Annotated in this window: 103 protein-coding genes and 1 pseudogene (2 of these 104 cut by a window edge); 43 read left to right on the top strand and 61 right to left on the bottom strand. The window is 64.2% G+C overall.

What is annotated here, in order from left to right:
- From ACXHGZ_RS17165 to ACXHGZ_RS17105, 13 genes are all read right to left on the bottom strand, one after another.
- Window positions 1-822: the 5' portion of a polyamine ABC transporter substrate-binding protein gene (locus tag ACXHGZ_RS17165; RefSeq protein ID WP_480460679.1), read on the bottom strand. It extends 258 nt beyond the left edge of the window; 822 of the gene's 1080 nt are visible here — the first part of the coding sequence; its start codon is at window positions 820-822; its stop codon lies beyond the left edge, outside the window.
- Between the two features lie 56 nt (window positions 823-878).
- Entirely contained in the window at window positions 879-1220 is a 342-nt protein-coding gene (locus ACXHGZ_RS17160) for a cupin domain-containing protein (RefSeq protein ID WP_480460678.1), read from the bottom strand.
- A 31-nt stretch (window positions 1221-1251) separates the two neighbouring features.
- A complete protein-coding gene (locus ACXHGZ_RS17155) occupies window positions 1252-2658 on the bottom strand; it encodes an NAD(P)/FAD-dependent oxidoreductase (protein WP_480460677.1) in 1407 nt (468 codons plus the stop codon).
- Window positions 2659-2722: 64 nt separating this feature from the next.
- Complete coding sequence (locus tag ACXHGZ_RS17150) at window positions 2723-3523, bottom strand: AraC family transcriptional regulator (protein ID WP_480460676.1); 801 nt, start codon at window positions 3521-3523, stop codon at window positions 2723-2725.
- Between the two features lie 130 nt (window positions 3524-3653).
- On the bottom strand, window positions 3654-4622 hold the full coding sequence (locus ACXHGZ_RS17145; protein WP_480460675.1) for a peptide ABC transporter ATP-binding protein: 969 nt from the start codon (window positions 4620-4622) through the stop codon (window positions 3654-3656).
- A complete protein-coding gene (locus ACXHGZ_RS17140; protein WP_084854568.1) occupies window positions 4622-5590 on the bottom strand; it encodes an ABC transporter ATP-binding protein in 969 nt (322 codons plus the stop codon). The genes ACXHGZ_RS17145 and ACXHGZ_RS17140 overlap by 1 nt, the downstream gene beginning before the upstream one ends.
- A 10-nt stretch (window positions 5591-5600) precedes the next feature.
- The gene (locus ACXHGZ_RS17135) at window positions 5601-6527 is read right to left on the bottom strand and encodes an ABC transporter permease subunit (RefSeq protein ID WP_084854567.1); all 927 of its coding nucleotides are present in this window, start codon (window positions 6525-6527) and stop codon (window positions 5601-5603) included.
- Between the two features lie 10 nt (window positions 6528-6537).
- The gene (locus ACXHGZ_RS17130; protein WP_196143628.1) at window positions 6538-7548 is read right to left on the bottom strand and encodes an ABC transporter permease subunit; all 1011 of its coding nucleotides are present in this window, start codon (window positions 7546-7548) and stop codon (window positions 6538-6540) included.
- A gap of 74 nt (window positions 7549-7622) precedes the next feature.
- Window positions 7623-9218 carry an ABC transporter substrate-binding protein gene (locus tag ACXHGZ_RS17125; RefSeq protein ID WP_480460674.1) on the bottom strand — a complete coding sequence of 532 codons (1596 nt, stop codon included), beginning with the start codon at window positions 9216-9218 and terminating at the stop codon, window positions 7623-7625.
- A gap of 68 nt (window positions 9219-9286) precedes the next feature.
- On the bottom strand, window positions 9287-10666 hold the full coding sequence (locus tag ACXHGZ_RS17120; RefSeq protein ID WP_084854564.1) for an OprD family porin: 1380 nt from the start codon (window positions 10664-10666) through the stop codon (window positions 9287-9289).
- A gap of 232 nt (window positions 10667-10898) precedes the next feature.
- Window positions 10899-12491, bottom strand: coding sequence for an ABC transporter substrate-binding protein (locus ACXHGZ_RS17115; RefSeq protein ID WP_480460673.1), 1593 nt, complete (start codon window positions 12489-12491; stop codon window positions 10899-10901).
- A 160-nt stretch (window positions 12492-12651) separates the two neighbouring features.
- On the bottom strand, window positions 12652-14277 hold the full coding sequence (locus ACXHGZ_RS17110; RefSeq protein WP_196143624.1) for an ABC transporter substrate-binding protein: 1626 nt from the start codon (window positions 14275-14277) through the stop codon (window positions 12652-12654).
- A gap of 336 nt (window positions 14278-14613) precedes the next feature.
- Complete coding sequence (locus tag ACXHGZ_RS17105) at window positions 14614-15330, bottom strand: SIMPL domain-containing protein (protein ID WP_224456821.1); 717 nt, start codon at window positions 15328-15330, stop codon at window positions 14614-14616.
- Between the two features lie 201 nt (window positions 15331-15531).
- Here ACXHGZ_RS17105 and ACXHGZ_RS17100 point away from each other — a divergent pair, with 201 nt between their 5' ends.
- The 4 genes from ACXHGZ_RS17100 to ACXHGZ_RS17085 all read left to right on the top strand — a co-directional run bounded on the left by ACXHGZ_RS17100 (window position 15532) and on the right by ACXHGZ_RS17085 (window position 20073).
- Window positions 15532-16791 carry an ATP-binding protein gene (locus tag ACXHGZ_RS17100; RefSeq protein WP_480460672.1) on the top strand — a complete coding sequence of 420 codons (1260 nt, stop codon included), beginning with the start codon at window positions 15532-15534 and terminating at the stop codon, window positions 16789-16791.
- The gene (locus tag ACXHGZ_RS17095; RefSeq protein ID WP_084854559.1) at window positions 16788-17348 is read left to right on the top strand and encodes a response regulator transcription factor; all 561 of its coding nucleotides are present in this window, start codon (window positions 16788-16790) and stop codon (window positions 17346-17348) included. Before ACXHGZ_RS17100 ends, ACXHGZ_RS17095 begins: the two co-directional genes overlap by 4 nt.
- A 365-nt stretch (window positions 17349-17713) precedes the next feature.
- Window positions 17714-18655, top strand: a complete 942-nt coding sequence (locus tag ACXHGZ_RS17090) for an AEC family transporter (protein WP_084854558.1) — start codon at window positions 17714-17716, stop codon at window positions 18653-18655.
- Between the two features lie 56 nt (window positions 18656-18711).
- The gene (locus ACXHGZ_RS17085; protein ID WP_480460671.1) at window positions 18712-20073 is read left to right on the top strand and encodes an amino acid permease; all 1362 of its coding nucleotides are present in this window, start codon (window positions 18712-18714) and stop codon (window positions 20071-20073) included.
- A gap of 81 nt (window positions 20074-20154) precedes the next feature.
- Here ACXHGZ_RS17085 and ACXHGZ_RS17080 read toward each other — a convergent pair whose 3' ends face one another.
- The 5 genes from ACXHGZ_RS17080 to gatC form a co-directional block, all read right to left on the bottom strand.
- Window positions 20155-21198 carry a calcium/sodium antiporter gene (locus tag ACXHGZ_RS17080; RefSeq protein WP_084854556.1) on the bottom strand — a complete coding sequence of 348 codons (1044 nt, stop codon included), beginning with the start codon at window positions 21196-21198 and terminating at the stop codon, window positions 20155-20157.
- A 61-nt stretch (window positions 21199-21259) separates the two neighbouring features.
- Window positions 21260-21646, bottom strand: a complete 387-nt coding sequence (locus tag ACXHGZ_RS17075; protein ID WP_480464084.1) for a septal ring lytic transglycosylase RlpA family protein — start codon at window positions 21644-21646, stop codon at window positions 21260-21262.
- Window positions 21647-21786: 140 nt separating this feature from the next.
- Window positions 21787-23232 carry an Asp-tRNA(Asn)/Glu-tRNA(Gln) amidotransferase subunit GatB gene (gatB, locus tag ACXHGZ_RS17070; RefSeq protein ID WP_480460670.1) on the bottom strand — a complete coding sequence of 482 codons (1446 nt, stop codon included), beginning with the start codon at window positions 23230-23232 and terminating at the stop codon, window positions 21787-21789.
- An 11-nt stretch (window positions 23233-23243) separates the two neighbouring features.
- Window positions 23244-24695, bottom strand: a complete 1452-nt coding sequence (gatA, locus tag ACXHGZ_RS17065) for an Asp-tRNA(Asn)/Glu-tRNA(Gln) amidotransferase subunit GatA (RefSeq protein ID WP_480460669.1) — start codon at window positions 24693-24695, stop codon at window positions 23244-23246.
- 15 nt (window positions 24696-24710) lie between these two features.
- Entirely contained in the window at window positions 24711-24998 is a 288-nt protein-coding gene (gene gatC, locus ACXHGZ_RS17060; RefSeq protein WP_084854553.1) for an Asp-tRNA(Asn)/Glu-tRNA(Gln) amidotransferase subunit GatC, read from the bottom strand.
- A gap of 201 nt (window positions 24999-25199) precedes the next feature.
- On the opposite strand from gatC, the gene mreB reads away from it, so the two are divergent.
- The 8 genes from mreB to tldD all read left to right on the top strand — a co-directional run bounded on the left by mreB (window position 25200) and on the right by tldD (window position 36333).
- Complete coding sequence (gene mreB / locus ACXHGZ_RS17055) at window positions 25200-26237, top strand: rod shape-determining protein MreB (protein WP_003255163.1); 1038 nt, start codon at window positions 25200-25202, stop codon at window positions 26235-26237.
- 212 nt (window positions 26238-26449) lie between these two features.
- Window positions 26450-27520, top strand: coding sequence for a rod shape-determining protein MreC (gene mreC / locus ACXHGZ_RS17050; protein WP_480464083.1), 1071 nt, complete (start codon window positions 26450-26452; stop codon window positions 27518-27520).
- On the top strand, window positions 27520-28008 hold the full coding sequence (gene mreD, locus ACXHGZ_RS17045; protein WP_084854551.1) for a rod shape-determining protein MreD: 489 nt from the start codon (window positions 27520-27522) through the stop codon (window positions 28006-28008). The genes mreC and mreD overlap by 1 nt, the downstream gene beginning before the upstream one ends.
- Window positions 28009-28039: 31 nt before the next feature.
- Entirely contained in the window at window positions 28040-28639 is a 600-nt protein-coding gene (locus tag ACXHGZ_RS17040) for a Maf family protein (RefSeq protein WP_480460668.1), read from the top strand.
- A gap of 54 nt (window positions 28640-28693) precedes the next feature.
- A complete protein-coding gene (rng, locus tag ACXHGZ_RS17035; protein WP_084854549.1) occupies window positions 28694-30151 on the top strand; it encodes a ribonuclease G in 1458 nt (485 codons plus the stop codon).
- Between the two features lie 82 nt (window positions 30152-30233).
- Window positions 30234-34043 carry a YhdP family protein gene (locus tag ACXHGZ_RS17030; RefSeq protein WP_480460667.1) on the top strand — a complete coding sequence of 1270 codons (3810 nt, stop codon included), beginning with the start codon at window positions 30234-30236 and terminating at the stop codon, window positions 34041-34043.
- Window positions 34040-34891 carry a carbon-nitrogen hydrolase family protein gene (locus tag ACXHGZ_RS17025; protein ID WP_480460666.1) on the top strand — a complete coding sequence of 284 codons (852 nt, stop codon included), beginning with the start codon at window positions 34040-34042 and terminating at the stop codon, window positions 34889-34891. The genes ACXHGZ_RS17030 and ACXHGZ_RS17025 overlap by 4 nt, the downstream gene beginning before the upstream one ends.
- Window positions 34892-34893: 2 nt before the next feature.
- On the top strand, window positions 34894-36333 hold the full coding sequence (gene tldD / locus ACXHGZ_RS17020; RefSeq protein ID WP_480460665.1) for a metalloprotease TldD: 1440 nt from the start codon (window positions 34894-34896) through the stop codon (window positions 36331-36333).
- Window positions 36334-36441: 108 nt separating this feature from the next.
- Here tldD and yjgA read toward each other — a convergent pair whose 3' ends face one another.
- Entirely contained in the window at window positions 36442-36963 is a 522-nt protein-coding gene (gene yjgA / locus ACXHGZ_RS17015; protein ID WP_084854545.1) for a ribosome biogenesis factor YjgA, read from the bottom strand.
- 109 nt (window positions 36964-37072) lie between these two features.
- Here yjgA and pmbA point away from each other — a divergent pair, with 109 nt between their 5' ends.
- On the top strand, window positions 37073-38419 hold the full coding sequence (gene pmbA, locus ACXHGZ_RS17010) for a metalloprotease PmbA (protein WP_084854544.1): 1347 nt from the start codon (window positions 37073-37075) through the stop codon (window positions 38417-38419).
- 64 nt (window positions 38420-38483) lie between these two features.
- Here the strand turns inward: pmbA and ACXHGZ_RS17005 are convergent, their stop codons facing one another.
- From ACXHGZ_RS17005 to ACXHGZ_RS16960, 10 genes are all read right to left on the bottom strand, one after another.
- Window positions 38484-38756, bottom strand: a complete 273-nt coding sequence (locus ACXHGZ_RS17005; RefSeq protein WP_084854543.1) for an HPr family phosphocarrier protein — start codon at window positions 38754-38756, stop codon at window positions 38484-38486.
- A gap of 21 nt (window positions 38757-38777) precedes the next feature.
- A complete protein-coding gene (gene rapZ, locus ACXHGZ_RS17000; protein WP_084854542.1) occupies window positions 38778-39632 on the bottom strand; it encodes an RNase adapter RapZ in 855 nt (284 codons plus the stop codon).
- Window position 39633: 1 nt separating this feature from the next.
- The gene (gene ptsN / locus ACXHGZ_RS16995; protein ID WP_084854541.1) at window positions 39634-40098 is read right to left on the bottom strand and encodes a PTS IIA-like nitrogen regulatory protein PtsN; all 465 of its coding nucleotides are present in this window, start codon (window positions 40096-40098) and stop codon (window positions 39634-39636) included.
- Window positions 40099-40110: 12 nt separating this feature from the next.
- Window positions 40111-40419 (bottom strand): ribosome hibernation-promoting factor, HPF/YfiA family, encoded by a 309-nt coding sequence (gene hpf, locus ACXHGZ_RS16990; RefSeq protein WP_043213265.1) that lies wholly within the window; start codon window positions 40417-40419, stop codon window positions 40111-40113.
- A 77-nt stretch (window positions 40420-40496) separates the two neighbouring features.
- A complete protein-coding gene (locus tag ACXHGZ_RS16985; protein WP_480460664.1) occupies window positions 40497-41990 on the bottom strand; it encodes an RNA polymerase factor sigma-54 in 1494 nt (497 codons plus the stop codon).
- Between the two features lie 156 nt (window positions 41991-42146).
- Window positions 42147-42872, bottom strand: coding sequence for an LPS export ABC transporter ATP-binding protein (gene lptB / locus ACXHGZ_RS16980; protein ID WP_084854539.1), 726 nt, complete (start codon window positions 42870-42872; stop codon window positions 42147-42149).
- Window positions 42873-43397, bottom strand: a complete 525-nt coding sequence (lptA, locus tag ACXHGZ_RS16975; RefSeq protein WP_084854538.1) for a lipopolysaccharide transport periplasmic protein LptA — start codon at window positions 43395-43397, stop codon at window positions 42873-42875.
- Window positions 43384-43956, bottom strand: a complete 573-nt coding sequence (lptC, locus tag ACXHGZ_RS16970; protein ID WP_084854537.1) for an LPS export ABC transporter periplasmic protein LptC — start codon at window positions 43954-43956, stop codon at window positions 43384-43386. The genes lptA and lptC overlap by 14 nt, the downstream gene beginning before the upstream one ends.
- Window positions 43957-43964: 8 nt before the next feature.
- Complete coding sequence (locus ACXHGZ_RS16965) at window positions 43965-44489, bottom strand: KdsC family phosphatase (protein WP_084854596.1); 525 nt, start codon at window positions 44487-44489, stop codon at window positions 43965-43967.
- A 14-nt stretch (window positions 44490-44503) separates the two neighbouring features.
- Window positions 44504-45481, bottom strand: coding sequence for a KpsF/GutQ family sugar-phosphate isomerase (locus ACXHGZ_RS16960; protein WP_084854536.1), 978 nt, complete (start codon window positions 45479-45481; stop codon window positions 44504-44506).
- A 232-nt stretch (window positions 45482-45713) separates the two neighbouring features.
- Here ACXHGZ_RS16960 and ACXHGZ_RS16955 point away from each other — a divergent pair, with 232 nt between their 5' ends.
- The 12 genes from ACXHGZ_RS16955 (at window position 45714) to ACXHGZ_RS16900 (ending at window position 55610) form a co-directional block, all read left to right on the top strand.
- Complete coding sequence (locus tag ACXHGZ_RS16955) at window positions 45714-46523, top strand: ATP-binding cassette domain-containing protein (protein WP_480460663.1); 810 nt, start codon at window positions 45714-45716, stop codon at window positions 46521-46523.
- Window positions 46523-47320: a lipid asymmetry maintenance ABC transporter permease subunit MlaE gene (gene mlaE, locus ACXHGZ_RS16950; protein WP_084854534.1), complete on the top strand. Its 798-nt coding sequence runs from the start codon at window positions 46523-46525 to the stop codon at window positions 47318-47320. Before ACXHGZ_RS16955 ends, mlaE begins: the two co-directional genes overlap by 1 nt.
- On the top strand, window positions 47320-47805 hold the full coding sequence (mlaD, locus tag ACXHGZ_RS16945; RefSeq protein WP_084854533.1) for an outer membrane lipid asymmetry maintenance protein MlaD: 486 nt from the start codon (window positions 47320-47322) through the stop codon (window positions 47803-47805). Before mlaE ends, mlaD begins: the two co-directional genes overlap by 1 nt.
- Before the next feature lie 9 nt (window positions 47806-47814).
- The gene (locus tag ACXHGZ_RS16940) at window positions 47815-48468 is read left to right on the top strand and encodes an MlaC/ttg2D family ABC transporter substrate-binding protein (protein WP_480460662.1); all 654 of its coding nucleotides are present in this window, start codon (window positions 47815-47817) and stop codon (window positions 48466-48468) included.
- The gene (locus ACXHGZ_RS16935; RefSeq protein WP_224456808.1) at window positions 48465-48767 is read left to right on the top strand and encodes an STAS domain-containing protein; all 303 of its coding nucleotides are present in this window, start codon (window positions 48465-48467) and stop codon (window positions 48765-48767) included. The genes ACXHGZ_RS16940 and ACXHGZ_RS16935 overlap by 4 nt, the downstream gene beginning before the upstream one ends.
- A 118-nt stretch (window positions 48768-48885) precedes the next feature.
- The gene (locus ACXHGZ_RS16930) at window positions 48886-49125 is read left to right on the top strand and encodes a BolA family protein (protein WP_029613593.1); all 240 of its coding nucleotides are present in this window, start codon (window positions 48886-48888) and stop codon (window positions 49123-49125) included.
- 24 nt (window positions 49126-49149) lie between these two features.
- Window positions 49150-50415 carry a UDP-N-acetylglucosamine 1-carboxyvinyltransferase gene (gene murA / locus ACXHGZ_RS16925; protein WP_084854530.1) on the top strand — a complete coding sequence of 422 codons (1266 nt, stop codon included), beginning with the start codon at window positions 49150-49152 and terminating at the stop codon, window positions 50413-50415.
- A gap of 114 nt (window positions 50416-50529) precedes the next feature.
- Window positions 50530-51165, top strand: coding sequence for an ATP phosphoribosyltransferase (gene hisG / locus ACXHGZ_RS16920; RefSeq protein WP_043213301.1), 636 nt, complete (start codon window positions 50530-50532; stop codon window positions 51163-51165).
- Between the two features lie 125 nt (window positions 51166-51290).
- Window positions 51291-52616, top strand: coding sequence for a histidinol dehydrogenase (gene hisD, locus ACXHGZ_RS16915; protein WP_480460661.1), 1326 nt, complete (start codon window positions 51291-51293; stop codon window positions 52614-52616).
- A gap of 2 nt (window positions 52617-52618) precedes the next feature.
- On the top strand, window positions 52619-53668 hold the full coding sequence (hisC, locus tag ACXHGZ_RS16910) for a histidinol-phosphate transaminase (protein WP_480460660.1): 1050 nt from the start codon (window positions 52619-52621) through the stop codon (window positions 53666-53668).
- Between the two features lie 114 nt (window positions 53669-53782).
- The gene (locus ACXHGZ_RS16905; RefSeq protein ID WP_480460659.1) at window positions 53783-55063 is read left to right on the top strand and encodes a CynX/NimT family MFS transporter; all 1281 of its coding nucleotides are present in this window, start codon (window positions 53783-53785) and stop codon (window positions 55061-55063) included.
- Between the two features lie 79 nt (window positions 55064-55142).
- Window positions 55143-55610: a nuclear transport factor 2 family protein gene (locus ACXHGZ_RS16900; protein ID WP_480460658.1), complete on the top strand. Its 468-nt coding sequence runs from the start codon at window positions 55143-55145 to the stop codon at window positions 55608-55610.
- A gap of 2 nt (window positions 55611-55612) precedes the next feature.
- Here the strand turns inward: ACXHGZ_RS16900 and ACXHGZ_RS16895 are convergent, their stop codons facing one another.
- Complete coding sequence (locus ACXHGZ_RS16895) at window positions 55613-56497, bottom strand: hypothetical protein (RefSeq protein ID WP_480460657.1); 885 nt, start codon at window positions 56495-56497, stop codon at window positions 55613-55615.
- Between the two features lie 68 nt (window positions 56498-56565).
- Here ACXHGZ_RS16895 and ACXHGZ_RS16890 point away from each other — a divergent pair, with 68 nt between their 5' ends.
- Window positions 56566-56847, top strand: coding sequence for a GIY-YIG nuclease family protein (locus tag ACXHGZ_RS16890; RefSeq protein ID WP_480464082.1), 282 nt, complete (start codon window positions 56566-56568; stop codon window positions 56845-56847).
- 105 nt (window positions 56848-56952) lie between these two features.
- Here ACXHGZ_RS16890 and yejK read toward each other — a convergent pair whose 3' ends face one another.
- Entirely contained in the window at window positions 56953-57960 is a 1008-nt protein-coding gene (yejK, locus tag ACXHGZ_RS16885; RefSeq protein ID WP_084854523.1) for a nucleoid-associated protein YejK, read from the bottom strand.
- A gap of 393 nt (window positions 57961-58353) precedes the next feature.
- On the opposite strand from yejK, the gene ACXHGZ_RS16880 reads away from it, so the two are divergent.
- Entirely contained in the window at window positions 58354-58635 is a 282-nt protein-coding gene (locus tag ACXHGZ_RS16880; RefSeq protein WP_043210728.1) for an HU family DNA-binding protein, read from the top strand.
- Between the two features lie 51 nt (window positions 58636-58686).
- On the opposite strand, the gene rlmF is transcribed toward ACXHGZ_RS16880, so the two are convergent.
- From rlmF to ACXHGZ_RS16855, 5 genes are all read right to left on the bottom strand, one after another.
- Window positions 58687-59643, bottom strand: a complete 957-nt coding sequence (gene rlmF, locus ACXHGZ_RS16875) for a 23S rRNA (adenine(1618)-N(6))-methyltransferase RlmF (RefSeq protein WP_480460656.1) — start codon at window positions 59641-59643, stop codon at window positions 58687-58689.
- A gap of 137 nt (window positions 59644-59780) precedes the next feature.
- The gene (locus ACXHGZ_RS16870) at window positions 59781-62627 is read right to left on the bottom strand and encodes a valine--tRNA ligase (protein WP_084854521.1); all 2847 of its coding nucleotides are present in this window, start codon (window positions 62625-62627) and stop codon (window positions 59781-59783) included.
- Window positions 62628-62811: 184 nt separating this feature from the next.
- Window positions 62812-63177 (bottom strand): DNA polymerase III subunit chi, encoded by a 366-nt coding sequence (locus ACXHGZ_RS16865; protein ID WP_084856629.1) that lies wholly within the window; start codon window positions 63175-63177, stop codon window positions 62812-62814.
- Between the two features lie 5 nt (window positions 63178-63182).
- A complete protein-coding gene (locus ACXHGZ_RS16860; protein WP_224456798.1) occupies window positions 63183-63611 on the bottom strand; it encodes a DNA polymerase III subunit chi in 429 nt (142 codons plus the stop codon).
- A gap of 49 nt (window positions 63612-63660) precedes the next feature.
- A complete protein-coding gene (locus ACXHGZ_RS16855; protein WP_480460655.1) occupies window positions 63661-65151 on the bottom strand; it encodes a leucyl aminopeptidase in 1491 nt (496 codons plus the stop codon).
- 289 nt (window positions 65152-65440) lie between these two features.
- Between ACXHGZ_RS16855 and lptF the strand changes: the two genes are divergently transcribed.
- Together lptF and lptG are read left to right on the top strand one after the other, a co-directional pair.
- The gene (lptF, locus tag ACXHGZ_RS16850; RefSeq protein WP_084856635.1) at window positions 65441-66556 is read left to right on the top strand and encodes an LPS export ABC transporter permease LptF; all 1116 of its coding nucleotides are present in this window, start codon (window positions 65441-65443) and stop codon (window positions 66554-66556) included.
- Window positions 66549-67610 (top strand): LPS export ABC transporter permease LptG, encoded by a 1062-nt coding sequence (gene lptG, locus ACXHGZ_RS16845; protein WP_084856636.1) that lies wholly within the window; start codon window positions 66549-66551, stop codon window positions 67608-67610. The genes lptF and lptG overlap by 8 nt, the downstream gene beginning before the upstream one ends.
- Window positions 67611-67822: 212 nt before the next feature.
- On the opposite strand, the gene ACXHGZ_RS16840 is transcribed toward lptG, so the two are convergent.
- The 16 genes from ACXHGZ_RS16840 to arcD (ACXHGZ_RS16765) all read right to left on the bottom strand — a co-directional run bounded on the left by ACXHGZ_RS16840 (window position 67823) and on the right by arcD (ACXHGZ_RS16765) (window position 85873).
- Complete coding sequence (locus tag ACXHGZ_RS16840) at window positions 67823-68308, bottom strand: RDD family protein (RefSeq protein WP_480460654.1); 486 nt, start codon at window positions 68306-68308, stop codon at window positions 67823-67825.
- 90 nt (window positions 68309-68398) lie between these two features.
- On the bottom strand, window positions 68399-68611 hold the full coding sequence (locus ACXHGZ_RS16835) for a cold-shock protein (RefSeq protein ID WP_043210709.1): 213 nt from the start codon (window positions 68609-68611) through the stop codon (window positions 68399-68401).
- A gap of 343 nt (window positions 68612-68954) precedes the next feature.
- Entirely contained in the window at window positions 68955-70076 is a 1122-nt protein-coding gene (gcvT, locus tag ACXHGZ_RS16830) for a glycine cleavage system aminomethyltransferase GcvT (RefSeq protein ID WP_480460653.1), read from the bottom strand.
- A gap of 25 nt (window positions 70077-70101) precedes the next feature.
- A complete protein-coding gene (locus ACXHGZ_RS16825; RefSeq protein ID WP_480460652.1) occupies window positions 70102-71478 on the bottom strand; it encodes an L-serine ammonia-lyase in 1377 nt (458 codons plus the stop codon).
- A gap of 145 nt (window positions 71479-71623) precedes the next feature.
- Window positions 71624-74479 (bottom strand): aminomethyl-transferring glycine dehydrogenase, encoded by a 2856-nt coding sequence (gene gcvP / locus ACXHGZ_RS16820; protein WP_480460651.1) that lies wholly within the window; start codon window positions 74477-74479, stop codon window positions 71624-71626.
- A 10-nt stretch (window positions 74480-74489) separates the two neighbouring features.
- Window positions 74490-74867 carry a glycine cleavage system protein GcvH gene (gene gcvH, locus ACXHGZ_RS16815; RefSeq protein WP_480460650.1) on the bottom strand — a complete coding sequence of 126 codons (378 nt, stop codon included), beginning with the start codon at window positions 74865-74867 and terminating at the stop codon, window positions 74490-74492.
- Between the two features lie 269 nt (window positions 74868-75136).
- The gene (locus ACXHGZ_RS16810; RefSeq protein WP_480460649.1) at window positions 75137-75787 is read right to left on the bottom strand and encodes a c-type cytochrome; all 651 of its coding nucleotides are present in this window, start codon (window positions 75785-75787) and stop codon (window positions 75137-75139) included.
- Window positions 75788-75796: 9 nt separating this feature from the next.
- Window positions 75797-76684 (bottom strand): copper resistance protein B, encoded by an 888-nt coding sequence (locus ACXHGZ_RS16805; RefSeq protein ID WP_480460648.1) that lies wholly within the window; start codon window positions 76682-76684, stop codon window positions 75797-75799.
- Window positions 76674-76973 (bottom strand): hypothetical protein, encoded by a 300-nt coding sequence (locus ACXHGZ_RS16800; RefSeq protein ID WP_480460647.1) that lies wholly within the window; start codon window positions 76971-76973, stop codon window positions 76674-76676. Before ACXHGZ_RS16800 ends, ACXHGZ_RS16805 begins: the two co-directional genes overlap by 11 nt.
- An 11-nt stretch (window positions 76974-76984) precedes the next feature.
- Window positions 76985-78730 (bottom strand): copper resistance system multicopper oxidase, encoded by a 1746-nt coding sequence (locus ACXHGZ_RS16795; protein ID WP_480464081.1) that lies wholly within the window; start codon window positions 78728-78730, stop codon window positions 76985-76987.
- Between the two features lie 243 nt (window positions 78731-78973).
- Window positions 78974-80482, bottom strand: coding sequence for a transcriptional regulator GcsR (gcsR, locus tag ACXHGZ_RS16790; protein WP_084856652.1), 1509 nt, complete (start codon window positions 80480-80482; stop codon window positions 78974-78976).
- A gap of 95 nt (window positions 80483-80577) precedes the next feature.
- Window positions 80578-80946, bottom strand: a complete 369-nt coding sequence (locus ACXHGZ_RS16785; RefSeq protein ID WP_224456788.1) for a DUF5064 family protein — start codon at window positions 80944-80946, stop codon at window positions 80578-80580.
- Window positions 80947-81004: 58 nt separating this feature from the next.
- On the bottom strand, window positions 81005-81934 hold the full coding sequence (arcC, locus tag ACXHGZ_RS16780) for a carbamate kinase (protein ID WP_084856656.1): 930 nt from the start codon (window positions 81932-81934) through the stop codon (window positions 81005-81007).
- Window positions 81935-82084: 150 nt separating this feature from the next.
- The gene (locus ACXHGZ_RS16775; RefSeq protein WP_084856658.1) at window positions 82085-83095 is read right to left on the bottom strand and encodes an ornithine carbamoyltransferase; all 1011 of its coding nucleotides are present in this window, start codon (window positions 83093-83095) and stop codon (window positions 82085-82087) included.
- Between the two features lie 64 nt (window positions 83096-83159).
- On the bottom strand, window positions 83160-84413 hold the full coding sequence (gene arcA / locus ACXHGZ_RS16770; RefSeq protein ID WP_224456787.1) for an arginine deiminase: 1254 nt from the start codon (window positions 84411-84413) through the stop codon (window positions 83160-83162).
- Between the two features lie 32 nt (window positions 84414-84445).
- Window positions 84446-85873 (bottom strand): arginine-ornithine antiporter, encoded by a 1428-nt coding sequence (gene arcD, locus ACXHGZ_RS16765; RefSeq protein ID WP_224456786.1) that lies wholly within the window; start codon window positions 85871-85873, stop codon window positions 84446-84448.
- A 435-nt stretch (window positions 85874-86308) separates the two neighbouring features.
- Here arcD (ACXHGZ_RS16765) and arcD (ACXHGZ_RS16760) point away from each other — a divergent pair, with 435 nt between their 5' ends.
- Window positions 86309-87736, top strand: a complete 1428-nt coding sequence (gene arcD / locus ACXHGZ_RS16760; protein ID WP_480460646.1) for an arginine-ornithine antiporter — start codon at window positions 86309-86311, stop codon at window positions 87734-87736.
- On the opposite strand, the gene ACXHGZ_RS16755 is transcribed toward arcD (ACXHGZ_RS16760), so the two are convergent.
- The 6 genes from ACXHGZ_RS16755 to gap all read right to left on the bottom strand — a co-directional run bounded on the left by ACXHGZ_RS16755 (window position 87716) and on the right by gap (window position 94741).
- Window positions 87716-88141 (bottom strand): YbaN family protein, encoded by a 426-nt coding sequence (locus ACXHGZ_RS16755; protein ID WP_480460645.1) that lies wholly within the window; start codon window positions 88139-88141, stop codon window positions 87716-87718. The two genes, arcD (ACXHGZ_RS16760) and ACXHGZ_RS16755, sit on opposite strands and share 21 nt — an antisense overlap.
- A 55-nt stretch (window positions 88142-88196) precedes the next feature.
- Complete coding sequence (locus tag ACXHGZ_RS16750; RefSeq protein ID WP_480460644.1) at window positions 88197-88787, bottom strand: biliverdin-producing heme oxygenase; 591 nt, start codon at window positions 88785-88787, stop codon at window positions 88197-88199.
- A gap of 289 nt (window positions 88788-89076) precedes the next feature.
- Window positions 89077-91665, bottom strand: coding sequence for a TonB-dependent receptor (locus tag ACXHGZ_RS16745; RefSeq protein ID WP_480460643.1), 2589 nt, complete (start codon window positions 91663-91665; stop codon window positions 89077-89079).
- A gap of 126 nt (window positions 91666-91791) precedes the next feature.
- On the bottom strand, window positions 91792-92748 hold the full coding sequence (locus ACXHGZ_RS16740; RefSeq protein WP_480460642.1) for a FecR family protein: 957 nt from the start codon (window positions 92746-92748) through the stop codon (window positions 91792-91794).
- Between the two features lie 91 nt (window positions 92749-92839).
- The gene (locus tag ACXHGZ_RS16735) at window positions 92840-93352 is read right to left on the bottom strand and encodes an RNA polymerase sigma factor (RefSeq protein ID WP_480460641.1); all 513 of its coding nucleotides are present in this window, start codon (window positions 93350-93352) and stop codon (window positions 92840-92842) included.
- Window positions 93353-93739: 387 nt separating this feature from the next.
- Window positions 93740-94741 carry a type I glyceraldehyde-3-phosphate dehydrogenase gene (gene gap / locus ACXHGZ_RS16730; RefSeq protein ID WP_480460640.1) on the bottom strand — a complete coding sequence of 334 codons (1002 nt, stop codon included), beginning with the start codon at window positions 94739-94741 and terminating at the stop codon, window positions 93740-93742.
- A 264-nt stretch (window positions 94742-95005) separates the two neighbouring features.
- Between gap and edd the strand changes: the two genes are divergently transcribed.
- The 10 genes from edd (at window position 95006) to ACXHGZ_RS16680 (ending at window position 106788) form a co-directional block, all read left to right on the top strand.
- Window positions 95006-96832: a phosphogluconate dehydratase gene (gene edd, locus ACXHGZ_RS16725; RefSeq protein WP_324814177.1), complete on the top strand. Its 1827-nt coding sequence runs from the start codon at window positions 95006-95008 to the stop codon at window positions 96830-96832.
- Window positions 96829-97788 (top strand): glucokinase, encoded by a 960-nt coding sequence (locus ACXHGZ_RS16720; protein ID WP_480460639.1) that lies wholly within the window; start codon window positions 96829-96831, stop codon window positions 97786-97788. The genes edd and ACXHGZ_RS16720 overlap by 4 nt, the downstream gene beginning before the upstream one ends.
- Window positions 97789-97872: 84 nt before the next feature.
- The gene (gene gltR / locus ACXHGZ_RS16715) at window positions 97873-98598 is read left to right on the top strand and encodes a two-component system response regulator GltR (protein ID WP_480460638.1); all 726 of its coding nucleotides are present in this window, start codon (window positions 97873-97875) and stop codon (window positions 98596-98598) included.
- Window positions 98579-100033 carry an ATP-binding protein gene (locus ACXHGZ_RS16710; protein ID WP_480460637.1) on the top strand — a complete coding sequence of 485 codons (1455 nt, stop codon included), beginning with the start codon at window positions 98579-98581 and terminating at the stop codon, window positions 100031-100033. Before gltR ends, ACXHGZ_RS16710 begins: the two co-directional genes overlap by 20 nt.
- Before the next feature lie 135 nt (window positions 100034-100168).
- On the top strand, window positions 100169-101431 hold the full coding sequence (locus tag ACXHGZ_RS16705) for an ABC transporter substrate-binding protein (RefSeq protein ID WP_480460636.1): 1263 nt from the start codon (window positions 100169-100171) through the stop codon (window positions 101429-101431).
- A 109-nt stretch (window positions 101432-101540) separates the two neighbouring features.
- Window positions 101541-102449 carry a carbohydrate ABC transporter permease gene (locus tag ACXHGZ_RS16700; RefSeq protein ID WP_324814166.1) on the top strand — a complete coding sequence of 303 codons (909 nt, stop codon included), beginning with the start codon at window positions 101541-101543 and terminating at the stop codon, window positions 102447-102449.
- Window positions 102442-103278, top strand: coding sequence for a carbohydrate ABC transporter permease (locus tag ACXHGZ_RS16695; protein ID WP_324814163.1), 837 nt, complete (start codon window positions 102442-102444; stop codon window positions 103276-103278). Before ACXHGZ_RS16700 ends, ACXHGZ_RS16695 begins: the two co-directional genes overlap by 8 nt.
- Before the next feature lie 3 nt (window positions 103279-103281).
- On the top strand, window positions 103282-104430 hold the full coding sequence (locus tag ACXHGZ_RS16690; protein WP_480460635.1) for an ABC transporter ATP-binding protein: 1149 nt from the start codon (window positions 103282-103284) through the stop codon (window positions 104428-104430).
- 84 nt (window positions 104431-104514) lie between these two features.
- Window positions 104515-105816, top strand: coding sequence for a carbohydrate porin (locus tag ACXHGZ_RS16685; RefSeq protein WP_480464079.1), 1302 nt, complete (start codon window positions 104515-104517; stop codon window positions 105814-105816).
- A 117-nt stretch (window positions 105817-105933) separates the two neighbouring features.
- Complete coding sequence (locus ACXHGZ_RS16680) at window positions 105934-106788, top strand: D-hexose-6-phosphate mutarotase (protein WP_084856685.1); 855 nt, start codon at window positions 105934-105936, stop codon at window positions 106786-106788.
- Here the strand turns inward: ACXHGZ_RS16680 and hexR are convergent.
- Complete coding sequence (hexR, locus tag ACXHGZ_RS16675) at window positions 106781-107644, bottom strand: DNA-binding transcriptional regulator HexR (protein ID WP_216356234.1); 864 nt, start codon at window positions 107642-107644, stop codon at window positions 106781-106783. The two genes, ACXHGZ_RS16680 and hexR, sit on opposite strands and share 8 nt — an antisense overlap.
- A gap of 209 nt (window positions 107645-107853) precedes the next feature.
- On the opposite strand from hexR, the gene zwf reads away from it, so the two are divergent.
- From zwf to ACXHGZ_RS16660, 3 genes are read left to right on the top strand one after another with little or no spacing between them, the layout of a single operon-like run.
- Entirely contained in the window at window positions 107854-109323 is a 1470-nt protein-coding gene (gene zwf / locus ACXHGZ_RS16670; protein ID WP_480460634.1) for a glucose-6-phosphate dehydrogenase, read from the top strand.
- A complete protein-coding gene (gene pgl, locus ACXHGZ_RS16665) occupies window positions 109310-110023 on the top strand; it encodes a 6-phosphogluconolactonase (RefSeq protein ID WP_480460633.1) in 714 nt (237 codons plus the stop codon). Before zwf ends, pgl begins: the two co-directional genes overlap by 14 nt.
- A 17-nt stretch (window positions 110024-110040) precedes the next feature.
- Window positions 110041-110721 (top strand): bifunctional 4-hydroxy-2-oxoglutarate aldolase/2-dehydro-3-deoxy-phosphogluconate aldolase, encoded by a 681-nt coding sequence (locus tag ACXHGZ_RS16660; RefSeq protein ID WP_224456768.1) that lies wholly within the window; start codon window positions 110041-110043, stop codon window positions 110719-110721.
- Between the two features lie 136 nt (window positions 110722-110857).
- Here the strand turns inward: ACXHGZ_RS16660 and leuA are convergent, their stop codons facing one another.
- Both leuA and ACXHGZ_RS16650 read right to left on the bottom strand, forming a co-directional pair.
- A complete protein-coding gene (leuA, locus tag ACXHGZ_RS16655) occupies window positions 110858-112531 on the bottom strand; it encodes a 2-isopropylmalate synthase (protein WP_084856694.1) in 1674 nt (557 codons plus the stop codon).
- A 399-nt stretch (window positions 112532-112930) separates the two neighbouring features.
- A pseudogene (locus ACXHGZ_RS16650) lies at window positions 112931-113171 on the bottom strand (IS110 family transposase); it runs 723 nt beyond the window's last position.

Raw genomic sequence — 113171 nt, 5'->3', positions numbered from 1 at the left:
ATCGGCCGGCATGGCCACCATGTCGAACCACAGCGGTGCACCTTCCTTAGGTATCGAATAACCCACCTTCACCCCGTTCTGTGCCTCTTCGGCACGGTTCTTCGCCTGCAGCACATCCCCCGAGAACCCCACCACCACGCACACATCGCCATTGGCCAGGTCGCCTGTGTACTTGGACGAATGGAAGTAGCTGATGTAGGGGCGTACCTGCATCAACAGCGCCTTGGCTTTGTCGTAGTCGGCCGGGTTGCGGCTGTGGTGCGGCAGGCCCAGGTAGTGCAGTGCGATCGGCAGCAGTTCGGGGCCGTTGTCGAGCACAGCGACGCCGCAGCTTTTGAGCTTGGCAATGTACTCGGGCTTGAAGATCAGGTCCCAGGAGTCGATCGGCGCGTTGTCGCCAAGCACGGCCTTGACCTTGTCGATGTTGTAGCCGATGCCGGTGCTGCCCCACAGGTATGGGAAGCCGTACTGGTTGCCCGGGTCGTTCACTTCCAGGGCCTTGAGCAGCACCGGGTTGAGGTTGTGCCAGTTGGGCAGCTGGCTTCTGTCGAGCTTCTTCAGCGCCTTGCCCTGGATCTGCCGGGCCATGAAATGGTTGGAGGGAAACACCACGTCGTAGCCGGAATTACCGGTCATCAACTTGCCGTCGAGGGTCTCGTTGCTGTCGAACACATCGTAGGTGGGGACGATGCCGGTGGCGTGCTGGAACTGCTTGAGCGTATCGGGGGCGATGTAGCTGGACCAGTTGTAGATCTTCACCGAGTCGGTGGCATTGGCCGCGCAGGCGGCGAGCATCAGGAGGGCGAGAAGAAGCGTGCGCATGTCCGGTATACCTTGCTTGGTTTGTTGTTATCGAAGGGCGGCAGGCGATTGGTGAATCAGAAAATCAGTACGTAGGTCTTGCGCACCGTCTCCTGGATGTCCCAGGTGCCGGTGCTGTTGGCCGGTAGCATCAGGGCGTCGCCAGCTTCGATGTGCAAAGGCTCGCCCCCATCGGGGGTGAAGGTGCAGCGGCCTTTGATGAAATGGCAGAACTCCTGCTGCACGATCTGCCGACGCCAGCGTCCGGGTGTGCACTCCCAGATCCCGGTTTCGACGCCATCGTTGCGCTCGACGCAGGTCACCGAGGTGACCGCGACCGGTTCACCGAGCGGGGCGGCGACAGGGTTGCTGTGTGCCAGGGGGACGCTGGCGGTGTGTTTGAACTGGGTGATGCTCATACCGTGGATCCTGTGTGGCGGTTTTGGGAAATCAGCGCATGAAGCCTTCCATGAAGTCGGCAAGGGCGATGGCCAGGCGCCGTCTCCAGGGGGCGCTGCCAGGGTTGGCGAGGGTCTGGTCTTCGTGCACGAAGCTTTGGATGATCGCGTTGTAGCCCAGCCAGCGGCACGGCTCGGGGGGCCAGGTCGCCAGGCTCGACAGCGGGCGGTTGTCGTACACCCAGGGCTGTGCGGTGAGGGCGTTGTGCTGGTCGAGGATCAACGCCGCGAGGGTACGCCCGCCCAGGTTGGTGGCACCGACGCCTTCGCCGCCGTAGCCGCCGGCCAGGGCGATGCCACGCTGGCGGTCGCACAGCATGTGCGGGTGGAAGCGTCGGGCCATGCCCAGGTTGCCGCCCCACGAGTGGGTGATGCGCACGTCCTTGAGCTGCGGGAACAGCTCGCTGAACAGGTAGCGGCGCAGGGCGATCTCGGCATCGGTGAGGCTGAAGTCTTCCCGCAGTCGCCCGCCGAAGCGGTAGCCGCCACGGGCACCGAACACCAGGCGGTCGTCGGCGGTGCGCTGGCCATAGGTGACCTGGCGGCTGCTTTCGCTGAAAGCCTGGCCCTGGGCCAGGCCGATCCGGGCCCAGGTCGATTGCGGCAACGGTTCGGTCGCCACCAGCAGGCTTTGTACCGGTAGCTGGTGGCGGCCCAATGGGGGCAGGCTGGCGGCGTAGCCTTCCACCGCCGGCACCACCCAATGGCTGCGGATCGTGGCCTGTGGCGTGCGTACCTCACCGGGCCGCCAGTCGATAGCGGGGGTGTTCTCGTAGAGGGCAACGCCGAGGTTCTCCACCGTACGGGCCAGGCCTCGGACGAGCTTGGCTGGCTGGATGGTCGCGGTGTGTGGGCTGTAGATCGCGCCATAGGCGTTGCTCACCCGCAACTGGCCGTCGAGTTGTTCGGGGCCCAGCCAGCGGTAGTCGTCCTCGGTCATGCCTTGGCGGTAGAGATCGTCCAGGTAGGCGCGCTGGCTGCGCTCCTGTTCGGGGTAGCGGGCCGCGCAATAGAGCACACCGCCCTTGCGATAGTCACAGTCGATGCCTTCGCGTTGCAGGATGCCGTGGACTTCATCGGGAATACCGTGCAGCAGCTCGATGCTGGCGCGGCGTTGTTGCGGCGACAGGCTGGCGAGCATCCGGTCCTCGCCCAGCAGGTTGCCCATCAACCACCCGCCGTTGCGTCCGGAGGCGCCGAAGCCTGCGAAATGGGCGTCGAGCACCGCGATGCTCAGGTGCGGCGCCTGGCGCTTGAGGTAGTAGGCCGTCCACAGCCCGGTGTAGCCGGCACCGATGATGCAAACGTCCACCGTCAGGTCCTGGCCCAGGGCCGGGCGGGTGCACAAGGGCTCGTCGAGCTGGTCCATCCAGAGGCTGATCGTACGCCAGGGTTGCATGGTACTGCGGCTCCACATCCGTAAAGGTCTGTGGCGATCCTAGTGGGACGAGGCGATGGCTGTCCTACGTGCGTGCACGCAGGGAAATTTGCTTCACATAAGCCTTGGGCGACAGCCCTGTGTGTTCGCGAAAGCACTTGTAGAAGGCCGAGAGCGAGTTGAAGCCGGCGGCGAAGGCCAGGTCATCGACCGGCATGTGTGTACAGCTGTCGTCCAGGCTGGCCAGCAGGTGCTGCAGGCGCGCCTGGTTGACGTAGCGGTAGAAGCTTTGCCCCAGCACCTGGTTGAGCAGGTAGGAGATCTGGTTGCGGCTGTAGCCGCTGGCCTCGGCGACCTGCTGCAGGTCCAGTTCCGGGTCGAGATAGGGGCGCTGGCGCTGAAAGTAATGCTCCAGGTCCTGGGCCATGGTAGACAGCTGGCGGGGCGACAGGCCAAGGCGGCTGGTGGCCGGTCGTGGGCTGCTGCGGTCGCCGCCCTTGGCGTTGCCGCGTACCAGGGTGGCGTATTCGTTGATGCGCCAGATCAGCCCGTCCTTGACGGTGATCGCTTCGCTGGACTGGAACGCCACCAGCCCGTCGCCGCCCTGGACCGTGACCTGGTACTGGATGAAAGCTGTGCAGCCGTCGACGCGGATACGGTCGCTGTGGACGATGTCCTCGCCGGCGGCATGGGGCAGGCTGGCGCGCACATAGTCGCGCAGCTCATCGAAGCCGAGTACGCGGTTCTGGAAGAAGTCGTGGTACTGGATGTCCGGGTGGTAGAGCGCCATGACGCCGTCGAGGTCGCGGTGCTTCCAGCACAGGTGGTAGCGCAGCACGGTGTCGGCGGTGAGCGGCGTTTGCTCGGGGGTGTCGGGGAGGGTCATGGCGGGATAGTGCCCTGGCCGGGCGTGGGTGACAAGGCCAGGGCAGCGCTGCCGGTGCCGGCGCTATCGCGGGTGTAGGAGCGGCCTTGCGCCGCGAAAGGGCTGCAAAGCAGCCCCAGTTATCCAGGGGTTAAAGGAACTGCTCGGCATAATGGCATGCCACCTGCCGTGTCCCCACCTGGCGCAGTGCCGGCACTTCCTTGGCACAGCGCTCGGTGGCATAGGGGCAGCGTTTGTGGAAGGCGCAGCCATCCGGTGGGTTGAGCGGGTTGGGCAGCTCACCGGCGATGCGGATCTTCGGCTTGAGCGGGTCCGGGTGGATGGCCGGGGTCGCCGACAGCAAGGCCTGGGTGTACGGGTGCAGGGGCTTTTCGTAGATGTCCTCCTTCGGGCCCATCTCCGCGGGGCGGCCCAGGTACATCACCAACACCTGGTCGGCTACATGGCGCACCACTGCGAGGTTGTGGGAGATGAACACGTAGGCGGTGTTGAACTCCTTCTGCAGGTCCATGAACAGGTTCAGCACCTGCGCCTGGATCGACACGTCCAGGGCCGAGGTCGGCTCGTCGGCTACCAGCACTTTCGGCTGCAGCATCATCGCCCGGGCCAGGGCGATGCGCTGGCGCTGGCCGCCGGAGAACATGTGCGGGTAGCGCTGGTAGTGCTCGGGACGCAGGCCGACCTGCTCCATCATCTTCTGCACCTTCTCACGGCGCTCGGCCTTGCCCAGGGCGGTGTTGATCAGCAGTGGCTCGGCCAACTGGTCGCCGATCTTCTGGCGCGGGTTGAGCGAGGCATAGGGGCTCTGGAAGACCATCTGCACGTCCCGGCGCAGCTGCTTGCGCTCGGCCTTGCTGGCCCCCTTCACTTCGGTGCCAGCGATCTGCAGGGAGCCGGAGGACGGCTCCTCGATCAGGGTGAGCGCGCGGGCCAGGGTCGACTTGCCACAGCCGGACTCGCCGACCACGGCCAGCGTCTTGCCGGCCTCCAGCTCGAACGACACGCCATTGAGGGCGCGCACCAGCGCATGGCCCTTGAACAGGCCGCGGGAGACTTCGTAGTGACGGGTCAGTTCACGGGCGGATAGGACGACGGTCATCACGCCACCTCCTGGTTCAGCGGATAGAAGCAACGCACCAGGCTGTGCGCCTGGGGATCGAGGGGCGGACGCTGCTGGCGGCAGTTTTCCTGCACGTAGGGGCAGCGCGGTGACAGCAGGCAGCCTTTGGGCCGGTCGTAGCGACCGGGGACGATGCCGGGCAGGGTGGCCAGGCGTTCGGCGCCGATGCTGTGCTCGGGGATGGCCGCCAGCAAGGCTTCGCTGTAGGGGTGGGCGGGGATGTCGAACAGTTCCGGTACCTGGCCCACTTCCACCGCCTGCCCTGCGTACATCACGCAGACCCGCCTGGCGGTCTCGGCGACCACGGCCAGGTCGTGGGTGATGAGAATGAGCGCCATGTTGCGCTCCTTCTGCAGGTTCACCAGCAGCTCCATGATCTGCGCCTGGATGGTCACGTCCAGGGCGGTGGTCGGCTCGTCGGCGATCAGCAGCTTGGGTTCGCCGGCGATGGCCATGGCGATCGCCACGCGCTGGCTCATGCCGCCGGAAAGCTGGTGGGGGTAGGCGTCCAGGCGGCTTTCGGCGGCCGGGATCTCGACCTTCTTGAGCAGCTCCAGGGCACGCTGGCGGGCAGCCTTGCCCTTGAGCCCGAGGTGCTGGCGCAGCACTTCCTCGATCTGGTAGCCCACGGTGTAGCTGGGGTTCAGGGCGGTCATCGGGTCCTGGAAGACCATGGCGATGTCCTTGCCCACCACTTTGCGACGTTGCCGGCCGCTGAGCTTGAGCATATCGGTGCCGTCGAAGTTGAGCACGTCGGCGGTGATACGCCCGGGGGCGTCGATCAGGCCCATCAGGGCCATCATGGTGACCGACTTGCCGGAGCCGGACTCGCCGACGATGGCGAGAATCTCGCCGGCCTCCACGGTAAGGTCCAGGCCGTCCACCACGGGCACGGCGTTGGCGTCGCCGAAGCGCACGTTCAGGTTGTTGATCTGCAACAGTGACATGGCGTTCTCCTCAGGCGGCGTTCTTGAGTTTCGGGTCCAGCGCATCACGCAGCCCGTCGCCCATCAGGTTGATCGCCAGCACGCTGAGCAGGATGGTCAGGCCCGGCAGGCTGACCACCCACCAGGCGCGCTCGATGTAGTCGCGGGCCGAGGCCAGCATGGTGCCCCACTCGGGGGTGGGCGGCTGGACGCCAAGGCCCAGGAAGCCCAGGGCGGCGGCGTCGAGGATCGCCGAAGAGAAGCTCAGGGTGGCCTGGACGATCAGCGGTGCCATGCAGTTGGGCAGCACGGTGACGAACATCAGGCGTGGCAGGCCGGCGCCGGCCAGGCGCGCGGCGGTGACGTAGTCGCGGTTCAGCTCGCCCATCACCGCGGCGCGGGTCAGACGCACGTAGGACGGCAGCGAGACGATGGCGATGGCGATCACGGTGTTGATCAGGCCAGGGCCGAGGATGGCGACGATGGCGACGGCCAGCAGCAGCGAGGGCAGGGCCAGCATCACGTCCATCAGGCGCATGATCGACGGGCCGAGGATCTGCGGGAAGAAGCCGGCCAGCAGGCCCAGCAGGATGCCAGGGATCAGCGACATCACCACCGACGACAGGCCGATCAGCAGCGACAGCCGTGCGCCCTGGATCAACCGCGAGAGCAGGTCGCGGCCCAGCTCGTCGGTGCCGAGGATGAACTGCCAGGTGCCGCCTTCGAGCCAGACCGGCGGGGTCAGCAGGAAGTCGCGGTACTGCTCGCTCGGGTTGTGCGGCGCGACCCACGGGGCGAACACGGCGCAGAACACCACCAGGCACATGAAGGCCAGGCCCGCGACGGCGCCCTTGTTGCGTGAGAAGGCCTGCCAGAACTCCTTGTAGGGGGAAGGGTAGAGCAGGCTCTGGTCCACCGGGCTTGCCGGGGTGACGGATTTTGGAATCGAGCTAGTCATGGCTTGGGCCTCAGCGCTGATGACGGATGCGTGGGTTGGCCAGGCCGTAGAGAATGTCCACGACGAAGTTGACCAGGATCACCAGGCAGGCGATCAACAGGATGCCGTTCTGGACCACGGGGTAGTCACGGGCACCGATGGCTTCGATCAGCCATTTGCCGATGCCCGGCCAGGAAAAGATGGTCTCGGTGAGCACGGCACCGGCGAGCAAGGTGCCGACCTGCAGGCCGAACACGGTCAGCACCGGGATCAGCGCATTGCGCAGGCCATGGATGAACACCACGCGCGAAGGCGACAGGCCCTTGGCCCGGGCGGTACGGATGTAATCTTCGCGCAGCACCTCGAGCATCGAGGAGCGGGTCATGCGGGCGATCACCGCCAGCGGGATGGTACCCAGAACGATGGCCGGCAGGATCAGGTGCATGACCGCGTCCTTGAACGCGCCTTCCTCTTCGCTGAGCAGGGTGTCGATGAGCATGAAGCCGGTCTTGGGCTCGATGTCGTAGAGCAGGTCGATGCGCCCGGAGACGGGCGTCCAGCCCAGGCTCACGGAGAAGAACATGATCAGGATCAGGCCCCACCAGAAGATCGGCATGGAATAGCCGGCCAGGGAAATACCCATGACCCCATGGTCGAACAGCGAACCTCGCTTGAGCGCGGCGATCACCCCGGCCAGCAGGCCGACGATGCCGGCGAACAGCAGGGCGGCGAAGGCCAGCTCCAGGGTGGCGGGGAACAGGGTGAGGAATTCGTTCCACACGCTCTCGCGGGTGCGCAACGACTCGCCCAGGTCACCCTGGGCGAGCTTGCCGATGTAGTCCAGGTACTGGACCGGCAGTGGCTTGTTCAGGCCCAGGCGCTCCATGGCCTGGGCGTGCATCTCGGGGTCGACCCTGCGTTCGCCCATCATCACTTCCACCGGGTCGCCGGGGATCAGGCGTATGAGCGCGAAGGTCAGCAAGGTGATGCCGAAGAAGGTCGGAATCAGCAGGCCCAGGCGCCGGGCAATAAAACTCAACATCGTCGGGTGTACCTCATCAGCCGGTCAGGCGGTGCCGCCGGGTCCCTCGTGGGGCGCCGGCGGTCGTTGTTGTTCTACTTCACCTTGGTGGTGGCGAAGTTGTTGTTGGTCAGCGGGTTGATCACGTAGCCCTCCACGTTCTCGCGCATGGCGGTGAACATCTTCGGGTGGGCCATGTTGATCCACGGTTGGTCCTCATCGTACACCGTCATCGCTTCGGCATAGACCCATCGACGCTCATCGTCGCTGCTGATGGTGCGCGCGCGGGTGATCAGATCCTGGAACTTCTGGTTACACCAGCGGGCGTAGTTTTCGCCGTTCCTCGCGGCTTCACAGCTGAGCAACGGGCCGAGGAAGTTGTCTGGGTCACCGTTGTCGCTGGCCCAGCCGGTGGACACCATGTCGGCTTCACCGGCCTTGGCACGGCGCAGCATTTCGGCCCATTCCATGACACGAATATCGAGTTTGATGCCGATCTGGGCCAGATCGGCCTGGAGCATTTCGGCGGAAAGCCGCGGATTGGGGTTGGTCGGCCCGCCGCCGTTGCGGGTGAAGAGGGTCATCACGGTGTCTTTCGGTACACCGGCCTCCTTCAACAGCGCTCGGGCTTTGTCGAGGTCGCGCGGCGGGTTCTGGATCATCACGTTGTTGCCCAGCATGGTATGCGGGTATGGATTGACTGCCTCGGTCGCGTTGCCCTTGCCGAACAGTTGGTCGATATGGTGCTGGCGGTCGAAGGCCATGTTGATGGCTTTACGCACACGAACATCGTTCAGGTATTTGTGTTGTGTGTTCATAGCGATGTAGCCGGTGACCAGTGCCTCGATCTCCGCGACCTTGAGCTTCGGATCGGCCTTGATCGCCGGCACGTCGTCAGGCTTGGGATACAGGGCGATCTGGCATTCGTTGGCGCGCAGTTTCTGCAGTCGGACGTTACTGTCTGTGGCAATGGCGAAGATCAGGGCATCGGCTGGGGGCTTGCCACGGAAGTAGTCCGGGTTGGGCTTGTAGCGAACCTGGGCGTCCTTGTTATAACGCTGGAAGATGAACGGCCCGGTACCTACCGGCTTGCTGTTCAACTCGCCGGTCTTGCCGGCCTTGAGCAACTGGTCGCCGTATTCGGCCGAGTAGATCGAAGTGAAGGCCATGGCCATGTCGCGCAGGAAGGGCGCTTCCGGGCGGGTCAGGGTGATCACCACGGTGTGGTCGTCGGTTTTTTCCACCGACTTGAGCAGGTCCTTGAAGGCCATGCTCTCGAAGTAGGGGAAGCCGACGCTGGTCTTGTCGTGCCAGGGGTGGTTCGGGTCCAGCTGGCGGTTGAGGCTCCACAGCACGTCATCGGCGTTGAAGTCGCGGGTCGGCGTGAAGTAGGGCGTGGTATGGAACTTGACGCCTTTGCGCAGGTGGAAGGTGTAGACCCGCCCGTCCGGGCTGATGTCCCAGCGTTCGGCCAGGGCTGGCTGGATCTCGGTGGTGCCGGGCCTGAAGTCGACCAGGCGGTTGAAGATCGTCTCGGCCGCGGCATCGGCGGTGACCGCGGTGGTGTACTGGACGATGTCGAAGCCTTCCGGGCTGGCCTCGGTGCATACCACCAGCGGCTTGGCCGCCAGGTGAGTCGCGGCGCCGAGGATGACGGCCGCCAGGGCGGCACGTAGCGGTAGCGATGTCATGGAACCTCCCTGCAAATTGTTCCAGCATAGTTGCCGCGGCCCGCACGGGGCGGGCCGGGCATCCTGGCTTAGAGAATGTTGAACGGAATGGTGGTGACGATACGCAGCTCGTCCAGGCTGCCATCGGCCTGGGCCTTGCTGGCACGGTGCGCGGTGTAGGTGGCGCGGATGCTGGTGTCTTTCAGCGGCCCGCTCTGTACCGCGTAGCTGGTGCCGATGCCCCATTCATAATGGGTCTCGCCGTCCATGCCATTGACGTCATACGCAGTGCCCCGGTAATGGGTGCCGTCGATGCCCCAGCCGCGCGCGTTGTACACGTTGAACTTGAGCCCCGGCACGCCGTAGGGCGCCATGTTCAGCACATAGGAGATCTGCAGGGATTTCTCGTTGGGGCCGTTGAAGTCCGACAGCAGCGAGTTGGCCAGGTAGATGCCGTTGGTCTCGTGCAGGTAGTCGAAGTACTCGTTGCCGTTGACCTGCTGCCAGGAGGCGGACAGCGTGTGGGCCTGGTGGGTGAGGCCGAACGACAGGCTGTAGGTGTCGTTGTCGATCTGGCCCATCTTCCGGCTGCCGGCGTCCACGGTCTTGTAGTAGTTCAGGCCCGTGGTCAGGCTCAGCACCGCGCTGTCGCCCAGCACATGGTTGGCGCCGAAGTAGTACTGGTTCCAGAAATCCTCGACCTTGGTGGCGTAGAGGCTGGTGTTCAGGCTCTTGAACGGCTGGTAGTTGACCCCGATGGTGCTGGCACGGTCGGTTTCGACGCCAGTGGCGCTGTACTCGCTGCGGAACTTGCTCAGGCTCTGTTCGGTACGTGGCGAGACGCGGTCGAAGGTGCCCAGGTCGAACGACAGGTTGTCGAATTCGGCGCTGTGCAGGAAGGCACCCTGGAAGCTCGACGGCAGCGCGCGGTTGCCGATGTAGGCCATCATTGGGGTATCGACCGTCTGGCGACCGACGGTCAGGGTGGTGTTGGACACCCGCGCCTTGACGTTGGCCAAGCCCATCTTGCTCCACTGGCCGATCACGTCGCCGTCGCTATGGGTGAGTGTACGGTTGTTCGGCCCGGCCACGGCGGCGCGGCCACGTTCCAGGGCGATGGCATTGTAGCCGGCGGCTTCCACGGCAAAGCCCACGGTGCCCTGGGTGAAGCCCGAGCTGTAGTTGAGGATGGTGCCCTGCACCCAGTTGTCGCGGCTGTGGGTGGCGTGGCGGGTGCCGTCGCTCTTGTAGTACTTGAACAGCGGCGCGCGGGTGGCGCGTTCCCGGGCGTACCAGTTGCGCGTGCTGCCGGTCAGGCTCTGGCCTTCGAGAAAGCCGCTGGCCTCGGCCTGCTCACTGCTGGACTTCAGGGTGATGGGCACGAAGTCCTGGCTGACAGGGTCGGCCTGTGCCGCGGTGGAAACTGCACTTATGGCCAGGGCCAGTGCGGTGATGGTTGTACGTCTCAAGGTGAAGCTCCCTTTCTGTTTTCTAGTTATTCCCGTGCCTTGTGGGCCGGGCATGTTGCGGTACAGCGGTACTGCCAGGTTTGCCGCGGGATCGCCGGGCAAATTCGGGGAACCGGTAGATCAGGCTGCTGGCGCAGACCGTGTAGGAGCGGGCTTGCCCCGCGATCGAGGGCGAAGCCCTCGCCAGCCCGGCGCTTTGATGGATTCGGCCGGTTCGCGGGTCGCGGTCCGGTCAGTCGACACTCACACCGGAAAAGTCGTTACGCCCGAAGGGGCTGACCCGGAAGTCGTTGACCTTGGCGCTGATCGGCTGGTTGACCGTGGAGTGGGCCACCGGAGTGATCGGTACCTGTTGCTTGAGACGTTGCTGGGCTTGCTGGTAGAGCTGGGTGCGCTGCTCGCGGTCGGTGACCTGCTTGGCTTTCTTGACCAGCGTGTCGTACTGCGGGTCGCACCAGAAGGAATAGTTGTTGCTGCCGATGGCATCGCAGCTGTACAGGGTGCCCAGCCAGTTGTCCGGGTCACCGTTGTCGCCGGTCCAGCCGATCAGGGCGATGTCGTGCTCGCCGTTCTTCATGCGCTTGAGGTATTCGCCCCATTCGTAGCTGACGATGCGCACCTTGAAGCCGAGCTCGCTCCAGTCGGCCTGGAGCATTTCGGCCATCAGCTTGGCATTGGGGTTGTAGGGCCGCTGCACGGGCATGGCCCACAGGGTAAGCTCGGTGCCTTCCTTGACCCCGGCCTGCTTGAGCAGTTGCTTGGCTTTTTCCGGGTCGTACTTGGCGTCCTTGATGCTGGTGTCGTAGGACCATTGGGTCGGCGGCATGGCATTGACTGCCGTTTGGCCGGCTTCCTGGTACACCGCCTGGATGATCGCCTGCTTGTTCACCGCCATGTCCATGGCCTGGCGCACCTCAAGCCGGTCGAAGGGCGGATGCTGGGTGTTGTAGGCGATGTAGCCGAGGTTGAAACCAGGCTTTTGCAACACCTGCAGCTTGTCGTCGGCCTTGACCGACGGCAGGTCCGCCGGGCGCGGATGCAGGGTGACCTGGCATTCGTTGCGGCGCAGCTTCTGGATGCGCACCGACGGGTCGATGTTGATGGAGAACACCAGGTTCTCGAGCTTCACGTCCTCCGGCGCCCAGTAGTCCTTGTTGCCCTTGTAGCGGATCTGCGAGTCCTTCTGGTAGCGCTGGAACACGAACGGGCCGGTGCCGATCGGCTTCTGGTTGATGTCGCTGGGGCGGCCCTCGGCCAGCAGGTGATCGGCGTACTCGGCGGAGAGGACGGAGGCGAAGCTCATGGCCAGGTTCTGGATGAACGCGGCGTCGACGCTGTTGAGGGTGAATACCACGGTCAGCGGGTCGGTCTTCTCGACCTTGGCGATGTTCTTGTCCAGGCCCATGCTGATGAAGTAGGGAAACTCGGTCGGGTAGGCCGTGCGGAATGGGTGGTTCTCGTCGAGCATGCGGTTGAAGGTGAACAGCACATCATCGGCGTTGAAGTCGCGGCTTGGGGTGAAGGTCTTGTTGCCGTGGAACTTCACCCCTTCGCGCAGATGGAAGGTGTAGCGCAGGCCGTCTTCGGAGACCTCCCAGCGGGTCGCCAGGGCGGGCTGGACAGCGGTGCCGCCACGTTCGAACTCGACCAGGCGGTTGTAGATCGGTTCGGCGGCATCGTTGTCGGTGGCGCTGGTGTACTGGGCGGTGTCGAAGCCGGCGGGGCTGCCTTCGGAGCAGAACACCAGGTTCTTGGCGAGCAGGGCAGGGGCTTGGGTCATCAGGCCGAGGCCGAGCAGGGTGCTGAGGAGTGTGGCGTGGCGCATGGCGAGTCCTTTTTCCGTCTGTTTTCGCCGCAATGGGTTGAATCGCGGCAACAGGGTTCCTGTCCCGATGCGGGTGGCATCGGGAGGGCGCGGTTGCAGATTGCGTTCGTGGCGCTGGGTACCGCCGCAGGCCATCAGGCCTGCGGCGCAGGGGCTGGCGCTATTTCTCCACGCTCACGCCGTAGAAGGAGTTCAGGCCGAAGGGGCTGATCTTGAAGTCCTTCACCTTGGCGCTCATCGGCTGGTAGACGGTGGAGTGGGCAATGGGCGTGATCGGCACCTGTTCCTTGAGGATGTGCTGTGCCTTTTGGTACAGCTCGGTGCGCTTGGCCTGGTCGGGGGTGGCCTTGGCTTGCTTGATCAGGTCGTCGTAGGGCTTGTAGCACCACTTGGAGAAGTTGTTGCCGTCCATGGCATCGCAGCCATAGAGGGTGCCCAGCCAGTTGTCCGGGTCGCCATTGTCACCGCTCCAGCCGATCAGCATGGCGCCTTGCTCGCCGCCCTTGGAGCGTTTGATGTACTCGCCCCACTCGTAGCTGACGATCTTGGCCTTGATGCCGACCTTGGCCCAGTCGGATTGGAGCATCTCGGCCATCAGTTTGGCGTTGGGGTTGTAGGGGCGCTGCACCGGCATGGCCCACAGGGTGATCTCGGTGCCTTCCTTGATGCCGGCTTCCTTGAGCAACTGCTTGGCCTTCTCCGGATCGTACTGGGCATCCTTGATGGTGGTGTCGTAGGACCACTGGGTCGGTGGCATGGCGTTGACCGCCAGCTGGCCCGCGCCCTGGTATACCGACTCGATGATCTGCTGCTTGTTCACCGCCATGTCCAGGGCCTGGCGCACCTTCAGTTGGGCCAGGGGGTTGGGCTCGTTGCTGCCCTTGACCTTGTCCATCACGTTATAGGCGATGTAGCCGAGGTTGAAGCCGGCCTGTTCAGGCATCTGCAGCTTCGGGTCCTTCTTCAGCGGCTCGATGTCCGCCGGGCGTGGGAAGAGGGTGACCTGGCACTCGTTCTTCTTGAGCTTTTGCATGCGCACCGAGGCGTCGGTGCTGATGGCGAAGATCAGGTTGTCGATCTTCACGTCGTCGGGGTTCCAGTAGTCCTTGTTGCCCTTGAAGCGGATCTGGGCGTCTTTCTGGTACTTGCTGAACACGAACGGGCCGGTGCCGATGGGCTTCTGGTTGATGTCGGCGGCCTTGCCCTGCTTGAGCAGCTGGTCGGCATATTCGGCGGACTGGATCGAGGCGAAGCTCATGGCCAGGTTCTGGATGAAGGCGGCGTCGACCTGGTTGAGGCTGAACTTGACGGTGTGATCGTCGATTTTCTCCACCTTGGCGATGTTCTTGTCCATGCCCATGTCGGTGAAGTAAGGGAATTCGGTGGGGTAGGCTTTGCGGAACGGGTGGTTCTTGTCGAGCATGCGGTTGAAGGTGAACAGCACGTCGTCGGCGTTGAATTCGCGGGTCGGCTTGAAGAAGTCGGTGCTGTGGAACTTGACCCCTTCGCGTAGGTGGAAGGTGTAGGTCTTGCCATCCTCGGAAACGTCCCATTTGGTGGCCAGGCCTGGGATGACGGCGGTACCGCCGCGTTCGAACTGGGTCAGGCGGTTGAAGACGGTCTCAGCCGAGGCATCGAAGTCGGTTCCGGTGGTGTATTGGCCGGGGTCGAAGCCGGCAGGGCTGCCTTCGGAGCAGAACACCAGGTTGGTGGCTGCGAGTGCGGAAGGTGCGCCGGCGAGCAAGCCTGCGCCGACCAGAAACGGAATGACTGCGTGTTTTAGCATGGTGGCCTCATTGTTCTTTTTCGATTGAGGTGGCCTCGTGAGCCGACTTGCGGATACTTATGCAGGCGAGATTGCCAATGCAACAGGCAGAAGGATAGTTGGCGTCAAAATAGTGGGACCAACGTACATGGATGTCGCATCCATGTAACTTTGCCGCAAGTTGTACGTTTGCGATGGTTTTTTGCCAGCAATTTGCCGTTTATTTGTTGATCTGCAAGTCAATAGGAAAGTGCTTTAAACGCTGTGGGAAAGGTCTTTTGGAACTGACAGTTCCAGCAATGTGGGTAAACAGAGAAGCGACAAGCGTTGCACCTGTCGCTTCGCCCATAGGTCCGATCAGGGCATCTGTACTTCGATCAGGCCATCGGCATTCATGCTGACTTCGCTGGTGCCGGCCTCGATGTCCGGCGCCGGGGCTGCTTCGTCGGCCGCCATGGCTTTCATGGCCATCGGCGCACTACGCAGGTAGGGGCGTGGGTAACCGCTGCTGTTGAGGTTCAGGCTGACCACCTTGTAGCCTTTGCCACCCAATGCCTCGGTGGCCAGCTGTGCGCGGGCCTTGAAAGCATCGACGGCGTCCTTGAGCAGGGCGTCTTCGCTGGCCTTGCGGGTGGCCGGGGCGATGGAGAAGTCCATGCCGCCCATCTTCAGGTCCTGCAGCAGTTCACCGGTGAGCTTGGACAGGGCAGGGAAGTCGGCGCTTTCCAGGCGTAGCTCCGCGCGCTCGCGCCAGCCGGTGATCTTCTGGCCCTTGCTGTCGTACACCGGGTAGCTGTTGCGGCTGCCCTGGCTGATCTTCACATCCTTGACCTGGCGCGCCTGCTGCACGGCCTTGTTCATGGTCTCGGTGATTTCCTTGGCCAGCTTGCCGGGGTCGCTGTTCTGGGCTTCGCTGTAGAGCGTCACGACCATCAGGTCGCGTGCCACTTCCTTGCTGACTTCGGCGCGCAGCGATACCTGGTTGTAGCGGGGCGCTTCGGCTGCCAGCGCCGGCAGGCTGGCCAACAGGCCACAGGACAGGATCAGCGCAGTGCTGCGACGAGGTAATTGCATGGTTGACTCCTTGGCAAAAAGAAAGCGTGGGGGCGATGTCCTTGCCACGCATGGCCCATCAGACCGGCAACAGTGTAGTGGGTTCCTAAGTGCCATCATGAACCTGTGACAAAGTGTGGCGCTTTGCCGCATTGCTGCTGTGCGGTGCCTGGCTTCGGTATACTCCAGGCGATTGTCCTGGAGCACTCATCAGGAGAGCTCATGCTCGCTGCCGTTCACCCGCTGTCCGCTACCCGCCAGAACCTCTGGCGCCTGACCTTCATCCGCATCCTGGTCCTGGCCGCCCAGGCCGGGTCCGTAGGCGTGGCCTACTGGACCGAGCTGCTGCCGTTGCCCTGGCTGTCGCTGGCGGCGACGCTGGCACTTTCATCGCTGCTGTGCGCGTTCACGGCCTTGCGCCTGCGCCTGTCGTTGCCGGTCACCGAGCTGGAATATGCCTTCCAGCTGGCCTGCGACCTGCTGATCCACAGCGCCTTGCTGTATTACTCGGGGGGCTCGACCAACCCCTTCGTTTCCTATTACCTGGTGCCGCTGGCGATTGCCGCGGTGACCTTGCCATGGATCTACTCGCTGGTGCTGTCGGGCATCGCGTTGGTAGCCTACAGCCTGCTGCTGGTGCAGTTCTACCCGCTCGAGACCTTGCCTATGGCGCGGGACAAGATGCAGGTCTACGGCATGTGGCTGAGCATCGCCCTGGCCGCCGGGGTGATCACCTTCTTCGCCGCGCGCATGGCCGAGGAGCTGCGCCGCCAGGAAAAGCTGCGCGCCGACCGGCGCGAAGAGAGCCTGCGCGACGAACAACTGCTGGCGGTGGCCACCCAGGCCGCAGGCGCCGCCCACGAGCTGGGTACGCCACTGGCGACCATGAGCGTGCTGCTCAACGAGATGCGCCAGGACCATACCGACCCGCAATTGCAGGAAGACCTGGAGGTGCTCCAGGACCAGGTCAAGCTGTGCAAGGAGACCTTGCAGCAGCTGGTGCGCGCGGCCGAAGCCAACCGCCGGATGAGCGTGGTGGAGCAGGAGGTGACCGCCTGGCTGGACGAGGCGCTCAACCGTTGGCACCTGATGCGGCCGGAGACCACGTACCGCTTCCAGCGCCTGCGCGACGGCGCGGTACCACGCCTGACGCCACCGCCGGACCTGACCCAGGCACTGTTGAACCTGCTGAACAATGCCGCCGATGCCTGCCCAGACGACCTGGAAGTACAGCTGGACTGGGACGAGCAGGACGTCATCATCAGCATTCGTGACCACGGTCCAGGCATTCCCGTGGCGATTGCCGAGGCGATCGGCAAACCCTTCTTTACCACCAAGGGCAAAGGCTTCGGCCTGGGCCTGTTCCTGAGCAAGGCCAGCGTGACCCGTGCTGGCGGCTCGGTGAAACTCTATAGTCATGAACAGGGCGGCACCCTCACCGAGCTGCGCCTGCCCCATGGCAAGCGAGGAGATGAACGATGAGCGAAGAAAACCTGGTCGAAGGCGAAGAGCTGCCGCACCTGTTGCTGGTGGACGACGACGCCACCTTCACCCGTGTCATGGCGCGGGCCATGAGCCGTCGCGGCTTTCGTGTGAGCACCGCTTCCAGTGCCGAGGAGGGCTTGGTGCTGGCCAAGCAGGACGTGCCTGACTACGCCACCCTGGACCTGAAGATGGATGGCGATTCGGGGTTGGTGCTGCTGCCCAAGCTGCTGGAGCTGGACCCGGAGATGCGTGTGCTGATCCTGACGGGGTATTCCAGCATCGCCACCGCGGTCGAGGCGATCAAGCGCGGGGCCTGCAACTACCTGTGCAAGCCGGCGGACGCGGACGATGTCCTGGCGGCGTTGTTGTCCGAGCATGCGGACCTGGATTCGCTGGTGCCAGAGAACCCGATGTCGGTGGATCGGTTGCAGTGGGAGCACATCCAGCGGGTGCTGGCTGAGCATGATGGAAACATCTCGGCTACGGCGCGTGCGCTGGGGATGCACCGGCGTACGCTGCAGCGCAAGTTGCAGAAGCGGCCTGTGCGGCGCTGATCGACTCACCGGGTCGTTCAGTGGTTGGGGGGCGGTCCACTGCGATGGGCTGCTCCGCAGCCCATCGCCGGCAAGCCCGCTCCCACAGGGGCAGCATTGGCCGCTTGTTCTCTGCGCGACAGCGCAGCCCGAAGGGCTGGGTAATCTCCCACAGGGATCGCGCCAGTCCAGACACTTTGCAAGGCAGTGCCCCTCCGTGGGGGCCGGCTTGCCGGCGATAGGGCCAGGGCAGCCAACCCAACCGCATGAGCCTGCCAGCAGCGGCCACCGTTGCCGGTGAAATTTCGCGGAACGCCTCCGTTCCCCGCAAATCCCCCCAGTTCGCGTATCATCAGCCCTCTAACGGCAACCCCTCAGGACCCGCAATGCTCGCCCTTCTCATCCAGACGCTGAACATCACGGCCCCGGTGTTCGCCATGCTGTTCCTGGGCGTGCTCCTCAAGCGTATCCGCCTGATCGACGACAACTTCATCAAGGTCGCTTCGTCGCTGGTGTTCAACGTCTGCATGCCGGCCCTGCTGTTCCTCGGCATCTACCACGCCGACCTTACCACTGCCGTCAAACCCGGCGTGCTGCTCTATTTCATCATCGCGACCCTGGCGAGTTTCGCGCTGTCCTGGGGCCTGGCCATCTGGCGCAGCCCCAGGCCCGACCGCGGCATCTACACCCAGGGCGCCTTTCGCGGCAACAACGGGGTGATCGGCCTGGCCCTGGCGGCCAGCCTGTACGGCGACTACGGCATCTCCCTGGGCGCGGTGCTCGCCGGCCTGGTGATCCTCATGTACAACTCCCTGTCCACCATCGTGCTCGCCGTCTACAGCCCGGACCTCAAGTCCGACCCGGTGAGCATCTGCAAGAGCATCTTCAGCAACCCGCTGATCATCAGCGTGCTGCTCGCTACGCCCATGGCCTACGGCCAGGTGCCACTGCCCAACTGGTTGCTGACCTCCAGCGACTACCTCGCCCAGATGACCTTGCCATTGGCCCTGATCTGCATCGGCGGGACCTTGTCCATGGCCGCGTTGCGTGACAGTGGCAGGCTGGCCATCGATGCCAGCCTGGTCAAGGTGGTCTGGTTGCCCCTGATCGGCACGTTGGGCGCCTGGCTCTGTGGGTTCCGTGGTGCCGAGCTGGGTATCCTGTTCCTCTATATCGGTAGCCCGACCGCGGCGGCCAGCTATGTGATGGCGCGGGCGGCGAACGGCAACCACGAACTGGCGGCCTCGATCATCGTGATCACCACCTTGCTCGCCGCGATCACCACCAATATCGGCATTTTCATCTTGCAGTGGGGAGGATGGATCTAGATCCTTCACTGCACATGACACCTACAACAACACGCCTCCCGACCTGAGGACACTTCATGCAAGACCAGAGCACGCCCGAGCGGTTACAGCGCGGGTTGAAGAATCGCCATATCCAGCTCATCGCGCTGGGCGGGGCCATCGGCACCGGGCTGTTCCTGGGCATCGCCCAGACCATCCAGCTGGCCGGCCCGTCCGTGCTGCTGGGCTACGCCATTGCCGGCCTGATGGCCTTCTTGATCATGCGCCAGCTGGGCGAGATGGTGGTCGAGGAGCCGGTCGCTGGCAGCTTCAGCCACTTCGCCCACCAGTACTGGAGCGAGTTCGCAGGCTTCGTCTCTGGCTGGAACTACTGGGTGGTGTACGTGCTGGTGGGCATGGCCGAGCTGACCGCGGTGGGCATCTATGTCCAGTACTGGTGGCCGGACTTCCCCACCTGGGCCACGGCGGCGATCTTCTTCGTGGTGATCAATGCCATCAACCTGACCCAGGTGAAGGTCTACGGTGAGCTGGAGTTCTGGTTCGCCCTGGTCAAGGTGGTGGCGATCGTCAGCATGATCGGTTTCGGCGCCTGGTTGCTGGGCAGCGGCCATGGCGGGCCGGATGCCAGCGTGGCGAACCTGTGGCAGTTCGGCGGGTTCTTCCCCAACGGCGTCACTGGCCTGATCATGGCCCTGGCGGTGATCATGTTCTCCTTCGGTGGGCTGGAGCTGGTGGGCATCACCGCGGCCGAGGCGGACAACCCGCGCGAGAGCATCCCCAAGGCCACCAACCAGGTGGTCTACCGCATCCTGATCTTCTACATCGGCGCGCTGGCCGTGCTGCTGTCGCTGTACCCGTGGCAGAAAGTGGTGCAGGGCGGCAGCCCGTTCGTGATGATCTTCCATGAACTGGACAGCGACCTGGTGGCGACCGTCCTCAACATCGTGGTGCTCACGGCTGCGTTGTCGGTGTACAACAGCTGTGTCTATGCCAACAGCCGCATGTTGTTCGGCCTGGCCAGCCAGGGCGATGCGCCACGCCAGTTGCTCAAGGTCAGCCGCCGTGGCGTACCGTTGACGGCGCTGGGCGTTTCGGCATTCGCCACCGGCCTGTGCGTGCTGATCAACTACCTGATGCCGGGCGAGGCTTTCGGCCTGCTCATGGCCCTGGCGGTGTCGGCCCTGGTGATCAACTGGGCAAGCATCAGCATCACCCACCTGAAGTTCCGCAAGGCCAAGCTGGCCGTTGGGATCACCCCGTTCTACCGCAGCTTGTGGCACCCGCTGAGCAACTACCTGTGTCTGGCGTTCATCGTGCTGATTCTGGTGGTGATGTACCTGACGCCGCCGATCCGCATCTCGGTGATGTTGATCCCGTTGTGGATCGCGGTGCTGTGGGTCGCGTTCCGGATGAAGAAGGCGCGTCAGGTTCGTCGTTAGGTTTTCTGCGTCTAAGAGACCGAGCGCCGCCCGCGCGACGCTCGGTCTCAACCGCAACGCCCCGCCTAAGCCCTACATCAATCAGTGCTGGCGCCGCCACGCCCGTACCGTGGTGTACAGCAACACCGCAGCCAGCACCGGCAAGACGTAGAACAACATCAGGTGTTCCAGCCGCCCGGCCAGAGGCATGCCTGTGGTGAAGGCCACCACATGCAGGCCATAGGCCAGGTAGAGGCAGAGAAATACCAGCCCTTCGGCGCGGGTGACGCGGTAACCGGAATAGAACACCGGCAGGCTCAACACCGCGACACCCAACATCACCGGCAGGTCGAAGTCCAGGGCGTTGGGCGAAATCGACAGCGGCTCTGGCGCGACCACTGCGGTCAGGCCCAGCACGGCCAGCAGGTTGAACAGGTTGCTGCCGATCACCGTGCCCACCGCGATCTCCCGTTCACCACGCAGCGCTGCGATCAGGGCGGCGGCCAGCTCCGGCAAGGACGTGCAGACGGCAACCACCGTGAGGCCGATGATGCGTTCGGAGAGTCCCAGGTCGGTGGCCACTTCTACGGCAGCTTCGAGCAGCAGATGGCCGGCGAGGCTCAGCAGGCCCAGGCCCAGCAGCACCTGCAGTATTGCGCCGCTCCAGAAGCGCCCGGCACTGGTGTGCACGGTTTCCGGGGCAGGGTAGGTACGGGCGTAATGCCGTGACTGGTGCCACAGCATGCCCAGGTAGCCCAGCAAGCCCAGGACCAGCAGCAGGCCTTCGAGCCGGCCCAGCAGGCCATTGCCGGCCAGCAGGTAGACCAGGCCGCTGGCGGCGATCATCAGTGGGATATCCAGGCGCACCAACTGCCGGGAAACCCGCAGGGGAATGACCAGCGCCGCCAACCCGAGGATCACCAGCACATTGAAGATGTTGCTGCCGATCACGCTGCCCACCGCGACGTCAGGGGCGCCCTGGAAGGCCGCCTGCAGGCTCACGGTCAATTGTGGCGCGGTGCTGCCGAAGGCCACCAGGCTCAGGCCGATGATCAGCGGGCGCACGTGCAGGCGCAGGGCCAGGCGAAGCGCGGCGCGCACCAGCAGTTCGGCACCGATCACCAGCAACACCAGGCCGAAGCCCAGTTGCAGGAGGCTGAAGGTGGGGAGGGTGGCCAGGTCGAAAATGGTCGGGACTCCTGTCAGGTCAGTCGCTTAGCCCTTGTACCCGGACGCGCGCCGTTCCGCTACGGATCATGCCGATTTTTTCTGCTGCGGCGCGTGACAGGTCGATCAATCGGCCGCGGGTATGCGGGCCTCGGTCGTTGATGCGTACCACGACGCTGCGTTTGTTGGCCAGGTTGGTGACCAGCACCCGGCTGCCGAAGGGCAGGCTGCGGTGGGCGGCGGTCAGGCCATGTTGGTTGAAGCGCTCGCCGCTGGCAGTGCGCTTGCCATGATGGCGGGCGCCATAATAGGAGGCGACGCCGGTCTGGTCATAGCCTCGGGAATCGATGTCGCGGGAAGCGATGTCATGGCTGGCACAGCCGGCCAGCAGAGAGAAGAGCGCGAGGGCGCTGAAAGAACGGCGTATCAATTCAGGTGCTCCGTTATAAGGAAGCAGCAGGCGAGGGCGTTGCCCTCGATCGCGGCACAAGGCCGCTCCTACAGGGCTTCGAACCTATAGAAGCGGCCTTGTGCCGCGATGGGCCGCCAAGCGGCCCCAATACCGCGTTACCCTTCGAGCTTGGCCTTGAGCAATTGGTTCACTTGCCCCGGGTTGGCCTTGCCTTTGGACGCCTTCATCGCCTGGCCGACGAAGAAGCCGAACATCTTGCCGCGCTTGGCCTCGTCGGCGGCGCGATACTGTTCGACCTGTTCGGCATTGGCGGCGAGCACTTCATCGAGCATCTTGTCGATCGCGCCGGTGTCGGTGACCTGCTTCAGGCCTTTGCTTTCGATGATGCTGTCGGCATCGCCTTCACCGGCGGCCATGGCCTCGAACACGGTCTTGGCGATCTTGCCGCTGATGGTGTTGTCACGGATGCGCAGCAGCATGCCGCCGAGCTGCTCGGCGCTCACTGGTGCCTGGTCGATCTCCACGCCCAGCTTGTTGAGCAGGCTGCCCAGTTCGACCATCACCCAGTTGGCTGCCAGCTTGGCGTCGCCACCGATGCGGGCGACTTCCTCGAAGTAGTCGGCTTGTTCACGGCTGGCGGCCAGCACATTGGCGTCATAGGCCGACAGGCCATACTGGCTCTGGAAACGCTCGACCTTCTGTTGCGGCAGCTCCGGCAGGCCGGCGCGGACGGTTTCGAGGAAGCTGTCCTCGATGACCACCGGCAGCAGGTCCGGGTCGGGGAAGTAACGGTAGTCGTTGGCTTCCTCCTTGCTGCGCATGGAGCGGGTCTCGTCCTTGTTCGGGTCGTACAGGCGGGTTTCCTGGACCACCTTGCCGCCGTCCTCGATCAGGTCGATCTGGCGCTGGATCTCGCTGTTGATGGCGCGCTCGATGAAGCGGAACGAGTTGACGTTCTTGATCTCGCAGCGCGTGCCGAACTCGGCCTGGCCCTTCGGCCGTACCGAGACGTTGCAGTCGCAGCGCAGCGAGCCTTCGGCCATGTTGCCGTCGCAGATACCCAGGTAGCGCACCAGGGCGTGGATCGCCTTGACGTAGGCCACCGCTTCCTTGGCGCTGCGCATGTCAGGTTCGGAGACGATCTCCAGCAGCGGGGTGCCGGCGCGGTTCAGGTCGATGCCGGTGGAGCCGCTGAAGTCTTCGTGCAGGCTCTTGCCGGCGTCTTCCTCCAGGTGCGCGCGGGTGATGCCGATGCGCTTGATGGTGCCGTCTTCCAAGGCGATGTCCAGGTGGCCCTTGCCGACGATCGGCAGGTCCATCTGGCTGATCTGGTAGCCCTTGGGCAGGTCCGGATAGAAGTAGTTCTTGCGCGCGAACACGTTGCGCTTGCCGATCTGGGCATCGATGGCCAGGCCGAACATGCAGGCCATGCGCACGGCTTCCTGGTTCAGCACCGGCAGGACGCCAGGCATGCCGAGGTCGACCAGGCTGGCCTGGGTGTTCGGCTCGGAGCCGAAGGTGGTGGCGCTGCCGGAGAAGATCTTCGACTGGGTGGCGAGCTGGGTATGAATCTCCAGCCCGATCACAACTTCCCATTGCATGTGTGAATTCCTCAGAAGCCGTTAGGAGCGCGGGTGTGCCAGTCGGTGACTTGCTGGTAGCGGTGCGCGACGTTGAGCAGGCGGCCTTCCTGGAAGTACGGAGCCAGCAGCTGCACGCCGACCGGCAGGCCATCGACGAAACCGGCCGGCATCGACAGGCCCGGCAGGCCTGCCAGGTTGGCGGTGATGGTGTAGACGTCCTCGAGGTAGGCGGCGACCGGGTCGCTGCTCTTGGCGCCGAGCTTCCAGGCCGGGTTCGGCGTGGTCGGGCCAAGGATCAGGTCGACGTCGTTGAAGGCGGCCATGAAGTCGTTCTTGATCAGGCGGCGGATCTGCTGCGCCTTCACGTAGTAGGCGTCGTAGTAGCCGGCGGACAGGGCGTAGGTGCCGACCATGATACGGCGCTGCACTTCGACGCCGAAGCCTTCGCCACGGGAGCGCTTGTACAGGTCGGTGAGGTCCTTGGGCTCCTCGCAGCGGTAGCCGAAACGTACGCCGTCGAAGCGCGACAGGTTGGAGGAAGCTTCTGCCGGTGCGATCACGTAGTACGCGGGGATGGCGTGCTGCATGTTCGGCAGGCTGATTTCCTTGATCACCGCGCCGAGCTTCTGCAGCTCCTTGACGCTGGCCTGGACCAGGTCGGCGATGCGTGGGTCGAGGCCGGCGCCGAAGTACTCCTTCGGCAGGCCGATGCGCAGGCCTTCGAGCGGCGCGTTCAGGTTGGCGCTGTAGTCCGGCACCGGCTCGTCGATGCTGGTGGAGTCCTTGGCGTCGAAACCGGCCATGCCTTGCAGCAGCAGGGCGCAGTCTTCGGCGGTACGGGCCATCGGGCCGCCCTGGTCGAGGCTCGAGGCATAGGCGATCATGCCCCAGCGCGAGACGCGGCCGTAGGTCGGCTTGAGGCCGGTGAGGTTGGTCAGGGCCGCCGGCTGGCGGATAGAACCACCTGTATCGGTGCCGGTGGCCACCGGCAGCAGGCGCGCGGCGACGGCGGCGGCCGAACCGCCCGAGGAGCCGCCAGGGACATGCTCGAGGTTCCACGGGTTCTTCACCGCGCCATAGTGGCTGGACTCGTTGGCCGAGCCCATGGCGAATTCGTCCATGTTGGTCTTGCCCAGGGTGACCATGCCGGCTTCGGCCAGCTTGGCGACCACGGTGGCGTCATAGGGCGCCTTGAAGTTGTCGAGCATCTTCGAGCCGCAGCTGGTGCGGACGCCGCTGGTGCAGAACAGGTCCTTGTGGGCGATCGGTGCGCCGAGCAGGGCACCGGCTTCGCCGTTGGCGCGGCGGGCGTCGGCGGCGCGGGCCTGTTGCAGTGCCTGTTCCTCGGTGATGCTGATGAAGCTGTTGATCTGTGGGTCGAGCTGCTTGATACGCGCCAGCAGGGCGCCGGTCAGCTCTTCGGAAGAAAACGACTTGTCGGCGAGTCCGCGGGCGATCTCGGCCAGGGTCAATTGATGCATGGCAGGCTCTTTCCCTTACTCGATGACTTTCGGAACCAGGTACAGGCCGTTTTCGGTCGCCGGGGCGATGGCCTGGTAGCGGTCGCGCTGGTTGCTTTCGGTGACCTGGTCGGGGCGCAGGCGCTGGCTGGCCTCCAGGGGGTGGGCCAGGGGCTCGATGCCGCTGGTGTCGACGGCTTGCATCTGGTCGACCAGCCCGAGAATACTGTTCAAGGCATCGGTAATGCGTGGCAGTTCGCCTTCATTCAGGCCCAGGCGGGCCAGATGGGCGATCTTTTCCACGTCGCAGCGTTGAAGCGCCATGGGGATCTCCAGGAGAAACGGAACGGATGGGGTCCGAAGTGAGGAACATGCCAGCATTTTGATGGTCATACGGCGACGATCATCTGCCGGCGTGCTCGGAAAAACTGCCAATTTAACATATTGGCTCCTTGCCCAAAATCCCTGCCATTGTTAGAGTTTGCCGCACTTTTTTACCCACGCTTTGCCTAGGGTCACTTTCCCATGTTCAAGAAACTGCGTGGCATGTTTTCCAGCGATCTGTCCATCGACCTGGGTACTGCCAACACCCTTATTTACGTGCGTGAGCGCGGTATCGTCCTGAATGAACCCTCGGTTGTTGCCATTCGTACCCACGGCAACCAGAAAAGCGTCGTCGCGGTCGGCACCGAGGCCAAGCGCATGCTGGGCCGTACGCCTGGCAACATCGCTGCCATTCGTCCGATGAAGGACGGCGTGATCGCCGATTTCAGCGTTTGTGAAAAAATGCTGCAGTACTTCATCAACAAGGTTCACGAGAACAGCTTCCTGCAGCCCAGCCCGCGCGTGCTGATCTGCGTGCCGTGCAAGTCGACCCAGGTAGAGCGTCGCGCCATTCGCGAATCCGCCCTGGGCGCCGGTGCCCGCGAGGTGTTCCTGATCGAAGAGCCGATGGCCGCTGCCATCGGTGCCGGCCTGCCGGTCGAAGAAGCTCGTGGTTCGATGGTCGTGGACATCGGTGGTGGTACCACCGAAATCGCCCTGATCTCCCTCAATGGCGTGGTCTATGCCGAATCCGTACGGGTTGGCGGTGATCGCTTCGACGAAGCCATCGTCACCTACGTGCGCCGCAACTACGGTAGCCTGATCGGCGAATCCACCGCCGAGCGCATCAAGCAGGAAATCGGCACTGCCTACCCGGGCGGCGAAGTGCGCGAAGTCGACGTCCGTGGCCGTAACCTGGCCGAAGGCGTACCGCGTGCCTTCACCCTGAACTCCAACGAAGTGCTCGAAGCGCTGCAGGAGTCCCTGGCGACCATCGTCCAGGCGGTCAAGAGCGCCCTGGAGCAGTCGCCGCCGGAGCTGGCCTCGGACATCGCCGAACGTGGCCTGGTGCTGACCGGTGGTGGCGCGCTGTTGCGCGACCTGGACAAGCTGCTGGCCCAGGAAACCGGCCTGCCGGTGATCGTCGCCGAAGATCCCCTGACCTGCGTCGCCCGTGGCGGTGGCCGTGCGCTGGAGATGATGGACAAACACGCCATGGACCTGCTCTCCAGCGAGTGATCCTGCGCCATCCATGCATGCATGGATTGTGTTCGCCCGGTTTACAGGTAGCACGCACAGTGCTACCTGTATGCGCTGGGCTGGCGTCCGTCCGGGCGTCGTTTCCGTTCAACCCGCAAGCAGGCCGGTGCATTGCCCCATGTTCAATGACCTCCTGAATCGTCGTCCACGAGGAACGGCCCATTAAACCGCTTTTCTCCAAGGGCCCTTCGCTGGGCGTTCGTCTCCTGGTACTGGTGGTGCTGTCGGTCGCGCTGATGGTGGTCGACTCGCGTTTCGCCGTGCTCAAGCCAGTGCGCAGCCAGATGGGGCTGGTGCTGATGGAGTCCTATTGGATTACCGACCTGCCGCAGCGCCTGTGGCAGGGGGTGGCCAGCCAGTTCGGCAGCCGTACCGAGCTGATCGCGGAAAACGAGAAGCTCAAGACCGAAGCCCTGCTGCTGCAGGGGCGCCTGCAGAAACTGGCGGCCCTGACCGAACAGAACGTGCGGCTGCGCGAGCTGCTCAACTCCTCGGCGCTGGTCAACGAGAAGGTCGAAGTGGCCGAGCTCATCGGTGTCGACCCCAACCCGTTCACCCACCGTATCCTGATCAACAAGGGGGAGCGCGACGGCGTGTTCCTCGGCCAGCCGGTGCTCGACGCCCGGGGCCTGATGGGGCAGGTGGTGGAGCTGATGCCCTACACCGCCCGGGTGTTGCTGCTGACCGACACCACCCACAGCATCCCGGTACAGGTCAACCGTAACGGCCTGCGTGCCATCGCCAGCGGCACCGGCAATCCGGAGCGCCTGGAGCTGCGCCATGTGGCGGATACCGCCGACATCAAGGAAGGTGACCTGCTGGTCAGCTCCGGCATGGGCCAGCGTTTCCCGGCGGGTTACCCGGTGGCCACGGTCAACGAAGTGATCCACGATTCCGGCCAGCCGTTCGCCATCGTCCGCGCCATTCCCACGGCCGCACTCAACCGCAGCCGCTACATGCTGCTGGTGTTCAGCGACCGGCGTACGCCAGAAGAACGGGCCACGGACGCTGCACTCGCCCAGGAAGAGGCCGACCGCAAGGGTATGCCGGAGCATGGCCAGGCCGCCGGTGAAAACGGGCAGGCCGCGCCTGCCACGCCAGCCACCGCGCCGGCAACACCTGGCGCAGTACCGGCAACCCCTGTAACGGCACCTGCTGCTGTGCCTGCTCCCGCTGCTCCCAATGCGCCCGTGGCGCCTGCGGCGGCACCCGCTAGCCCGGCATCGGCCCCAGCGGCCCCGACCCCACCCCGGAGAGAATGATGGCGCGTTCCCGCAGCAAGAACGGCTGGGCCATCTGGCTGACCTTCGCGATCGGCCTGTTGCTCAGCGTCTCGCCGATGCCCCAGTTCATGGAAGTGTTCCGTCCTATGTGGCTGGCGATGCTGGTGTCCTTCTGGACCCTCGCGGTGCCCAACAAGGTCGGCATGACCACCGCTTTCGTCCTGGGTCTGGCCGAAGACGTCCTGTACGGCACGCTACTTGGGCAAAACGCCCTGGTATTGACCTTGATCACCTTCCTGGTGCTGTCCCTGCAACAGCGCTTGCGCATGTACCCGATGTGGCAGCAGAGCCTGGTGATCCTGGTGATCTTCGGTATCGCCCAGTTGATCCAGCTGTGGCTCAGCGCCCTGACCGGCAACCGCCTGCCGACGCTGGCACTGGTCTGGTCGGCAGTGATCAGTGCCTTGCTCTGGCCCTGGATCAGTTTCGCCCTGCGCGACCTGCGCCGACGCTTGCATATCAACTGACGGCACCGCCGACTGACAGGGAGATGTCGACATGAAGCCGCTGTACCTGGCCTCCGCCTCGCCACGCCGCCGTGAGCTGCTTACCCAGATCGGCGTACCGTTCACCACCATCAAGGCCGACATCGACGAAACCCCGTTGCCCGACGAGGGCGTTTCTGCCTACGCCGTGCGTCTGGCCCGGGCCAAGGCGGGTGCAGGTTTTGCGCAGCTGAACGGGCCTGGCGTGGTGCTGGGGGCCGACACCGTGGTGTCGATCGGCGGGCGGATCCTCGGCAAACCTCGTGATCGTGAGCATGCCTTGGCCATGCTGGCCGAACTGTCCGATGACCATCATCAGGTCATCACGGCCATCGCGGTGACCGACGGCCAGCGTTGCCTGGACATCTGCGTCGGGACCCACGTGTATTTCCGCGCCATCACCCGCGAAGAAGCCGAGCGCTACTGGGCCACCGGCGAACCGCTGGACAAGGCCGGGGGCTACGCCATCCAGGGCCTGGGCGCGGTGTTCGTCAGGGAGTTGATGGGCAGCTATTCGACCGTAGTGGGCCTGCCCCTGTTCGAGACCGCCCAGCTGTTGGAGCAGTTCTCCATCCCGTGCTGGCAGCAACATGAGGTTCCAGCTTCGCGCTAGCCAGCGACCTGACGGCGATCCATCATTACCCAAGACCTTTGACGAGAGCCTGCCATGAGTGAAGAGATCCTGATCAACATCACCCCGATGGAATCACGCGTGGCAGTGGTGGAGAACGGCGTGTTGCAGGAGGTGCATGTCGAGCGCACCCAGCGCCGGGGCATCGTCGGCAATATCTACAAAGGCAAGGTGGTGCGCGTGCTGCCAGGCATGCAGGCGGCTTTCGTCGATATCGGCCTGGAGCGTGCTGCGTTCATCCATGCATCGGAGATCTCCCAGCGCGAAGGCTCGGCGGTGGAAAACATCACCGCGCTGGTCCACGAAGGCCAGGCCCTGGTGGTGCAGGTCACGAAAGACCCGATCGGTACCAAGGGCGCTCGCCTGACTACCCAGCTGTCGATCCCGTCGCGATACCTGGTCTACATGCCACGCAGCAGCCATGTGGGTATTTCCCTGAAGATCGAGGACGAGGCCGAGCGCGAGCGGCTCAAGCAGGTGGTCAGCGATTGTGTCGAAAAGGAAGACATCAAGGACGCCGGCGGCTTCATCCTGCGCACCGCTGCCGAAGGCGCCCGTGCCGACGACATCCTGCAGGACATCCGCTACCTGCGCAGGCTGTGGGAGCAGATCGGCAGCCAGATCAAGACCTGCGGTGCTCCCTTGGTGATCTACGAAGACCTTGGGCTGGCCCTGCGCACGCTGCGCGACCTGGTCAACCCCAAGATCGAGAAGATCCGCATCGACTCGCGGGAAACCTTCCAGAAGACCACGCAGTTCGTTGCCGAACTCATGCCGGAAATCGCCGACCGTCTCGAACACTACCCAGGCGAGCGGCCGATCTTCGACTTGTATGGCGTCGAGGACGAGATCCAGCGTGCCCTGGAGCGCAAGGTGCCGCTCAAGTCCGGTGGCTACCTGGTGGTCGACCCGGCCGAGGCGATGACCACCATCGACGTCAATACCGGTGCCTTCGTCGGCCATCGCAACCTCGAGGAAACCATCTTCAAGACCAACCTCGAGGCCGCCACCGCCATCGCCCGGCAACTGCGCCTGCGCAACATCGGCGGCATCATCATCATCGACTTCATCGACATGGAGGACGAGGATCACCAGCGCCAGGTCCTGCGTACCCTCGAGAAGCAGCTCGAGCGTGACCATGCCAAGACCAACATCATCGGCATCACCGAGCTTGGGTTGGTGCAGATGACTCGCAAGCGTACCCGCGAGAGCCTCGAGCAGGTGCTGTGCGAGCCGTGCATCGCCTGCCAGGGGCGCGGCAAGCTGAAGACCCCCGAGACCGTGTGCTACGAAATCTTCCGTGAAATCCTCCGTGAGGCCCGCGCCTACCAGGCCGAGGGCTATCGGGTGCTGGCCAACCAGAAGGTGGTCGACCGCCTGCTGGATGAAGAGTCCGGCAACGTGGCTGAGCTCGAGGCATTCATCGGCCGAACCATTCGCTTCCAGGTCGAGTCCATGTATTCCCAGGAACAATACGATGTGGTGCTGCTCTGACGCGTTCTGAAACCCTTCTGCGTTCGGCGGCACTGGTAAAACCACGGCACCGAGCCATAGTTAAGGCACGACTTGGAGGGCCATGGCCATGGGACGTCTGACCCACGTTCTAGGCGCCTTGACCCGCTGGGGGCTGGGAGTCTGCGCCCTGCTGGCGGTGCTGGTGGCGCTGTATGTCAGCCTCGGTCGGGAACTGGTGCCGCTGGTGGCCGAGTACCGTGCCGATGTCCAGAGCAAGGCCGAGCAGGCGCTGGGCCCGCCGGTGCACGTGGGAGCCCTGGAGGGGCGCTGGAGCGGCTTGGCGCCTGTGTTGCACGTGCGTGACCTGCAGGTGGGCGAAGGGGCTGCGGCGTTGCGCCTGGATGAAGTCAAGGTGGTCCCCGACCTGTGGGCCAGCCTCAAGGCTCGCGAACTGCGCCTGGCGCGTATCCAGCTCGGCGGGCTGCAACTGATCCTGCGCGAGGACGAGCAGGGCGCCTGGGCGCTCGAAGGCTTGCCGCGCCAGGACGATGCTCCGCTGGACCCCGCGCAGGTCCTGCAGCGCCTGCAGCAGCTGGGCAGGGTCGATGTCTTCGACAGCCAGGTCACCCTTCATCCCTGGCAGCGCGACCCGCTTACCCTTACCTATGTCAGCCTTGGCCTCGAGGCCGGCCCGTCGCGTCAGGCCCTGGACCTGCGTGGCACCTTGCCCGACGGCCAACCTCTGGCGGTCAACCTGCGCAGCCGTGCCACTGCCAAGGCCTGGCGCGATGGCCAGGTGCAGGCCTATCTGAGCCTGCCGCAAAGCGACTGGGCCCGCTGGCTGCCTCCGCGCTTGCTTGGGCAATGGCAGGCCGAGACACTGCGGGCCGGCGGTGAATTCTGGGTCGACTGGCGCAACGGCCAACTGCAGCGCGCTGTGGTACGTCTCAACGCGCCGCAGTTGCGCGGGGCCTACACCGGGCGCAAGGCGGTCACCGTGGATAACCTGGCGGTGTCGGCGTGGTTCCAGCGGGGCGAGAAAGGGGTCGAGGGTGTGGTCGATTCGCTCGCCATGAGCCTGGGCGACAGCCGCTGGGAGACCCACCTTCAGGTCAGGCAGGACCCGACCCAAGACCGCTGGCAGGTACAGGCCGACCGCCTGGACCTGACGCCGTTGACGCCTCTGGTCGATGCACTGGCGCCGCTGCCGGACAAACTCATGGCCGTGGTCGATGGGCTCAAGGTCACCGGCTCGCTGCGCAACCTGCGCCTGGATATCCGCCCCAAGGCCGAAGGCGACCAGCGCCTGGCCTTCGCTGCCAACCTGGAGAAGGTCGGCTTCGATGCCTACCACAACGCCCCGGCGGCCGGAAACGTCAACGGCAGCATCAGCGGCGATCTTGGCCAAGGTGAGCTGCGCCTGGACACCGACGCCTTCATGCTGCACCTGTACCCGATCTTCGCCAAACCTTGGCACTACCAGAAAGCCAACGCACGGCTTACCTGGCGTCTGGACAAGGAAGGCTTCACCCTCGTTGCACCCTATATCAAGGTGCTCGGCGAGGAAGGCAAGATCGCCGCCGACTTCCTCATCCGTCTGCTGTTCGAGGAAGGTCGCGAGGACTACATGGACCTGCGGGTGGGCCTGACCGAGGGCGATGGCCGCTATACCGCCAAGTACCTGCCCGAGGTGCTCAGCCCTGCGCTGGATGAATGGCTGCGCAGTGCCATCGTCAAGGGCGCCGTGGACGAGGGCTATTTCCAGTACCAGGGTTCCCTGAACCATGGTGTTGCCCCTGAGGCCCGCAGCATCAGCCTGTTCTTCAAGGTGCATGACGCCGCCCTGGACTTCCAGCCCGGCTGGCCCCAGGTGCAGCAGGTCGACGGTGATGTCTACATCGAGGACAGCGGTGTGCGCATCAAGGCTCGGCGCGGTCTGTTGCTCGATACCCAGGTACGCGATGTCAGCGTCGACATTCCCCACGTCGACGAGGGCCAGCACAGCCACCTGTACCTGAACGGCGATTTCGACGGGCGGCTGGGCGACGGTTTGAAGATCCTGCAGCAAGCGCCCATCGGCACGGGCGAAATCTTCGCCGGCTGGGAAGGCGAAGGGCCGCTCACGGGCAAGGTCAAGCTCGACATTCCCCTGGCCCGTGGCGAGCGGCCCAAGGTCGTGGTCGATTTCGCCACGGCCGACGCGCGCCTGAAGGTGGCGCCGCCGACCCTGGATCTGAGCCGGCTCAAGGGTGATTTCAGCTTCGACCTGGATAAAGGCCTGAGCGGCAAGGGCATCGCCTTCCAGGCATTCGGCAAGCCCGTCACGGCGCAGATCTTCGCCGAAGGCCAGCCCGGTCAGATCCAGACCCGCATCGATGCCAAGGGAACCGTGGCCCTGAAGGCGCTGACCGATTGGTTGAAGTTCGATCAGCCCCTGCCGGCTGCGGGCGAGCTGCCCTATCAGTTGCAGGTGAGCCTGGGAAGCCGCGACAACCGCTTGACCGTGAACTCCTCGCTCAAGGGGCTGGCCATCGACCTGCCTGCGCCTTTTACCAAGGCTGCGCAGGATACCCTGGACAGCCGCTTCAGCATGACCCTGCAAGGGCCCGAGCGACGCCTGGACGCCAGCTACGGCGACCTTGCGCACCTGGCCTATGCCGCGCCCATCGAGAACCTTGCCCAGGGGCGAGGCGAGTTGCTGCTGGGCAGCGGTCGCGCGCAGGTTCCGGCGGGCCAGGGCGTGCGGGTTCGTGGGCGCCTGGAAGCCCTGGACCTGGCGCCCTGGCAAGCACAGATGGAGCGCTTGGCAGGCCAGGACCCAGGCGGTAACGCCCGGCAGCGCCTGCAGGGCGTGGACCTGAGCATCGGCCGGCTCAAGGCGTTCGACATGGACTTGAACCAGGCTGTCGTGCGCCTGGTGCGTGGGGCCGGTACATGGGACCTGCGCCTGGACAGCCGCGAAGTCATCGGTAATGCGCGCATCCCCGATGCCAAGGCCGCGCCCATGGTCGTCAGGTTGCAGACCCTGCGCCTGCCCCCCGGCGAGCCTGCTGGTCAGCAACCCGAGGATGCACCGGACCCCTTGGGCAGCTTCGACCCACGCAAGGTGCCAGCCCTGGATCTGACCGTCGACAAGCTGTACCGCGGTGATGACCTGTTCGGCAGTTTCGCGGTCAAGCTGCGGCCTACCCCGCGCGGCATGAAATTCGATGATGTCGATCTAGATCTCAAGGGCCTACGTATCGATGGCAGCGGTGGCTGGGAAGGGGAGCCGGGGAGCACGAGCAGTTGGTACAAAGGCCGCCTGGAAGGCAAGAACCTCGCTGATGTGCTCAAGGCCTGGGGCTTTGCGCCCACCGCTACCAGCCGCGACTTCCGCCTGGACGTGGATGGCCGCTGGCCAGGTTCGCCGGCCTGGGTCGCGCTCAAGCGCTTCTCCGGCAGCCTCGATGCCGCCTTGCGTTCCGGCCAGTTCGTCGAGGTGGAGGGCGGGGCCCAGGCACTGCGGGTGTTCGGCCTGCTCAATTTCAACTCCATCGGCCGCCGCCTGCGCCTGGACTTCTCCGACCTGTTCGACAAAGGCCTGGCCTATGACCGGGTCAAGGGCCTGCTGGTCGCCAGCGAAGGGGTCTACGTGACCCGCGAGCCGATCACCATCACCGGGCCGTCGAGCAACTTCGAGCTCGATGGCACCCTTGACCTGGTCCGCGACCGCGTCGATGCCAACTTGCAGGTCAGCCTGCCGGTCACCAACAACCTGCCGCTGGCTGCCCTGATCGTCGGTGCACCGGCCGTCGGTGGTGCGTTGTTCCTGGTCGATCGCCTGATCGGTGATCGGGTGTCGCGTTTCGCCAGCGTGCACTACCGCGTCGAGGGGCCGTGGAAAGAGCCTAGAATCACCTTTGTGAAACCTTTCGAGAAACGCCAATGAAGTCTGCGGTCATCCAGATGGTCAGCCAGGACGATGTACTGGACAACCTGCAACACGCCAGGGCCCTGCTGGAGCAGGCTGCCAGTGGCGGTGCCCGGCTGGCGGTGTTGCCCGAGAATTTCGCCGCCATGGGGCGGCGCGATGCAGCGGCGATCGGTCGTGCCGAAGCCCTTGGGCAGGGGCCGATCCTGCCATGGTTGAAACGTACCGCCCGCGACCTCAGGTTATGGATTGTCGCCGGCACCTTGCCCCTGCCGCCGGTCGGTCAGCCTGACGCGAAGGCCCATGCCTGCTCATTGTTGATCGATGAGCACGGTGAAGTGGCGGCGCGCTACGACAAGCTGCACCTGTTCGACGTGGACGTGGCCGACAACCGGGGCCGCTATCGCGAGTCCGATGATTACGCCCATGGTGCCCAGGTGGTGGTGGCCGATACCCCGGTGGGGCGCCTCGGGCTTTCGGTGTGCTACGACTTGCGGTTCCCTGAGCTGTATAGCGCACTACGCGCCGCCGGGGCCGAACTGATCAGCGCACCATCGGCCTTCACAGCGGTGACGGGGGCCGCGCATTGGGAGGTGCTCATTCGTGCGCGCGCCATCGAGACCCAGTGCTACGTGCTCGCCGCCGCCCAGGGCGGTACCCACCCGGGGCCACGGGAAACCCATGGCCATGCGGCGATCGTCGACCCTTGGGGGCGGATCGTCGCTGAACAGGCGCGCGGCGAAGCAGTATTGCTGGCCGAGCGCGACAGCATTGAACAGGCGTCCATCAGGGCGCGAATGCCGGTTGCCCAGCACCGGCGCTTTTTCTCGCAGGACGCCTTGCGGCCTGCGCACACCTCGGAGTGACTATGAGCCAGATGTTATCCACCGTCAGCGAACAGCTCCTGGCCCCGGGCGGACTGACCCTGGACAGCCTGCAGGCTGTGCTGGGCGAGTTGGCAGGCCCAGGCATCGATGCCGCCGACCTGTATTTCCAGGGCCAGATCTCGGAAACCTGGGCGCTGGAGGACGGCATCGTCAAGGAGGGTAGCTTCAACCTCGACCAAGGCGTGGGCGTGCGTGCCCAGTCCGGTGAAAAGACCGGTTTCGCCTACAGCAACGCGATCAACCTCGAAGCCCTGACCTCGGCGGCCCGTGCCGCCCGTTCGATTTCCCGCTCCGGGCAGGAGGGCCGCGTGCAGGCTTTCCGCAGCCAGCAGGTGACGGCGCTGTACGCCCAGGACAACCCGCTGGACGTGCTCAGCCGTGCCGAGAAGGTCGAGCTGCTCAAGCGTGTGGACGCCGCGACCCGTGCCCTGGACCCTCGTATCCAGCAGGTGACGGTGAGCATGGCCGGGGTCTGGGAGCGCATCCTGGTGGCTGCGGTCGATGGCAGCCTGGCGGCCGACGTGCGGCCGCTGGTGCGCTTCAACGTCAGCGTGATCGTCGAACAGAACGGTCGCCGCGAACGTGGCGGGCAGGGCGGTGGCGGGCGCGCCGACTACCGTTACTTCACCGAGGAGCGCGTCATGGGCTACGCCCGCGAGGCCCTGCGCCAGGCGTTGGTCAACCTCGAGGCCAAGCCGGCACCGGCCGGTACCTTGCCCGTGGTGTTGGGGCCAGGCTGGTCCGGCGTGCTGTTGCACGAAGCAGTGGGCCACGGCCTGGAAGGCGATTTCAACCGCAAGGGCAGTTCGGCCTACAGTGGGCGTATCGGTGAACAGGTGGCGTCCACGCTGTGCACCATCGTCGACGATGGCACCCTGGAGGGCCGCCGTGGTTCCCTGAGCGTCGATGACGAGGGCACCCCGACCGAATGCACCACCCTGATCGAGAACGGCATCCTCAAAGGCTACATGCAGGACAAGCTCAATGCGCGGCTCATGGGCATGGCGGTCACCGGCAACGGCCGTCGCGAGTCCTATGCGCACCTGCCGATGCCGCGCATGACCAACACCTATATGCGCGCGGGTGAGAGCGACCCGCAGGAAATCATCGCCTCGGTGAAAAAGGGCATCTATTGCGCGAACCTTGGCGGTGGCCAGGTGGATATCACCAGCGGCAAGTTCGTGTTCTCCACCAGCGAGGCGTATTTGATCGAAGACGGCAAGATCACCGCGCCGGTCAAGGGCGCCACCCTGATCGGCAACGGTCCGGAGGCGATGAGCCGGGTGTCGATGGTCGGTAACGACCTGGCCTTGGACAGCGGCGTGGGGACATGCGGGAAGGATGGACAATCGGTGCCGGTGGGCGTTGGTCAGCCGACCTTGAAGCTCGATGCGATCACCGTGGGTGGTACCGGCGCGTGATGCCGGCGCGAGGGGCGATCTGGAAGCGGGCGTATCCGGCGAAGCCGGTGCCAGGCGGCACCGTGTCGCCGGCTTCGCGCCCGCCCCGGCAGGGCTCCTCGGTAGGGATCAGCGCAGCCCGCGCTGCAGTTCGTCGAGGTCGCGGATGTACTTGAAGACCTTGCGCGCGGCGGCGGGTGGCTTGTTCCGTGCCTTCTCGTGCTGGGCATGGCGGATCAGCGAGCGCAGGTGCTGGCGATCGGTGTCGGGGTACTCGTTGACGAAACGTTCGAGGTCGTCGTCGTTGCCATCGATCAGGCGATCGCGCCAACGTTCCAGGTTATGGAAGCGCTCGTTGTACTGGCGAGTCGAGCTGTCCATCTGTTCGAGCACGGCGTGGATCGCGTCGATGTCCTGTACTCGCATCAGCTTGCCGACGAACGACATGTGGCGTTTGCGGGCGCCATGAGCCGTGTGCTTGGAAGCCTCGGCCAGGGCCTTGCGCAGCTCGTCGGTCAAGGGCAGGCGCGCCAGGGTTTCGGCCTTGAGCGTGGTGAGGCGCTCGCCGAGTTCGACCAGCGCATGCAGCTCGCGCTTGATCTGGGTTTTGCTTTTTTCGCCGTCGAAGGCGTCGTCGTAAGAATCAACCATGGTGGCAGTCCGCTGGAAATCGCCGCCATGATAACCAGTCGGGGGCCGCTTGTCCGGCCCGGTCGTACAATGACCCAAGCCGAACGCAGAATTTTGAGTGGAGAAAACCATGAGTGCAGTCCAGAGCGTAGGCCCCAAGGACCTGCCAGCCTTGCAGGAGCAGGTCGAGGCGATCATCGCAGAAGCGCGCCGCCAAGGTGCCAGCGCCTGCGAGGTCGCGGTGTCGCTGGAGCAGGGCCTGTCCACCACGGTGCGCCAGCGTGAGGTCGAGACGGTCGAGTTCAACCGCGACCAAGGCTTCGGCATCACCCTCTACGTCGGCCAGCGCAAGGGCTCGGCCAGCACCTCGGCGAGCGGCCCTGAGGCCATTCGCGAGACCGTGGCGGCCGCGCTGGCCATCGCCCAGCATACCTCCGAGGATGAATGTGCAGGCCTGGCCGACGCGGCGTTGATGGCCCGCGAGATCCCGGACCTCGATCTTTATCATGACTGGGCCCTGGAGCCGGAAAAAGCCGTCGAGATGGCATTGGCCTGCGAGGCAGCGGCGTTCGATGCCGACCCGCGCATCCTCAATGCCGACGGCACCACCCTGAACACTCACCAAGGCTGCCGGGTCTATGGCAACAGCCATGGCTTCATCGGCAGCTACGCCTCCACGCGCCATAGCTTGAGTTGCGTGATGATCGCCGAAGGCGAAGGGCAGATGCAGCGCGACTACTGGTACGACGTCAATCGCCAGGGCAACCTGCTGGCCGACCCGCGTAGCATCGGCCAGCGGGCCGCACAGCGCGCAGCCAGCCGCCTGGGCGCGCGCCCGGTGCCTACCTGCGAAGTGCCGGTGCTGTTCTCTGCCGAACTGGCCGGTGGCCTGTTCGGCAGCTTCCTGTCGGCGATCTCCGGCGGCAACCTGTACCGTAAGTCATCGTTCCTCGATGGTGCCATCGGCCAGCGTCTGTTCCCCACCTGGCTGACCCTCGACGAGCGCCCACACCTGCCGCGCGCGTTGGGCAGTGCCGCTTTCGATGGCGATGGCCTGGCTACGTATGCCAAGCCATTCGTCGACAAGGGCGAGCTGGTTTCCTATTTGCTGGGTACCTATTCGGGGCGCAAGCTGGGCCTGCCGAGCACCGCCAATGCTGGCGGTGTGCATAACCTCTTCGTCACCCACGGGGTGGAGGACCAGGCAGCCTTGATCCGTCGCATGGGGCGCGGTTTGCTGGTAACCGAATTGATGGGACATGGCCTGAACATGGTGACCGGCGACTATTCCCGCGGTGCGGCGGGCTTCTGGGTAGAGAACGGTGAAATCCAGTTCCCGGTCCAGGAAGTCACCATCGCCGGCAACATGAAAGACATGTTCCAGCAGATCGTGGCCATCGGCAGCGATATCGAAACCCGCAGCAACATCCACAGTGGCTCGGTGCTGATCGAACGGATGACTGTGGCGGGGAGTTGATACTTGCCGCATTGCTGGAAAAACCGGGGCCGCTTTGCGGCCCCGGTTGTTTGGCTGGCTGGAGCTACTCGCCTTCGTCGAAGTAGTTGTTGATCAATTCGACTAGGGCATCCATGGCCTCGGTGTCCTGCTCGCCCTCGGTCATCAGGTGCACCTGGGTACCTTTGCCTGCGGCGAGCATCATCACTGCCATGATGCTTTTGCCATCCACCAGCTTGTCCGGCGCGCGCCCGACCCTGACCTGGCAGGGGAAGCGGCCGGCCACGCCGACGAACTTGGCCGCCGCCCGGGCATGCAGGCCAAGCTTGTTGATGATGGTGATTTCGCGGGCGGGCATCGTGGGGCGGATATCCTTGGGCTAGAGGTCGCGGTGGCGAACCTGGACGTTTTTCAGGGATTGTTGCAGCAACTGGCCCAAGCGCTCGGTCAGGTACACGGAACGATGGTGCCCGCCGGTGCAGCCGATGGCGATGGTGACATACGCGCGGTTGCTGGCGGCGAAGCGGGGCAGCCATTTGAGCAGGTAACTGGAGATATCCTGGAACATCTCCTCGACATCCGGCTGGGCGGCCAGGTAGTCGATCACCGGCTGGTCCAGCCCGGAATGCTCGCGCAACTCCGGCTTCCAGTACGGGTTGGGCAGGCAGCGTACGTCGAACACCAGGTCGGCGTCCACGGGCATGCCGCGCTTGAAACCGAAGGACTCGACCAGGAACGCGGTGCCGGGCTCGGGCTGGTTGAGCAGGCGCAGCTTGATCGAGTCCCTCAGCTGATAGAGGTTCAGGTTGGTGGTGTCGATCTTCAGGTCGGCCAGGTCGGAAATCGGGCCGAGCAGCTCGCTTTCGACGCGGATCGCCTCTGCCAGGGAGCGATTGGCGTTGGTCAGCGGGTGGCGCCGGCGGGTCTCGGAGAAGCGCTTGAGCAGCGTCTCCTCGTCGGCGTCCAGGTACAACACATCACATTGGATATGCCGGCTTCGGGCCTCTTCGAGCAGGTCGGGAAAGCGGGTCAGGTGGCTGGGCAGGTTGCGCGCGTCGATGGAGACGGCCACCTTCGGTTGCAACAGCTCGGTATTGATCAGTGCGTTTTCGGCCAGTTGCGGCAACAACCCGGCGGGCAGGTTGTCGATGCAGTAATAGCCGTTGTCTTCCAGGACATCGAGGGCGGTACTTTTGCCGGAGCCGGACCGGCCGCTGACGATGATCAGGCGCATGTTAGTGCTCGTTCTGTGCGTCCAGGACTACCTGGTACAGGGCCTCGCTGCTGTCGGCGGCACGCAGGCGATCGCGAACCTCCTTGCGATCGAGCATGCTGGCGATCTGGCGCAGCAGTTCAAGGTGGGCATCGGTGGCCGCCTCGGGTACCAGCAGGACGAACAGCAGGTCCACGGGCGCGCCATCGATGGCGTCGTAGTCGATGGGAGCATCCAGGTGCAGCAGGGCGCTGACGGGCGCCGTGCAGCCTTCGAGCCGGCAGTGGGGGATGGCGATGCCATTGCCGAAGCCGGTGGAGCCCAGTTTCTCGCGGGCAACCAGCTTTTCGAAGACGTCTTGCATCTCCAGTTCGGGAATTTGCTCGGCGATCAGGTTGGCGACCTTTTCCAGGGCGCGCTTCTTACTGCCGCCCGGCACGTTCACGAGGGAACGGCCGGGGGTCAGGATGGTTTCAAGTCGGATCATGGATGAGAGGGATCAGCGGGCGGCTGCACCTTGCAGCAGGCTTTGCTGTTTTTCCTTGTGTTTTTTCAGTTGGCGGTCGAGCTTGTCAGCCAGGGCGTCGATCGCTGCATACATGTCTTGGTGTTCGGCGTTGGCAACCACTTCTCCGCCGGGAATCTGGAGCGTGGCCTCGACCTTCTGCTGCAGTTTCTCGACTTTCATGATCACCGTGACGTTGGTGATCTTGTCGAAATGTCCTTCCACCCGGGCGAGCTTCTCGAGTACGTACTCACGCAGTGGTTGGGTGACTTCTACATGCTGTCCACTGATGTTGACTTGCATACAGCTTCTCCTTTGTTGCCCGTGCATAAAGGGCAGGTATTGCACCTGCCACTGAAACGCTATGGCACAGCCAGGGGCTACATCAGTCGCTTGCGCTCGCTCGACGGTGCGATGCCGAGGGACTCGCGGTACTTGGCGACGGTGCGACGGGCTACCTGGATGCCTTGTGCCTCCAGTAAACCAGCGATCTTGCTGTCACTCAATGGCTTTTTCTGATTTTCCGCCGCAACCAGTTTCTTGATGATCGCGCGGATCGCCGTAGACGAGCATTCACCGCCTTCGGCGGTGCTCACATGGCTCGAGAAAAAGTATTTCAATTCATAGATACCACGCGGGGTATGCATGTATTTCTGCGTGGTGACCCGGGAAATGGTCGATTCGTGCATGCCCACCGCCTCGGCGATGTCGTGCAGCACCAATGGCTTCATCGCTTCGTCGCCCTGGTCGAGGAAGCCGCGTTGGTGCTCGACGATCTGGGTGGCGACCTTCATCAGCGTCTCGTTGCGGCTCTGCAGGCTCTTGATGAACCAGCGTGCCTCCTGCAACTGGTTGCGCATGAAGGTGTTGTCGGCGCTGGTGTCGGCGCGGCGGACGAAACCTGCGTACTGCGGGTTGACCCGCAGGCGCGGGATCGCTTCCTGGTTGAGCTCCACCAGCCAGCGGTCGTTGTCCTTGCGCACGATGACGTCGGGTACCACGTATTCCGGCTCGCTGGACTCGATCTGCGAGCCCGGGCGTGGGTTGAGGCTCTGTACCAGCTCGATGACCTGGCGCAGTTCATCTTCCTTGAGCTTCATGCGGCGCATCAGCTGGCTGTAGTCGCGGCTGCCGAGCAGGTCGATGAAGTCGCTGACCAGGCGCTGGGCTTCGGCCATCCATGGGGTGTCGGCCGGCAGCTGGCGCAGCTGCAGCAGCAGGCATTCGCCGAGGTTGCGGGCGCCGATGCCGGCAGGCTCGAACTGCTGGATGCGGTGCAGTACGGCTTCCACTTCATCCAGCTCGATATCCAGCTCCGGGTCGAAGCCTGCGCAGATTTCCTCGAGGCTGTCCTCCAGGTAGCCCTGGCCGTTGATGCTGTCGATCAGGGTCACGGCGATGAGCCGGTCGGTGTCGGACATCGGTGCCAGGTTCAACTGCCACAGCAGGTGGCTTTGCAGGCTCTCGCCGGTGGAGGTGCGGGTGGTGAAGTCCCACTCGTCGTCATCGCTGGCCGGCAGGCTGCTGGCGCTGGTCTGGTAGATGTCTTCCCAGGCCGTGTCGACGGGCAGTTCGTTGGGGATGCGTTCGTTCCATTCGCCTTCTTCCAGGGTTTCGGCGCTGGCCGTGCTTTCCTGGAAGCTGTTGTCCTGGGCTTCGGCGACCGGCTTGCTCTCGGCGTTGTCGGCCATGGGGTCGCTGTTGTCGAAGTCGTCGCCGTCTTCCTGACGTTCGAGCATCGGATTGGACTCCAGCGCTTCCTGAATTTCCTGTTGAAGGTCCAGGGTGGAGAGCTGGAGCAGACGGATGGCCTGTTGCAACTGCGGTGTCATCGTCAGTTGCTGGCCCATTTTTAGGACGAGCGATGGTTTCATGGCTGGGGCTTAATACCTTGTTCGCCGGCGCGCATGCGCCATCCACTACACGTAGGGCGCCGGGGCGCCAATTTTAAGCAAGTTATATGCCTGAAATTGTAGCGTTTGCCTAGAGCACTGCAACTTTTGCGGCAGTGCCCCAGGCAGACTCCGGGCTCAGAGTCGGAACTCGTGGCCCAGGTAGACCTCCTTGACCAGGTCATTGGCCAGGATGGTCTCGGCATCGCCTTCGGCGATCAGTTGTCCATCGTTGACGATGTAGGCAGTCTCGCAGATATCGAGCGTCTCGCGGACGTTGTGGTCGGTGATCAGCACACCGATGCCCTTGGCCTTGAGATGATGGATGATCTGCTTGATATCGCCCACGGAAATCGGGTCGACACCGGCGAAGGGTTCGTCCAGCAGGATGAACTTCGGCGCGGTGGCCAATGCCCGTGCGATCTCGACGCGGCGGCGTTCGCCACCGGAGAGGCTCATGCCGAGGTTGTCACGGATGTGGCTGATGTGGAACTCCTGCAGCAGGCTTTCCAGCTCCTTGCGGCGGCCGTCGCGGTCGAGGTCCTTGCGGGTCTCGAGGATGGCCATGATGTTGTCGGCCACCGACAGTTTGCGGAAAATCGACGCTTCCTGGGGCAGGTAGCCGATGCCAGCGCGGGCGCGGCCGTGCATGGGCTGGTGGCTGACGTCCAGGTTGTCGATCAGCACGCGGCCCTGGTCGGCGCGGACCAGGCCGACGATCATGTAGAAGCAGGTGGTCTTGCCGGCGCCGTTGGGGCCGAGCAAGCCGACGATCTGGCCGCTGTCGATCGACAGGCTGACGTCGCGGACGACCTGGCGGCCCTTATAGCTCTTGGCCAGGTGCTGGGCTTTGAGGGTTGCCATTTACTCGGCCTTCTTCTTCGGCTGAATCACCATGTCGATGCGCTGACGGGGTGAAGTCACATTGCCACCGCGACCGGCGGTAGCCACCTGGGTCTTGGTGTTGTAGACGATCTTCTCGCCTTCGGTAGTGTTGCCTTCGTTCTCGACCTTGGCGCGGTCGGTGAGGATCACCATGTCCTTTTGCGCCTGGTACTGGATGGTCACGGCCCAGCCTTTCATCTTGTCGGGCTTGGCGGCGCTCTGCTGCTGCTCGAAGTACGCCAGGTTGCCCACCGAGGTGACCACGTCGATATCGCCGGAGGCGGCGCGGGTGATGGTCACGGTGTTGCCTTTGATCATCATCGAGCCCTGGGTGATGATCACGTCGCCGGTATAGGTGGCTACGCCTTGCTTGTCGTCCAGGTGAGCGTTGTCGGCCTGGATGCGGATAGGCTGGTCACGATCGTTGGGCAGGGCCAAGGCGCTCGCGCTTCCCAGTGCCGCGCTCAGGCTGAGCAAAAAGGGGAGGGTTTTAACGAGCCTCATACTGTCCTCTTACGTTGGACAGCAGGTCCATCCTGCCGTCTTTCAAATACGCTTTCATTCCTTTGCCCGTAGTGGTCCCACCGGCGCCGTCGATTCTAACGGCTTGCTCGGTCTGCGCATATTGCTTCTGCGGGAACACGGTCATGCGGGACGTGGTGACGATCATTTCGCGCTGCTTTTCATCGGTACGGGCCACGCGGACCTTCTCGATGAGCTCGACCTCGGTGCCGTCCGGGTTGACCTCGGCGCGCTCGCTCTGCACGTGCCACGGGTACTGCGTACCGCGGTACAGGTGCAGGTCGGGCTTGGTCAGCAGGGAGACTTCGCTGGCCTTGAGGTGCTCGACCTTGTCGGCGGTCATCTCGTACTGCATCTTGCCGTCTGGCATGAACTGCACGCTGTGGGCGTTGATCGCGTAGTAGTCGATGGCGCTTTCGTCGACCTGGGCCACGGGCTTGTCGAGGAAGCTCTCGGGGCTGATGTTCCAGTAGCCGACCGCCACCAGCAGTGCGGCGATCGCACCGAGCAGCACGATATTTCGGGCTTTCTTGCTGAACATGTGCGGCCTTAGAGGTAGTTGGCGTTGGCAGCGTCCAGGTTGCCCTGGGCCTGCATGATCAATTCACAGAATTCGCGAGCTGCGCCTTCGCCGCCGCGCGCCTGGGTAACGCCATGGGCATGCTGGCGAACGAACGGTGCGGCGCTGGCCACTGCCATGCCCAGGCCCACGCGGCGGATCACCGGCAGGTCGGGCAGGTCGTCGCCCAGGTAGGCGACCTGTTCATAGCTTAGGCCCAGTTCGGCCAGCAGGCCGTCGAGCACCACAAGTTTGTCCTCGCGGCCCTGGAACAGGTGCGGGATGCCGAGGTTGCGCGCCCGGCGTTCGACCACCGGGGTCTTGCGCCCGCTGATGATCGCGGTGGTCACGCCCGAGGCCATGAGCATCTTGATGCCGTGGCCGTCGAGGGTGTTGAAGGTCTTGAACTCGCTGCCGTCCTCGAGGAAGTACAGGCGCCCGTCGGTGAGTACGCCGTCGACGTCGAAGACCGCCAGCTTGATGGCCTTGCCGCGTTGCAGCAGATCCGGGTTCATCGTGTTGTCCTCCATCACATCACGCCTGCGCGCAGCAGGTCGTGCATGTTCAGGGCGCCGGTCGGGCGGTCGTTCTGGTCGACCACCACCAGTGCGTTGATCTTGTTGTCTTCCATGATGCGCAGGGCCTCGGCGGCGAGCATCTCGGCACGGGCGGTCTTGCCGTGCACGGTCATCACCTGGTCGATGATGGTTTTGTGCACATCGATGTTGCGCTCCAGGGCGCGGCGCAGGTCGCCGTCGGTGAACACCCCGGCCAGGCGGCCGTCGGCCTCCAGCACCACGGTCATGCCGACCAGGCTCTTGCGTGACATCTCCACCAGGGCGTCCTTGAGCAGGGTGCCACGCTGCACGATGGGCAGCGCTTCGCCGGTGTGCATGACGTTTTCCACCTTCAGCAGCAGGCGACGGCCCAGGGCGCCGCCCGGGTGGGAGAAGGCGAAGTCCTCGGCGGTGAAGCCGCGCGCCTCGAGCAATGCGATGGCCAGGGCGTCGCCCAGGACCAGGGCCGCGGTGGTGGACGACGTGGGCGCCAGGTTCAGCGGGCAGGCCTCCTGGGCGACGCTGGCGTCGAGGTTGACCTCGGCGGCCTGGGCCAGGGGCGAGTCGGGGTTGCCGGTGAGGCTGATCATCTGGATGCCCAGGCGCTTGATCAGCGGCAACAGGGTGACGATCTCTGCGGTGCTGCCGGAGTTGGACAGGGCCAGGATGACGTCATCGCGGGTGATCATGCCCATGTCGCCGTGGCTGGCTTCGGCCGGGTGCACGAAGAAGGCTGGCGTGCCGGTGCTGGCCAGGGTCGCGGCGATCTTGTTGCCGATGTGGCCCGACTTGCCCATGCCGAGCACGACGACCCGGCCCGTGCTGGCCAGGATCAGCTCGCAGGCCTTGACGAAGTTGTCGTCAATGCGCGGCAGCAGGCCCTCTACGGCTTCGAGTTCCAGGCGCAGGGTGCGCTGGGCGGATTGGATCAGCTCGCTGGATTGGCTCATGTCGAAAAGCAATGTCTGATAAAAAGGCGCCGATTATAGCTGCAATGTGCGAAAGGCTCATCCATCGATTGTCGTACTGGCTGTCGTTGACCTGAACAGCCTGCGTGATGGCCTTGGGGCGCGCGTTGCAGCGGTGCTATAGTTCGCCGCTATTCGGCCCGCCGCTGGCGCGTGTGCCTTCACGAAGAGGGCAGGCGTCCATTGAGACGAGGCTGCATCGCAAGGAGTCTAGATGAGTGTGGATAGCGCCTACGCGGTCGAGTTGAAGGGTGTCACCTTCAAGCGCGGTTCGCGCAGCATTTTCAGCAATGTGGACATACGCATCCCCCGTGGCAAGGTCACTGGCATCATGGGGCCTTCCGGGTGCGGCAAGACCACACTGCTGCGCCTGATGGGGGCACAGTTGCGCCCGTCGAGCGGAGAGGTCTGGGTGGCCGGGCAGAACCTGCCGAGCCTGTCCCGGGGCGACCTGTTCGATGCGCGCAAGCAGATGGGCGTGCTGTTCCAGAGCGGCGCCCTGTTCACCGATCTCGATGTGTTCGAGAACGTCGCCTTTCCACTGCGGGTCCATACCCAGCTGTCGGACGAGATGATCCGCGACATCGTCCTGATGAAGCTGCAGGCCGTGGGCCTGCGCGGGGCCATCGACCTGATGCCGGACGAACTCTCCGGCGGCATGAAGCGCCGCGTGGCGTTGGCCCGCGCCATCGCGCTGGACCCGCAGATTCTCATGTACGACGAACCGTTCGTCGGCCAGGACCCGATCGCCATGGGCGTGCTCGTGCGCCTGATCCGCTTGCTCAACGATGCCCTGGGCATCACCAGCATCGTGGTGTCCCACGACCTGGCCGAGACCGCGAGCATCGCCGACTATATCTATGTGGTGGGGGATGGCCAGGTGCTTGGGCAGGGCACGCCGGACGAGCTGATGGGCTCGGACAACCCGCGCATCCGCCAGTTCATGAAGGGCGACCCGGACGGCCCGGTGCCTTTCCACTTCCCTGCGCCTGACTATCGCGCCGACCTGCTGGGAGCGCGGTGATGCGCAGAAAATCCGTACTCGAACGTATCCGTCTGTTTGGCCGCGCGGCCATCGATGTCCTGGCCGTGCTCGGCCGCTCCTGCCTGTTCCTGGTCCATGCCCTGGGTGGGCGTGGCGGCATCGGCGGCAGCTTCCAGCTGTTGGTCAAGCAGCTCTATGCGGTGGGGGTGCTGTCGCTGGCGATCATCGTCGTCTCCGGCATCTTCATCGGCATGGTGTTGTCGCTGCAGGGCTACAGCATCCTCACCAAGTACGGCTCCGAGCAGGCCGTGGGGCAGATGATCGCCCTGACCCTGCTGCGCGAGCTGGGGCCGGTGGTCACCGCCTTGCTGTTCGCCGGCCGTGCAGGTTCGGCGTTGACCGCCGAGATCGGCAACATGAAGTCCACCGAGCAGCTCTCGAGCCTGGAGATGATCGGCGTCGACCCGCTCAAGTACATCGTCGCCCCGCGCCTGTGGGCCGGGTTCATCTCGCTGCCGCTGCTGGCGCTGATCTTCAGCGTGGTCGGTATCTGGGGCGGGTCCTGGGTGGCGGTGGACTGGCTGGGGGTCTACGAAGGCTCGTTCTGGGCCAACATGCAGAACAGTGTTTCCTTTACCGACGACGTGCTCAACGGGCTGGTCAAGAGCCTGGTGTTCGCCTTCGTCGTGACCTGGATCGCCGTATTCCAGGGGTATGACTGCGAGCCCACCTCAGAAGGGATCAGCCGTGCCACCACCAAGACCGTGGTCTACGCCTCGTTGGCAGTCCTGGGTCTGGACTTTATTCTGACCGCCTTGATGTTTGGAGATTTCTGATGCAAAACCGCACCCTGGAAATCGGTGTCGGCCTGTTCCTCCTGGCCGGGATCCTGGCGTTGCTGCTGCTGGCCCTGCGCGTCAGCGGGCTGTCCGCCAGCCCGAGCAGCGACACATACAAAGTTTATGCGTACTTCGACAATATCGCCGGTTTGACGGTCAGAGCTAAAGTGACCATGGCCGGTGTGACCATCGGCAAGGTCACGGCCATCGATCTGGACCGTGACTCCTATACCGGTCGGGTGACCTTGCAGTTGGACAAGAACGTCGACAACCTGCCGACCGACTCCACTGCCTCGATCCTGACCGCAGGGCTGCTCGGCGAGAAGTACATCGGTATCAGCGTGGGCGGTGAAGAGGACGTGCTCAAGGATGGTTCCACCATCCATGACACCCAGTCGGCGCTGGTGCTGGAAGATCTGATTGGCAAGTTCCTGCTCAATACCGTGGGCAAGGAACCGAAAGAAGCCCAACCCGCTAATTAAGGAGTTTCCATGATTTCGATCCTGCGACGCGGCCTGCTGGTTCTCCTGGCGGCCTTCCCCCTGCTGGCCATGGCCGCGCCGGGCCAGTCTGCCCGTGACGTGGTGCAGGGCACCACCACCGAGCTGCTGTCGGACCTGAAGGCCAACAAGGAGCAGTACAAGAGCAACCCACAGGCGTTCTACGACGCCCTCAACCGCATCCTGGGCCCTGTGGTCGATGCCGATGGCATCTCCAAGAGCATCATGACCGTCAAGTACTCGCGCAAGGCCACCCCCGAGCAGATGCAGCGCTTCCAGGAGAACTTCAAGCGCAGCCTGATGCAGTTCTATGGCAATGCGCTGCTCGAGTACAACAACCAAGGCATCACTGTCGACCCGGCCAAGGGTGAAGAAGGCGATCGTACCAGCGTCGGCATGAAGGTCACCGGCAACAACGGCGCTGTCTATCCGGTGCAGTACACCCTGGTCAAGCTCGGTGGCGAGTGGAAGGTGCGCAACGTGATCGTCAACGGCATCAACATCGGCAAGCTGTTCCGCGACCAGTTCGCCGACGCCATGCAGCGCAACGGCAACGACCTGGACAAGACCATCGACGGCTGGGCCGGCGAAGTGGCCAAGGCCAAGGAAGCTGCCGACAAATCGCCCGACAAGGAAGTGAAATGAGCGACACCGGCGTGACCATGACCGAGCCGGGCGTCTTGCGTCTGGCCGGTGTGCTGGACTACCGCAGCGGCCCAGCCCTGCGCAAGGAAGGCAAGGCATTGATCGCCGCCTGTCGCGAATCGAAGGTGGTGCTCGACTGTTCGTCCGTGGCCCGCTCCACCAGCGTCGGCCTCTCGCTGCTGCTGGGCTTCATCCGTGACGCCCAGGCCGCCGGCAAGGGCTGGGAGCTGCGCGGCATGCCCGACGACATGCGCGACATTGCCGAGGTCTACGACCTCGATGAAGTGCTGGCGGGCTGATGGCTCGCCGTTAAGGGATGGCCCCTCGGTCAGCAGGCCCCACCATGGGCTTCGCAGGCGAGGGGCTTTTTTGTATGATGGCCGACCCGCGCGCACTGGGCGCCGATTGAGGTTGAGCATGCAGGCCGTAGAAGTTAAAAGCTTCCTTGAAGAGAAATTGCCGGGAACCCGGGTCGAAGTTGAAGGCGAAGGCTGCAACTTCCAGTTGAACGTGATCAGCGACGAGCTGGCCGGCCAGAGCCCGGTCAAGCGCCAGCAGGCGATCTATGCTCACCTGAATCCGTGGATCGCCGATGGCAGCATCCATGCGGTAACCATGAAATTTTTCAGCAGCGCAGCCTGGGCTGAGCGCACCTGAGCCAACGTTGGCGGCGAGATTGCAATGGACAAACTGATTATCACTGGCGGCGCGCGTCTCGATGGCGAGATCCGCATTTCCGGGGCGAAGAACGCCGCCCTGCCGATTCTCTCGGCGACCCTGCTGGCTGACGGCCCGGTCACCGTGGGCAACCTGCCGCACCTGCACGACATCACCACCATGATCGAGCTGTTCGGTCGCATGGGCATCGAGCCTGTGATCGACGAGAAGCTCTCGGTGGAAATCGACCCGCGCACCATCAAGACCCTGGTCGCCCCCTACGAGCTGGTCAAGACCATGCGCGCCTCGATCCTGGTGCTCGGTCCGATGGTCGCCCGTTTCGGCAAGGCCGAAGTCGCCCTGCCCGGTGGTTGCGCGATCGGTTCGCGCCCGGTCGACCTGCACATCCGTGGCTTGGAGGCCATGGGGGCGAAGATCGAAGTCGAAGGCGGCTACATCAAGGCCGAGGCTCCTGAGGGCGGCCTGCGTGGCGCGCACTTCTTCTTCGATACCGTCAGTGTGACCGGTACCGAGAACATCATGATGGCCGCTGCCCTGGCCAAGGGCCGCAGCGTCCTGCAGAACGCTGCGCGCGAGCCGGAAGTGGTCGACCTGGCCAACTTCATCAACGCCATGGGCGGCAAGATCCAGGGCGCCGGTACCGACACCATCGTCATCGATGGCGTCGAGCGACTGCACTCGGCCACCTACCGCGTGATGCCCGACCGTATCGAGACCGGTACCTACCTGGTCGCTGCTGCCGTGACCGGTGGCCGTGTGAAGGTCAAGGACACCGATCCGACCATCCTCGAGGCGGTGTTGGAGAAGCTCAAGGAAGCCGGTGCCGAAGTCACTGCCGGCGAAGACTGGATCGAGCTGGACATGCATGGCAAGCGGCCCAAGGCCGTCAACCTGCGTACCGCTCCGTACCCGGCCTTCCCGACCGACATGCAGGCGCAGTTCATCTCGCTCAACGCCATTGCCGAAGGCACGGGTGCGGTGATCGAGACGATCTTCGAGAACCGCTTCATGCACGTCTACGAAATGCACCGCATGGGCGCACAGATCCAGGTCGAGGGCAACACTGCCATCGTCACCGGGGTCAAGGCACTCAAGGGCGCACCGGTCATGGCCACCGACCTGCGGGCTTCGGCCAGCCTGGTCCTGTCGGCCTTGGTCGCTGATGGCGATACCCTGATCGATCGCATCTACCACATCGACCGTGGTTACGAGTGCATCGAGGAAAAACTGCAGATGCTGGGCGCGAAAATTCGCCGCGTACCGGGCTAGTCATCTGACTGGCGCTGGGTGTGGAAGCGGGCCAGGCTCGCTCCCACACACGAATCAAATGCGGCCAGGTCCATGACCTGGCCGGCAGTAGCCGCTTAAGGACCGACGTTTCCCATGTTGACCATCGCGCTATCGAAGGGCCGAATCCTCGACGATACCCTGCCATTGCTGGCTGAGGCCGGTATCGTGCCGACCGAGAATCCGGACAAGAGCCGCAAGCTGATCATCCCCACGACCCAGGACGATGTGCGCCTGTTGATCGTGCGTGCCACCGACGTGCCGACCTATGTCGAGCATGGCGCGGCCGACCTCGGGGTGGCCGGCAAGGACGTGCTGATGGAGTACGGCGGCCAGGGCCTGTACGAGCCCCTGGACCTGCAGATCGCCCGTTGCAAGCTGATGACCGCAGGTGCCGTAGGCGCGCCGGAGCCCAAGGGCCGGCTGCGCGTGGCCACCAAGTTCGTCAACGTAGCCAAGCGCTACTACGCCGAGCAGGGCCGTCAGGTCGATATCATCAAGCTGTACGGCTCGATGGAGCTGGCGCCGCTGATCGGCCTGGCCGACAAGATCATCGACGTGGTCGACACCGGCAACACCCTGCGCGCCAACGGCCTGGAGCCCCAGGAACTGATCGCCACGATCAGCTCGCGCCTGGTGGTCAACAAGGCCTCCATGAAAATGCAGCACGCCCGCATCCAGAGCCTGATCGACACCCTGCGCCAGGCCGTCGAGTCCCGACACCGCGGCTGACCTTTGCGCGCGACTTCTCGTCGCGCCCGTCTATCCGCGTCATAGCCAACTTTCTCGGGTGCCCGCGCGGATGGACTGGTAGCCTAGGGCGCCTGAGCATTCGCCAATAAAACGAGGCCCTCGCCATGACCGTGTCCACTGCAATTGCCCGTCTCAACGCTGCTGATCCGGATTTCGCCCGACATCTGGATCATCTGCTGAGCTGGGAAAGCGTGTCCGATGACGCGGTCAACCAGCGCGTGCTCGACATCATCAAGGCCGTGCGCGAGCGCGGCGACGCCGCCCTGGTGGAGTTCACCCAGCGCTTCGATGGGGTCGAGGCCAAGGGCATCGAAGACCTTATCCTCGACCGCGCGCGCCTGGAACTGGCGCTGACCCGCATCACCGAGGCCCAGCGCCAAGCCCTGGAGACCGCCGCCAACCGTGTGCGCAGCTACCACGAGCGGCAGAAGCAGGATTCCTGGCAGTACACCGAGGCCGACGGCACCGTGCTCGGCCAGAAGGTCACTCCGCTGGACCGTGCCGGTCTGTATGTCCCGGGCGGCAAGGCATCGTACCCTTCGTCGGTACTGATGAACGCCATCCCGGCGAAGGTCGCCGGCGTGTCCGAGGTGGTGATGGTGGTACCGACCCCACGTGGCGAAGTCAACGAACTGGTGCTGGCCGCGGCCTGCATCGCCGGGGTCGACCGCGTCTTCACCATCGGTGGCGCCCAGGCGGTCGCGGCCCTGGCCTATGGCACCCAGAGCGTGCCCCAGGTAGACAAGATCGTCGGCCCGGGCAACATCTACGTGGCCACCGCCAAGCGCCACGTCTTCGGCCAGGTCGGCATCGACATGATCGCCGGGCCCTCGGAGATCCTGGTGGTGTGCGACGGCCAGACCGACCCGGACTGGATCGCCATGGACCTGTTCTCCCAGGCCGAACACGACGAAGACGCCCAGGCGATCCTGGTCAGCCCGGACGCGGCGTTCCTGGACCGCGTCGCCGCCAGCATCGGTAAGCTGTTGCCGACCATGGAGCGTGCCGAAATCATCGAAAAGTCGATCAACGGCCGTGGTGCGTTGATCCAAGTGCGCGACATGCAGCAGGCGATGGATGTCGCCAACCGCATCGCCCCGGAGCACCTGGAGCTGTCGGTGGCCGACCCGCAGGCCTGGCTGCCGCACATCCGCCATGCCGGCGCGATCTTCATGGGCCGCCACACCAGCGAAGCCCTGGGCGATTACTGCGCCGGCCCCAACCACGTGCTGCCCACTTCCGGTACTGCGCGGTTCTCTTCGCCACTGGGGGTGTATGACTTCCAGAAGCGTTCGTCGATCATCTTCTGCTCCGAACAGGCCGCTTCCGAGTTGGGCCGCACCGCGTCGGTCCTGGCCCGTGGCGAATCGCTGACCGCCCATGCGCGCAGCGCCGAATACCGTATCCTCACCGAAAACAAGGGGAACTGAACATGAGCCGATTCTGGAGCCCCTTCGTCAAGGACCTGGTGCCCTACGTGCCGGGCGAGCAGCCCAAGCTGGCCCGCCTGGTCAAGCTCAACACCAACGAGAACCCCTATGGCCCATCGCCCAAGGCGCTGGCGGCCATGCAAGGGGAACTGAACGACAACCTGCGCTTGTACCCGGACCCCAACGGCGATCGCCTCAAGCAGGCGGTAGCCGAGTACTACGGTGTGACGGCGCAGCAGGTGTTCGTCGGCAACGGCTCGGACGAGGTGCTGGCGCACATCTTCCACGGCCTGTTCCAGCACGACCGTGGCCCGCTGCTGTTCCCGGACATCAGCTACAGCTTCTACCCGGTGTACTGCGGCCTGTACGGCATCCCGTTCGAGCCGGTGGCGCTGGACGAGCAGTTCCAGATCCGCATCGCGGACTACAACAAGCCCAACGCCGGGATCATCTTCCCCAACCCCAACGCGCCGACCGGCTGCCTGCTGCCGTTGCAGGCGGTAGAGCAGTTGCTGCAGGCCAACCGCGATTCGGTGGTGGTGGTGGATGAGGCCTACATCGATTTCGGTGGCGAAACCGCCATCAGCCTGGTGGACCGCTACGATAACCTGCTGGTGACCCAGACGCTGTCCAAGTCGCGTTCCCTGGCTGGCCTGCGGGTTGGCCTGGCGGTGGGGCACCCGGACCTGATCGAGGCGCTGGAGCGGATCAAGAACAGCTTCAATTCCTACCCGCTCGATCGTATGGCGATCGTGGGGGCGGCAGCGGCGTTCGAGGACCGAGCCTACTTCGACGAGACGTGCCGCAAAGTCATCGACAGCCGCGAGGCGTTGGTCGGTGAACTACGCGCCCGTGGATTCGAAGTACTGCCTTCGGCAGCCAACTTCATCTTCGCCCGGCATCCACAGCAGGATGCCGCTGGGATCGCGGCGCGCTTGCGTGAGCAAGGGGTGATTGTCCGGCACTTCAAGCAGGAGCGGATTGCGCAGTTCCTGCGGATCACCATCGGCACGCCGGAGATGAACCAGGCGTTGCTCGATGCGCTTGGATAAGCGGGCGGGTCAGGCGTAGGTCCGTGCAGCGGCGCTTGGGTTGCGTTGTGTCCTCACCCCTCGAGCCTGCCCCTATCAGCGTCGCCGTCAACGAACCCTGACCACGAGATACCCATGGACGAACGCACGACCCACCGCAGCCCGCCCCACGAGACGGAACTCGACGAACTGTTGATCGACGCCGAGGCCGACGACGAACAGGTGCAACAGCAGCCTGTGGCCCTGCGCCGCCCATGGCTGTTGCTGCTGGGGCTGGTGCTGGTGGCGCTGAACCTGCGCCCGGCATTATCGAGCCTGGCACCGCTGCTGGGGCAAGTCTCCGACAGCCTGGGGCTCAATGCCGCCCAGGCTGGTTTGCTGACCACCTTGCCGGTACTGTGCCTGGGCCTGTTCGCGCCGCTGGCGCCGGTGCTGGCTAGACGCTTTGGCAGCGAGCGCGTGATCCTCGGCATCTTGCTGACCCTGGCGTTGGGCATTCTCGTGCGCAGTGCCCTGGGGGTGACCGGGGTATTCCTGGGGAGCGTCATGGCCGGCGCGAGTATCGGCATCATCGGCGTGCTGTTGCCGGGCATCGTCAAGCGCGACTTCCCCCAGCATGCCGGCACCCTGACCGGCGTCTACACCATGGCCTTGTGCCTGGGAGCTGCGCTGGCCGCCGGTGCGACTGTGCCGTTGACCCGCCATTTCGCCGACAGCTGGCCCGTGGGGCTTGGCTTCTGGCTGCTTCCCGCGCTGCTGGCGATGCTGGTATGGCTGCCCCAGGCGCGCCAGGGGCATGGCCTGCACAAGGTGGCCTACCGGGTGCGCGGGTTGTGGCGCGATCCACTGGCCTGGCAGGTCACCCTGTACATGGGCCTGCAATCGTCGTTGGCCTATATCGTGTTCGGCTGGCTGCCTTCGATCCTGATCGGCCGTGGCCTGAGCCCGACGGAAGCGGGCCTGGTGCTGTCCGGCTCGGTGATCGTGCAGCTGGTCAGTTCGCTCAGCGCGCCTTGGTTGGCAACCCGGGGCAAGGATCAGCGCCTGGCGATCGTCATCGTCATGCTGACCACCCTGGCGGGGTTGTTCGGTTGCCTGTATGCGCCGCTGTCCGGCCTGTGGGGTTGGGCGGTGGTGCTCGGGTTGGGGCAGGGCGGTACCTTCGCCTTGGCACTGACCTTGATCGTGCTGCGCTCCAGGGATGCTCATGTCGCGGCCAACCTGTCGAGCATGGCGCAAGGGGTGGGCTACACCTTGGCGTCCATGGGGCCGTTCGCGGTGGGGCTGGTGCATGACCTGACCGGCGGTTGGGCTGCCGTGGGGTGGATCTTTGCTGCGCTGGGCATTGGGGCCATCGTGTTCGGCCTGGGGGCTGGGCGGGCATTGCATGTGCAGGTGAGCAGCGAGCGGGTTTAGGCCGAAGGCTCGAATGGGCATGGCGCCAGTGCGCATCACGGATTATCGTTCAGGCTTCCATTTCTCGACGGATTGCGCCATGAGCGACGCCAACCAAGCATTGATCACCCGTTTCTATCAGGCTTTCCAGCGCTTGGACGCCGAGGCCATGGTGGCTTGCTACAGCGAAGACATCACCTTCAGCGATCCGGTGTTCGGCACTCTACGAGGCCAGGACGTCGGCGACATGTGGCGGATGCTGACCACACGGGCCAAGGACTTCTCCCTGACCTTCGACCACGTCCAGGCCAACCCGGACAGCGCCAGCGCCCATTGGGTGGCGCGCTACCTGTTCAGCCAGACCGGCCGCACGGTGGTCAACGACATCCAGGCGCGCTTCGTGATCCGCGATGGCCTGATCCTGCAGCATGACGACAGTTTCGATTTCTGGCGCTGGTCTCGCCAGGCCCTGGGGTTGCCGGGCCTGTTTCTGGGCTGGTCGCCATGGCTGCAAGACAAGGTGTGCCGGCACGCCTTCAAAGGGCTGCGGGGGTTCCAGCAGGCCTGAGATCAGCGCGCAACGGCCTGCTCATGCTCATGGTAGGTAAACCTGGCCTGCTTGGTCCCTTCGCTGGGCAGGCGTATCCGGATCACCGGGATGAATGTGCCATTGGTCTTGTACCAGTCGCGCTGATCGGTCTGGGCCTGTTCCAAGGCCCTGGGCATACCTTCGATGTGGAAGAACGACTGGATCGGCAGCCTGGCTGAAGTGGATTCATCCCAGGCCCGCAGGATCAGCTCGTTCCACTGGAAAGGCAGTTCCTTGCCGAACAGTTGCTTGGCACGCAGGCTCTGATGGAACGCGTCGGCCCTACCCGGGGTGCGGGCACGTACATCGAAGGCGCATTGCTGCTTGTAGTCGCCGCTGCGCCTGAACTCGGCGATCCACTGCTCGGCGGTATCGATCCCTTTTCGTTGGCAGGCCTGCTCCACCTGAGGGGTCTGGGAATTGTCGCCACAGCCATTGCTGTTGCGTGTCCAGGTGTCACCATCGGTCGGCCATGCGCATAGCACTTCGTAGTACGACGAGCCCTGCGGGCGTTGCAGCTGGGGATACAGCGTGAAGCCGCTGCGGCCGTCGGCGGCAAGCTGGGACGTCGGTATATCGGCCCGAATGTAGGAAAACGATAGACCGCCCTTGGCCTTGGTGTTGGGGCTATGATGCCAGGTATGGTAGCTCGGCCCTGGCTTGGTGGCCCTGAGCAGTACACCGGAGCATGCATGGGCCGGCACTGCATTGCCTTCGCAGCGCGCCGGCGTGGCATCGTAGTTTTGTTGCATCTGGGCGGCGGTGCGCTGGCCGAGCAATGTGTGTGCCGACGTTTTGTCGGGCGATGCGTGGGCGGTAACGAGGGTTGTTGCGACGAGGGTCGCGATGGGTAGGGTTTTGAACATGGTGCAGCCCTTTCGTGGATGGGCTCACCAAACTAATGACGCAAAGAGCACAGGTCTTGAGTGAAGAAATGCCGGTCCAGGGAGCAAAGCCCTGGTATGTCTACTTGGTTCGCGCGGCTAATGGTTCGTTGTATTGCGGTATTAGCGATGACCCCCAGCGGCGTTTCCTGAAGCATCAGAAGGGACAGGGGGCGCGCTATTTCAAGACCAGCCCGGCCCAGGCGCTGGTGTATGTCGAGCAATGGCCGGACAAGGCCGAGGCATTGCGCCAGGAGCGCCTGGTGAAGAAGCTGCGCAAGTCGGCCAAGGAGGCGCTGGTGGTGGCTTATGCCGAAGGGGCAGAAGGGTAGGGGCGTCAGCTATCGCCGGCAAGCCGGCTCCCACGAAGGGCTCGTAAAATCAAACAGTTACGAGTTGTTCTATGGGAGCCGGCTTGCCGGCCATAGGGCGCAGCCTCAATCCTTGCGGCGCTTGAGCTGGTCGACCAACTGGGTCGGTAGGCCCTTGATGATCAGGGTGCCGGCTTCCTCGTCGTACTCCACCTTGGAGCCGAGCAGGTGCGCCTCGAAGCTGATAGACAGCCCTTCAGCCCGGCCAGTGAAACGGCGGAACTGGTTGAGGGTGCGCTTGTCCGCCGGGATCTCCGGCGACAGGCCATAGTCCTTGTTGCGGATGTGGTCGTAGAACGCCTTCGGGCGGTCCTCGTCGATCAGGCTCGACAGTTCCTCCAGGGTCACCGGCTCGCCCAGCTTGGTCTGGGTAGTGGCGTAGTCGACCAGGGTCTGGGTTTTTTCCCGAGCCGCTTCCTCGGGCAGGTCCTCGCTTTCGACGAAGTCGCTGAAGGCCTTGAGCAGCGTGCGGGTTTCACCGGGGCCGTCCACGCCCTCCTGGCAACCGATGAAGTCGCGGAAGTAGTCCGAGACCTTCTTGCCGTTCTTGCCCTTGATGAACGAGATGTACTGTTTGGAGTTCTGGTTGTTCTTCCACTCCGACAGGTTGATACGCGCCGCCAGGTGCAGTTGGCCGAGGTCCAGGTGGCGTGACGGGGTGACGTCGAGCTCGGCGTTCACCGCCACGCCTTCGCTGTGGTGCAGCAAGGCGATGGCCAGGTACTCGGTCATGCCTTGCTGGTAATGGGCGAAGAGGATGTGGCCGCCAGTAGACAGGTTGGACTCCTCCATCAGCTTTTGCAGATGCTCGACGGCGACACGGCTGAAGGCGGTGAAGTCCTTTTCTCCGTCCAGGTATTGTTTCAGCCAGCCGCTGAGCGGGTAGGCGCCGGACTCGCCGTGGAAGAAGCCCCAGGCCTTGCCTTGTTTGGCGTTATAGCTGTCGTTGAGGTCGGCCAGCAGGTTTTCGATGGCGTCGGAAGCGGCGAGTTCGGAGTCGCGCGCATGCAGTACTGCCGGGCTGCCATCGGGCTTCTTGTCGATCAGGTGAACGATGCAATGACGGATTGGCATGGATCTCTCGAATAGGTCTCGGGCGGTAGCGGACCGCGCTGCAAAGTCGCCCAGTTTAACCCAGGGCAGGGGTGATGCAGTGGCCAGATGTTGGCGGAAATGCCGGTTGTTCGTTTTTTGTTCAATTTTTTGCGTTTTCCGCTAAAACCCCCGAAAAACCTGCATAAAATCGAAGCCGGCAGCGGATATTTATCCATTCCTGTGGTAGCTTTGCGCGGTCTTGCGCCCCTTGGGTGGCGCATTGCCGGCAGATCGCCTGGCCGTGTCGAACCAAACGCCGATTTTCGTATCTACATACGCGATTGGCGCGGCCCGCCTGGCCGCCCAGGGCTGGCCCGATTACGACCTGGCACACTGCATAATCACTGAATTTGATAGGGAAGGAACACCACCATGGCATTGACCAAAGACCAACTGATTGCCGATATCGCCGAAGCCATCGACGCGCCGAAGACCACCGCGCGTAACGCCCTGGAGCAACTGGGCCAGATCGTCGCCGACCAACTGGAAAACGGCGCTGAAATCACCCTGCCAGGCATCGGCAAGCTGAAAGTCTCCGAGCGTCCTGCCCGTACCGGCCGCAACCCTTCGACCGGCGCTGCCATCGAAATCGCTGCCAAGAAAGTCGTCAAGTTCGTACCTGCCAAGGTCCTGAACGACGCCGTCAACAAGTAATGCGTTGATGCGTTGAAAGAACCGCACCCGGCTTGCCCGGGCGCGGTTTTTTCATGCGCGCGATTTGCCTTCGCGCCGGGCATGCCAGGCCTGGCGGGCGGCATCGTCCTGGAAGCTCCAGGCGACCATGCGGCTCTGCTTCTGGCCCTGGCCCATGGCGACCACACGTTGCGCCTTCGCGCCCGCCTTCTTCAGAGCTGCCTCGATACCTGGCAGGTTGCTGGCCTTCGAAACCAGGCTGCTGAACCACAGCACCTGCTCCCCGTATTGCGCACTTTCGGCCACTAGCTGGCTAACGAAGCGGATCTCGCCGCCTTCGCACCACAGCTCGTTGTTCTGCCCGCCGAAATTCAGCACCGGTAGCTTGCGCTTGGGGTCCTGCTTGCCCAGGTTCTTCCACTTGCGCTGGCTGCCGCGGGTGGCTTCGTCCCGGGAGGCATGGAAGGGTGGGTTGCACAGGGTCACATCGAAACGCTCATCGCCTTGCAGCAGCCCGTCGAGGATATGTCGAGGGTTGCCTTGCTGGCGTAGGGTGATCGCCTTGGCCAAGCCATTGGCCTGCACGATCGCCTTGGCCGAGGCCAGGGCGACCGGGTCGATGTCCGAACCGAGGAAGCGCCAGCGATAGTCGCTGTGGCCGAGCAACGGATAGATACAGTTCGCGCCAACGCCGATGTCCAGCGCATGTACCTGGGCCCCGCGGGGGATGGCGCCGCCGCAGTCTTCGGCCAGCAGGTCGGCCAGCACGTGGATGTAGTCGGCCCGGCCTGGGATCGGCGGGCACAGGTAGTCGGCCGGGATGTCCCAGTGTTGGATGCCGTACTGGGCCTTGAGCAGGGCGCGGTTGAACACCCGTACGGCCTCGGGGTTGGCGAAGTCGATGCTGGGCTTGCCGTAGGGGTTGGTGAGGGTGAAGCGGGCCAGGTCCGGGTGGGCCTTGATCAAACTGGGGAAGTCGTAGTGGCCCTTGTGACGGTTGCGCGGGTGCAGGGTGGGTTTCTGGGTCATGGTAGGGTCCTGAAAAAGCATCGCCGGCAAGCCGGCTCCCACAGGTCAGGTGCAAGGTTCAGGGTTTGCACTTTACCTGTGAGAGCCGGCTTGCCGGCGATGGGCTGCAGGGCAGCCCGCTAAGGCTTCACTCGATGTTACAGCGCTGCGATCCGCGCATGCTGCTCGGTCAGGTTGGCCAGGGCCTGTTCGGACTCGGCCAGCTTGGCGCGCTCTTTCTCGATCACGGCAGGCGGCGCCTTGTCGACGAACGCGGCGTTGGACAGCTTGCCGCCCACGCGCTGGACTTCGCCTTGCAGGCGCTGGATTTCCTTGTTCAGGCGCGCAAGCTCGGCATCCTTGTCGATCAGGCCGGCCATCGGCACCAGGACCTGCAGGTCGCCCACCAGCGCGGTGGCCGACAGCGGCGCTTCGTCCTGCTCGCCCAGCACGGTGAACGATTCGACCTTGGCCAGCTTCTTGAGCAGCGCCTCGTTTTCCTGCAGGCGGCGCTGGTCGTCGGCATTGGCGTTCTTGAGGAACAGCGGCAGCGGCTTGCCGGGGCCGATGTTCATCTCGGCGCGGATGTTGCGCAGGCCGACCATCAGCTGTTGCAGCCACTCGATGTCGCCTTCGGCGGCGGTGTCGATGCGGCTCTCGTTGGCCACCGGCCACGGTTGCAGCATGATGGTCTTGCCGTCGATGCCGGCCAGCGGCGCGATGCGCTGCCAGATCTCTTCGGTGATGAACGGCATGAACGGATGGGCCAGGCGCAGGGCCACTTCCAGCACGCGTACCAGGGTGCGACGGGTGCCGCGGGCGCGCTCGACCGGGGCGTTCTCATCCCACAGCACCGGCTTGGACAGCTCCAGGTACCAGTCGCAGTACTGGTTCCAGATGAACTCGTACAGGGCCTGGCTGGCCAGGTCGAAGCGGAACTGCTCGAGCTGGCGGGTGACCTCGGCCTCGGTGCGCTGCAGCTGCGAGATGATCCAGCGATCGGCCAGCGATAGCTCGTAGGCCTCGCCGTTCTGGCCGCAGTCCTCGCCCTTGTCCAGCACGTAGCGGGCGGCGTTCCAAATCTTGTTGCAGAAGTTGCGGTAGCCTTCGACGCGACCCATGTCGAACTTGATGTCGCGGCCGGTGGAGGCCAGCGAGCAGAAGGTGAAGCGCAGGGCGTCGGTGCCGTAGCTGGCGATGCCTTCCGGGAACTCGGCCTTGGTCTGCTTGGCGATCTTCTCGGCAAGCTTTGGCTGCATCATGCCGCTGGTACGTTTTTCCAGCAGGGCCTCGAGGGTGATGCCGTCGACGATGTCCAGCGGGTCGAGCACGTTGCCCTTGGACTTGGACATCTTCTGGCCTTGGCCGTCACGTACCAGGCCATGGACATAGACGGTCTTGAACGGTACCTGCGGGGTGCCATCCTCGTTCTTGATCAGGTGCATCGTCAGCATGATCATCCGGGCGACCCAGAAGAAGATGATGTCGAAGCCGGTGACCAGCACGTCGGTGGAGTGGAACTTCTTCAGGAATTCGGTCTGCTCCGGCCAGCCCAGGGTGGAGAAGGTCCACAGGCCCGAGCTGAACCAGGTGTCGAGCACGTCGTCGTCCTGGCGCAGGGCCACGTCGGCGCCCAGGTTGTGCTTGGCGCGCACCTCGGCCTCGTTGCGACCGACATAGACCTGGCCGGCCTCGTCGTACCAGGCCGGGATGCGGTGGCCCCACCACAGCTGGCGGCTGATGCACCAGTCCTGGATGTCACGCATCCAGGAGAAGTACATGTTCTCGTACTGCTTGGGCACGAACTGGATGCGACCATCTTCCACGGCGGCAATGGCAGGCTCGGCCAGTGGCTTGGTGGAGACGTACCACTGGTCGGTCAGCCACGGCTCGATGACGGTGCCGGAGCGGTCGCCCTTCGGCACCTTCAGGGCGTGGTCGTCGATGCTGACCAGCAGGCCCTGAGCATCCAGGTCGGCGACGATCTGCTTGCGCGCGACGAAACGGTCGAGGCCGGCGTACTGGGCGGGCAGGGTGGTGTCGATGCTTTCGTTGACACTGCCGTCGAGGTTGAAGGCCTGGGCGCTTGCCAGCACCAGGGCGTTCTTGTCGAAGATGTTGAGCAGCGGCAGGTTGTGGCGCTTGCCGACTTCATAGTCGTTGAAGTCGTGGGCCGGGGTGATCTTCACGCAGCCGGTGCCGAACTCCGGGTCGCAGTAGTCGTCGGCAATGATCGGGATGCGGCGGCCCACCAGGGGCAGTTCGACGAACTTGCCGATCAGGGCCTGGTAGCGCTCGTCGTTCGGGTTCACGGCAACGGCCGCGTCACCGAGCAGGGTTTCCGGACGGGTGGTGGCGACCACCAGGTGGTCCTTGCCTTCGGCGGTCTTGGCACCATCGGCCAGCGGGTAGCGCAGGTTCCACAGGTGGCCCTTCTCGTCGTGGTTTTCCACTTCGAGGTCGGAGATGGCGGTATGCAGCTTGGTGTCCCAGTTGACCAAGCGCTTGCCGCGGTAGATCAGGCCGTCTTCATGCAGGCGCACGAAGGCTTCCTTGACCGCCTCGGAGAGGCCGTCGTCCATGGTGAAGCGTTCGCGGCTCCAGTCTACCGACGAGCCCAGGCGGCGGATCTGGCGGCTGATGTTGCCACCGGACTGCTCCTTCCACTCCCAGACCTTCTCCAGGAACTTTTCGCGGCCCAGGTCATGACGGTTCTGGCCCTTGGCCTCGAGCTGGCGTTCCACCAGCATCTGGGTGGCGATGCCCGCGTGGTCGGTGCCCGGTTGCCACAGGGTGTCGCGGCCTTGCATGCGGCGGAAACGGATCAGGGCATCCATGATCGCGTTGTTGAAGCCGTGGCCCATGTGCAGGCTGCCGGTCACGTTCGGCGGCGGGATCATGATGGTGTAGGACTCGCCTGCACCTTGTGGGGCGAAATAGTTCTCGGACTCCCAAGTGTTGTACCAGGAAGTTTCGATGGCGTGCGGCTGGTAGGTCTTATCCATGCGCGGCGGGACCCTATGGCATTAATTCGGGAAAGCCGGGAAGTATAACCAAGCTGGGGGGTTGAGGCGACAGGGGCAGGGCCTGCTTTGCAGCCCTTTCGCGGCACAAGGCCGCTTATAGGGACCGTGGCGCCTGTACGAGCGGCCTTGTGCTGCGAAAGGGCCGCCAGGCGGCCCCGGGATCTTACTCCGAGCGTTTGATCAGCCGTTCCATGCGTGCATCCAGGCGGCGCTTGATCTCGTTCTCGATATGCGGGGTGAAGTCGTTGATCACGTCTTGCATGATCTGCTGGGCGGCGGCGCGCAGGTCGGCTTCCAGGTGCAGCAGGGTGTCCTGGCGGCGGGTCTGTGGGTCGTCCTCTTGCGCCGCTGGGGCGGGTTGGACGGGCGGCGCCGGGTTGCCGGCGGGTTCGTCGAGCAGCAGGGGAATCTGCTCGACCGTTTCGGTCAGCAGCGGCGGCTGCAGGTCGGCGTCGCCCAGCAACTGGCGGATCGACTCGAGGTCGTCGAGCAGGTGCGCGGAATCAGGTAGGGGGGAATGCTTGTCCATCGTCGTCAAAGTCGCTGTAAGCGGTGGTCTTGCAGAGCATAGCCCCGTTCACGGTAGAAACGGAATCGCTCCCGGGCAGCCTGGCGGATGGCCGGTGCCTCGACGACGATTTCGGCCACCCGTTCGAACTGGCCGACGAACCCGGGCACGTCTGCCCCCAGGTTGATCAGCAGGTCACGGTGGGTGCCGGCATCGTCGCCCAGCCCCAGGGCCACCACGGCGTCGGCATGGGCCTCGGCCAGGTCGTGGGGCACGAAGGCTTCGCCCTTGAAGCGCCACAGGCGCTCGTCCAGCGCGGCGCGCTGCTCGGCGTCCTGGCAGTGCAGGTAGACCCGGTGGCCGAGGCGCCAGGCCTTCTCGCACAACTTGCAGGCGAAATCCAGGCGCGCCGCCAAGTCGTCGGTGGGCAGGATGTAGAAGTCGACTTTGCTCATGGTCAGGTCTGCCAACCGGTGGCGCGCGAGCACCACCGGCCTTTCGGCATCAGGCGTTGGCGCGGTCGAGCAGGTACTGGGTCAGCAGCGGGACCGGGCGGCCTGAGGCGCCCTTGTCCTTGCCGCCGCTGATCCATGCGGTGCCGGCAACGTCCAGGTGTGCCCAGTCGTAGGCCTTGGCGAAGCGCGACAGGAAGCAGCCGGCGGTGATGGTGCCGGCCTTCGGCCCGCCGATGTTGGCGATGTCGGCGAACGGGCTGTCCAGTTGCTCCTGGTATTCGTCGAACAGCGGCAGTTGCCAGGCGCGGTCGTCGGCGCGCTTGCCGGCGTCGAGCAGCTGGCCGACCAGGTCGTCGTTGTTGCCCATCAGGCCCGAGGTGTGGCTGCCCAGGGCGACGATGCAGGCGCCGGTCAGGGTGGCGATGTCGATCACTGCCTGGGGCTTGAAGCGCTCGGCGTAGGTCAAGGTGTCGCACAGCACCAGACGGCCTTCGGCGTCGGTGTTGAGGATTTCCACGGTCTGGCCGCTCATGGTGGTGACGATGTCACCCGGGCGGGTGGCACCGCCGCTTGGCATGTTCTCGGCGCAGGCCAGCAGGCACACCAGGTTGATCGGCAGCTGCAGCTGCAGGACCGCGCGCAGGGTACCGAACACGCTGGCGGCACCGCACATGTCGTACTTCATTTCATCCATGCCGGCACCGGGCTTGAGGCTGATGCCGCCGGTGTCGAAGGTGATGCCCTTGCCGACCAGCACGAAGGGCTTATCGCTCTTCTTGCCGCCCTGGTAGTTGAGCACGATCAGGCGTGGCGGCTGGTCGCTGCCCTGGCCCACGGCATAGAAGGCGCCCATGCCCAGGTCCTTGATCTTCTTCTCGTCCAGGACCTCGACCTTGAGGTTCTTGTGCGCCTTGCCCAGCTCCTTGGCCTGCTCGGCCAGGAAGCTTGGGTGGCACAGGTTCGGCGGCAGGTTGCCCAGGTCGCGGGTGAAGGCCATACCTGCGGCGATGGCGCTGGCGTGTTTCACGGCGCGTTCGACCTCGCCCTGGCCGGCCTTGTCGGTCAGCAGGGTGATCTTCTTCAGCGCGCGAGGGTCGGGCTTCTGGCTCTTGAAGCGGTCGAACACGTATTCGCCGTCGAGCAGGGTCTCGGCCAGCAGGCGGTACTTGCCATAGTGGGCATCACGGCCGGTGACGCCGACGTCGTCCAGGGCCAGCACCGCGTCGCTGCCGTTCAGGCCCTTGAGCACGCCGGCGACGCTGGCGACCAGCTTGCGCCAGGCGCGATCGCCCAGGGCCTCCTTGCCGCTGCCGACCAACAGCACACGCTCGGCCTTGAGGCCTGGCAGGCTGTGCAGCAGCAGGGTCTGGCCGGGCTTGCCGGCGAGGTCACCACGCTTGAGCACGGTGCTGATGGCACCGTTGCTGGCCTGGTCGACGGCCTTGGCGATATCGCCGAGCTTGCGCCCTTCACCGACAGCCAATACCAAGGTGGCGGTTTTCAAGGAGGCGGCGGCTACACTTTTTACAACCAGTTCCATGTCAGGGTCCCCGAATGATCAGTCAGTTGGCGCGGTCTCGTGCACACGCTCGAAACGGGCCTGGCCGCGTGCTCGCGTGCCAGTGGAAAAGCTGCCAGTTTGAGCCTGCGGCAACCTCGATGACAACCCCGATATGCGCCGTCATGCGCGGCCAAGTGACAGGCACTGCCAATCACAGGATAATGCGCGCACTTTACATGGAGGTTCGCCTTCGGCGAACCGGCATAGGTCTTGGCTGTCCGAAGCCCTTGAACGGCTTTGCGCCCCTGACAACCCAGGAGTGTCTGGTTTGATCGTCTTCCGTTATCTGTCCCGCGAGGTCCTGGTGACCTTGAGCGCCGTCAGCGCCGTGCTGCTGGTGATCATCATGAGCGGGCGCTTCATCAAGTACCTGGCCCAGGCCGCCCAGGGCGTGCTCGACCCGAGTGTGCTGTTCCTGATCATGGGCTTCCGCCTGCCGGGCTTCCTGCAGCTGATCCTGCCGCTGGGCCTGTTCCTCGGCATTCTCCTGGCCTACGGCCGGCTCTACCTGGAAAGCGAGATGACCGTGCTCTCGGCCACGGGCATGAGCCAGCAACGCCTGCTGCTGCTGACCCTGGCCCCGGCCGGGCTGGTCGCCCTGCTGGTGGCCTGGCTGAGCCTGAGCCTGGCGCCCCAAGGCGTGGCCCAGGTGCAGCAGATCATCAACCAGCAGGACGCCCTGACCGAGTTCGATACCCTGGTGCCCGGGCGCTTCCAGACCCTTCGCGACGGCTCGCGGGTGACCTACACCGAGGAGCTGACCGACGATCGCATCAACCTGAGCGGTGTGTTCATCTCCGAGAAGCGCTTCAACCAGGACAAGACCAAGGACCGCGCGCCGTCGGTGCTGGTCGCCGAAAAAGGCCACCAGGAAGTGCAGGCCGACGGCAATCGATACCTGATCCTGGAAAACGGCTACCGCTACGACGGCAACCCGGGCCAGGCCGATTACCGCGCGATCAAGTACGACACCTATGGCGTGCTGTTGCCCAAGCCTGAAGTCAGCGAGGAGGTGACCGACCGCGAGGCCATCCCCACCTCCCAACTGTTCGGCAAGAAGGCGCTGCGCGAGCAGGCCGAGCTGCAGTGGCGCCTGTCGCTGCCGCTGCTGGTCTTCGTGGTGACCCTGCTGGCCGTGCCGCTGTCGCGCGTCAACCCGCGCCAAGGTCGTTTCCTCAAGCTGCTGCCGGCGATTCTTTTGTACATGGCCTACCTGACGATGTTGATTTCCGTACGCGGCGCCCTGGAAAAGGGCAAGATCCCGATCGCCCTGGGCATGTGGTGGGTACATGGGCTGTTCCTGCTGATAGGCCTGGGCCTGATGTACTGGGAGCCGCTGCGCCTGAAGCTCGCCGCCCGTCGTTCGGAGGTGGCCCATGGCTAAGCTGGATCGCTACATCGGCCAGAGCGTGCTGCTGGCCATCCTGGCGGTACTGGGGATCATCCTCGGCCTGGCCTCGCTGTTCGCCTTCATCGACGAGATGGGCGACCTGAGCAACACCTATACGGTGATGGACGCCGGCCGCTTCGTGCTGCTGACCGCGCCACGCCGGTTGTACGAGATGCTGCCGATGGCCGCGCTGATCGGCTGCCTGATCGGCCTGGGCAGCCTGGCCAGCAGCAGCGAGCTGACCATCATGCGCGCTGCTGGCGTGTCCATCGGGCGCATCGTCTGGGCGGTGATGAAGCCGATGCTGGTGCTCATGCTGGTCGGCCTGCTGATCGGTGAATACGTGGCCCCGGTCACCGAGAACAAGGCCCAGGCCGACCGGTCCCTGGCCCAGGGCGGTGGCGATGCGCAGAGCTCCAAGCGCGGCATGTGGCACCGCCAGGGCGAGGAGTTCGTGCACATCAACTCGGTACAGCCCAATGGCCTGCTGCTGGGCGTGACCCGCTACCGCTTCGACGCCGAGCGTCACATCGTGACCTCGAGCTTCGCGCGCCGGGCGCAGTACAACCAGGACCACTGGATCCTCAGCGACGTCGCCACCACCCACTTCCGTGGCGACCACACCGAGGTAGTGAAGACGCCCCAGGAGCGCTGGGACGTCTCGGTGACGCCGCAATTGCTCAACACTGTGATCCTGGCGCCCGAGTCGCTGTCGATCACCGGCCTGTGGGACTACATCCACTACCTCTCCGAGCAAGGCCTGAACAACGCCCGTTACTGGCTGGCGTTCTGGACCAAGGTATTGCAGCCGGTGGTCACTGCGGCCCTGGTGTTGATGGCGATTTCCTTCATCTTCGGCCCACTGCGTTCGGTGACCCTCGGCCAGCGAGTGTTCACCGGTGTGCTGGTGGGCTTCGTGTTCCGTATCGGCCAGGATCTTTTGGGGCCATCGAGCCAGGTGTTCGGCTTCCCACCGCTGCTGGCGGTGGTGATACCCGCCGGGATCTGCGCGCTGGCAGGCGTATGGTTGTTGCGCCGGGCAGGCTAGTGCCTGACGTGAAACAAGAAGCCGACCTCAGGGTTAATGCCGGTCAGTCAAGCCTTATTAGCTACATTTGGGGCTGCTTCGCAGCCCATCGCCGGCAAGCCGGCTCCCACAGGTTCCGCGGTGTCTACAACTGCAGCGCAGGACAGGTGGGAGCCGGCTTGCCGGCGATGGGGCCTTAACTGACAGGCATTAACCTCAGGGTCGGCTTTGCTTCACTTGCGTTTGGGTACCCGCACCAGCTGGGTTTCAGAATAGATGTCATGCCAGCCGCGCTTGCGCTTGTCGACCAGCGCCCAGAGGAATCCCAGGCCCAGGCACAGCCATGACGCGATGGCCACCACGAAGCGCAACAACGCCTGCCACAGGCTGATGGCGCTGCCGTCGGCGTTCTGCACCCGTACGCCCCACACCTGCATGCCCAGGGTCTGGCCGCCGTGGGTCCAGAACTTGGCGAAGAAGCCGAACAGGGCGAACAGCAAGATCGTCGACAGCAGCGGGTCGCCGTCCAGGGCGCCGGCATCGGTCAGCTCGCGCATGCGCGCCTCGCCGATGATCGACATCTGCACCAGCTTGTAGAGGCCGGCGGTGACGATCAGCAGCGCGGTGCACAAGAGAAAGTCGTAGAACATTGCGGCCAGGCGTCGGCCCAGGCCGACCGGAGGGAAATCACCCTGGGGGGTGAGCAGGGGCTTGGACATGCAGGACGGCTCCAGATGGCGAAGCCGGTATTCTACGGATAAAAAAAAGCCCCTGCACTTGGCAGGGGCTTTTTGAAGTCTGGATCTCGCTTAGGCGATGACCTGAACCTTGTCGGCTTGCATGCCTTTCTGGCCTTGAACGGCCTCGAAGGAGACTTTCTGGCCTTCTTTCAGGCTCTTGAAGCCGTTACCTTCGATGGCACGGAAGTGCACGAACAGATCCGGACCGCTTTCTGGGGTGATGAAGCCGTAACCTTTCTCGTCATTGAACCACTTGACGGTACCGTTCTGACGCTCAGCCATTGTCTTGTTTCCTATGAAGCTTAAATTTTGATGACAGTTTCTTTCGTATCAACAGATAGGAAAGAGTACCGGGCTGGGTTGCAGGAAAGTAAGAGACGTCGAACGGGTTGTAGCAGATTCAGCTACTGGCCCAGGTCACGAACTGTTGCGACCCATGCAAACACAGTGCAGTGACTCTACGCTAACTCCGTCGACAAAAACAAGCCCTCCAGACCGCCGGAATTCAGGGTTTTTCCTATAACCGACAAAATTGTCGGAAACGGCGTGGCGCCTGGGCTGGCGCTATGTTCAAAAGTTATTGGGCAGGTTCGAAAACGAATATGACGAACCCGCCCACAGTCAATCAACCACGACAGTAACGTTGTGCAACGAAAGGCATTTTGCTGACCTTCAAGGCCACCTGCTTGCCACGCACTACAGCAAACAATGCGGTATCGAGCGCGGCATGTTCGCTCTCGACATATCCCATGGCGACCGGTGCGCCGAGGGTCGGGCCGAAACCACCGCTGCAGACTTCACCGACCGTGCGCCCGTCCGCGTCGACGATCTGTGCGCCTTCGCGAACCGGGGTGCGTTCCTGCGGCAGCAGGCCAACGCGCTTGCGAGCAACACTTTGCCGTTGCTGCTCGAAGATGGCATGGGCGCCAGGGAAACCACCGGCACGTTCGCCGTCGGCGCGGCGTACTTTGGAGATAGCCCACAGCAGGCTGGCCTCTACCGGCGTGGTGCTGGTGTTCATGTCGTGGCCATACAGGCACAGGCCGGCCTCCAGGCGCAGCGAGTCGCGTGCGCCCAGGCCGATCGGCTGTACCTCGGGCTCGGCCAGCAGTCGGCGGGCCAAGGCTTCGGCATTGGCTACCGGGACCGAGATCTCGTAACCGTCTTCACCGGTGTAGCCCGAGCGGCTGACATAGCAGTCGGCGCCGAGCAGGGTGACAGGGCGGAACTGCATGAACGTCATGCCGGCGACTTCCGGCGCCAGGCGCTCGAGCACCTTGACCGCCGCCGGGCCTTGCAAGGCGAGCAGGGCGCGCGCCTCGAACAGCGGCTCGATCTCGCAGCGGGAGCCGATGTGCTTCTGCAGGTGGGCCAGGTCCTGGTCCTTGCAGGCGGCGTTGACCACCAGGAACAGCTCGTCGTCGCCCAGGTTGGCGACCATCAGGTCGTCGAGGATGCCGCCTTGCTCGTTGGTGAACATGGCGTAGCGCTGCATGCCCACCGGCAGGTCGATGATGTCCACCGGCACCAGGGTTTCCAGGGCCTTGGCGGCATCGCTGCCGCGCAGGCGGATCTGGCCCATGTGCGAGACGTCGAACAGGCCCGCCTGCTCGCGGGTGTGCAGGTGCTCCTTGAGCACGCCCAGCGGATATTGCACCGGCATGTCATAGCCGGCGAACGGCACCATGCGGGCGCCCAGTTCCAGGTGCAGGGCGTGCAGCGGGGTCTTTTGCAGTGTTTCGGACATCGATGGTTCCTCGTTGTTATTCGGGTCAACACTCGATGATGTTGACGGCCAGACCGCCGCGGGCGGTCTCCTTGTATTTGCTTTTCATGTCTGCGCCGGTCTGGCGCATGGTGCGGATGACCTTGTCGAGCGAGACATAGTGTTGCCCGTCGCCACGCAGGGCCATGCGCACCGCGTTGATCGCCTTGACCGAGCCCATGGCGTTGCGCTCGATGCAAGGCACCTGGACCAACCCGCCGATGGGATCGCAGGTCAGGCCCAGGTTGTGTTCCATGCCGATCTCGGCGGCGTTCTCCACTTGTTGCGGGCTGCCGCCCATGACTTCGCACAACGCGCCGGCCGCCATGGAGCAGGCCACGCCCACCTCGCCCTGGCAGCCGACTTCGGCACCGGAGATCGAGGCGTTTTCCTTGTACAAAATGCCGATGGCAGCCGCTGTGAGCAGAAAGCGCACCACCCCGTCCTCGTTGGCTCCGGGAATGAAGCGCATGTAGTAGTGCAGTACCGCCGGGACGATGCCTGCCGCGCCGTTGGTCGGAGCGGTGACCACCCGCCCGCCGTAGGCGTTTTCCTCGTTCACCGCCAGGGCGTAGAGGTTGACCCAATCTAGCACCGACAGTGCATCGCGCAGGCTGGCTTCGGGATGGCGACTGAGCTGGCGATACAGCGCCGGCGCCCGCCGCTTGACCTTGAGCCCGCCGGGCAGGATGCCTTCGTGGCGGCAACCGGCTTCGACGCAGTCCTGCATGACCTGCCAGATGCGCAGCAGCCCCGAGCGGGTCTCGGCTTCGGGCCGCCAGGCCGCTTCGTTGGCCAGCATCACTTGGCTGATCGGCAGGTGCTGCTCGCTGCAGTGGGCGAGCAGCTCCTTGGCGGTGCGAAACGGGTAGGCCAGCACGGTGCTGTCCTCGACGATCCGGTCCTGACCGGCAGCGTCCTCGTCGACCACGAAACCACCGCCTACCGAGTAGTACTCCCGGCTGCGGATTTGCAGCCCGGCTTCGTCGAAGGCGCGAAAGATCATGCCGTTGGGGTGGTAGGCCAGGGGCTTGCGGATCATCGCCAGGTGCTGTTTCTCGACGAAGGCGATTTCATGCTCGCCCAAAAGGTGCAGGCGGCCGCTGTCGCGGATCGCTTGCAGGCGGGCGGGGATGGCCTCGGTGTCGACGGTATCCGGGTGTTCGCCTTCAAGGCCCAGCAGCACGGCCTTGTCGCTGCCATGGCCCTTGCCGGTGGCGCCGAGCGAGCCATACAGCTCGGCCTTGACGCTTACGGTACGGGTGAGCAGGCCATCGCGGCGCAGCCCTTCGGCAAAGCGTGCGGCCGCCCGCATGGGGCCGACCGTGTGCGAGCTGGAGGGGCCGATGCCGATCTTGAACAGGTCGAAGACGCTCAGTGACATGCTGCTACCTCCTGCGTGGGTTGCGCGGCCTTGTGGGAGCGGGCTTGCCCCGCGATGGCGCCGGAACAGCCAACCATGTCACGGCGGCTGACGCTATCGCGGGGCAAGCCCGCTCACACAGGTCAGGTGGCGGGCACGAAAGCCATCAGGCGTTCTGGTAGCTCTCGATCGACGGGCAGGCACAGACCAGGTTGCGGTCGCCGTACACGTTGTCGACCCGGCCCACCGGCGGCCAGTACTTGGCCTCCACCAGGCTCGGCAGCGGGTACACCGCCTGCTCGCGGCTATAGCCGTGGGCCCATTCGCCGACCAGCTCCGCCGCGGTGTGCGGGGCGTTCTTCAGCGGGTTGTCGTCCTTGTCCAGGGTGCCGTTCTCGACTGCGCGGATTTCCTCGCGGATCTGGATCATCGCGTCGCAGAAACGGTCCAGTTCCTCCTTGGACTCGCTTTCGGTCGGTTCGATCATCAAGGTGCCGGCCACCGGGAAGGACATGGTCGGGGCGTGGAAGCCGAAGTCGATCAGGCGCTTGGCCACGTCGTCGACGCTGATGCCGCTGCTGTCCTTGAGCGGGCGCAGGTCGAGGATGCACTCGTGGGCCACCAGGCCATTGCCGCCGGTATACAGGACAGGATAGTGCTCTTCCAGGCGGCGGGCGATGTAATTGGCGTTGAGGATGGCCATCTGCGAAGCGCGCTTGAGGCCCACGCCGCCCATCATGCGGATGTACATCCAGGTGATCGGCAGGATGCTGGCGCTGCCGAATGGCGCGGCGCAGACCGCGCCCTGGGTGTTCTCCAGGGCCGCATGGCCCGGCAGGAACGGCGCCAGGTGCGACTTGACGCCGATCGGGCCGACGCCTGGGCCACCGCCGCCGTGGGGGATGCAGAAGGTCTTGTGCAGGTTCAGGTGCGAGACATCGCCGCCGAACTTGCCCGGGGCACACAGGCCGACCATGGCGTTCATGTTGGCGCCGTCGATGTACACCTGGCCGCCATTGTCGTGGATGATCGCGCAGATCTCGCCGATCGCCTCCTCGAACACACCGTGGGTCGACGGGTAGGTGATCATGATCGCGGCCAGGCGATCACGATGCTCGATGGCCTTGGCACGCAGGTCTTCGACATCGACGTTGCCACGTGCGTCACAAGCGGTGACCACCACGCGCATGCCGGCCATGTGTGCAGTGGCAGGGTTGGTGCCGTGGGCCGAGGACGGGATCAGGCAGATGTCGCGGTGGCCTTCGCCGCGGCTGCGGTGGTAGGCGCGGATGGCCAGCAGGCCCGCGTACTCGCCCTGGGAACCGGCGTTGGGCTGCAGCGACACGGCGTCGTAGCCGGTGGCGGCGCAGAGCATGGCTTCCAGTTCGCGGGTCATCTGCAGGTAGCCCTGGCTCTGCTCGGCCGGGGCGAAGGGGTGCAGGTTGCCGAACTCGGCCCAGGTCACCGGGATCATCTCGCTGGCGGCGTTGAGCTTCATGGTGCACGAACCCAGCGGGATCATGCTGCGGTCCAGGGCCAGGTCCTTGTCGGCCAGGCGACGCAGGTAGCGCATCAGTTCGGTTTCGCTGTGGTAGCGGTTGAACACCGGGTGTTCGAGGATCGCCGACTGGCGCAGCAGGGTAGTCGGCAGGCGCGAGTCGCTGCTGGCGGCCAGGCTGGCGAAGGCCGGCAGGGCCTTGCCTTCGGCGAACAGCTGCCACAGGGCCTCGACATCGGCCTGGGTGCAGGTTTCGTCCAGGGACAGGCCCAGGTGGGTGGCGTCGACCTGGCGCAGGTTCATGCCCTGGGCGCGGGCCTGCTCGTGCAGGCGGGCGGTGGCGTCACCAGTGGCCAGGGTCAGGGTGTCAAAGTACGCGCGGGTAACGACCTTGACGCCCAACTGCTCCAGGCCGGTGGCGAGGATGGCGGTCAGGGCGTGGGTGCGTTCGGCGATGCGCTTGAGGCCGGCCGGGCCGTGGTACACGGCGAACATGCTGGCGATGTTGGCCAGCAGCACCTGCGCGGTGCAGATATTGCTGGTGGCCTTCTCACGGCGGATGTGCTGCTCGCGGGTCTGCATGGCCAGGCGCAGGGCGGTCTTGCCGAAGCGGTCGATGGACACGCCGACCAGACGGCCGGGCATGTCGCGCTTGAACGCATCGCGGGTGGCGAAATAGGCCGCGTGCGGGCCGCCGAAGCCCAGCGGTACACCGAAGCGCTGGGCGCTGCCGATGGCCACGTCGGCGTCGAATTCGCCCGGCGGGGTGAGCAGGGTCAGGGCCAGCAGGTCGGCGGCCACCGCCACCAGGGCGTTGCTGGCGTGGAAGCGCTGCACCAGCTCGCTGTAGTCGAATACGTCGCCGTTGCTGGCCGGGTATTGCAGCAGGGCGCCGAAGAAGTTGCCGAGATCGCCCAGCTCACGCTCGTCGCCCACCACCACTTCGATGCCCAGGGGTTCGGCACGGGTGCGCAGCACGTCGAGGGTCTGCGGGTGGCAATGGATGGAGGCGAAGAACGCGTGGCCGGCCTTGTTCTTCGACAGGCGCTTGCAGAAGGTCATGGCCTCGGCGGCGGCGGTGGCTTCGTCGAGCAGCGAGGCGTTGGCGATCGGCAGGCCGGTCAGGTCGCTGATCAGGGTCTGGAAGTTGAGCAGCGCTTCCAGGCGGCCTTGGGAGATTTCCGGCTGGTAGGGCGTGTAGGCGGTGTACCAGGCCGGGTTTTCCAGCAGGTTGCGCAGGATCGGAGCTGGCGTGTGGGTGTTGTAGTAGCCCTGGCCGATGTAGTTCTTGAACAGCTGGTTCTTGCCAGCGATGGCCTTGAGGTCGGCAAGGGCATCGGCCTCGCTCTGGCCGTCGGCGTTGCCGAGCACGCTGGTGCCCTTGATGGTGTCGGGGATGACCGCGGCGGTCATGGCATCGAGCGACTCGAAGCCCAGGGTGGCGAGCATGGCCTGCTCATCCGCGCTACGTGGGCCGATGTGGCGGGCGATGAATTCGTTGGCGGTGCCGAGGTTGAGGGTCATTGGCGGTTCCTCAGGCGTTTTCGTTGATCAGGCGGTCGTAGGCGGCCTGGTCGAGCAGCTTGCCGACGGCGCTGGCATCGGCGGGGACGAAGCGGAAGAACCAGCCTTCGCCCAGTGGGTCTTCGTTGACCAATTCAGGGCTGTCGTTGAGGTTTTCGTTGACCGCGATCACTTCACCGGTCAGGGGCATGTACACGCCGCTGGCGGCTTTCACCGACTCCACGGTGGAGGCTTCGGCACCTTTTTCGTACTGCTGCAGTTCTGGCAGTTGCACGTAGACCACATCGCCGAGGGCGTTCTGGGCATAGGCGGTGATGCCCACGGTGACACTGCCGTCAGCCTCGACGCGCAGCCATTCGTGATCTTCGGTGAAACGCAACTCGCTCATGGGGAATCCTCGAAGCAGGGGAGGTAGGCGCGGTGGTTCCGCGCTCTTGGTCGCGATTCCCTTAGCAATAATGCGGCCAATCAGCGCGAGGCCCCGGAAATCAAGGCGGGCAGTGATTTACGCGGCGGTTTGCCCTAGCGGTTTGTAATGAAATCGCTACAGTTCGGTAGCGATTGAAAAGCCATGGTGGATCAAACCCTTGCGTATCGGTGGCCGAAAGGCGTTGGAGTGATTTCGCTACACTGTAGCGAAATCGATACAAAAACCTGTCAATGATGGACGTGTTTCTTGCCGTCCGCATGGTGGTGGATGTTGGGGGCGGTCGCTTCCTGCACCGGGGTGGTGCCATGATGGGCGCCGTGGCCTCCGGGCGCATCGTGCATCCGGGTTTCGCCGCCGCCATGCTGGTGCCCCGAGCTGCTGGCGACCAACGCTTGGTATTGCTCGGCGTCCAGGGAGGGCAATTGCTGGAGGAACGCGACGAGGCCCCAGATGTACGGGTCTGCCATGCTCTTGCCCCAGGCCGGCATGCCCGTTGCCTTGATGCCGTGCTTGATGGTCCAGAACGCCAGGGCAGGGCTTGCATCCAGCCCTGGCTTGGTCAGGTTCGGCGGAGCGGGGTACAGGCCTTGGCTCAGTTCGGTCTTTTCCACCCCTGGCGCCAGGTGGCAGCTGACGCACATAGCGTTGTAGTTGCCGGCGCCTGCACGGATCAAGGCTTGATCCTCGAGGTCGGGGACCTCGAGATTGCGCGCACGCACCTCGATGGAGCGATCGCGGGCCATGGCCAGGAAGGCATGGACCGGGGCGAAATGCGGGTCGTCGGCCCCCACGTTGACCAGGCCGAAATAGGCCACCCCCAGGATGGCCGCGCCACCTGCGGCACTTGCAAGGCTCAGCGTCTTTATTGTTCTTTTCATGTCAGGGTCTCAGAACCACATACGGATACCGGCCACGAAGCGGGCTTCTTCCACATCCTCGCCCTCGTCGCGCAGTATGTCGGCGGTATTGCCGTATGCGCGGCTCCACGTGACGCCGATGTAGGGTGCGAACTCGCGCCGTATTTCATAACGCAGGCGCAGGCCGACTTCGGTGTTGGCCAGGCCGGAGCCTACGCCTCGCGCTTCATCGTTCTTGCCATAGACGTTCACTTCTGCCGTCGGCTGGAGGATCAGCCGATTGGTGAGCAAGATGTCGTAGTCACCTTCCAGGCGCAGTGCGCTCTGGCCGTTTTCGCCAATGAACGCCGTCGCTTCGGCCTCGAAGGCATAGAGCGCCATGCCTTGCAGCCCGAACGCGGCCCAGGTTTGCGGGGTGCCAGGCTTGAAGTCCTGGCGAATACCGGTGACCACGTCCCACCAGGGCCCGATGGCATGGCCCCAGAGCGCCTGGACCTCGGCTTCCTCGGTCACGCCATTGGTGCGTTCGCCTTCGGAGCGCAGCCAGAGGCGATCGACATCACCGCCGATCCAGCCCGACGCATCCCAGCTCAAGGTGCTGCCGTCATCGGCGTCCTGATATTCCAGTTGGTCGAGCAGGAAGAAGGTGTTGATCGCACTGTCGTGAACGCCATGCCCTGGGAGCGGGGGAAAGGCCGCCTTGCGGTCGGCGTCCGTCAGCACCGGGATGGGGGTGCGGCTTTCGGTCGTTGGCAACGTGCCTGGCGCGGCATGGTTCATCTGACTGTGATCCATGCCCTGCATCTGGCCGTGGTTCATCTGGCTGTGGTCCATGCTTTCGGCTGCGCTTGCCGGGCCCAGGGCCGCGAGCGAGACAAGCGCTGCCAGTGCCGATGACGCCGTGGTTCTACTGATCATTGTCCTTGCCCGCTTGTGCCTTGTCCGTTTTCGGCTCAGGCTTCATCGAGCCGTGATCCATCATTTTTCCATGGTCCATAGGCATCTTGCCGTGGTCCATGCTGCCGTGGTCCATGGGCATCTTGCTGTGGTCCATCTGCCCATGGTCCATTTTCTCCATCGTGCCCGCCGAGCCTTTCTGGTGTGCGTCATGCTCATCAGTGGCCAGGGCCGCTGGCGTCGATAGCACGGCCAGGCCGAAGGCCAGCAGGCTGCCGAACAGGGTCTTGCGCAGGTTGGATTCGTTCATTGCGGCTCTCCTCATTCGTCCACACGGACTTCACGGAACATGCCCATTTCCATGTGGAACAGCAGATGGCAGTGGTAGGCCCAGCGGCCCAGCGCGTCGGCAGTGACGCGATAGCTGCGCCTGGAGCCCGGGGGCATGTCGATGGTGTGCTTGCGCACCATGAAGTTGCCGTGCTCATCCTCGAGGTCGCTCCACATGCCATGGAGGTGGATGGGGTGGGTCATCATGGTGTCGTTGACCAGGGTGATGCGCAGGCGTTCGCCGTACTTCAGGCGCAACGGCTCGGCGTCGGAAAACTTGATGCCATCGAATGACCAGGAGAACTTCTCCATGTGGCCGGTCAGGTGCAGCTCGACCGTGCGGCCGGGCTCGCGGCCGTCCGGGTCGATGAAGGTGCTGCGCAGGTCAGCGTAGGTCAGGACCTTGCGGCCGTTGTCGCGCAGGCCGATGCCCGGGTCGTCCAGCTTGGGCGTGGGACTCATGGTCTGCATGTCGACCAGCGGGCTGTTGTTCTCCGAGGCCGGGTGCTGCTGCATCTGGCCACCGGCGGCGCCATGGTTCATGCCCGCCATCTGGCTGTGGTCCATGCCGGCCATGTCGCCTTGCATGTCATGATCCATGCCGCCCATGGTGCTGTGATCCATGCCCATGTCGGCCATGCTGATCAGGGGGCGCGGGTCGAGCGCCGGTACCGCTGCGCTCAGGCCATGCTGCACGGCCAGGGTGCCGCGGGCATAACCGGTGCGGTCCATGGACTGGGCGAAGATCGTGTAGGCCTGCTCTGTGGAGGGCTCCACGAGCACATCGTAGGTTTCCGCGACGGCGATGCGAAACTCGTCGATGCTCACCGGCTCGACGGGCTGCCCGTCGGCGGCGACCACGGTCATCTTCAGGCCTGGAATGCGGACATCGAAGTAGCTCATGGCAGAGCCGTTGATAAAGCGCAGGCGGATCTTCTCGCCCGGCTGGAAGATGGCGGTCCAGTTGCCGTCCGGCGCCTGGCCGTTCATCAGGTAGGTATAGGTGTACCCGCTGACGTCGGCGAGGTCCGTGGGGCTCATCTTCATCTCGGCCCACATCTTGCGGTCGGCCAGGGTCGCCGACCAGCCTTTCTCGCCCACGTCGTTGATGAAGTCGCCCACGGTGCGCTTGTGGAAGTTGTAGTAGTCGGACTGTTTCTTCAGCTTGGCCATGACCCGGGCCGGGTTCTCGTCGGTCCAGTCGCTGAGCATCACCACGTAGTCGCGGTCGTATTCGAAGGGCTCGGGTTCCTTCGGGTCGATCACCAACGGGCCATACACGCCCACCTGTTCCTGCAGCCCGGAATGGCTGTGGTACCAATAGGTGCCGCTCTGCCTGACCTGGAACCGGTACTCGTACATGCCGTCCGGCGCGATGCCGTGGAAGCTCAGGCCCGGCACGCCGTCCATGTTGGCCGGCAGGATGATGCCGTGCCAATGGATCGAGGTGTCTTCCTGCAGGCGGTTGCGCACGCGCAGGGTGACCGTGTCGCCCTCACGCCAGCGCAGGAGCGGGCCGGGCAGGGTGCCGTTGATGGTCATGGCCGTGCGCGGGGCGCCGGTGATGTTCACCGGCGTCTGGCCAATGAACAGATCGAATTCGGTACCGCTCAGCACCGTGGGCTGCCCAGGGCTGGTCAGTGCCCATACCGGGCTGCGCCACAGGCCCAGGCCGCCCAGGATGCCACCTGCAGCCAGGCCCTTGACGAAGGTGCGCCTCGAGGTTTTGCAATGCATGCCGTGTATGTCCCATGAGTCAATGGAGCCTGCGCGATCCAGCGGCGCGGTCAGGCTGTCGGGCTGGGCTTTGCGCCACAGCTCGCTCATGGTCCTAGCCTAGGCAGCGACGGCTGTCAGCTGCCTGAGGCAATGGTTACATTTTTGTCAGCTTGGCAGCACGCACGGCGATCAGGGGCGGCGAAGACAGGCAGGGCAAGGTACAGCTTGGCCGCATCGTAGTTGAACTTCACTCGTCACTATTTAATTCTTGCTCGGAATACCGTATTTGCGCAGCCGTTGGGCTATGGCGGTGTGCGAGGTCTGCAGGCGCCCGGCCAATTGCCGGGTCGAGGGGTAGCTCAGGTACAAGCGCTGCAGGAGATCGCGTTCGAATGCCTGCACCGCTTGCTCCAGGCTCGCCACTTCGCCGTCCTGGCCGCGCGCCACGGACGTGCCGGCGATATCCAGGTCGCCGATGTCCACCAGGCTGCCTTCGCAGATGGCCGCGGCGCGGAAGATCACGTTCTGCAGCTGACGCACATTGCCCGGCCAGGGGTTGGCGAGCAGCGCCGAATGGGTGGCCGGGGCCAGGCGGCAGGGTGGGCGCTGGATCTGTGTGCAGGCCTGCTGCATGAAGAAATGCGCCAGCAGGAGGATGTCCTGGCCCCGCTCGCGCAGGGGAGGAACTTGCAGGTTGAGCACGTTGAGGCGGTAGAACAGGTCTTCGCGGAAGGTACCTTCGGCGACCATGCGCTCCAGGTCGCGGTGGGTGGCGCTGATGATGCGTACATCGACCTTGACCTCACGGTCGCCGCCGACGCGGCGGAAGCTGCCGTCGCTGAGAAAACGCAGCAGCTTGGCCTGCAGGTAGGGCGACATCTCGCCAATCTCGTCGAGGAACACCGTGCCCTGGTTGGCCAGCTCCATCAGCCCTGGCTTGCCGCCGCGCTGCGCACCGGTGAAGGCGCCCGGGGCATAGCCGAACAGTTCGCTCTCGGCCAGGCTCTCGGGCAGGGCCGCGCAGTTCAGGGCGAGGAACGGGGCGGCGTGGCGGCTGCTGATGGCATGGCAGGCACGGGCCACCAGCTCCTTGCCGGTGCCGGTCTCGCCATGCACCAGCAGCGGCGCGTCCAGGGCTGCTACCCGCAGGGCGCGGGCCTTGAGGGTGCGGATCGCCGGCGAGTCGCCAAGCAGGGCGTCGAAGCCTTCGGCGTGGTCGTGACGCAGCGCCGAGAGGCGTTCGCCCATGCGCGTCGGCGGGTAGAGCGTCAGCAGGCCGCCGGCGTTGGTGATGGGGGTGGCATCGAGCAGCAGGCTCTGGCCGTTGAGCTGCATCTCGCGCATCGGCAGGTGGAAATTGTTTTCCAGCAGGGCTTCGAGCAGCCCGGGGTCGTTGAACAGGTCGCCCACCGAGCGGCCGGCGGACTCGCGCCCGCACAGGGCGATCAGCGCGGGGTTGGCCAGCAGCACCAGGCCTGCGCTGTCCACTGCCAGCACAGGGTCGCTCATCGCGGCCAGCAGCGCGTCGAGCTGCAGGTGGCGGCGCTGGCCGGGAAGGATGTCGACCACTTCGACCGATTGCACGCCCTGGACTTCGAACAGCGCGTCGTGAAGCTCCTCCAGCACGGCGGGGCTCAGGGTCGGCGCGTCGATGTAGACGTTGGGCGGAACCATCTCCACGGCGTCCAGGTTGAGGTTGCGGGCACCGAGCAGGGCCAGGACTTCCTGGGTGATGCCGACGCGGTCGATGAAGCTGACGTGGATGCGCATGGGGTTGATGAGGCTGTAGCCGGGGGAGGGCGGTAGTATGCCTCAACATCGTCGGGGCCGCTGCGCGGCCCTTTCGCGGCCCCAGGTTTCCCTAATCACTCCAAATGCTCAGGCTTGATCGGGTCGCCTGACTTCACGTCCAGCTTCTGGCGAATGTCCTCGAACATATAGTCGTAGAGCTTGTGCGGCGAGCCGAGGTTCTCGAATTTCTTCGGCGGCGGCAGGTGCGACTGGGCCTTGCGGCTGAGCTGCATGAGAAAACTCGGCAGGACCTGGTCCTTGGCCAGGAAGAACTTCTCGTCGACCGCCTTGCCCTCGATGCTGCCATGCATGTGGAACTGGATGCCTCTGCCTTCCTTGGGGTCCTGCGCCGCTTCGTATTCGATGTTGAGGTCGTAGCTGTGGTCGTTCTTGTTGAGCGCGGTGCGCTCGATGTGGACATGTCCGGGCTCGTACTTGGCCATGGCAGGCTCCTCTGGAAGGTGGAATGGCGGGTCTTTGAGGAGAGCCCGCCCACTGCATTCAACGGTAGCTGATCCCCGGCTTTTCGGTGCTCACGCGGGTGCCGGCAGTGCCTTTGACGATGTCCTCGATGTTTTCCAGCGAGCTGATCACCGCCACCTTGCCGGTGTGACGGGCGAAGTCGCAGGCGGCCTGCACCTTCGGCCCCATGGAACCGGCTGCGAAGCCGAGCTTTTCCAGCGCGTCGGGGTGGGCCTGGGCAATGGCCTTCTGTGTGGGCTTGCCCCAGTCGATATAGGCTGCGTCGACGTCGGTGGCGATGATCAACAGGTCCGCCTCCAGCTGTTCGGCCAGCAGGGCCGAGCACAGGTCCTTGTCGATCACCGCCTCGATGCCCTTGAGCTTGCGGTTTTCATCATACATCGTGGGAATGCCACCGCCGCCGGCACAGATCACGATGCTGCTCTTTTCCAGCAGCCATTTGATCGGGCGGATTTCGAAGATGCGCTTGGGCTTGGGGCTTGCGACCACCCGGCGGTACTTGTCGCCATCGGCCTTGACCACCCAGCCCTTTTCCTTGGCCAGGCGCTCGGCTTCCTCTTTGCTGTAGACCGGGCCGATGAACTTGGTCGGGTCCTTGAAGGCCGGGTCGTTGGCATCGACTTCGACCTGGGTCAACAGCGTGGCGAAGGGCACTTCGAAGTCGAGCAGGTTGCCCAGCTCCTGTTCGATCATGTAGCCGATCATGCCTTCGGTCTCGGCGCCGAGCACATCCAGCGGGTAGGCCTCGTCGGGTTTATAGGCCAGGCCCTGGAGCGACAGCAGGCCGACCTGTGGGCCGTTGCCGTGGGCGATGACCAGTTCGTTGCCTGGGTGGATCTTGGCGATCTGCTCGGTGGCGGTACGGATATTGGCGCGCTGGTTGTCGGCGGTCATGGGTTCGCCGCGACGCAGCAGGGCGTTGCCGCCCAATGCAACAACGATACGCATGGTGAATGTCCTTTTGCGAAGAGGGAGAAGGCGCCGCCCTCTTTGTGGGAGCGGGCTTGCCCCGCGATAGCGTCCGACCGGGCACCGGTGGTGAACCTGCTGGCGCTATCGCGGGGCAAGCCCGCTCCTACAAGGAGGGGCGGGTGGCCGTCAGAGGTCAGCCAGGGTCGACACCAGGATCGCCTTGATGGTGTGCATGCGGTTCTCCGCCTGCTCGAAGGCGATGCATGCCGGCGACTCGAACACGTCATCGGTGACTTCGATGCCGTTGGCCAGGTGCGGGTACTGTTCGGCGATCTGCTTGCCGACCTTGGTCTCGGAGTTATGGAACGCCGGCAGGCAGTGCATGAACTTGGTGCGCGGGTTGCCGGTGGCCTTCATCAGTTCTTTATTCACCTGGTAGGGCAGCAGCAGTTTGATGCGCTCGCCCCAGGCCTCGACCGGCTCGCCCATCGAGACCCACACGTCGGTATGGACGAAGTCCACGCCAGCGACCGCGGCTTTCGGGTCTTCGGTGAGGGTGATGCGCGCGCCGCTTTCCTCGGCGTATTGCTTGCAGCGTTGTACCAGGTCGTCATGGGGCCACAGCTCCCGGGGTGCGGCAATGCGCACATCCATGCCGAGCTTGGCGCCGATCAGCAACAGGGAGTTGCCCATGTTGTTGCGGGCATCGCCCAGGTAGGCGTAGCTGATGTCGTGCAGCGGCTTGTCGCTGTGCTCGCGCATGGTCAGCACGTCGGCGATCATCTGGGTCGGGTGGTACTCGTCGGTCAGGCCGTTGAACACCGGAACGCCGGCGAACTTGGCCAACTCCTCGACGATCTCTTGCTTGAAACCACGGTATTCGATGGCATCGTACATGCGCCCGAGCACCCGGGCGGTGTCCTTCATGCTTTCCTTGTGGCCGATCTGCGAGGAGTTCGGATCGATGTAGGTGACGTTGGCGCCCTGGTCATAGGCGGCGACTTCGAAGGCGCAACGGGTGCGGGTCGAGGTCTTCTCGAAAATCAGGGCGATGTTGTTGCCCTTGAGGTGCTGCTGCTCGGTGCCGGTGTACTTGGCGCGCTTGAGATCGCGGGACAGGTCCAGCAGGTACTTCAGCTCGCGGGTGGTGTGGTGTTCGAGGCTGAGCAGGTTGCGGTTGTGGATGTTGAACGCCATGACGGTTCTCCTTGGATTCGGGGGCGGCCCGGCTGCCACCTTGTGGGGGCAGCCGGGGGATGGCTTAGTAGTCGATGGGGTCGCGCACGATCGGGCAGGTCATGCAGTGGCCGCCGCCACGGCCCCGGCCCAGTTCGCCGGCACTGATGGTGATGACCTCGATCCCGGCCTTGCGCAGCAAGGTATTGGTGTAGGTGTTGCGGTCGTAGCCGATGACCACGCCTGGCTCCAGCGCCACCACGTTGTTGCCGTCATCCCATTGCTCGCGTTCGGCGGCGAAGCTGTTGCCGCCGGTTTCGACCACACGCAGCTTGACGCCCAGTTGCTCGCCGACCACCTCGATGAACGACTTGTTCTCGCGGCGTACGTCCATGCCGTAGGGCTTGCTTTCGTCCGGGCGGATGATGAACGGCACGATCTCGCGCACCACTTCCGGGAAGACCGTGACCAGGTCGCGGTCGCAGAAGCTGAACACGGTGTCCAGGTGCATGGCCGCGCGGGACTTCGGCAGCCCGGCGACGATCACTTTCTCCACTGCGCCCTTGGCGAAGAGGTTCTGTGCCAGTTGGCCGATGGCCTGGCGCGAGGTGCGCTCACCCATGCCGATCAGCACGATGCCCTTGCCGATCGGCATGACGTCGCCGCCTTCGAGGGTGGCCTGGCCGTGCTCCTGGTCCGGGTCGCCGTACCAGACCTGGAAGTCGGCCTTGGTGAACTCGGGGTGGAACTTGTAGATGGCGGTGGTCAGCAGGGTTTCCTGGCGTCGCGCCGGCCAGTACATCGGGTTGAGGGTCACGCCGCCGTAGATCCAGCAGGTGGTGTCGCGGGTGAACTGGGTGTTGGGCAGCGGCGGCAGGATGAAGCTGGAGTGGCCCAGGTAGTCGTTGTACATCTTGACCACGCTGGCACCTTCGCTCTCCGGCAGGTCCTGGCCGGCCACGCCGCCGATCAGGAACTCGGCCAGATGGCGTGGCTCCTGGCCCTCCAGCCAGCTGCGCACTTCGTTGGTCAGGCCCACCCCGACGGTGTCGGGGGTGATCTTGCGGTCGAGGATCCACTTCAGGGCCTCGGGGTTCTGCACGATGTCGGTGAGCAGGTTATGCATTTCCAGCACATCCACGCCGCGCTCGCGCATCTTGGTGACGAAGTCGAAGTGGTCGCGCTTGGCCTGGTCGACCCAGATCACATCGTCGAACAGCAGCTCGTCGCAGTTGCTCGGGGTCAGGCGCTTGTGCGCCAGTCCCGGGGCGCAGACCATTACCTTGCGCAGCTTGCCTGCTTCGGAGTGGACACCGTACTTCTGTTTTTCCGTGGACATGGTTCATTCCTCCAAGAATGCGAAGACGTGGTTCAAAGGGTCAGGAAGCCGTCGTACAGGCCGTAGGCCGCCACCAGGGCGCCAACCACGACGGCTGCGAAGATCAGTTTTTCCACGCTGGTGAAGATAGGTTGGCCCACCTCGCGCTTGGCCTTGGCGAACAGAATCGCGCCGGGGGCATAGAGCAGGGCCGAGAGCAGCAGGTACTTCACGCCGCCGGCATACAGCAGCCAGATGGCGTACAGCAGGGCGATGCCACCGATGACCAAGTCCTTCTTGCGTTCGGCCAGGGCCTGTTCGTAGGTCTCGCTGCGCACTGCCAGCAGTACCGCATAGGCCGCCGACCACAGGTAGGGCACCAGGATCATCGAGGTGGCGAGGTAGATCAGCGACAGGTAGGTGCTGTTGGAGAACAAAGTGATGACCAGGAAGATCTGCACCATGGCGTTGGTCAGCCACAGGGCGTTGGCCGGCACATGGTTGGCGTTCTCGCGGCGCAGGAACTCCGGCATGGTGTGGTCCTTGGCCGCAGCGAACATGATCTCGGCGCACAGCAGTACCCACGACAGCAGGGCACCGAGCAGCGAGATGATCAGGCCGACGCTGATCAGCACCGCACCCCAGTGGCCAACCACATGTTCGAGCACGGCGGCCATCGACGGGTTCTGCAGTTTGGCCAGCTCCGGTTGGGTCATCACGCCCAGCGACAGCACGTTGACCAGTACCAGGAACAGCAGCACGGTGATGAAGCCGATGACCGTGGCCTTGCCCACGTCGGCGCGTTTTTCCGCCCGCGAGGAGAAGATGCTCGCGCCCTCGATGCCGATGAACACCCACACGGTGACCAGCATCATGTTGCGCACCTGGTCCATCACACTGCCAAGGTCGGGAGAGCCTTGGCCCCAGATGTCGGCGGTGAAGATGTCGAGCTTGAAGGCGAACAGGCAGATCAGGGCGAACAGCGCCAGCGGCACGACCTTGGCCACCGTGGTGACCAGGTTGATGAACGCCGCTTCCTTGATGCCGCGCAGCACCAGGAAATGCACTGCCCACAGCAGGATGGAGGCGCCGATCACGGCGGCCGGGGTATTGCCTTCGCCGAAGATCGGGAAGAAATAGCCCAGCGTGCTGAACAACAGCACGAAGTAGCCGACGTTGCCCAGCCAGGCGCTGATCCAGTAGCCCCAGGCCGAGGAGAAGCCCATGTAATCGCCGAAACCGGCTTTGGCATAGGCATATACCCCACCGTCGAGGTCGGGCTTGCGGTTGGCCAGGGTCTGGAACACGAATGCCAGGGTCAACATACCCACGGCGGTGATGGCCCAGCCGATCAGCACGGCGCCGACGCCGGCGCTGGCCGCCATGTTTTGCGGTAATGAAAAGATGCCGCCGCCAATCATCGAGCCGACGACAAGTGCAACGAGTGCACCCAGTTTGAGTTTTCCGGGAGAATCAGACATTTAACAACTCCATGCCAGGAGAACGTTGACCTCAGCGTAAATCCGACGTCTTCGCCATTCGCTGACCTGGGTCAGTTTATGGCGATGTGAAGTAGGAAAATTCCTTCTCACAACCTCTTGGAGCGTGCCGACTACCCGGCTGCAGACCTTGCGCACTGGCACCTCCATGTCCATCTAGAGTAAACACTCTGTGTAGCCTGCGACCTTTGACGCTAGTCGCTTTTAGCCGAGAAGCAAGTTCCGCTAAACATTCGGTATTAAAAGTTTCAGGTAATGATTTGGCGCATGGAAAACGCGGGATTAATACCAAGTGCATAGACGCCCTTGTTATGAAGCTTTTAGTCTTGATCGCTTGGGCTACTATAAAAGCGCTGTGGTTTTTATATGAGCGGGACGGTTGTTTCATGCGTATTACAGCGCACCGAGGGGAGGCCTATGAGCGAACCGGGACAAAAGCTGCGCCTGGGGGCGTTGATCGCACTGGTGGTCGGCTCGATGATCGGCGGCGGTATCTTTTCGTTGCCGCAGAACATGGCGGCGCGGGCCGATGTCGGGGCGGTGCTGATTGGTTGGGGCATCACCGCGGTGGGCATGCTGGCGCTGGCCTTCGTGTTCCAGACCCTGGCCAACCGCAAGCCTGAACTCGACTCCGGGGTGTATGCCTATGCCAAGGCCGGTTTCGGCGACTATATGGGCTTCTCCTCGGCCTGGGGCTACTGGATCAGCGCCTGGCTGGGCAACGTCGGCTACTTCGTGCTGCTGTTCAGCACCCTAGGCTTCTATTACCCGGTGTTCGGCGAGGGCAATACGCCCGTGGCCATCGGCTGCGCCTCCATCCTGCTGTGGGCGGTGCATTTCCTGGTGTTGCGCGGCATCAAGGAGGCAGCGTTCATCAACCAGGTGACCACCATCGCCAAGGTGGTGCCGCTGCTGATGTTCATCGTCATCGCAGCCTTCGCATTCCGTGCCGATATCTTCACCCGCGACATCTGGGGCCTGGGCAACCCGAAGTTCGGCGGCGTGCTGGAGCAGGTGCGCAACATGATGCTGGTGACCGTGTTCGTGTTCATCGGCATCGAGGGCGCGAGCGTCTATTCCGGCCGGGCCCTGCATCGTTCGGACGTGGGCAAGGCCACGGTGATCGGTTTCCTCGGCGTTTTGGCCTTGCTGGTGCTGGTCAACGTGCTGTCGCTGGGCGTGATGACCCAGCCGGAGCTGGCCAACTTGCAGAACCCGTCATTAGCATCGGTGCTCGAGCATATCGTCGGCCCCTGGGGCGCGTTGCTGATCAGCGTCGGGCTGGCGGTGTCGTTGCTCGGGGCACTGCTGTCGTGGGCATTGCTGTGCGCCGAGATCCTCTTCGCCACCGCCAGGGACAAGACCATGCCGCGCTTTCTGGCGCGGGAGAACGCCAATCATGTACCGGCCAATGCCCTGTGGTTGACCAACTGCATGATCCAGGGCTTCCTGCTGATCACCCTGTTTTCGGCAGGCACCTACACCAGCCTCATCTACCTGGCCTCCTCGATGATCCTGGTGCCGTACTTCTGGTCGGCGGCCTATGCGGTACTGCTGGCGCTGCGCGCAGAGGGCTATGCCGGGCAGGAAGGGCTGCGACGCAAGGACCTGCTAGTGGCCATGGTCGCGTTGCTCTATGCCGTCTGGCTGTTGTACGCCGGGGGGCTCAAGTACCTGCTGCTGTCGGCGCTGCTGTATGCGCCCGGGGTGATCCTGTTCGCCCGGGCCAAGCATGAGCAGGGGCAGGCGCTGTTCACCCGATGGGAGAAGCTGATCTTCGCGGCGGTGCTGGCCGGGGCCGGCCTGGCCGCCTATGCGCTCTATTCAGGAGTGCTGAGCTTGTGAACCGTCGCCCGAGGTGGGCGGAGTGGGGCGTTCCGGGCGCGACCATATCCACAGATTGCCCAAGGTCATGCCGCCGATGGCCAGGAACACCGGCCAGCGAGCTTCCAGAAATACCAACATCAACCCGGCACACAGCAGCATGCTGGCGGTGGCGCTGACCTTGGCCCGGCGCTGGATCACCTTGCCATGGCGCCAGTTGTACAGGATTGGGCCGAACAGGCGATGGCTCTCCAGCCAGGCGCTCAGGCGCGGGGAGCTGCGGGTGGCGGCCCAGGCGGCGAGCAGGATGAACTCGGTGGTCGGCAGGCCGGGGATGACGATGGCCACGAGGCCGATGCCCAGGCTGATGTAGGCCAGGAGTGCGAACAACAGGCGGGACAGTTTCGAGCGGGCAGGTCGGGTCATGGTCTCACTGCAATGAACGGCCCGGCCATCGAAGCGGATGGCCGGGTGAAGCGTGTCAGGCCAGTGCGGCATCCGCGGCATAGGCGTGCTTGAGCAACTCGGTGAAACGCTCGAAGGCCTCGACCGCGCCACGCTCGGCGGCGGCATCCTCTTCGGGCGACAGTGCCAGGCTGTCAAGGATCCGGGTGAACTGCTTCCAGCCTTCGGCGCGGCCACCTTCCGGCTCACCCAGGTGACGGGCACCGAAACGCTCGGACAGCTCCAAGGCCACGGCACGCTTGATCAGGAACGCGGCGCCCAGTTTGGAGCCTTCGGAGACGAAGATCCAGCCCAAGGCCTGGCCGAGGCTCGGGTTGTGCAGGGCACCGGGCACCGGGGCGGGCACTTCGGTATCCAGGTCGGCCAAATCCAGGCGGGCATGCTCGGCACGGCAGCGGGCGGCCAGGTCGGGGAAGAGGGCGATCAGTTTCGGGTCGTTGTACAGGGCCTTGAGCTCGGACTGGAACAGGTACTGGGCAACCACGAAGCGGGCGAAGCTTTCGCGACTGTCGAATGGCGTGTGGGATTTGACCAGGGCGTCGAGTTCGCTGTGGGGGGCGTGGGTGACCTGGTTCAGGCGCTGGGAACGCAGGGAAGTGGTGGTCATGGGTGGGTCCTTGGGAAATTGGGCTCTAGTGACAAGACGAACGAGGTGAGGGGGAGGCGTAAAAAAACAATTTGTGCGGGAGCGAATTAGCTTCAAGGCATGACGGCCAATCGCCGGCAAGCCGGCTCCCACCTGTTCTGCGCTGTTTTCAAAAACACCGCCATACCTGTGGGGGCTGGCCAAGCAATTCAAGACAGTTGCTTCCACCTGTCCTGCGCTGCTTTCAGGAACACCGCCGTCCTTGTGGGAGCCGGCTTGCCGGCGATTGGTGGCAGCGTCAACACCGATCTCAGATATCCCACACCAAGTTGATGGCGAAGTTACGCCCTGGCGCCGTCAGGCGGTCTAGGTTGGCCGGCTGGGTCACGGCGGCCTCGCCCTGGCCGTCGTAGCGGCGTACCGAGTCCCACTGCCAATACTTCTTGTCGGTGAGGTTGTACAGGCCGGCGTTGACCGTGAGGTCGTCGGTCACCTTGTAGAAACCGGTCAGATCCAGTACCCCGTAGCCAGGTGTACGGAACTTGGTGCTCTGGCCATCCGGAGCGAAGAAGGTGTCGTCGTCGACGCGGGTCTTGCGCTTGACCAGCGTCCAGCTGACCTGCGCGCCGTAGCCCGGTTGCTCGTAACCCAGCCCGAACACGCCGGTCAGCGGGTTGACGGCGTTCAATGGCTGGCCGGTGTCGTCGTTGCGGCCGTAGGCATAGGCGATCGAGCCTTGGGTGTACAGACCCTGCGGTGCGCCGAAGTGGTCGAGGTCAAGGCGGCCCTTGACCTCGGCGCCCTTGATGGTGGCATGCCTGATGTTATTAGCCTGGTAGGTGGGCAGCAGGTCCAGGCTCTTGACCGCATCCTCGTCGATGAAGTCGCGGTACTTGTTGTAGAACACCGCGACATCGAAGCTGCCCGCGTCGAAGCGGCCACGCAGGCCGGTTTCATAGCTCTTGCTCTTTTCAGGCTCCAGGTTCGGGTTGCCTTGGACGCTGTAGCCCAGCTCGGCGTTTTCGAAACGACCGTACATGGCCTTGGCGGTCGGTGTGCGGAAGCCTTCGGCGTACTGGCCGTACCAGGAGTAATGGTCGTTGAAGGCATAGGTGACGCCCAGCTTGGGCGACAGGCGATGCCAGTGCTTGGTCGAGTCGTCGACGTTCTGTGCGCTGCCGTCGCCGTTCTCCAGGCCACGCAGGAACGCGTCGGTCATTTTCGGTTTCATGCGGGTGTAGTCGTAGCGGGCGCCGGGCAGGAAGGTCCAGTTGTTCCAGCGGATTTCATCCTGGGCGAACAGGCTGTAGGTATCGACCGTCGGGTCCGGGAAATCACTGACCAGTGCCTGGCCATCTGCCGGACTGTCCGCGCCTGGGGCCGGGCAGCCCCTGCCAACCGACAGGCAGGTGCCGGTACCGCTGCGCGAGCCGGTCACCTTGTCATGCTTGAAGGTCGTGCCGTAGGTCAGCAGGTGTTCGGTTTCGCCCAGGCTGAACGCCTTGTCCAGCTGCGCATCGAAGACCCATTGACGATCCTTGTAGGTGGTGCTGCGGGTGCGCAGTACCTCACGCACTCTCGGGGCGTAGATCTCCTCGGTGCTCTGGTCGGTCTTGGCGATCTGGTAGTTCAGGCTCCACTTCACGTGGTCGGCCAGCAGGCTGTCGAGCCCGAACTCATGGTTGATGCCGAAGCGCTCGCGGGTGATGGTGTCGTTGCCGGTACGGGCGCGGTACATGTTCGTGGCGCCCATGCCTGGGATGAAGGGGCCGCCTACCGCACTGAGCATATTCTGGTCGCGGTCATCCTTGTAGCGCTCGTAGGTCAAGCCCAGGCGTGCGTCGTCGGCGTAGTTCCAGCCCAGCTTGGCCAGCACGTTGGTGGTGCGCGCGTCCACCGGGTTGGCTTCGGTGCGGTCCAGGCCGGTGCCGCCATGCCTGCCGTAGCTCTCGGTCTCGTGGCCGTTGCGCTGGCTCAGGTGCAGCAGGCCGTCGAAGGCGCCCTGGCGGCCGGCGACGGTGGCGGAGTTCAACCAGCTTTCATCGGCGGAGCTGTAGCCGGTCTTCAGGCGGGCACCGACGTCCTTGCCGGGCTTGATGATGTCGTCCGGGTCGAGGGTGAAGTAGCTCACCGCGCCGCCGATGGCGTTGCTGCCGTACAGCACCGACGCTGGGCCGCGCAGGATTTCCACGCGCTTGACGATCTCGGGGTCGACATAGTTGCGTTGGGTTTGCGCGTAGGGGCCGTAGAAGAAGCTGTCGGGGATCGAGACGCCGTCGACCTGGGTCAGGATGCGTTCGCGGTCGATGCCGCGAATGTTGAAGCCGTTCAAGCCACTGCGCTGGCCGGTGCCGGCGACCGATACCCCGGGCTCGTAGCGCACCATGTCCTGGATGGTGTTGACGTTCTGCCGGTCGAGCTGTTCGCGGGTCTGCACGGTCACCGTGCTCGGCACCTGGCTGACGTCCTGGGCGCTGCGGGTGGCGCTGACCGTCAGTTGCTGCAGGGCAATGGTGTTGCCGGTCGCCTGGCGCTCCAGCACGACGTTGCCGGTGCTGATGGTGCGGAATTGGAGCCCGGTACCTTGCAGCAGGCGGCGCAGCGCTGTTTGCGGCGTCAGCGAACCCTGCACGCCTGGCGAGGAAACACCTTCGGCCACCTCTGCACTGAAGCCGACCTGCCAGCCGGTGACCTGGCTGAACGCATTGATCGCTGCAACCAAAGGCTGCTGGTCGATGGCGAAGCGGTAGTCGCCCATGCGTGGGCTGCTGGCTTGGGCCGGTTCCGCAGCCAGCGCTGGCAGGCTGCAGGCGCCGCTGGCGAGCAGGGCCAAGGTCAGCAGGGACAATTGCCCCATACGGCGGGGCGGGTTGGACGGGCGAGTTGGACCTGTGGACATCGAAGGCGCTCCCTGACGCGCGAACTGTTATAGGTGATGACTGTTCTTGTTTTCAAACAAGAATCAGTTGCATTGGCCATAACGAGACGGATGCAGGGTGCTGATCGCGTAAAAATAATCAGTGGATCAGTTGATGATCACCAGCGCCGGGTATTCATGCAGTTGTGCCGACGTGATGTGGGCGAGGGCGCGCAGGGTTTCCAGCGGTTGGTCGAGGCGGTAGTTGCCGGTCACCGCGACCTGATCGAGGCGTGCGTTGCGGTTGATGATCCAGCCTGGGTAATAGCGCCGCACTTCGGCGAGCACCTGGCTCAGCGGGCAATTCTCGAACACCAGGCGCCCGTCGACCCAGGCCAGGTCCTTGCGCAGGTCCGCGCGCTCGCGTTCGCCGAAGCCCTGGGGCCCGACGCTGATGCTGTCGCCGGCACTGAGGCGAATGCGTTGATCGCTCGGCGCCTGCACGTCCACATCGCCGCGTTGCACCCTGACCTGGGCCTGGCCATCGAGGTAGCGCACGGCGAAATCGGTGTCGCTCGCCTGCGCGCGCAAAGGGCCGGCCTGGATTTGCAGGGGCGATGTGGTATTGCCAGGCACCTGGAAATAGGCCTCGCCCTTGAGCAGGCGTGCGACCTGCTGGCCGTTGCGCAGGTCACTGGCGAAGGCCGAGTCGGTATTGAGCAGCACCTTGGCGCCATCGTCCAGTTGCAGGCGCTGGCGTTCGCCGACCACTGTCAGGTGGTCGGCCTGCAGGCGCATCGGCAGGTTGCCGAAGGTGAGCAGCCCGACCAGCAATACAGCGGCGGTAGCCAGCGGCTTGCGGTGGGTGTGCAGACGTGCGACCAGGGATCGGCGCTGGGCCTGGTGCAGTTGCGCGGCGGCCTGGCGCAGGGGAGCGCCGTTCCACAGGGCCTCGGCACGTACATAGGCTGCGGCGTTTTCCTCAGTCGCACCCAGCCAGGCTTCGAAGGCCCGGATGTCCTCGTCGCTGGCGCACTGCAGGCGCACGAGCCAGTCCAGCGCCTCGTCCATGGCACGGGCGTCAGGCCCTGCAGGTGATGGGCGAGAGGCAGGGCTATCTGTCACGAAGAATCCTTGCTGTAGGTTTTTTCGCAAATGATCACGGCTGCGCGAAGCCATGGCAAGCGCCTTGCCTGGGCCGACCGGCGAGTGGCAGTTATTCGAGGCGCTCGGCCACGCCCATGCAGATCGCCATGATCAGCTTGAGCTCCTTCTGCACGGTGCTGGCCGAAACCTTCAGCTGGTCGGCGATTTCCAGGTAGCTGGCGCCATGCAGGCGGCTGAGGATGAAGATACGTTGTTGGCGCGGGGTCAACTGACCGAGGCTGATGCTCAAGCGCTCGAGCAACTGCTCGGCGTGGGCGGCATCTTCGTTGCTGGTGGTGGGGGCAGCGACGTTGTACAGGATGTCGTCGGGCACATCGTCGACCACTGTACGTGCCTGCACCTTGCGTGCACGGAGGTGGTCCAGGGCGAGGTTGCGCGCCGTCTGGAAGACGAAGGGCTCGAGGTGCTCGATCGGCCGCTCGCCCAGGGCACGGGTGACCCGCAGGTAGGTTTCCTGCAGCAGGTCCTCGGCCGTGCTGGGGTTGCCGACCATGCGCTGCAGGGTGCGCAGCAAGGTAAGGCGCTGGGTGAGGAAGACGGTATCGAAGCGGGACTGACTCACGGGAAAACCTGACCAACGAGAGGCGAATGATAATGCTTATCATCTGCCCTGTTGGTCAAGTCCCAACATGCTATCGGCGCGAATCTGCGTTTTTTATGTTTGCCTTGACGGCTGCGGTGCCTGTGAGATCGAGCGCCGCCGGCGCGGCGCATCGCGAGCTGCGCTCGCTCCTACGTTTGTTTCGGGCCAGTCCATCCTGTGGGATGGTTCGCGCGGACGCGTTGGTACCTGACGCAAAATGGTGTCGTACGCCCCAGCGGTCGCGCGCGCCTGTCACAGGCGTTATTGGCCATAAACACACGTAGGAGCGAGCGCAGCTCGCGATGCGCCGCGCGGGCGGCGCGCGATCTCCTAGGCATCGTAGTGCTTCCAGTGAACAGCGTTACCTCAGCGGGCGTTGCACAACGCCAGGCAGTTATCCAGCATGCGGTTGGAGAAGCCCCACTCGTTGTCGTACCAGGCCAGCACCTTGAGCATCCTTCCGCTGGCCCGGGTATGGTTGGCATCGAAGATCGACGACAACGGGTTGTGGTTGAAGTCGCACGACACCAGCGGCAACGCGTTGTAGCCCAGTACTCGGGAGTGCCGGCTGGCCTCGAGGAACAGTTGGTTGACCTGCTCGGCGGTGGCTTCGCGCCTGAGGTTCACGGTCAGGTCCACCAGCGATACGTTGATCACCGGCACCCGCACGGCCATGCCGGTGAGTTTGCCGGCCAGTTCCGGCAGCACCAGGCCCACGGCCTCGGCGGCGCCGGTCTTGCTCGGGATCATCGACTGGGTGGCCGAGCGCGCCCGATAAGGGTCGCTGTGGTAGACGTCGGTGAGCACCTGGTCATTGGTATAGGCGTGGATGGTGGTCATCAACCCTTGCTCGATGCCGAACTCGCGGTGCAAGACCTGGGCGATCGGTGCCAGGCAGTTGGTGGTGCAGGAGGCGTTGGAGATGATCTGGTGCGAGGCCCGCAGGCTGTCATGGTTGACCCCGTAGACCACCGTGGCGTCGGCGCCCTTGGCAGGTGCCGAGACGATCACCTTGCGTGCCCCGGCGGCCAGGTGGGCGGCGGCCTTGGCCCGGTCGGTGAACAGGCCGGTGCATTCGAACACCACATCCACGCCCTCGGCCTTCCACGGCAGCTCTACCGGGTTGCGGATGGCACTGACCGAGATGCGGTCACCGTTGACCGTCAGGCTCTCCTGGTCGGCTTCGACGCTGGCCTCGAACGTGCCGTGCACGCTGTCGTACTTGAGCAGGTGGGCGTTCATCGCACTGTCGCCCAGGTCGTTGATGGCGACGACCTGCAGGTCCTGGCGGTAGCCTTGGGTATAGAGTGCGCGCAGGACGTTGCGTCCGATGCGGCCAAATCCATTGATGGCGATGCGAAGGGTCATGGCATTACCTCTGGCGGTCCGGGTGAAGCCTGTGGCAAAAAGGTGACTTCACTGAAACGGTTTTGTTATTGGAATTACAAGATTATTCCTCGCAGGATAGAAAACAAGCCTTTTTGATGGCAGTATTTTGTTAAACCTACAACGAGTGGTCGGGCAGACCACCCCTTGATCGCGTCAGGCACCCTCACCTTGAGCCTAGGCCGCAATCGTTTGGAGGGGAAATGCCCGAAGACACCACCCCACAGTTAGCCTGGAGTCCAGTACATGCATCCGCGCATCCTTGAGGTCACCGAACGGTTGGTCGAACGCAGCCGTGCCACCCGTGAACGCTACCTGGAGCTGATTCGCGGCGCGGCCAGCGACGGCCCCATGCGCGCCAGCCTGCAATGTGCGAACTTCGCCCATGGCGTGGCCGGCTGTGGCGCCCAGGACAAGCAAAGCCTGCGCATGATGAACGCCGCCAACGTGGCCATCGTCTCGGCCTACAACGACATGCTCTCGGCCCACCAGCCGTACCAGCACTTCCCGGAACAGATCAAGCAGGCCCTGCGCGAGATCGGCTCGGTCGGGCAGTTCGCCGGTGGCGTGCCGGCCATGTGCGACGGCGTCACCCAAGGCGAGCCGGGCATGGAGTTGGCCATCGCCAGCCGCGAGGTGATTGCCCTGTCCACGGCCATCGCGCTGTCGCACAACATGTTCGATGCGGCGCTGATGCTGGGTATCTGCGACAAGATCGTCCCCGGCCTGATGATGGGCGCCCTGCGCTTCGGTCACCTGCCCACCATCTTCGTACCGGGTGGGCCGATGCCGTCGGGCATCTCCAACAAGGAAAAGGCTGACGTGCGCCAGCGCTACGCCGAAGGCAAGGCCAGCCGCGAGGAGCTGTTGGAGTCGGAGATGAAGTCCTACCACAGCCCGGGCACCTGTACCTTCTACGGCACGGCCAACACCAACCAGTTGGTGATGGAAGTGATGGGCCTGCACTTGCCGGGGGCCTCCTTCGTCAACCCCTACACCCCGCTGCGCGACGCCCTGACCGCCGAGGCGGCGCAGCAGGTCACGCGTATGACCAAGGCCAGCGGCAGCTTCATGCCGCTGGGCGAGATCGTTGACGAAAAGGCCCTGGTCAACGCCATCGTCGCCCTGCATTCCACAGGGGGCTCCACCAACCATACCCTGCACATCCCGGCCATCGCCCAGGCTGCGGGCATCCAGCTGACCTGGCAGGACATGGCGGACCTGTCCGAAGTGGTGCCGACCCTGTCCCACGTCTATCCCAATGGCAAGGCCGACATCAACCACTTCCAGGCCGCCGGTGGCATGGCCTTCCTCATTCGCGAACTGCTCGACGCCGGGCTGCTGCACGAGGACGTCAATACCGTGGCCGGCCACGGCTTGCGCCGCTACACCCAGGAGCCGTTCCTGGAGGAGGGCAAGCTGGTCTGGCGTGAAGGCCCACGCCAGAGCCTGGACGAAAGCATCCTGCGCCCGGTGGCACGGCCGTTTTCGGCCGAAGGCGGGCTGCGGGTGATGAACGGCAACCTCGGGCGGGGCGTCATGAAGGTCTCGGCCGTGGCGCCCGAGCATCAGGTGGTGGAAGCGCCGGCGCGGGTGTTCCATGACCAGCAATCGTTGGCCGATGCCTTCAAGGCCGGTGAACTGGAGCGTGACTTCGTCGCCGTGGTGCGCTTCCAGGGCCCGCGTTGCAACGGCATGCCCGAGCTGCACAAGCTGACCCCGTTCCTCGGCGTGCTGCAGGACCGCGGCTACAAGGTCGCACTGGTGACCGACGGGCGGATGTCCGGCGCTTCGGGCAAGATCCCGGCGGCGATCCACGTGTGCCCGGAGGCCTACGACGGCGGCCCGCTGGCACGGGTGCGCGATGGTGATATCGTGCGGGTCGACGGCGTCGAAGGCACGCTGCAGGTCATGGTGTCGGCCGAAGAGCTGGCAACCCGTGACCTGCCCACGGCTCCCCAGGGCAACGACCTGGGCATGGGGCGCGAGCTGTTCGGCTTCATGCGCGTGGCGTTCAGCTCGGCCGAGCAGGGCGCCAGCGCCTTCACCTCGGCATTGGAGCAGCTCAAATGAAGGCCTTGCTGGTTGGCGACATCGGAGGCACCAATGCGCGCTTCGGTCTGTGGCATGACAACCAGCTGCAGGCGGTGCAGGTCCTGGCGACCGCCGACTACACCAACCCCGAGCAGGCCATCGAGTCCTATCTCGCCGGCCAAGGCATCCCGCGCGGCGGCCTGGCGGCGGTGTGCCTGGCGGTGGCAGGGCCGGTCAGCGGCGATGAGTTCCGCTTCACCAACAACCACTGGCGCCTGAGCCGCAGCGCCTTTTGCCAGGCCCTGCAGGTCGAGCGCCTGCTGTTGATCAACGATTTCAGCGCCATGGCCCTGGGCATGACGCGCCTGCAGGACGGTGAATACCGCCAGGTCTGCGCAGGTACGGCCGACCCAGCCCGGCCAGCCCTGGTCATCGGCCCCGGTACCGGGTTGGGCGTGGGCAGCCTGTTGCGCCTGGACAACCAGCACTGGCTGGCCTTGCCGGGGGAGGGCGGGCATGTCGACTTGCCGGTGGGCAACGCACGCGAGGCGGCGATCCACCAGCAGATCCATGGGCAGATCGGCCATGTCAGCGCTGAAACGGTGCTCAGTGGCGGAGGCCTGGTGCGCCTGTACCAGGCAATGTGCGCGCTCGATGGCGACACACCCAGACACAAGACTCCGGCGCAGATCACCGATGCCGCCCTGGGCGGTGAGCCCCGGGCCTTGGCGGTGGTCGAGCAGTTCTGTCGCTTCCTCGGGCGAGTCGCTGGTAACAATGTCCTGACCCTGGGCGCGCGAGGCGGCGTCTATATTGTCGGCGGCGTGATTCCACGTTTTGCCGAGCTGTTCCTGCGCAGCGGCTTTGCTGCGAGCTTCGCCGACAAGGGCTGCATGAGCGGGTATTTCGACGGGGTGCCGGTGTGGCTGGTGACAGCGGAGTTTTCTGGGTTGCTGGGAGCCGGGGTGGCACTGCAGCAGGCGTTGGATCATTGAACCAAGCGTAGGCTTCATCGCGGGACAGGTCAGACCGCGATGGGCTGCAAGGCAACCCTTATCGATAGCAAAGGAACGGCCAACGTGAGCTCCACCGGCAAATCGATCCTGATGGTCGACGACGACCAGGAAATCCGCGAACTGTTGCAGACCTACCTGAGCCGCTCCGGTTTCCAGGTGCATGCCGAGGCCGATGGCCAGGGCTTTCGCCAGGCGCTGGAGCGCGAGCCCTGCGACCTGGTGATCCTCGACGTGATGCTGCCCGACGAAGACGGTTTCAGCCTGTGCCGTTGGGTGCGCCAGCATCCTCGCCTGGCGCGGGTGCCGATCATCATGCTCACCGCCAGCTCCGACGAAGCCGACCGGGTCATTGGCCTGGAGCTGGGGGCCGACGACTACCTGGGCAAACCGTTCAGCCCGCGCGAGCTGCAGGCGCGGATCAAGGCCTTGCTGCGCCGCGCCGAATTCGGCCAGGCGGCGCCCAGCCAGGCCGTGCTGATGTTCGATGACTGGCGCCTGGATACCATCAGCCATCGGCTGTTCCACCGCGACGGCGAGGAGGTGATCCTCTCCGGGGCCGACTTCGCCTTGCTCAAGCTGTTTCTCGACCACCCGCAGCAAATCCTCGACCGCGACACCATCGGCAATGCCACCCGTGGGCGCGAGCCGATGCCGCTGGACCGCATCGTCGACATGGCGGTCAGCCGTCTGCGCCAGCGGTTGCGCGATACCGACAAACCGCCTCGGCTGATACGCACCGTGCGTGGCAGCGGCTACCTGCTGGCGGCCCATGTCTGCCCGGCCTGCTGAGCGGCGCTGGCGCTTGCTGCCGCGCTCGTTGCTGGGGCGCATGCTGCTCCTCACGCTGCTGGTGGTGCTGTTGGCCCAGGGGCTGTCGAGCCTGATCTGGGTCTCCCAGCTGCGTGCCAGCCAGCTCCAGGGCCTGCAGGCCAGCGCCCGTAGCCTGGCCCATTCGATGAGCGCCAGCGTCAGCTACTTCCGCTCATTGCCAGTCGCCTATCGGCCTATGGTGCTGGACCAGTTGCGCAGCATGGGTGGTACGCGGTTCTTCGTCTCGCTCAACGACAAGCCCCTGGATATGCCGATGCTGCCGATCACCCCGCGCAAGCGGGCAGTGATCGAGGTGTTCGAGCAGGTCCTGCACGAGCGTCTGGGCCAGCAGATGGAAATCTCGGTGGAGTTCGTCAGCCCCCAGGAGCTGCGCATCTTCAACAGTGGCTTGAAACTCGACGAGCTGCCGCGCTCCTGGGCGCACTACTCGTTGACCCTGGAGCCGCTGAACCCGCCGGTGCTGGTGACGCAGATTCGCCTGGGCGAAGGCGAGTGGCTGTACATCGCCTCGTTGCTGCCTGAGCCCTACACCAGCCTGGAGGCCGAGCGGTTGCCGCGCCAGCAGATCGGCTTCATCGCCCTGACCACCGCATTGTTGCTGCTGTTCATCGGTTTGCTGGTGCATTGGCAGAGCCGTCCGCTCAAACGCCTGGCCCGGGCTGCGCGGGAGATGTCCCTGGGGGCCGACGTGGCACCGGTCGTCGAGGGTGGCGGCAGCGAAGTGGCCGAGGTAGGCCGGGCGTTCAACAGCATGCGTGAGCGCATCAGCCGCTACCTGACCGAGCGTGCGCAGCTGTTCAGCGCCGTGTCCCATGATCTGCGTACGCCCATCACACGCCTGCGCCTGCGCGTCGAGCTGCTAGAGGACGAGCGGATGCAGGCTAAGTTCAGCCGTGACCTCGACGAGCTGGAGCTGCTGGTCAAGGGGGCCCTGCAATGTGTGAAGGACACCGATATCCACGAGAACATCGAGCCCATCGACCTCAACCAGGTGCTGGAAATCCTCGCCGAGCCCTACCTGGGTGATGGGCGCATCACCCTCGAGGGCCGTGCCCTGGCGCCGTATCCGGGCAAACCCCTGGCCCTGCGCCGCTGCATCGGCAACCTGATCGACAATGCCATCAAGTATGGGGAAAGGGCGCACCTGCGTATTCTCGATAGCGCCACCGGCTTTGTCCTGCAGGTGGACGACCAGGGGCCTGGTGTTCCCGAACAGCGTCTGGAGCAGGTGTTCGAGCCGCATTTCCGCTTGGCCGGGCAGCAGCAAGGCTACGGCCTGGGGCTCGGCATCGCGCGCAACATCGCCCACAGCCACGGTGGCGAGGTGAGCCTGCTGAACCTGCGCCAGGGTGGCTTGCGGGTGACCTTGAGCCTGCCGCGCAGCGCCGAGTGACCCGCCGAATGTCACCAGTCAGTGACATTCGTACATCCCTTCGTTACCTGCTCGCCGTGGGCGTCTGGTTAGACTCCAATGCAAGCGCAAGCACCATGACTTGCCTATGTATAACAACAAGAAAGGTTCCCCACGATGAATGCGATCACTCGTCTCGCCGCTGTCGTTTCCCTCGCCTCATTCATGCCACTGTCCGTTTCCGCCGCCAACAATGGCACCGTCGAAGTCCTGCACTGGTGGACCTCCGGTGGCGAGGCCGCGGCCGTGAACACCCTCAAGCAACAAGTCGAGAAGGACGGCTTCACCTGGAAGGACAACGCCGTGGCCGGCGGTGGCGGTGCCGCGGCCATGACCGTACTCAAGAGCCGCGCCGTCGCCGGCAACCCACCCGCCGCCGCGCAGATCAAGGGCCCGGATATCCAGGAGTGGGGCGCCTTGGGGCTGCTCACCGAGCTCGACGACGTGGCCAAGGCCAACCAGTGGGACCAACTGCTGCCGACCAAGCTCGCCCCCATCTGGAAATACGACGACCATTACGTAGCCGTGCCGGTGAACATCCACCGGGTCAACTGGCTGTGGGTCAACCCGCAGGTGTTCGAGAAGGCCGGGGCCAAGGTGCCCACCACCCTGGACGAACTGTTCGCCGCTGCCGACACGCTCAAGGCGGCAGGCTTCCAGCCCTTGGCCCATGGTGGCCAGCCCTGGCAGGACAGCACCGTGTTCGAGAACCTGGTACTGGCGATCCTGGGGCCGCAGGGTTACCACAAGGCCTTCGTCGAGCTGGACCAGGACACCCTGGCCGGCGCCCAGATGGTCGAGGCCTTCAAGGCTCTGCAACGCCTGGGCACCTACATGGACGCCAACCGTGCCGGTCGGGACTGGAACATCGCTGCCGCCGAGGTCATCAACGGCAAGGCCGGTATGCAGATCATGGGCGACTGGGCCAAGAGCGAATGGACCGCCGCGCACAAGGTGGCCGGCAAGGACTACCAATGCGTGCCGTTCCCCGGCACACAGGGCAGCTTCACCTACAACATCGACTCCCTGGCGATGTTCAAGCTCAAGGATGAAAACGACATCAAGGCCCAGAACGACCTGGCCAAGGTCGCTCTGGAGCCGACCTTCCAGACTGCCTTCAACCAGGCCAAGGGCTCGCTGCCGGTGCGCCAGGGCATGGACATGAGCCAGTTCGATGCCTGCACCCAGCAGTCGCAGAAGGACTTCCAGCAAGCCGAGCAGGGTGATGGCCTGCAGCCGAGCATGGCGCACAACATGGCCTCGTCGCTGGCGGTGCAGGGGGCCATCTTCGACGTGGTCACCAACTTCCTCAACGACCCCAAGGCCGACCCGGCCAGGGCGGCCAAGCAGTTGGGCGCGGCGATCAAGGCGGCCCAGTAACGGGCCTGCGCCCACAGGTGCCGCATGACCTGTGGGCAGCGCTCACTTTGTGGGAGCGGGCTTGCCCCGCGATGCGGTGCGCAGCGCCGCCATTGACTCGGTATCACTCATGAACACAGCAACCGCAACCCTGCGGGCCTCCCCCCTGGACGCCCTGCAACGCTGGCTCCCGAAACTGGTGCTGGCGCCGAGCATGCTGATCGTCCTGGTGGGCTTCTACGGCTACATCCTCTGGACCTTCGTGCTGTCCTTCACCCACTCCAGCTTCATGCCCAACTACAAGTGGGCCGGGCTTACCCAGTACCTCAAGCTGCTGGCCAACGACCGCTGGTGGGTCGCCAGCAAGAACCTGCTGGTATTCGGCGGGCTGTTCATCGCCATCAGCCTGGTGGTCGGTGTCTTGCTGGCGGTGTTGCTGGACCAGCGCATCCGCCGCGAAGGGGTCATCCGCACCATCTACCTCTACCCGATGGCGCTGTCGATGATCGTTACCGGCACAGCCTGGAAATGGCTGCTCAACCCCGGCCTGGGCCTGGACAAGCTGCTGCGCGACTGGGGTTGGGAAGGCTTTCGCTTCGACTGGCTGGTGGACCCCGAGCGGGTGGTGTACTGCCTGGTGATCGCCGCGGTATGGCAGGCCTCCGGGTTCGTCATGGCGCTGTTCCTGGCGGGGCTGCGCGGGGTCGACTCGTCCATCGTGCGGGCGGCCCAGGTCGACGGCGCCAGCCTGCCGAGGATCTACCTGCGCATCGTGCTGCCCAGCCTGCGGCCGGTGTTCTTCAGCGCCCTGATGATCCTCGCTCACATCGCCATCAAGAGTTTCGACCTGGTCGCCGCCATGACCGCAGGTGGCCCTGGCTATGCCTCCGACTTGCCGGCGATGTTCATGTACAACTTCACCTTCAGCCGTGGGCAGATGGGCATGGGGTCGGCCAGCGCGATCCTCATGCTCGGCGCCATCCTGGCGATCCTGGTGCCCTACCTGTATTCGGAACTGAGGAACAAGCGCCATGACTAGCCCACGTTGGTTCGCCCCCAGCCGCCTGGCCATCCATGCCACCTTGCTGGCCGCCTGCGCGCTGTACCTGATCCCGCTGGTGGTGATGCTGCTCACCAGCTTCAAGACACCCGAGGATATTCGTGCCGGCAACCTGCTCAGCTGGCCGGAGGTGGTCACCGGCATCGGCTGGATCAAGGCCTGGGACACCGTTGGCGGCTACTTCTGGAACTCGGTGAAGATCACCGTGCCGGCGGTGGTGTTGTCCACGCTGATCGGTGCGCTCAACGGCTATGTGCTGTCGATGTGGCGCTTTAGGGGTTCGCAGCTGTTCTTCGGCCTGTTGCTGTTCGGTTGCTTCCTGCCGTTCCAGACTGTCCTGCTGCCGGCCTCGTTCACCCTGGGCAAGCTGGGCCTGGCCAGTACCACCACGGGCCTGGTGCTGATGCATATCGTCTATGGCCTGGCCTTCACCACGCTGTTCTTTCGCAACTACTACTGCAGCGTGCCCGAGGCCCTGGTGCAGGCGGCGCGGCTGGATGGGGCGGGGTTCTTCACGATCTTCGGGCGCATCCTGCTGCCGATGTCGGTGCCGATCATCATGGTCTGCCTGATCTGGCAGTTCACCCAGATCTGGAACGACTTCCTCTTCGGCGTGGTGTTCGCCAGCGGCGACGCCCAGCCCATCACGGTGGCCCTGAACAACCTGGTCAACACCAGCACCGGGGTCAAGGAATACAACGTCGACATGGCGGCGGCGATGATCGCGGGGCTTCCGACCCTGCTGGTCTATGTGCTGGCCGGCAAATATTTCCTGCGCGGCCTGACCGCCGGCGCGGTCAAGGGGTGACACATGGCACGGCTTGAACTTCGCAACGTCAACAAGCGCTACGGCAGTGGCTTGGCCGATACCCTCAAGGCCATCGACCTGGGTATCGAGTCGGGTGAGTTCCTGATCCTAGTGGGGCCTTCCGGCTGCGGCAAGTCGACCCTGATGAACTGCATCGCCGGGCTCGAGGACATCAGTGGTGGGCAGATCCTGGTCGACGGCACCGATATCAGCGCCATGAGCCCCAAGGACCGGGACATCGCCATGGTGTTCCAGTCCTATGCGCTGTACCCGACCATGAACGTGCGCGACAACATCGCCTTCGGCCTGAAGATCCGCAAGATGCCCCAGGCAGCCATCGACGAAGAGGTGGCGCGGGTCGCCAAGCTGCTGCAGATCGAACACCTGCTCGGCCGTAAGCCCGGGCAGCTCTCTGGCGGCCAGCAGCAGCGGGTGGCCATGGGCCGTGCCCTGGCGCGGCGGCCGAAGATCTACCTGTTCGATGAACCGCTGTCGAACCTGGACGCCAAGCTGCGGGTGGAGATGCGCACCGAAATCAAGCTGATGCACCAGCGCCTGAAGACCACCACCGTGTACGTCACCCACGACCAGATCGAGGCCATGACCCTGGGCGACAAGGTCGCGGTGATGAAGGATGGCGTGATCCAGCAGTTCGGTACGCCCCAACAGATCTACAACGATCCGGCCAACCAGTTCGTCGCCAGCTTCATCGGCTCACCACCGATGAACTTCATCCCCGCTCGCCTGACGAAACAAGAAGGGCGCCTGTTGGCGCTGCTCGACAGCGGCCAGGCGCGTTGCGAGCTGCCATTGGGGCGAATGGAGGGCGAATGGGAAGGGCGCGATGTGGTCCTGGGCATACGCCCGGAACAGATCGGCGTGGGGGAGGGCACCGGCTTGCCTGGCATCCGCGCCCAGATACAGGTGACCGAGCCCACTGGGCCGGACCTGCTGGTTTTCGTCACCCTCAATCAGGTCAAGGTCTGCTGCCGGCTGGCGCCGGATGTCGCCTGCCGGGTCGGTGACACCCTGAACCTGCAGTTCGACCCGGCGCGGGTGCTGCTGTTCGACGCACAAAGCGGCGAGCGCCTGGGGCGTGTCGGGCCGGTGTGCCAGGCCACCGGTAACGTCGCCCGTTTCAAAGGGCGCTGAATCGTCTACACCATCAATAACAAGAACAGTGAGGAACAAGGGATGGATCATCGCATACGCATCAGGGCACTGGGGTCGCTGGCCATGCTGGCCATCGTTGGCAGCAATGGGGCACAGGCGGCCGAGGCCTTTTCGGCGGACTCCAAATGGATGACCGGCGACTGGGGCGGTGTTCGCACCGAACTGCTGGAAAAAGGTTACGACTTCACCCTTGACTATGTCGGCGAAGCGGCCGGCAACCTGCACGGTGGCTACAACGACGACAAGACGGCTCGCTACAGCGACCAGTTCGCCCTCGGCGCGCACCTGGACTTGCAGAAGATCCTTGGCTGGCATGACGCCGAGTTCAAGCTGGCGATCACCGAGCGCAGCGGTCGCAACCTGTCCAACGACCGCATCGGTGACCCGCGGGCCGGCCATCTCAGCTCGGTGCAGGAGGTCTGGGGCCGTGGCCAGACCTGGCGCCTGACCCAGATGTGGATCAAGCAGAAATACTTCGACGGCGCCCTGGATGTGAAATTCGGCCGCTTCGGCGAAGGCGAGGACTTCAACAGCTTCCCCTGCGACTTCCAGAACCTGGCGTTCTGCGGCTCCCAGGTGGGCAACTGGGTGGGCGGCATCTGGTACAACTGGCCGGTCAGTCAGTGGGCGCTGCGGGTCAAGTACAACATCAACCCGGAATTCTTCGTGCAGGTGGGCGCCTTCGAACAGAACCCCTCGAACCTGGAGACCGGCAATGGCTTCAAGCTCAGCGGCAGTGGCACCAAGGGCGCCATCCTGCCGGTGGAGATGGTCTGGTCGCCCAAGGTCAACGGCCTGCCGGGCGAGTACCGCCTGGGCTACTACTACAGCACCGCCAATGCCGACGATGTCTACGAGGACGTCGACGGCCAGCCCCAGGGCATCACCGGCAACGACTTCAAGTCCCACTCCAGCAAGCATGGCTGGTGGGTGGTGGCCCAACAGCAGGTGACCGCCCACGGCGGCGACGTCAATCGGGGGCTGAGCCTGTTCGCCAACTTCACGGTGCATGACAAGGCCACCAACGTCATCGACAACTACCAGCAGGTCGGCATGGTCTACAAGGGGCCCTTCGACGCCCGGCCCAAGGATGACATCGGCTTGGGCATCGCCCGCATCCACGTCAACGACGACGTGAAGAAGCGTGCCGAGCAGCTCAACGCAGCCAGTGGCATCGACGACTACGACAACCCAGGCTTCGTGCCGCTGCAGCGCACCGAGTACAACGCCGAGCTCTACTACGGCTTCCACGTCACCAACTGGCTGACCGTGCGGCCCAACTTGCAATACATCAAGAGCCCGGGCGGCGTGGACGATGTGGATAACGCGCTGGTCGCAGGCTTGAAGATTCAGTCGTCATTCTGAGAAAAATTGTTGTAAATTTACGCCATCCATTCCCGGCTTCCTCGTTTCCACTGGTCCGCAGTGGAAACGAGGCCTGAGCCGAGATAGCGCTATCTCAAACAACAAGAGCTTGGAACCATGCCCGAACATCCGCTACATCGCTTCTTTTGCGCGCAGAGGCCTCGGCCGACGTTCGAGTGGGAGCGTTACCAGCAGCGCGATGTACTGATCATCGACCACCCCCGCTGCCAGGCGGTTTTCAGCCGCCAGGGCGCGCAGCTCCTGCACTTCCAGCCAACGGGTGAGCGGCCCTGGTTGTGGTGCGCCGAGCAATGGCCGCAGGTGGGGGCCATTCGGGGTGGTGTGCCGGTGTGCTGGCCTTGGTATGGGCGTCACCCGAGCGAAGACCTGTGGCCGGCCCATGGCTGGGCGCGGTTGCTCGACTGGAAGCTCATGGACAGCCATGAGGACGAAGAGGGCGTGACCCTCACGTGGCGCCTGCAGCTGTGCGATTGGCAGGTCGACCTGCATGCCCGGTTGGGCCAGCGCATGGAGCTGAGCCTGACCACCGAGCACCAGGACAGCGAGCCGTGCCAGCTGAGCCACGCGCTGCTGGCCTATTGGCGTATCAGCGACGTTGCGCAGATAGCGCTATCCGGGCTCGAGGATATCGAAGGTTATGACCGCTTGAATCGCCAGGCCTGCCGCGAGGATGGCGCGCTGAAGCTCAAGGGTGGGTGCCAGAAGGTCTACCCGGGCACGCCTCGAGTGCAATTGCAGGACCCGGCCTGGCAGCGTGAGCTGTGCATCGATACCGGTGACAGCGACGATACCGTGGTCTGGCACCCGGGACGTCGGCCGTTGGTGGGTGTCAGCGGGCGCGAGTGCCAGCGTTTCGTCTGTGTCGAAGCGGCCAGCGGCAGTGGTGAGGGGCTGAGCCTGGCGCCCGGGCAGCAGGCCCACCTGAGCCTGCAGGCGCATCGGCTCAGCTGAGTTCGTCGTCCTCGACGGGGTAGCGGCTGGCGTTGAGGCTTTCCTTGATCTTGCGCAGGTGTGGCTGGAAGTCCACGCCCCGGCGCAAGGTCATGCCGGTGGCCAGCACGTCGAGCACGGTGAGCTGGATGATCCGCGAGGTCATCGGCATGTAGATGTCGGTGTCTTCGGGCAGCGGGATGTGCAGGCTCAAGCTGCAGGCCTTGGCCAGGGGCGAGCCGGCGGCGGTCAGGCCGAGCACCGAGGCGCCGTTCTCGCGTGCGACGCGGGCTACCTCGACCAGTTCGCGGGTGCGCCCGGTGTAGGAAATGATCACGAACAGATCGCCCGTATGGGCCACCGAGGCCAGCATACGTTGCATCAGCACGTCGGCGTGGGCCGACACGGCCAGGTTGAAGCGGAAGAACTTGTGTTGGGCGTCGAGGGCCACCGGGGCCGAGGCGCCCAGGCCGAAGAAGTGGATCTGCCGGGCCTGGATCATCATGTCCACGGCACGGCTGACCTGTTGCGGGTCGAGCTGCTGGCAGGCGCTGTCCAGCGAGGCGATGGCGCTGCCGAAGATCTTCTGGGTGTAGGCGGCCGGGTCGTCGTCGGGCTCCACCGCGCGGCTGACGTAGGCGGCGCCGCTGGCCAGGCTCTGGGCCAGCTGCAGCTTGAGCTCGGGATAGCCGCTGACGCCGAAGGAGCGACAGAAGCGGTTGACCGTCGGCTCGCTGACCTTGGCGGCCTGGGCCAGGGCGGCGATGCTGAAGCGGGTGGCTTGTTGCGGGTTGAGCAGGATGACTTCGGCGACTTTGCGTTCGGCCTTGTTCAGCTCGTCGAGGCGTCCCTGGATCTGTTCCAGGAGGTTTCGCACGCGGTCCATGGTATGTCCTTGGGTCGGGAAGACAGCCGGCTGATGGAGCAGCGGGCCGTTTGCACGGTGTCTATCGTACTGTCGGTGCCAGTGTCGCACCACTTGTCTGTGGTATTTGTCGGTAATGTTGTAGTTTTTACTACATTAGCCCTTGAAAACTGCGTTTGAAAGCGATATTCCTAGGTCAACTTTAGGAAAGAACCAACATCATGGCTGCGATCAGTGTAGAACCTTGCACCTTTGCCCTGTTTGGCGCCTTGGGCGACCTGGCATTGCGCAAGCTGTTTCCCGCGCTCTACCAGCTCGACCGGGCGGGCTTGCTGCACCCCGATTCCCGCCTGCTGGCATTGGCTCGCGAAGCGGGCGAGGGTCAGCAACACCTGGCCACCATCGAGGCCCACCTGCGCCGCTTCGTGCCCGATAGCGATATCGAGCCCGGCGTACTGGGGCGCTTCCTTGGCCGGCTGAGCTACCTGCGTCTGGACTTCCTCCAGGCCGAGGGCTACCAGGACCTGGCCGGGCAGGTGGCGGCGGACCTGCCGCTGATCGCCTATTTCGCAACGCCTGCGGCCGTGTATGGCGCGATCTGCGAAAACCTGGACAAGGCCGGCCTTGCCGAACGCACCCGCGTGGTGCTGGAAAAGCCCATCGGCCATGATCTGGAGTCCTCGCGCCGGGTCAACGATGCCGTGGCGCGTTTCTTCCCCGAGAACCGCGTCTACCGCATCGACCATTACCTGGGCAAGGAGACGGTACAGAACCTGATCGCCCTGCGTTTTGCCAACAGCCTGTTCGAAACCCAGTGGAACCAGAACTCCATCTCCCACGTGGAAATCACCGTGGCCGAGAAGGTCGGCATCGAAGGCCGCTGGGGTTACTTCGACAAGGCCGGGCAACTGCGCGACATGATCCAGAACCACCTGTTGCAGCTGCTGTGCCTGATCGCCATGGACCCGCCCAGCGACCTGTCCGCCGACAGCATCCGCGACGAGAAGGTCAAGGTGCTCAAGGCGCTGGCGCCGATCACTGGCGAAGCGCTGGCCACCCGTGTGGTGCGAGGCCAGTACATCGCCGGCTACAGCGACGGCAAGCCGGTGCCGGGCTACCTGGAAGAAGACAACGCCAACGCCCAGAGCGACACCGAGACCTTCGTCGCCCTGCGCGCCGACATCCGCAACTGGCGCTGGTCCGGCGTGCCGTTCTACCTGCGTACCGGCAAGCGCATGCCGCAGAAGCTGTCGCAGATCGTCATCCACTTCAAGGAGACGCCGCACTACATCTTCGCCCCTGAACAGCGTTTGCAGATCGGTAACAAGCTGATCATCCGCCTGCAGCCGGACGAAGGTATTTCCTTGCGGGTGATGACCAAGGAGCAAGGCCTGGACAAGGGCATGCAATTGCGCAGCGGGCCCTTGCAGCTGAATTTTTCCGACACCTGGCGCAGCGCACGCATTCCGGATGCCTACGAGCGTCTGTTGCTGGAAGTGATGCGCGGCAACCAGAACCTGTTCGTGCGCAAAGACGAAATCGAATACGCCTGGACATGGTGCGACCAACTGATCGCCGGCTGGAAGAACGCCGGGGACGCCCCCAAGCCCTACGCGGCCGGTTCCTGGGGGCCGATGAGTTCGATCGCCCTGATCACTCGCGATGGGAGGGCTTGGTATGGCGATATCTGACCTGCAATTGCCGGCGACCGTGAAGGTGCATCAGCTGGCGGACTCCAATACATTGGCGGCCTCGCTGGCCCGGGACGTGGCCGAGCGGCTGCGTCAGGCCATCGCCAGCAAGGGCCAGGCCTGTGTGGTGCTGTCGGGCGGGCGTAGCCCGGTACCGTTTCTCGAGAAGCTGGCCACCGAGGCGCTGGATTGGGCAAACGTCACGGTCAGCCTGGCCGACGAGCGCTGGGTACCGGTCGAGCATGCCGACAGCAATGCCGGCCTGCTCAGGCGTCACCTGTTCAAGGGCGCAGCGGCCAAGGCCCGCTTCATCGGGCTGTACCGCAATGCGGAAAACCTGGAGGCCGCAGCTGGGCAGGCCGACCAGGCACTGGCCGAGCTCCCCCCGATCGATGTGCTGGTCCTGGGCATGGGCGACGATGGCCATACGGCCTCGCTGTTCCCGGCCAGCCCCAACCTGCACGACGGCCTGGACCTGGCCAGCGAGCGTCGCTGCCTGCCCATGCTGGCCCCGAGCGTGCCGCGCCAGCGCCTGAGCATGACCCGCGCCTTGCTGGCCAAGGCCACCTTCACCGCGCTGGCGGTGCAGGGCCAGGGCAAACTCGCTACCCTGCGCGCCGCCTCGGCGGGCGAAAACCTTACTGAAATGCCGATTCGCGCCTTTCTTCACGACCCCCTGGACATCTACTGGTGCCCATGAGCCAAGGACCCACTGTCATGACCACCCTTGAACGACCACAGCCTTTGCTCTCGATGGCTGAAAAAGCCGCGAGGATCGACGCGATCTGCGAACAGGCGCGCATCCTGCCGGTGATCACCATCGCCCGTGAGGAGGACATCCTGCCTCTGGCCGACGCCCTGGCCGCCGGCGGCATCCGCACCCTGGAAGTGACCTTGCGCTCCAAGCATGGCCTCAAGGCAATCCGTGTGCTGCGTGAGCAGCGCCCGGAGCTGTGCGTCGGTGCCGGCACGGTGCTCGACCGCGAGATGTTCGCTGCGGTGGAGGCGGCCGGTGCACAGTTCGTCGTCACCCCGGGCATCACTCCGGACATCCTCGAGGCCGGCGTGCAAAGCGATATCCCGCTGCTGCCGGGCATCAGCACACCCTCGGAAATCATGATGGGCTATGCCTTGGGCTACCGTCGCTTCAAGTTGTTCCCCGCGGAGATCAGCGGCGGCGTGGCGGCGATCAAGGCCTTTGGCGGCCCGTTCGGCGATATCCGTTTCTGCCCCACCGGTGGTGTCAACCCGGCCAATGTACGCAATTACATGGCCCTGCCGAACGTGATGTGCGTAGGCGGCACCTGGATGCTCGACAGCAGCTGGGTGAAGAACGGCGATTGGGCGCGGATCGAAGCGTGCAGTGCGGAGGCAATGGCGCTGTTGGACGCCAACTGATTTTGTTGTGTGCTTTACGGCTTGTGGGGCGCTTGGTCGGCGCCCCTTTTTTTTGCCTGGAATTCTTGCAGTGCCTGTACCGGCCAATAAAAAAGCCCGCATCGAACGATGCGGGCCTTGATCACTGCGTGACAGCTTACGCCGCCTTGGCAGCCTGCTGGCTCAGCGAGCGGTTCAGAGCGCTGAACAGCGCCTTGAAGCTGGCGGTGGTGATGTTTTCATCGATGCCCACGCCGTGTACCGGGCGGCCACCGGCCACGCGCAGTTCGATGTAGGCCGCGGCCTTGGCGTTGGTACCGGCGCCGATGGCATGCTCGTTGTAGTCCATGATCTCGACCGCGATCGGCAGGCCGGCGACCAGTGCCTCCAGCGCACCGTTGCCCTTGCCGCGCCAGTGCAGGGTGGTTTCGCCTTCACCGGCGACCTCCACTTCCACGGCGCTGTGGCCGTTTTCTTCCTGCAGGCGATGGCTGACCAGCGCATACGGCGTGTTGGCCTGGAGGTATTCCTTGTGCAACAGGCTGTAGATCTGCTGGGCGGTCATTTCCAGGCCCAGACGGTCGGTCTCGCCCTGTACCACTTGGCTGAACTCGATCTGCATGCGGCGTGGCAGGCTGATGCCGTATTCCTGCTCGAGCAGGTAGGTGATGCCGCCCTTGCCCGACTGGCTGTTGACGCGGATCACCGCCTCGTAGCTGCGGCCGATGTCGGCCGGGTCGATCGGCAGGTACGGCACTTCCCACAGCTCGCCGTCCTTCTGCTTGGCGAAGCCCTTGCGGATGGCGTCCTGGTGCGAGCCGGAGAACGCGGTATGGACCAGGTCACCAACGTACGGGTGGCGCGGGTGTACCGGCAGTTGGTTGCATTCCTCGACCACCTTGCGCACGCCGTCGATGTCGGAGAAGTCCAGTTGTGGGTCGATGCCCTGGGTGTAGAGGTTCAGCGCCAAGGTCACCAGGTCGACGTTGCCGGTGCGCTCGCCGTTGCCGAACAGACAGCCTTCGGCGCGGTCGGCGCCGGCCATCAGGCCCAGCTCGGTGGCGGCGATGCCGGTGCCACGGTCGTTGTGGGTGTGCAGGCTGATGATCACGCTGTCGCGGCGGTTGACGTTGCGGCAGAACCACTCGATCTGGTCGGCGTAGACGTTCGGCGTCGACACTTCGACGGTGGCCGGCAGGTTGAGGATGATCTTGTGCTCAGGCGTCGGGTTCCATACCTCGATCACGGCGTCGCAGACTTCCTTGGCGAATTCCATCTCGGTGGCGCTGAAGGTTTCCGGCGAGTACTGGAAGGTCCACTGGGTGTCTGGCTGCTGGGCGGCGTACTTGACGAACAGCTTGGCCGCGTTGACCGCGATGTCCTTCACGCCTTGCTTGTCCTGGTTGAAGACGATGCGGCGGAACGACGGGCAGGTAGCGTTGTACAGGTGCACGATGGCCTTCTTGGCCCCGCGCAGGGACTCGAAGGTACGGGCAATGAGGTCTTCACGGGCCTGGGTGAGCACCTGGATGGTGGTGTCGTCCGGGATGTGGCCATCTTCGATCAAGGTGCGTACGAAGTCGAAGTCGGTCTGCGAGGCGGACGGGAATGCGGCCTCGATTTCCTTCACGCCCACCTGCACCAGGGTCTTCCAGAAACGCAGCTTCTTCTCCGAGTCCATTGGCTCGATCAGCGACTGGTTGCCATCACGCAGGTCGGAACTGCACCAGATCGGCGCCTGGGTGATGGTCTTCGACGGCCAGGTGCGGTCAGGCAGGTCGATGGTCGGGAACGCGCGGTATTTCTTCGAAGGGTCTTTGAGCATGGTCATGGAAGCAATCCTTTAGTGTGCGGCCGTGATCGGGCCTGCCGAACGTAACGAGATGAAAAGGCGAGGCGACGCGATTCACCCTGGTAGTCGTGCACTGACCAGGCAGAGGCTGCGGTGTTGGCGGAGCAGAATGAGGGTGTTGGAGGTTTTCATGCCTCAACCCTAACCAGTGGGGTGAGGGATGGCAAGCCTTCATGAAAAATTGATAGAAATGCTCAAAAAACTCATCGTTTCGAGATTTTATCGCTCGCTTTTCTGGAAAGTCCGGCGTTGCTTGCGCGGTCTTTGCAAAGGCGCGCTAACGGCGTTCGTTGGGCCGCCTGAATCGCGGGGCAAGTCGGACCGCCGCTCCCATAGAACACGCATGACCATTTGATTTGCGGCACCCTGTGGGAGATTCTATGGTTGTGGGCAAGCATTTTTAGCTGTTCTGGTGACGTATTCGCCCTGGCTCTTCAGTAGGGCGAATGCGACTCTGGCGAGCTTTCTGGCCAAGATCACCAGGGCCTCAGTAGTGGCCTTACCCTTGCCCCTATGGTGTGCATAAACGTCTTTCCAGACCGCTGATCGACTAGCTGACATGGCCGCATTGTGCAAAAGGCGTCGTATCTCAGAACAACCCCGTTTGGTGAGCCGCCGA

This window comes from Pseudomonas shiyinii (assembly GCF_056725765.1).
This window is presented reverse-complemented; position numbering and strand designations above follow the sequence as displayed.

Bases quoted from the DNA above. Each gene is read 5' to 3' on its own strand.
- ACXHGZ_RS16805 (WP_480460648.1), bottom strand. From the start codon at position 76,684: ATGATCAGTAGAACCACGGCGTCATCGGCACTGGCAGCGCTTGTCTCG.
- gatA (WP_480460669.1), bottom strand. From the start codon at position 24,695: ATGCATCAATTGACCCTGGCCGAGATCGCCCGCGGACTCGCCGACAAG.
- ACXHGZ_RS16810 (WP_480460649.1), bottom strand. From the start codon at position 75,787: ATGAAAAGAACAATAAAGACGCTGAGCCTTGCAAGTGCCGCAGGTGGC.
- ACXHGZ_RS16695 (WP_324814163.1), top strand. From the start codon at position 102,442: ATGACTAGCCCACGTTGGTTCGCCCCCAGCCGCCTGGCCATCCATGCC.
- ACXHGZ_RS17040 (WP_480460668.1), top strand. From the start codon at position 28,040: ATGAAGCCGCTGTACCTGGCCTCCGCCTCGCCACGCCGCCGTGAGCTG.
- arcD (WP_480460646.1), top strand. From the start codon at position 86,309: ATGAGCGAACCGGGACAAAAGCTGCGCCTGGGGGCGTTGATCGCACTG.
- rng (WP_084854549.1), top strand. From the start codon at position 28,694: ATGAGTGAAGAGATCCTGATCAACATCACCCCGATGGAATCACGCGTG.
- gatB (WP_480460670.1), bottom strand. From the start codon at position 23,232: ATGCAATGGGAAGTTGTGATCGGGCTGGAGATTCATACCCAGCTCGCC.
- ACXHGZ_RS16930 (WP_029613593.1), top strand. From the start codon at position 48,886: ATGCAGGCCGTAGAAGTTAAAAGCTTCCTTGAAGAGAAATTGCCGGGA.
- ACXHGZ_RS16785 (WP_224456788.1), bottom strand. From the start codon at position 80,946: ATGGCCAAGTACGAGCCCGGACATGTCCACATCGAGCGCACCGCGCTC.
- arcA (WP_224456787.1), bottom strand. From the start codon at position 84,413: ATGTCCACGGAAAAACAGAAGTACGGTGTCCACTCCGAAGCAGGCAAG.
- ACXHGZ_RS16935 (WP_224456808.1), top strand. From the start codon at position 48,465: ATGAGCGACACCGGCGTGACCATGACCGAGCCGGGCGTCTTGCGTCTG.
- ACXHGZ_RS17090 (WP_084854558.1), top strand. From the start codon at position 17,714: ATGCTCGCCCTTCTCATCCAGACGCTGAACATCACGGCCCCGGTGTTC.
- ACXHGZ_RS16955 (WP_480460663.1), top strand. From the start codon at position 45,714: ATGAGTGTGGATAGCGCCTACGCGGTCGAGTTGAAGGGTGTCACCTTC.
- gcsR (WP_084856652.1), bottom strand. From the start codon at position 80,482: ATGCGCATCCACGTCAGCTTCATCGACCGCGTCGGCATCACCCAGGAA.
- ACXHGZ_RS16960 (WP_084854536.1), bottom strand. From the start codon at position 45,481: ATGAGCCAATCCAGCGAGCTGATCCAATCCGCCCAGCGCACCCTGCGC.
- rapZ (WP_084854542.1), bottom strand. From the start codon at position 39,632: ATGCGCCTGATCATCGTCAGCGGCCGGTCCGGCTCCGGCAAAAGTACC.
- gcvT (WP_480460653.1), bottom strand. From the start codon at position 70,076: ATGTCCGAAACACTGCAAAAGACCCCGCTGCACGCCCTGCACCTGGAA.
- ACXHGZ_RS16880 (WP_043210728.1), top strand. From the start codon at position 58,354: ATGGCATTGACCAAAGACCAACTGATTGCCGATATCGCCGAAGCCATC.
- hisC (WP_480460660.1), top strand. From the start codon at position 52,619: ATGAGCCGATTCTGGAGCCCCTTCGTCAAGGACCTGGTGCCCTACGTG.
- ACXHGZ_RS17030 (WP_480460667.1), top strand. From the start codon at position 30,234: ATGGCCATGGGACGTCTGACCCACGTTCTAGGCGCCTTGACCCGCTGG.
- tldD (WP_480460665.1), top strand. From the start codon at position 34,894: ATGAGCCAGATGTTATCCACCGTCAGCGAACAGCTCCTGGCCCCGGGC.
- ACXHGZ_RS16705 (WP_480460636.1), top strand. From the start codon at position 100,169: ATGAATGCGATCACTCGTCTCGCCGCTGTCGTTTCCCTCGCCTCATTC.
- ACXHGZ_RS16690 (WP_480460635.1), top strand. From the start codon at position 103,282: ATGGCACGGCTTGAACTTCGCAACGTCAACAAGCGCTACGGCAGTGGC.
- ACXHGZ_RS16860 (WP_224456798.1), bottom strand. From the start codon at position 63,611: ATGAGCAAAGTCGACTTCTACATCCTGCCCACCGACGACTTGGCGGCG.
- ACXHGZ_RS17085 (WP_480460671.1), top strand. From the start codon at position 18,712: ATGCAAGACCAGAGCACGCCCGAGCGGTTACAGCGCGGGTTGAAGAAT.
- lptA (WP_084854538.1), bottom strand. From the start codon at position 43,397: ATGAGGCTCGTTAAAACCCTCCCCTTTTTGCTCAGCCTGAGCGCGGCA.
- edd (WP_324814177.1), top strand. From the start codon at position 95,006: ATGCATCCGCGCATCCTTGAGGTCACCGAACGGTTGGTCGAACGCAGC.
- ACXHGZ_RS17155 (WP_480460677.1), bottom strand. From the start codon at position 2,658: ATGCAACCCTGGCGTACGATCAGCCTCTGGATGGACCAGCTCGACGAG.
- rlmF (WP_480460656.1), bottom strand. From the start codon at position 59,643: ATGACCCAGAAACCCACCCTGCACCCGCGCAACCGTCACAAGGGCCAC.
- ACXHGZ_RS16710 (WP_480460637.1), top strand. From the start codon at position 98,579: ATGTCTGCCCGGCCTGCTGAGCGGCGCTGGCGCTTGCTGCCGCGCTCG.
- gcvP (WP_480460651.1), bottom strand. From the start codon at position 74,479: ATGACCCTCAACCTCGGCACCGCCAACGAATTCATCGCCCGCCACATC.
- ACXHGZ_RS16940 (WP_480460662.1), top strand. From the start codon at position 47,815: ATGATTTCGATCCTGCGACGCGGCCTGCTGGTTCTCCTGGCGGCCTTC.
- ACXHGZ_RS16835 (WP_043210709.1), bottom strand. From the start codon at position 68,611: ATGGCTGAGCGTCAGAACGGTACCGTCAAGTGGTTCAATGACGAGAAA.
- mlaE (WP_084854534.1), top strand. From the start codon at position 46,523: ATGCGCAGAAAATCCGTACTCGAACGTATCCGTCTGTTTGGCCGCGCG.
- ACXHGZ_RS16900 (WP_480460658.1), top strand. From the start codon at position 55,143: ATGAGCGACGCCAACCAAGCATTGATCACCCGTTTCTATCAGGCTTTC.
- ACXHGZ_RS16685 (WP_480464079.1), top strand. From the start codon at position 104,515: ATGCTGGCCATCGTTGGCAGCAATGGGGCACAGGCGGCCGAGGCCTTT.
- lptB (WP_084854539.1), bottom strand. From the start codon at position 42,872: ATGGCAACCCTCAAAGCCCAGCACCTGGCCAAGAGCTATAAGGGCCGC.
- ACXHGZ_RS16700 (WP_324814166.1), top strand. From the start codon at position 101,541: ATGAACACAGCAACCGCAACCCTGCGGGCCTCCCCCCTGGACGCCCTG.
- ACXHGZ_RS16905 (WP_480460659.1), top strand. From the start codon at position 53,783: ATGGACGAACGCACGACCCACCGCAGCCCGCCCCACGAGACGGAACTC.
- gatC (WP_084854553.1), bottom strand. From the start codon at position 24,998: ATGGCGCTTCAACGCTGCGACGTGGAAAAGATCGCCCATCTGGCCCGC.
- ACXHGZ_RS17135 (WP_084854567.1), bottom strand. From the start codon at position 6,527: ATGACTAGCTCGATTCCAAAATCCGTCACCCCGGCAAGCCCGGTGGAC.
- ACXHGZ_RS17130 (WP_196143628.1), bottom strand. From the start codon at position 7,548: ATGTTGAGTTTTATTGCCCGGCGCCTGGGCCTGCTGATTCCGACCTTC.
- lptG (WP_084856636.1), top strand. From the start codon at position 66,549: ATGGCTAAGCTGGATCGCTACATCGGCCAGAGCGTGCTGCTGGCCATC.
- ACXHGZ_RS17025 (WP_480460666.1), top strand. From the start codon at position 34,040: ATGAAGTCTGCGGTCATCCAGATGGTCAGCCAGGACGATGTACTGGAC.
- ACXHGZ_RS17115 (WP_480460673.1), bottom strand. From the start codon at position 12,491: ATGCGCCACGCCACACTCCTCAGCACCCTGCTCGGCCTCGGCCTGATG.
- gap (WP_480460640.1), bottom strand. From the start codon at position 94,741: ATGACCCTTCGCATCGCCATCAATGGATTTGGCCGCATCGGACGCAAC.
- lptC (WP_084854537.1), bottom strand. From the start codon at position 43,956: ATGTTCAGCAAGAAAGCCCGAAATATCGTGCTGCTCGGTGCGATCGCC.
- ACXHGZ_RS16660 (WP_224456768.1), top strand. From the start codon at position 110,041: ATGACCACCCTTGAACGACCACAGCCTTTGCTCTCGATGGCTGAAAAA.
- ACXHGZ_RS16800 (WP_480460647.1), bottom strand. From the start codon at position 76,973: ATGAACGAATCCAACCTGCGCAAGACCCTGTTCGGCAGCCTGCTGGCC.
- ACXHGZ_RS17095 (WP_084854559.1), top strand. From the start codon at position 16,788: ATGAGCGAAGAAAACCTGGTCGAAGGCGAAGAGCTGCCGCACCTGTTG.
- ptsN (WP_084854541.1), bottom strand. From the start codon at position 40,098: ATGATCCGACTTGAAACCATCCTGACCCCCGGCCGTTCCCTCGTGAAC.
- ACXHGZ_RS16890 (WP_480464082.1), top strand. From the start codon at position 56,566: ATGCCGGTCCAGGGAGCAAAGCCCTGGTATGTCTACTTGGTTCGCGCG.
- ACXHGZ_RS16840 (WP_480460654.1), bottom strand. From the start codon at position 68,308: ATGTCCAAGCCCCTGCTCACCCCCCAGGGTGATTTCCCTCCGGTCGGC.
- ACXHGZ_RS17145 (WP_480460675.1), bottom strand. From the start codon at position 4,622: ATGACCGTCGTCCTATCCGCCCGTGAACTGACCCGTCACTACGAAGTC.
- ACXHGZ_RS17100 (WP_480460672.1), top strand. From the start codon at position 15,532: ATGCTCGCTGCCGTTCACCCGCTGTCCGCTACCCGCCAGAACCTCTGG.
- ACXHGZ_RS17125 (WP_480460674.1), bottom strand. From the start codon at position 9,218: ATGACATCGCTACCGCTACGTGCCGCCCTGGCGGCCGTCATCCTCGGC.
- ACXHGZ_RS17105 (WP_224456821.1), bottom strand. From the start codon at position 15,330: ATGCAATTACCTCGTCGCAGCACTGCGCTGATCCTGTCCTGTGGCCTG.
- ACXHGZ_RS16775 (WP_084856658.1), bottom strand. From the start codon at position 83,095: ATGGCGTTCAACATCCACAACCGCAACCTGCTCAGCCTCGAACACCAC.
- ACXHGZ_RS17160 (WP_480460678.1), bottom strand. From the start codon at position 1,220: ATGAGCATCACCCAGTTCAAACACACCGCCAGCGTCCCCCTGGCACAC.
- hisD (WP_480460661.1), top strand. From the start codon at position 51,291: ATGACCGTGTCCACTGCAATTGCCCGTCTCAACGCTGCTGATCCGGAT.
- gcvH (WP_480460650.1), bottom strand. From the start codon at position 74,867: ATGAGCGAGTTGCGTTTCACCGAAGATCACGAATGGCTGCGCGTCGAG.
- leuA (WP_084856694.1), bottom strand. From the start codon at position 112,531: ATGACCATGCTCAAAGACCCTTCGAAGAAATACCGCGCGTTCCCGACC.
- yejK (WP_084854523.1), bottom strand. From the start codon at position 57,960: ATGCCAATCCGTCATTGCATCGTTCACCTGATCGACAAGAAGCCCGAT.
- yjgA (WP_084854545.1), bottom strand. From the start codon at position 36,963: ATGGTTGATTCTTACGACGACGCCTTCGACGGCGAAAAAAGCAAAACC.
- ACXHGZ_RS16680 (WP_084856685.1), top strand. From the start codon at position 105,934: ATGCCCGAACATCCGCTACATCGCTTCTTTTGCGCGCAGAGGCCTCGG.
- ACXHGZ_RS17005 (WP_084854543.1), bottom strand. From the start codon at position 38,756: ATGCCCGCCCGCGAAATCACCATCATCAACAAGCTTGGCCTGCATGCC.
- pgl (WP_480460633.1), top strand. From the start codon at position 109,310: ATGGCGATATCTGACCTGCAATTGCCGGCGACCGTGAAGGTGCATCAG.
- arcD (WP_224456786.1), bottom strand. From the start codon at position 85,873: ATGTCTGATTCTCCCGGAAAACTCAAACTGGGTGCACTCGTTGCACTT.
- mlaD (WP_084854533.1), top strand. From the start codon at position 47,320: ATGCAAAACCGCACCCTGGAAATCGGTGTCGGCCTGTTCCTCCTGGCC.
- arcC (WP_084856656.1), bottom strand. From the start codon at position 81,934: ATGCGTATCGTTGTTGCATTGGGCGGCAACGCCCTGCTGCGTCGCGGC.
- ACXHGZ_RS17140 (WP_084854568.1), bottom strand. From the start codon at position 5,590: ATGTCACTGTTGCAGATCAACAACCTGAACGTGCGCTTCGGCGACGCC.
- ACXHGZ_RS16750 (WP_480460644.1), bottom strand. From the start codon at position 88,787: ATGACCACCACTTCCCTGCGTTCCCAGCGCCTGAACCAGGTCACCCAC.
- ACXHGZ_RS16720 (WP_480460639.1), top strand. From the start codon at position 96,829: ATGAAGGCCTTGCTGGTTGGCGACATCGGAGGCACCAATGCGCGCTTC.
- ACXHGZ_RS16895 (WP_480460657.1), bottom strand. From the start codon at position 56,497: ATGTTCAAAACCCTACCCATCGCGACCCTCGTCGCAACAACCCTCGTT.
- ACXHGZ_RS16870 (WP_084854521.1), bottom strand. From the start codon at position 62,627: ATGGATAAGACCTACCAGCCGCACGCCATCGAAACTTCCTGGTACAAC.
- ACXHGZ_RS17110 (WP_196143624.1), bottom strand. From the start codon at position 14,277: ATGCTAAAACACGCAGTCATTCCGTTTCTGGTCGGCGCAGGCTTGCTC.
- ACXHGZ_RS16745 (WP_480460643.1), bottom strand. From the start codon at position 91,665: ATGTCCACAGGTCCAACTCGCCCGTCCAACCCGCCCCGCCGTATGGGG.
- mreD (WP_084854551.1), top strand. From the start codon at position 27,520: ATGGCGCGTTCCCGCAGCAAGAACGGCTGGGCCATCTGGCTGACCTTC.
- mreB (WP_003255163.1), top strand. From the start codon at position 25,200: ATGTTCAAGAAACTGCGTGGCATGTTTTCCAGCGATCTGTCCATCGAC.
- zwf (WP_480460634.1), top strand. From the start codon at position 107,854: ATGGCTGCGATCAGTGTAGAACCTTGCACCTTTGCCCTGTTTGGCGCC.
- ACXHGZ_RS16795 (WP_480464081.1), bottom strand. From the start codon at position 78,730: ATGCATTGCAAAACCTCGAGGCGCACCTTCGTCAAGGGCCTGGCTGCA.
- ACXHGZ_RS17150 (WP_480460676.1), bottom strand. From the start codon at position 3,523: ATGACCCTCCCCGACACCCCCGAGCAAACGCCGCTCACCGCCGACACC.
- hpf (WP_043213265.1), bottom strand. From the start codon at position 40,419: ATGCAAGTCAACATCAGTGGACAGCATGTAGAAGTCACCCAACCACTG.
- murA (WP_084854530.1), top strand. From the start codon at position 49,150: ATGGACAAACTGATTATCACTGGCGGCGCGCGTCTCGATGGCGAGATC.
- ACXHGZ_RS16825 (WP_480460652.1), bottom strand. From the start codon at position 71,478: ATGTCACTGAGCGTCTTCGACCTGTTCAAGATCGGCATCGGCCCCTCC.
- hisG (WP_043213301.1), top strand. From the start codon at position 50,530: ATGTTGACCATCGCGCTATCGAAGGGCCGAATCCTCGACGATACCCTG.
- ACXHGZ_RS16965 (WP_084854596.1), bottom strand. From the start codon at position 44,489: ATGAACCCGGATCTGCTGCAACGCGGCAAGGCCATCAAGCTGGCGGTC.
- ACXHGZ_RS16985 (WP_480460664.1), bottom strand. From the start codon at position 41,990: ATGAAACCATCGCTCGTCCTAAAAATGGGCCAGCAACTGACGATGACA.
- ACXHGZ_RS16855 (WP_480460655.1), bottom strand. From the start codon at position 65,151: ATGGAACTGGTTGTAAAAAGTGTAGCCGCCGCCTCCTTGAAAACCGCC.
- ACXHGZ_RS16755 (WP_480460645.1), bottom strand. From the start codon at position 88,141: ATGACCCGACCTGCCCGCTCGAAACTGTCCCGCCTGTTGTTCGCACTC.
- pmbA (WP_084854544.1), top strand. From the start codon at position 37,073: ATGAGTGCAGTCCAGAGCGTAGGCCCCAAGGACCTGCCAGCCTTGCAG.
- ACXHGZ_RS16865 (WP_084856629.1), bottom strand. From the start codon at position 63,177: ATGGACAAGCATTCCCCCCTACCTGATTCCGCGCACCTGCTCGACGAC.